Origin of the sequence: Citrobacter amalonaticus (assembly GCF_002918555.1) — a bacterium.
GTDB lineage: Bacteria > Pseudomonadota > Gammaproteobacteria > Enterobacterales > Enterobacteriaceae > Citrobacter_C > Citrobacter_C amalonaticus_A.
In genome coordinates, this window is sequence record NZ_PQMB01000001.1 from 920532 (window position 1) to 1035874 (window position 115343).

Below are 115343 nucleotides of genomic sequence, written 5' to 3' on the forward strand. Positions count from 1 at the left end.
CGTCAAACTGCAACTCCCCGTCCACAATGAGCTGTGGCGCGCGCGCGCGGACGATCTCTGTGGCCTGCTGCACATTGGCAACGTTGGGGTGACGGGCGCTGCCCTGACTTGAGAACGACAGCATCGCCACACGCGGTTCTTCCCCGGTAATCGCCCGCCAGGTATCGGCGCTGGCGAGGGCAATATCCGCCAGCTGTGCCGCGGTCGGCTGTGGCACTACGCTGCAATCGGCAAACCCCAGCGCCGTTCCGGTGTACTGCGGCAGCATCAGGAAGATTGACGACAGTGTTTTACACCCCGGCTGCAAGCCGATAATGCGTAATCCGGCGCGCAGCACGTTCGCCGTTGAGGAGAGGTTGCCAGCAATGCACACATCTGCCTCTCCGGCGCTCACCATCGCGGCGGCGAACATCAGCGGGTCGTTGAGCTTCCCGACAGCATCCGGCGGTGTTTTCTCTGCGGCACGCCTGAGCCAGCGCTGCGCAAACGCCTCGCGCATTTGCAGGTTGCTGTGCGGATCGATGATCTGAATGCCATCCATTGCCACGCGGTGGCTGAGGGCAAACTGGCGCAGGGCAAACGGGCTGGCGACCAGAACAGGCCGCGCCAGACCATGCTGTTGCAGGTAGTGCGCCGCTTTCAGTACGCGTTCGTCCAGCGCATCCGGAAAGACCACTCTGGCGGGGGCGCGTAACGCCAGTTCGCGGGCGCGTTCGATGATCATTGCTCACCTCCCAGTCGCTGCTGAATCTGAGCAACAGAGAGCGGGTGCTTCGCAACGCACAAAATCATCATCACGTAAACCGTACTGGAGAGGCGGTTCAGCGCCTGCAGGATATCCGGACGCTGCACTTCAAAACTGCGGGTGATAAAGACCTGTGCGGCGAGGGTTTCCGTCTCGCGTACTTTGGTTCGCAACAGATTAAGCAGCGCGGCATCGCGACCGTGGCTGGCCTCCGGCACCAGGTGATCGTGGTCAAGGTAGCGCAGCGGCTGATGGGAAAGCCGGTGCAGTTCATTCTCGGTAAGCCCGACGATTGACTGGGCCGCCAGCGGTTCATCCATCGCGTCGGCACGCATAATGTTGCCCAGGCGCGAACGAATGTCCGCAAGCCACGGCTGCCACGATTCCGCCAGCTCGATTTGAAGCCACACGGCCAGGGCGATGGTGCTGTCAAGCGCGGCGCGAAAGCCCAGACGCGGGGAGCTTTTGGCAACCATTTTGTCGGCTGTCAGATGGGTCAGGGTGTCAGGTTTTTTCGTGACCTCCTGATGGCACAACTCACAGCAGGCTTTCGGGTGCGTATCGCTGCTGGTCAAACCGTGCACCGGCTGCGGCTGCTGTTGCTCGTCGTCGACAAACAAGCTTCCCTGTTCATCAAGAAACTTGACGCGCAGGCGACGGCTTTCCAGCAACTCCCGGGCAGATGGCGTCAGGCGAGCATCGGCCGGGAGATGAATCTCTGCCCCCTCGCTGAGCGTGTGATTCGCTCTGAGCCATGCTTCGGTAATGAAATCCTTCATGCATCCGCCTTAGCAGGACTGCCAGTTCGCAGGCCAGGCAACGTATAAGAAGCGCACGGTCGTCGGTGTACCAAACTCGATGCTGGAGCCTTTCGGGATAAACATCACATCCCCGGCTTTAGCGATCAGGGTCTCGCCTTCATGACGCACGTGCAGCTCGCCTTCCAGAATCATGTCGATTTCGTCGTAGTTCAGCGTCCATGGGAAAAAAGCGTTATCCCACTGCATAAATCCGGCGGCCATACTGCTGCCGTCCTGGTCGGTAACCAGATCCGTTAAGCCGACGCAGTGCGGCTGCGCGCCGTCAAAGCGGCCAAACTTCACGCTGCTGCCGTCGATGACCTTCACGCCGCCTTTCCCGGTGACCGATTTAAAACCCGGCTGCATTCTGCCCTGTTCCAGCGACGTTTTTTCCTTCATCACTTTGTCCATCAGCTGCGCCACCAGGCTTTCGGTAAACTGCCCTTCCGGCAGCTGCGCGATGATGGTTTCACGAATGCGCTGACTTTCGGTTTTCCCCTCAGCCACCGCAGCTGCCGCCGGGGTGGCTTCGTCGCATTCAGCGATCGTGACGCCCAAAAGCTCCGCAACCTCACGCGCCTCCGGGGTAATGATGCTGGCGCGCAGAACAACCGATATTTCCTGTTCACCACGTGCGTGAGCCGCACGGATATCGTTAGCTGTGATAAGTTTCTTCACCTGCCCCTTCCTCCTGTTCTGTGTGAACCTGCCAGTTCAGTGTGAGCCTGCTCATCAGGCGTAATTGTTGCAGCCAGCCTGGACACGGACAGCGCGGAAGAACCGGAACGTACACGCAGTACGTGAGGATTCTGAGCACGGTCCTGAGCCAGGATGGTAAAAAAAAGCCTAATGAGCAGGCTCAAGTGCAACCAGATACTCCACCAGTTGCTGCACGCTTTGCGGATCCTGGCTATTAAGCGCGAAAATTGGCTCCTGGAACCCCATCCCGCGAAGTAACTGACGCGCGGCGGCGACGTCGGCATCCGGCATGTCCGTTTTGCTGATCACGGCGATATGTCGTTTACGGGTGCCAATATCCAGAAGTCCGGCAGGTAAGCGACTTTCTTTATCATTTGCCGCATGGACATAAATCAGCGTGTCCACATCCTGTAACGTAGTAATTAAGGCGTGATACCAGCGGGGATGGCTGAAATATTCCCCAGGCGTATCAATGTTGCCGCTTTCATTAAATTCCACGGCCTGCGTTTTTCTGGCGAGGGTATAATTTCCCTGTAACGCATTAAAAAGCGTTGTTTTTCCTGCACCCACGGTACCGACAAATGCAATACGTTCCATTCGCACCTCGCATTAACTTTTTGTCAGCTCACACAGCGTGAAATTTAATAAGCGTCCTAAACCTGCCACCGTCTGTAATAACGCCTCTTCCACCGCGCCGACGGAACCGTAGATCACCAGCGCCCCGCTGAATCGGTCGAGAAAACCGATATGGACATTGGCGGCTTTCAACGCTAAATCGCCTGCGATCATCGCGGTTTCACCCGGCGTCAGCGTCATAATGCCAATGGCACCCGCTTCGGGAACGCCAATCTTTTTCGCCAGTTCTTCACCTGGATGCGCAATGAGATGCGCCAGCGTGACCTGTTTGCCCGGCACAAATTCCTGAATGATGCGTTCTTTATCCATTGCTCACCGCCTGTGTTGAATCTGGGCGTATCGTGGCAATTTTTTGCTGGAGTAAATAACAAAATTCGGCAAGGTGATTTAAAAGGTGAAGAAGATCACCTTTAAGAGGAAATAAAAACATTCGTCATACGTTAAATTACAGGTGTGCTGACGCCCGGCAATCAGAATTATTTAGAGTAAGAGCCTGGCCCACCAGGCATTATTGTCGCAGACAGTTTGAACACGGACAGCGCGGAGAAACCGGAGCGTACACGGAGTACGTGAAGATTTCGCGCACTGCCTGGTTCAAAATGGCAAGTAAAATAGCCCTGATGGGCCAGGATTTGAGAAAGCGCGGGAGAAACCCGCGCCGGAATTAATTAAAGTGAAATTACAGCGGTTGCGTCTGAGCTTCCACAACGGCCAGTGCGACCATATTAACGATACGACGAACTGAAGCGATCTGCGTTAATACGTGAACCGGTTTGGCGACGCCCATTAACACCGGCCCAACCGTCACCCCTTCCGAACTGGAGACGCGGAGTAAGTTGTAACTAATACGCGCGGCTTCCATATTTGGCATCACCAGAATATTGGCAGAGCCTTTCAGCGGACTGTCCGGCATACGATCGTTGCGGATGCTTTCCACCAGCGCGGCATCACCGTGCATTTCCCCGTCAATCATCAGGTCGGGCGCTCGTGTTTTGATGAGTTCCAGCGCTTCACGCATTTTGCTGGATGACGGGCATCGGGAAGAGCCAAAGTTAGAGTGCGACAGCAGCGCCACCCTCGGCTCAATACCAAAGCGACGTACGGTTTCCGCCGCCATCACGGCGATCTCCGCCAGCTCTTCCGGTGTCGGATCGTCATTAACGTAGGTGTCGGCGATAAAGGTGTTGCCGCTTGGCAGCAGCAACGCGTTCATCGCCCCTGCCGTATGAACACCGTCACGGTAGCCAAAGACCTCTTTCACCACGCTGAAATGCTCATGGTAGTCACCGACGGTGCCGCAGATCATCGCATCCGCTTCACCACGCTGCACCATTATCGCGCCTATCACCGTCGTATTCGCGATCACCGCACGCTGCGCCTGCTCCTGAGTAATACCGCGACGTTTCATGATCTGGTAGTACTCGCTCCAGTACTCTTTAAAGCGCGGATCGGATTCATTATTGACGATCTCAAAGTCAACCCCGGCTTTAATCTGCAGCCCCAGTTTCTGGATGCGCATTTCGATAACGCTCGGACGACCAATCAGGATCGGTTTCGCCAGTCCCAGGGTGATCAGCTCCTGCGTCGCGTGGAGCACGCGCGCCTCTTCCCCTTCCGGCAGCACAACACGCTTCGGCGCCTTCCGCGCCTGAGAGAAAATAGGCTTCATGAACAGGTTGGTTTTGTAAACAAACTCGGTCAGCTTATCGATATAAGCGTCGAAGTCGGCAATCGGACGCGTCGCCACGCCGGAATCCATCGCCGCTTTCGCCACCGCAGGCGCGATCTTCACTATCAGGCGCGGATCGAACGGTTTCGGAATGATATATTCCGGGCCAAAACTCAAATCCTGATCGCCATAGGCTGAAGCCACGACTTCGCTCTGCTCCGCATGCGCCAGTTCAGCAATCGCATGCACTGCCGCCAGCTTCATCTCTTCGTTAATCGCCGTCGCGCCAACGTCCAGCGCGCCACGGAAAATGAACGGGAAGCACAGAACGTTATTCACCTGGTTCGGATAGTCGGAACGCCCCGTACAAATGATGGCGTCCGGGCGCACCTCTTTTGCCAGCGGCGGCAGGATCTCGGGTTCCGGGTTAGCCAGCGCGAGGATCATCGGCGCACGCGCCATCTTCTTCACCATCTCCTGCGTCAGCACTTTCGGGCCTGAACAGCCGAGGAAAATGTCTGCGCCATCAATCACGTCGTTCAGCGTACGTTTGCCATCATCCTCTACCGCATAGGCCGCTTTGGTTTCCGCCATGTTCGGCTCACGGTTTTTGTAGATAACGCCTTTGGAGTCACAGACCACAATGTTGTGCTTCTGCATCCCCAGCGCCACCAGCAGGTTCATACAGGCAATGGCTGCGGCTCCGGCGCCGGAAACCACCATCCGCACGTCGGAGATGTTTTTTTCCACCACCCGCAGACCGTTAAGGATCGCCGCAGTGCTGATAATCGCGGTCCCATGCTGATCGTCATGGAATACCGGTATATTCATGCGCTCGCGCAGCTTCTGCTCAATGTAGAAGCACTCTGGCGCTTTGATGTCTTCGAGGTTGATCCCGCCGAAGGTCGGCTCCAGCGCCGCCACCACGTTGATAAACTTATCCGGATCAAGCTCGTCCACTTCAATGTCGAACACGTCAATCCCGGCAAATTTCTTAAACAGAACGCCTTTGCCTTCCATGACCGGCTTACCGGCGAGCGCGCCGATATTCCCCAGGCCAAGCACCGCAGTACCGTTAGAAATGACCGCGACAAGGTTGCCTCGCGCGGTATATTTGTAAGCTGCCAGGGGATCTTTTTCGATTTCAAGACACGGCGCGGCAACGCCTGGCGAGTAGGCCAGCGCCAGATCGCGCTGTGTCGCAAGGGGCTTGGTCGGAGAAACCTGGATTTTACCTGGTACAGGAAATTCGTGGAAATCAAGGGCGCTTTGTTTTAACTGGTCATCCATCTTATTGTTCCTTTCACGTATCGTTCAAAAAAGTAGCGCGGGTAACCATTCGATACCCTGAATCATTCGGGTGCAGGAAAGCTAACGCACATGCAGCCTGAAGTATGGCAGGTATGTTGCGCCGCACATTATCACCTTCCCGGACGACGCAAACTTTGAACATCCCCAAACTCTCACCACTCAAATAATGAATTTGTAATTAACTCATAACAACCATGTTACCTGCTTGTGCCAGCAATACCATGCCCGTCTGCTATGCTTTTTTGTGGTACACCTCATGAATTTCGCAGAAGTGTGAATCAAAGCACTCACCTAACGCTTTACTTTTCAAGGAGTATTTCCTATGAACCAGTTAGACGGCATCAAACAATTCACCACCGTCGTTGCCGACAGCGGTGATATTGAATCCATTCGCCATTACCAGCCCCAGGATGCCACCACCAATCCCTCGCTGTTGCTGAAAGCCGCCGGGCTTGCCCAGTACGGTCATTTGATCGATGACGCGGTGGCCTGGGGCAAAAAGCACGGTAAAACCCAGCGGGAACAGGTGGCTGAAGCCTGTGACAAACTGGCGGTCAATTTTGGTGCGGAAATTCTGAAAAGCATCCCTGGTCGTGTCTCAACCGAAGTGGATGCCCGCCTGTCATTTGATAAAGAAAAGAGTATGCAGAAGGCCCGTCACCTGGTGGAGCTCTACCAACAGCAGGGCGTGGAGAAGTCACGAATACTGATCAAGCTGGCCTCAACCTGGGAAGGGATCCGCGCGGCGGAGTCCCTGGAAAAAGAGGGGATCAACTGTAACCTGACGCTACTGTTCTCATTTGCCCAGGCACGCGCCTGCGCCGAAGCCGGAGTGTTCCTGATCTCCCCCTTCGTTGGCCGCATTTACGACTGGTATCAGGCTCGCCAACCGATGGATCCGTACGTGGTCGATGAAGACCCTGGCGTAAAATCGGTCCGCAATATCTACGACTACTTCAAGCAGCATCGCTATGAAACGATTGTTATGGGCGCCAGCTTTCGCCGCACAGAGCAAATTCTGGCGCTGACCGGCTGCGATCGCCTGACTATTGCCCCCAATCTGCTGCAAGAGTTGCAGGAAAAAGAGGAACCGGTGATCCGCAAACTGGTTCCCGCTTCCCAGGCGCTGCCGCGTCCGACCCCCATGTCAGAGGCTGAATTCCGCTGGGAGCACAACCAGGATCCGATGGCGGTTGAAAAACTGTCCGACGGGATCCGTCTGTTCGCGGTTGACCAACGCAAACTGGAAGACCTGCTTGCCGCCAAATTATAAACGGAGTGATCTATGTCCCGTAAAGACCTTGCCAACGCCATCCGTGCGCTCAGCATGGATGCCGTACAAAAAGCGAACTCCGGTCATCCGGGCGCGCCAATGGGAATGGCAGATATTGCCGAAGTGCTGTGGAACGATTTTCTTAAGCACAACCCGACGGACCCGACCTGGTACGATCGCGACCGCTTTATTCTTTCTAACGGTCATGCCTCAATGCTGCTCTACAGCCTGCTCCATCTGACGGGCTACGACCTGCCGATTGAGGAGTTAAAAAACTTCCGCCAGCTGCATTCCAAAACGCCAGGCCATCCGGAGATAGGCTATACGCCAGGCGTGGAAACCACGACCGGACCGCTGGGTCAGGGGCTGGCGAACGCCGTCGGTCTGGCCATCGCGGAACGTACGCTGGCGGCGCAGTTTAACCAGCCGGATCGCGAGATTGTCGATCACTTCACCTGGGTATTTATGGGCGACGGCTGTCTGATGGAGGGGATTTCGCACGAAGTCTGCTCGCTGGCCGGCACGCTGGGGTTAGGCAAGCTGATCGGCTTTTACGACCACAACGGCATCTCCATTGACGGTGAAACCAAAGGCTGGTTTACCGACGATACCGCCAGACGTTTTGAGGCCTATAACTGGCATGTGGTACACGAAATCGACGGTCACGACCCGGAAGCGGTGAAAAAGGCGATTCTGGAGGCCCGGAGCGTGACGGACAAACCGTCGCTGATTATTTGCCGGACAATCATTGGTTTCGGTTCGCCAAATAAAGCCGGGAAAGAGGAAGCCCACGGCGCGGCGCTGGGCGAAGAGGAAGTGGCGCTGGCGCGGCAGAAGCTGGGCTGGCATCATCCTGCGTTCGACATTCCCAAAGAGATTTACCGCGCCTGGGACGCCAGGGAAAAAGGCGAAAAAGCCCAGCAGAGCTGGAATGAGAAATTCTCGGCATACCAGGAAGCGTATCCGGATCTGGCCGCAGAGTTTACCCGGCGAATGCGCGGTGGGCTGCCGGCAGAATGGGAAAAGGTGACGCAAAAATACATCACCGAACTTCAGGCCAACCCGGCGAAAATCGCCACCCGTAAGGCCTCGCAGAATACCCTTAACGTCTACGGTCCGCTGCTGCCGGAACTGCTGGGCGGCTCTGCGGATCTGGCCCCCAGCAACCTGACCCTCTGGAAAGGCTCCACCTCGCTGAAGGAGGATCTGGCCGGTAACTATATTCACTACGGCGTGCGCGAATTCGGCATGACGGCCATCGCCAACGGTATTGCACATCACGGCGGTTTTGTCCCCTACACCGCCACCTTCCTGATGTTCGTGGAATACGCGCGCAACGCGGCGCGGATGGCGGCGCTGATGAAAGCGCGACAAATCATGGTCTATACCCATGACTCTATCGGCTTAGGGGAAGATGGCCCCACTCACCAGGCCGTGGAGCAACTGGCAAGCCTGCGTCTGACGCCAAACTTCAGCACCTGGCGGCCGTGCGATCAGGTAGAAGCAGCGGTAGGCTGGAAGCTGGCGGTAGAACGCCATAGCGGACCGACGGCACTGATCCTCTCGCGACAGAATCTCGCCCAGGTTGAACGTACGCCTCAGCAGGTCAAAGAGATTTTCCGTGGCGGCTATGTGCTCAAAGACGGCGGCGGCAAGCCGGATATCATCCTGATTGCTACCGGTTCGGAGATGGAAATCACCTTGCTGGCAGCGGAAAAACTGACCGGCGAAGGCCGCAACGTTCGCGTAGTCTCTCTGCCCTCAACGGACATTTTTGATGCGCAGGACGAGGCGTATCGCGAATCGGTGCTACCGTCGAACGTCACCGCCCGCGTGGCGGTCGAGGCGGGCATTGCTGACTACTGGTATAAGTATGTCGGGCTGAAAGGGGCAATTGTCGGGATGACGGGCTACGGTGAGTCCGCTCCGGCGGAGAAATTATTCCCGTACTTCGGCTTTACGGTCGAGAATATCGTCGAAAAAGCGCATAACGTGCTTGGGGAGAGAGGCTAAGCCTGAAATGCCCGCTGGCCTAAGCTTACCGACCTGCGCCATCGGCATAATCCAGGCCGGAAAAGTCGCAGGCGAGGCCATCCGGCAACACATCAACGTGTGATCCATAACGTGGGCCAGGCGTCTGGCCCATGCCAGCTATCACAGCTGGGCTCTTCGGCATAGCGCACCAGACGAAAACGCTGACCGTCAAAACGCCAGCGTGTCTGAATGCCGCAGTCCGCGAGTCCCCGCCCTTTTGCCAGCGTCTCAAGCTCCCGCGACTTTTCGTCAAAAGTGGCGTTCATCAACTCCATATCATTGCTTTCTGCGCCACGGTTAAACGGCAGATGCAGGCGGACAGCGTGCGACGCCAGCGGTTTCTGCCGCGAGACAATCCACGCCAGTGAGATAGTATTGTACGCGCCAGCCTCACAGGCGATCATCATCAGCGCTTTATCGTCCGTCAGCGCGGTTACCCGCACGTCCCGGCGGGAAGGATCAAGTGAACAGCGAATGCCATTCATACGCCAGTTGCCGTAATCAAGAAGATCGTTGCGTTCTTCGAGGGAGAGCGGTACCGGCGTCGGGTTGACCAGCGCTACCTCCTGCAGGGCTGGAGCAGGAGGCACGCTAAGCGGCGGATCGTCACCTTTTTTAATCCATGCGGTTTCGTTTCCCACCCGCTGTTGCCGGGAGTCAATAAACAGCAGCGCCGCTTTTAATCCCGCTAAAGAGATAAGCTGTTTCCCGCCTTCCAGCGCGATCGCCTGCCCTTCCTGAATGGTCTGTAAAAATTCGCTGATGGTCGTGGCGTCGTCGGTCACCAGATGCCAGGGCGTGATACGCCAGTGTTCTCCGGCCAGAGAGAGCGGATTGCCATCCAGCAGCAGGCGCGGCGCGATAGCCGGGGCATTGGCATCAGGGGGATTCAGACCACCAGCATCAATACGTAGCGTGGCGTCGGTATACGCCCCTGCGCTGCGACTCAGGCTCATCACCAGCCCGTTATGTTCACCGGTATTACGCGCTGTACAGAAATTTTGATTATTACAGGTAACCTGCCAGTCAGAAAAAGCCTGTTGCGCCGGTGCCGCCCACAGCAGGCGGGCCGGCAGCAGACCGATCAGGAAAATAATAATAACGCGATAACGCATGGACCGTGCGAACCCCAAAAGTCACCTTCACAACACAGGTCGTATCTTCGTTGCGCGACTCAACAGGCTCAATCGGATTTGTCGGATAGGTAAGACTCGTCATACTCCAGGCCGCAGATGCGTTGGCTTCGTGACCCGAACCATTAATCCATTAAATGCGATGACTGCAAATAATGAAGCAATAACACGGTCTTACCATCCCGTATCTCACCTGATTTAATCATCTCCAGCGCCTGGGAAAACGGAAGCTCCAGGACTTCGATATCCTCATCTTCAACGCCGCCGCCCACGTTCGTCCGCTGGCTGGCGCTGTACTCGGCGATGAAGAAATGAATTAATTCCGTCACCCCGCCCGGCGACATATACAGCTCAAACAGCTTACGCACTTCACCCACTTCATAGCCTGTCTCTTCAATCGCCTCTTTACGGATGCAGACTTCCGGCTCATCGTTATCCAGCAGCCCGGCGCAGGTTTCAATCAGTTGACCGCTTTCATTGCCGTTAACCCACGTCGCGACGCGGAACTGGCGAATCAGCACGACCGTCTTTTTCGCCGCGTTATACAGCAGGATTGTCGCACCGTTACCGCGATCGTAAACCTCGCGTTTATGACGGATCACCTCACCGTTTTTACGCGTCAGATCGTAAGTAATATTGCGCAGGATGAAGTAGTTATCCGAAAGAACTTTATCTTTGATAAGGGTGATTTTTTGCGTCATACCGGCTCCACAGCGTAAGAAGAAAAATAATCTTACGCCGCGAGGCCGGTTTTGTCTGGTAGGGGATTAGTGAGATTTAACCGAATTTACGCCAAGCCAGTCGATAATTCCCTGCGCGGCATGTCGTCCTTCCGCCATTGCCGTCACCACCAGATCGGCGCCGCGTACGGCATCGCCACCGGCAAAAATTTTCGCGTTACTGGTCTGGTAACGGTACGCACTGTCGACGTTGGCCGCGATCCGTCCCCAGTTGTCCACCTTCACGCCGTGCGTTTCCAGCCACGGCATTCCGTGCGGATGGAAACCAAAGGCCATGATCACGGCATCAGCGGGCATGACAAACTCGCTACCGGCGATCGGCACCGGCCGACGACGGCCCTGGGCATCAGGTTCGCCAAGCTGCGTGCGCAGGAATCGAACGCCACAGACGCGTCCTTCATCATTCAGTTCCAGCTCCACGGGCTGCACGTTGAACTCGAAGTTCGCCCCTTCTTCACGGGCGTTTTTCACCTCTTTCTTCGAACCCGGCATGTTGGCTTCGTCACGGCGGTAGGCGCAGGTCACCCGGCTCGCGCCGTGACGCAGGGCAGTACGCACGCAGTCCATCGCTGTGTCGCCACCGCCCAGTACTACCACGTTCAGCCCGGCGGTATCAATAAACGGCTCTTGCGGAAGTTCGTCGAGGCCCATCACCTGTTTGGTGTTGGCAATCAGGAACGGCAGCGCGTCGTATACGCCCGGCGCGTCTTCGTTTGGCAGATCGGCCTTCATCGAACGATAGGTGCCGACCCCGACAAATACGGCATCGTATTCGTCCAACACGGCTTGCAGAGCAACGTCTTTGCCAACTTCACAGTTCAGTTCAAAATGGATCCCCATCGCGCTGAAAATTTCGCGACGACGAACCAGCAGAGATTTATCCAGTTTAAAAGCCGGGATACCGAATGTCAGCAACCCACCGATTTCCGGATGGCGTTCGTAAACCGTCACAGTGATTCCATTACGCACCAGAACATCTGCACAGGCCAGCCCCGCCGGACCCGCCCCGATAATAGCGACGTGTTTATCCACTTTCTGCACATCGCTGAGATCCGGTCGCCAGCCTTTATCCAGCGCCCGATCAGAAATATAGCGTTCGATATTACCGATAGTGACCGCACCATACTCATCGCGTACCGTACAGGCCCCTTCGCAGAGTCGATCCTGCGGGCAGACGCGCCCGGTTATCTCCGGCAGACAGTTCGTCTGGTGAGAAAGCTCCACTGCCGCATCAATATTCCCGGCCTTCACCAGCTCAATCCACTGCGGGATATGGTTATGCAACGGGCAAGTCCATTCGCAGATGCTGTGCTCACCGCACTTCAGACAGCGCGCGGCCTCCTGCTCGGCCTGGGCGGTACGAAACGGCAGATAGATTTCATCAAAGCGGGTTTTACGCGCCTCAATGGCCAGCTTATCCGGCTCTCCGCGCGGCGGCGTTGCCCGCATCTGCTCAACTTTACTCACCGTCCAGGGTTCCTGCGCCGTAACGCTGACATGCCAGGGCTGATTTTCCTGGCGTGCGGTACGCAACCGACGCGCTTTGGCAAGGTTGTTTAACGAGGCTTCGCTAACCAGATGCAGCGCATCAGCCGGACAGTTTTCCACGCAGGCAGGACCGGCTTCACGTCCGTGACACAAATCGCATTTGTGCGCCGTGGCTTTCACCTGATTTTTTGCAACAGGCGTCAGCACAATCTGCATCGTGCCAAACGGACAGGCGATCATACAGGATTTGCAGCCAATGCATTTTTGCTGGTTAACCTGTACGCTGTCGTTGACGCGGCTTATCGCCCCGTTAGGGCAGCTGCGGGCACAGGGCGCATCCTCACAGTGGTGACAGGTCACCGCGCTGCGCTGATGCTGCTGTTTAACGACCGTAATCCGGGGTTGATAATGACGTTGACTCAACACATGCTGCTCATCATTGTGAGCCATTACACAAGCGACCTCACAGGCATGGCATCCCAGACACTGTTGGCTGTTGGCCATAACAAAACGATTCATGGCGACCTTCTTTTTTGGTTGTAAAAACCTTATTCTTCGTATGAGTGTTGTTATTACCCGACAACGAAGTAAGTCGGCAATGTTCATTTGCCCAGGAAGCACAACTATTTCTACAGAACCTGTGGCAGATCAATTTATTTCATCGCAGATGAAATCATGTTTCAGTTAGCTGAACCATTTTATCATTTCACTATGAGCCTATTTCGCGGGGAACACGTGTGTGATCGTTAAACGCCCTGTCTCGGCCAGCCTGGCCCGGGCCTTTTTTTACATTGTGCTGCTGTCAATACTCTCAACCGGCGTGGCGCTTCTGACGCTGGCAAGCAGCCTGCGAGATGCCGAGGCGATTAACGTCGCGGGGTCGTTGCGCATGCAGAGCTACCGGCTGGGTTACGACCTGCAAAGCCAAAGCCCTCAGCTCAGCGCTCACCGCCTGCTTTTTCAGCAGGCGCTGAACTCTCCGGCCTTAAACAATCTGAATGCGTGGTACGTTCCGCAGGCGGTAAAAAGTCGCTATGCCCATCTGCATGCCAACTGGCTGGAGATGAACCAACGGCTGATCAAAGAGGATCTGGCGTGGTATCAGGACAACATCAACGACTATGTCGATAAGATCGACCTGTTCGTGCTGGCGTTGCAACATTACGCGGAACGCAAAGTGATGTTGGTGGTGGGTATCTCGCTGGCAGGCGGTATCGGGATCTTCACGCTGGTCTTCTTCACGCTGCGGCGTATTCGTCATCAGGTGGTGCAGCCGCTCAACCAGCTGGTCATGGCCAGCCAGCGTATTGAGCACGGTCAGTTCGACTCGCCGCCGCTGGAGACACATCTGCCTAATGAGCTGGGCCTTCTGGCGAAAACCTTTAACCAGATGTCGAGCGAGCTGCACAAACTGTATCGCTCTCTTGAAGCGTCGGTTGAGGAAAAAACCCACGATCTGCATCAGGCCAACCGCCGTCTGGAGGTGTTGTACCAGTGTTCCCAGGCGTTGAACACCACACAGATTGACGTCCACAGTTTCCGCCATATTCTGCAAATCGTCCGTGAACATGATGCCGCCCATTATCTGGAGCTTACCGTAGGCGATAACTGGCGCATCAGCGAAGGGACAGAGAGTGATTCCCTGCCGATGCAGATTTTGCCGGTCACTATGCAGGAGACGGTTTATGGCGAACTGCACTGGCAGAATGAAAACGTCACCAGCTCGCAGCTGCTGCTAAACAGCGTATCCTCCATGCTGGGACGCGGTTTGTACTTTAACCAGGCGCAAAAACACTTCCAGCAGCTCTTATTGATGGAAGAGCGCGCCACTATCGCACGCGAACTGCACGATTCACTGGCGCAGGTGCTCTCCTACCTGCGAATTCAGCTCACGTTACTCAAACGCTCAATTCCCGAAGATAATGCCCCGGCGCAGAGCATCATGGCGGATTTCTCCCGGGCGCTGAATGACGCATATCGGCAGCTCCGGGAGTTGCTGACCACATTCCGGCTGACGCTGCAGCAGGCCGATTTGCCGTCCGCACTGCATGAAATGCTCGAAACCCTGCAGGGGCAGACATCCGCCACGCTCACACTGGACTGTCGTTTGCCCACGCTGGCGCTGGACGCGCAAATGCAGGTGCATCTGTTGCAGATTATTCGTGAGGCGGTGCTGAACGCCATGAAACATGCCAACGCCAGCGAGATTGCCGTCAGCTGCGTCACCGCGCCGGATGGCAACCATACGGTCTATATTCGTGATAACGGCATAGGTATTGGCGAGCCTGATGAACCCGCCGGGCACTATGGGCTGAATATTATGCGTGAACGCGCAGAGCGGCTGGGTGGAACCCTGAACTTTTCGCAGCCCTCCGGCGGCGGAACGTTGGTGAGTATCAGCTTCCGTTCGTCAGCTGAGTCACCAGAAAGTCAGTTAACGTAAAGAACGGCAAAGCCCTGATATGCCTGATTTCAGACAGGACGGCGCCGAACGCAATCAAACGTTTTAAACGAGCTGGATAATTTACATTATCTCCTTTTTTTCTCCACGTTTGGTTCGTACCTTGCCGCTACAGTGAAACAAGTCATACCCGATATTATACGCAGAAAAACGAGGTCCCTTTTTAATGGCGAATTTCTTTATCGATCGCCCCATTTTTGCCTGGGTGCTGGCAATCCTGTTGTGCCTGACAGGTACCCTGGCCATTCTCTCTTTACCCGTTGAGCAATATCCCGATCTGGCTCCGCCGAACGTACGTATCACCGCCAACTATCCAGGCGCCTCTGCGCAAACCCTGGAAAATACCGTCACTCAGGTTATCGAACAGAACATGACGGGCCTCGATAACCTGATGTATATGTCTTCGCAAAGCAGCGGTACCGGCCAGGCGTCGGTGATGCTGAGCTTTGTCGCCGGAACCGATCCCGATGAAGCCGTGCAGCAGGTGCAAAACCAGCTACAGTCGGCCATGCGCAAGCTGCCGCAGGCGGTGCAAAATCAGGGGGTGACGGTGCGTAAAACGGGCGACACCAACATTCTGACCATCGCCTTCGTTTCCACCGATGGCTCAATGGATAAGCAAGATATCGCCGACTATGTCGCCAGTAATATTCAGGATCCGCTGAGCCGCGTGAACGGCGTGGGGGATATCGACGCCTACGGGTCACAATATTCAATGCGTATCTGGCTGGACCCGGCCAAACTCAACAGCTTCCAGATGACCGCCAAGGATGTCACCAACGCCATTGGTTCGCAGAACGCGCAGATCGCCGTCGGTCAGCTAGGCGGCACGCCTTCCGTCGATAAACAGGCGCTGAATGCCACCATCAACGCCCAGTCCCTGCTGCAAACGCCGGAGCAGTTTCGCGATATTACTTTGCGCGTTAATCAGGATGGGTCCGAAGTCAGGCTGGGGGATGTCGCCACCGTCGAAATGGGGGCGGAAAAATATGACTATCTCAGCCGCTTTAACGGCAATCCGGCCTCCGGTCTTGGAGTGAAGCTGGCATCGGGTGCTAATGAAATGGCGACCGCCGGGCTGGTACTGAACCGGCTTGACGAACTCTCACAGTATTTCCCGCACGGGCTGGAATACAAAGTCGCGTATGAAACCACCTCCTTCGTGAAAGCTTCCATTGAAGACGTGGTTAAAACCCTGCTGGAAGCGATCGCGCTGGTATTCCTCGTGATGTTCCTGTTCCTGCAAAATTTCCGCGCAACGCTTATCCCAACCATTGCCGTGCCCATCGTGTTGATGGGGACCTTCTCCGTGCTCTACGCTTTTGGCTACAGCGTCAATACCCTGACGATGTTCGCGATGGTGCTGGCGATCGGCCTGCTGGTGGATGACGCCATCGTGGTGGTTGAGAACGTTGAACGCATCATGAGTGAGGAGGGACTCTCGCCACGCGAGGCGACGCGCAAATCAATGGGGCAGATTCAGGGCGCACTGGTCGGGATCGCCATGGTGCTGTCTGCGGTATTTGTGCCAATGGCCTTCTTTGGCGGCACTACCGGGGCCATCTATCGTCAGTTCTCGATAACCATCGTTGCCGCAATGGTGCTTTCGGTACTGGTGGCGATGATCCTCACCCCTGCCCTGTGCGCGACGCTGCTCAAGCCGCTGCATAAAGGCGAACATCACGGCCAGAAAGGTTTCTTCGGCTGGTTTAACCGGATGTTTAACCGCAACGCCGAACGTTACGAAAAAGGGGTCGCCAGAATCCTTCACCGCAGCCTGCGCTGGATCCTGATCTATGTACTGCTGCTCGGCGGGATGGTGTTCCTGTTCCTGCGTCTGCCGACCTCATTCCTGCCACTTGAAGACCGCGGTATGTTCACCACGTCGGTACAGTTACCCAGCGGCTCAACCCAGCAACAAACCCTGAAAGTGGTGGAAGAGGTTGAAAAATATTTCTTCACCCATGAGAAAGAAAACGTCACGTCAGTCTTCGCCACGGTAGGTTCCGGCCCTGGCGGGAACGGGCAAAACGTGGCGCGTATGTTCATCCGCTTAAAGGACTGGGGAGAGCGCGATAGCACTACCGGCACCTCATTCGCCATTATTGAACGCGCAACTAAAGCGTTTAGTAAAATTAAAGAAGCTCGCGTTTTCGCCAGTAGCCCGCCGGCCATTAGCGGACTCGGCAGTTCGGCGGGGTTTGATATGGAACTGCAGGATCACGCTGGCGCAGGCCATGACGCGCTGATGGCGGCGCGTGACAAGCTGATTGAGCTCGCCGGAAAAGACAGCACCCTGACCCGCGTGCGTCACAACGGTCTGGATGACAGTCCGCAGCTACAGATTGATGTCGATCAGCGCAAAGCGCAGGCGCTGGGAGTTTCGATTGATGATATCAACGATACCCTGCAAACCGCCTGGGGTTCGAGCTACGTGAACGACTTTATGGACAGAGGTCGCGTCAAGAAGGTCTACGTTCAGGCCGCGGCAAAATACCGCATGCTGCCGGAAGATATTAATCTGTGGTATGTCCGCAACAACAGCGGCGGCATGGTGCCTTTCTCGGCTTTCGCCACCTCGCGCTGGGAGACCGGTTCGCCGCGTCTGGAGCGTTATAACGGCTATTCGGCGGTGGAGATCGTCGGTGAAGCGGCGTCTGGCGTCAGTACCGGGACCGCAATGGATACCATGGAGAATCTGGTGCGCCAGCTGCCGACCGGGTTCGGTCTGGAATGGACAGCAATGTCTTACCAGGAACGCCTCTCCGGGGCACAGGCGCCTGCCCTGTATGCCATTTCGCTGCTGGTGGTGTTCCTGTGCCTGGCGGCGCTGTACGAGAGCTGGTCGGTTCCGTTCTCAGTGATGCTGGTTGTGCCACTAGGGGTGATTGGCGCGCTGCTCGCCACCTGGATGCGCGGGCTGGAAAACGACGTCTACTTCCAGGTCGGATTGCTGACGGTCATTGGTCTCTCAGCGAAAAACGCCATTCTTATCGTGGAGTTTGCTAACGAGATGAACGAGAAAGGACACGATCTGCTGGATGCCACACTGCACGCCTGTCGCCAGCGTCTGCGTCCTATCCTGATGACCTCACTGGCGTTTATCTTCGGGGTGTTGCCAATGGCGATTAGCAGCGGTGCGGGTTCCGGTGGTCAGCATGCCGTCGGGACAGGCGTAATGGGCGGGATGATATCGGCCACCATTCTGGCTATTTACTTTGTTCCACTGTTCTTTGTGCTGGTGCGTCGCCGCTTCCCGTTGAAGCCGAAGCCGGAATAAGGCACAAAAAAGGCGACTTACTTAAAGTCGCCTTTTTCTGTCCTTTTCAGGATCAGGATTTCTTCCAGAAATTACTTACGAAGCATGACTTCAATAAAGTCTTTCCAGTTCCCCAGTTCACGTTCAATCATAACAACCTCTCTTATTATTATGCGTATTCTACAAAAATAACATCACCTGGTGAAGATAATTTAACCGATTGTTGTGATTACATCCTCCGGGAACATAGCGCTGATGCCGTTACTATGGCGCTATGCACATAAATTTTATGTGACTTACTGCAATATTTTGAAACATTCATACTCTATCTGGTACTTCAAAAATTTGAATAAAAAACAGCCACAAGCATATGGGAAAATGTTTAATCTGCCGCAGGTCGATTTATCAGGAACATTCAGGAATTATTATTCACAATACATTCAACAATGTTATATTTTCTGTTTACCACCCGATGACAAAATGTATTATCAAACACAGCAACGTTTATGACTAATTAGTCAGATTTAAAAGATAAGGATTCAAATGATCACCCTTTACGGCATTAAAAACTGCGACACGATAAAAAAAGCCCGCCGTTGGCTGGAGACACACGGCATCGACTATCGCTTTCACGACTATCGCGTGGATGGACTGGACCGCGAATTAGTTCGCTCTTTTATTAGCGAATTAGGCTGGGAAGCGCTGCTCAATACCCGCGGCACCACCTGGCGCAAACTTGATCAGGCGACCCGCGACTCAGTAGCCAGTGCGGATTCTGCCGCAGCATTGATGATCGAAATGCCGGCTATCATCAAACGCCCATTGCTCTGCGCGCCCGGTAAGCCTATGCTGCTGGGTTTTAATGAATCCAGTTATCAGCAGTTTTTTGATGAGGTGTAGTTTATGTCGTGCCCGGTTATTGAGCTGACACAGCAGCTTATTCGCCGCCCTTCCCTCAGCCCGGACGATGCGGGATGTCAGGCGTTGATGATTGAACGCCTGCGCGCGATTGGTTTTACCGTTGAGCGAATGGATTTTGCGGATACACAGAATTTTTGGGCATGGCGCGGACAGGGTGAGACGCTGGCGTTTGCCGGTCACACTGACGTGGTGCCCGCAGGCGATGCAGATCGCTGGATCAACCCGCCTTTCGAACCGACCATTCGCGACGGCATGTTGTTTGGACGCGGTGCGGCAGATATGAAAGGTTCTCTGGCGGCAATGGTTGTGGCCGCAGAACGCTTTGTGGCGCAGCATCCAAATCATAAAGGTCGCCTGGCGTTTCTGATTACCTCAGACGAAGAGGCCAGTGCGAAAAACGGCACCGTCAGGGTTGTCGACGCGCTGATGGCACGCAATGAGCGCCTGGATTATTGTCTGGTGGGCGAACCGTCAAGTACGGAAGTCGTCGGTGACGTGGTGAAAAACGGTCGTCGCGGCTCGCTGACCTGTAATCTGACCATTCACGGCGTGCAGGGGCATGTCGCTTATCCACACCTGGCCGATAACCCGGTGCATCGCGCAGCCCCCATGCTCAATGAGCTGGTGGCGATCGAATGGGATCAAGGAAATGAATTTTTTCCGGCGACCAGTATGCAGATTGCCAATATTCAGGCGGGTACCGGCAGCAACAATGTGATCCCCGGCGAGCTGTTCGTCCAGTTCAACTTCCGTTTCAGCACCGAGCTGACCGATGAGATGATTAAAGCGCGGGTTCACGCACTGCTGGAAAAACATCAGTTGCGCTATACCGTGGACTGGTGGCTCTCCGGTCAGCCGTTCCTGACCGAGAGAGGGAAGCTGGTTAATGCGGTGGTGAATGCGATTGAGCACTATAATGAAATTAAACCACAGCTTCTCACTACGGGTGGCACGTCCGACGGACGTTTTATCGCCCGGATGGGCGCGCAGGTGGTCGAGCTTGGGCCGGTCAATGCCACCATTCATAAAATTAATGAATGTGTGAACGCCGCCGATCTGCAACTGCTTGCCCGTATGTATCAACGTATCATGGAGCAACTCGTCGCCTGACGATTGTTCCTTAAGAGGAAATGCGCATGGACTGGCTGACGAAATATTGGTGGATCCTGGTGCTGGTGTTTTTGGTGGGTGTACTGCTGAACGTGATTAAAGATCTCAAACGCGTCGACCACAAAAAATTCCTCGCCAATAAGCCGGAGCTTCCCCCACATCGTGACTTTAACGATAAATGGGACGACGACAACGATTGGCCAAAGAAGGATGAACCAAAGAAATAGCCCGCAGGCCGGATAAAACGCGTCGCGTTGCTATCCGGCAATCATGCGATATCAATGCCGGATGGCGGCTTCGCCTTCTCCGGCCTACGGTTCGGTTCCGGCTTACATCATCTCGATAATATCGTCATCATCTGGCGTACTGCCGCTGAGCGCTTCATCAAAGTAGCGCTTCGGTACGGTATATTGCAGATGATTAAGAGCAAACTGCATACTGTGCTCGTCAATGGCGTGCCCTAAGTCTTCCACAATATCCAGCGTCACGTCGCCCCCTGCCCGAATGAGCGCATCCTGGGCGGCAACCGCGTGAGAAAGTTCAATCACCCGGTCTTCACCACCGTGAATCAGATGCACTGTCGTTGCGGTCGAGGCCGTTTCCGGCAGGCTGCCATAGCGTCCGTTAAAAGCAATCACGCGCGACGCCAGACCTGGCTCCGCTTTGACGCTCTCCAGCGCCATAATAGCCCCTTGCGAGAAGCCAATCATCGCCGTTGCCGCTGGCCCCACGCCGCTCTGTTTTTGCCAGTAGCGAACGGTTTCGATGAAAACCGGCATGATGGCATCAATCCGCGCCTGACGATTCTCTTCCGTCACCCCAGCAACGGAAAACCACTGACGCCCGGCGCCCGGACCGGATGGCTCTGCGCCACCGATACTGACAACCAGCGCGTCCGGAAAAACAGGAGCAAACCAGGAACCAATTTCGCCCATTGCAACCGGGTTATCCCCCACGCCATGAAACAGCAGCAACAGCTGTTGAGCAGGCTTACCGGGGCTTTGAACAACAAAATGATCATGTTTCATGGCGATCTCCTTAACGGTTAAGGTGAATTCTACGCCGCTGATTCGCAATGACCATGCCAGAAAATTGAAGGAGTTAGTGAAAAAATTGCCATTGCATAATGCGATCGCGTAACCGTCGCGTGCGTTCCGCATCCAGTGCCAGCAACGCCTGAGCGGCTTCTGCACGCTGAGCGGCCAGCAGCGCCTTTCGCCCGGTTAACTTCAGTGTTGCTGACAGTTGCGCATCGCTCACGTTATCCTGCAGGCGTCCCCGCAGCGCGGGTAAAGCAGACGCACTGCTGGCAAGCAGCCGGTTCAGACAACCTAATGAGGTGAGCAACGGGCGATGCGCGAAAGCAAATCCCGCCAGTGCATACCAGTCATCATCATCAAGCATAGTCGCTTTCAGCGGTTCAACCGGGATCGCCTCTCCATTCCACAGCGCCAGAATGTCCGCATCCCGCCGCAGGCGATAATGTTCATGCTCAGCCAGAGACTTGCCCGCGTCGCTCAGAGGCAACATCGCCATCGCGGTAAAGCAACCGCTGCTGGCTTCCCGATGGTTGCCCATCCGAACCAGGATAAAGCCACAGCGCTGCCAGAAGCGCCACAGCTCCTGCGTATAACCAAAGCTGACGGAGAGATAGTCACATTCGGCCTCTGCACGCGCCTGCGCAATCAGCTGCTGACCCACGCCCTCTCGCTGGCGGGCCGGATGTACCGCAATGCGGCTCACCCGAAGTCCGGTGAGCGTGGCGGCCAGGGGATTCCCGCCATGGGCGGCAAGAGACTGGGCGACGAGATTACCACGCGGTCGACGAAATCCGGCCCAGACCGCCTGACTCAATGGCGTTGAAAGCCCCCCTTCCTCCACCAGCCAGAGCGCGCCAGCGACCATTTTTCCCGCAGAGGCCTGAAAAAAAAGTTGTCCTGGCGCATCCATCATCCGCCGCAAATCGAGAGGTGAAGTCCGGTAATGTGCGCCAGAAAGCAATCTGTAAACTGCCAGAGGCGTTTGCGGATGCGTCTGCCAGGTATCCTGCTCAAAACGCGAAATAGCGATCTCCCCGTGGGGGGCAACAGCAAAGGCGTCATCATCAAACACCAGCGCATCGCTGACCATTTTCTCCAGCGGACAACCTTGTGCCCAGCGAATCGGCTGCTGAAGTTCAAAACGCGCAATCCGGGGAAAGCGGGCGCAGAACTTGAGTAAAAAACCGCGCCCGGTTCCCTCATAGCCCTGAACGGTGGTGGTCAACAAGGTTCGTGGAAAGCGCGCCACCAGACGATGTAAAAGCGGCGCAGGGAGCGCCGCGGCCTCATCGACAATCAGCCAGTCTGCCCTCTCTTTACCTTCCAGTAGCGCATCCGGGGCGAGAAAACGAAAACGCGCCCCGGCAAATTGCGCCAGCACGTCCGTCGCCGCCCTGGCGGGCGCAGTCACAATTGCCGTACCGTTAATACGAGAGATAAGCTGTCCGGCCAGCGCCGATTTGCCGCGACCGCGGGCGGCAGTCACAGTCACCACGCCGGTGGGCACAGGCAACAGCTTTTGCAAAATCACCGCCTGCTCCGGCTGAGGTTCACCGGTCGCGGGCCGCCAGTCAGGGCGCTCAGGGAAGCGGGGCCACACAACCGGCTGATTCTGCTGCCAGTGCAGCGATTCGCCGTCACGCGCAATGACCTGTCTGAAATGGTGAACAAAGTGGGGCGTCGGGATGGGCTGCGCGCAGTCGCTCCAGCGGAGTGAATCCGCGTCAGGATGGCTTTCCCAGCGTTCCCATGGGGGGGTCAGCAATACCAGCCAGCTTCCTGCCCGCAGGGTCCCGCTCAGGGCCGCGAATGCCGCAGCGTCAAACCCCTGGAGCGCATCAAAAACGGCATGACGAAATTCGCGTCCCAGCAGCGTTTGTAGCGCCTGCGGCGTACAGCCAGGTTCAGCGGGCGGCTGCGGCGAAACCCACAGCCAGTCGCCGGGTAACGCGTCCCGTAGCGCCAGGGCTTGCTCGTGGCACCATGAAGACTCACCGCTGAGCACCAGCAGACGGCGGATCCCTTCACGGGTCATTTGCGCGGTTAACGCGCTCAGCGCAGTGTTACCAGCCATCCCTGCCTCAGAATCTAGAAACCTTTACCAAAGGTATTACATTGTGCCGGGTTACCGCTATCAAAACCACGTTTGAACCAGGTATAGCGCTGCTCAGAAGTCCCATGAGTAAAGCTGTCCGGCACCACGCGCCCCTGGCTCTGCTGTTGCAGACGATCGTCGCCAATGGCCTGAGCCGCGTTGAGCGCTTCTTCCAGGTCGCCTGACTCCAGCACCCCTTGCTGCTGCATACTGTGCCCCCAGACACCGGCAAAGCAGTCAGCCTGTAGCTCCATACGGACGGACAGGCGGTTCACTTCAGCCTGAGAGGCATTCTGCTGCATCTGACGGACCTTTGGCTCAATACCCAACAGTTTCTGCACATGGTGGCCGACCTCATGAGCAATCACATAGCCCTGAGCAAAATCACCATCGGCACCCAGCTTGTTTTTCATGTCGTCATAGAAAGAGAGATCGATATAGACGGTACTGTCCGCCGGGCAATAAAACGGCCCCATGATGGACTGACCCGCACCACAACCGGTGCGCGTCGCACCACGGTACATCACCAGTTTAGGCTGTTGATAAGTGTGCCCCATTTTTTCAAACTGCTGTCCCCAGGTATCTTCCGTCGTCGCCAGAATCACCGAGGTAAATTTTGCTGCTTCATCATCATTTGGGCTGATGGAGTGTGATGATTGCTGTTGGGAAACTGGCTGGCCGGTCATTAATCCGGTGAGATCCACGCCATAATACCCCGCCACCAGCACCACAATCAGCAGGATGATGCCGCCTTTACCACTGGGCAAACGAAAACCAGGCCCGCCTATAGAAGGGCCGCCACCGGAGCTATTTCGTCTGTCTTCCACATTGTCACTTTCACGACGCCCTTGCCAGCGCATAATCACCTCAACTTTTTATTCATTATGATGATGATCGTAGGCGGTTCGGAACAGGATTACCATAAGAAACAGTAATCAAAATCGGCGGGATTGATGAGCCGGAGAGCGATCGCCGGCTCAGGGGGAGGATTAGTCTAACTTCACGCCCAGACGACGGGCAACGGTTTCATAGGCTTCGATTAGGCCACCCAGACTCTGACGGAAACGGTCTTTGTCCATTTTATCCAGCGTCTCTTTATCCCACAGACGGCTACCGTCTGGTGAGAACTCATCGCCCAGCACCACTTCACCTTTGTACAGACCAAACTCCAGCTTGAAGTCCACCAGGATCAGCCCGGCATCATCAAACAGCTTTTTCAGCACGTCGTTAGCCTTGTAGGTCAGCTCTTTCATACGCGCCAGATTTTCCTTGCTCACCCAGCCAAAAGTTTCGCAGTAAGAGTCATTGACCATTGGATCGTGCATTGCGTCATTTTTCAGAAACAGGTCGAACAGCGGTGGATTCAGTTCAATACCTTCTTCAATACCCAGGCGCTTAACCAGAGAACCTGCCGCACGGTTACGCACCACGCACTCTACCGGTACCATATCCAGTTTTTTCACCAGACATTCGGTATCTGAAAGCAGTCGCTCCATCTGCGTCGGGATACCCGCTTCAGCCAGTTTAGTCATAATGAAATGGTTGAATTTGTTGTTCACCATACCTTTACGATCAAACTGTTCAATGCGTGCGCCATCCCCTGCTGACGTATCATTGCGGAATTCGAGCACCAACAGGTCCGGGTTTTCCGTGCTGTATACGGTCTTCGCTTTACCACGATACAACTCAGCTTGCTTTTGCATCTTCATTACTCCTGGGTGTGAATTAACGATAAATATTGCGTTTTTCTGCCGACGCACACGTTTGCGTATCATATCAGAAAAAAAGGCTGGAGTTATCCAGCCCTTTATTTTTACTTACTGAACGCCGCCTGGAAGACGGCGACCAGCGCGTCGTTCTGGCTTTGTGTCAGGGTATGCCCCTTCGGATCGATAAACTGCAGACTGCTGCGGTTGTCTAAATCACCGACCTGCAGTTTGTAGTCACCGGATGACAGCCCCGGATCGGTTGCGCCCAGATCCTGCCAGCCGCTATCGGACAGCGGTTTATAGGTCACCGCAATGCTGCCCTGGGAACGGGTGCTGTCGGTCACTTTCATGCCCACTTTTTCCAGCGCTGCCGGGAGGCGTTGCCATACCACGTTAAACGGTCCACGGACGACCAGCATCGGTAAGCCCGTATCATCAGCCGCGCTCTGCACGTCCATCGTGGCGGTTGAGCGGTTCTGCGCCGCGTTCGCCGCATCGGTGGCGCTCTTATCCAGCCCTGCGGAGATAACGTTCATCATCTCTGCGCTGTAACGCTGCATGGATGCCGCATCGGCAACCGGCTTACCGCCCTGCTCAAGATTCACCAGTTTAACCATTACCGCCTGCTGATAGCCCTGCGGTTTCACGGAGATTTGATAACGACCACGATACTGCTCGTCTTCGTCCAGACGGTTCCAGTTAACCCAGTCGGTTGTCAGGCTCTGGCTGGCGTCGTCACGTTTGTCAATCGTATAATTTTTGGACTGAATCACGCTAACGACCTGTGGCCACAGCGTATTACCACGACCGTTTTCCACCAGCAACGTCGCGGTGTCCCCGGCAAACTGGGTACGCGCTCCGGTGACCAGCGCCAGAGGCTGGGCTGGCGGGCGAATATCCAGCGCTTTACCGACAGCACCGCTGCCGTTAGTCACCGGGATGTTGTAGTCGCCCGTCATCACCGGCAAAATCATTCCTGCCGGGGCATGAAGTTCAGCAAGCGGTGCCGCCTCCAGATAGGATTCATCACCGCTCACCTGGCGCTTGTAGCGCGAGTCCGAGCTACAGGCAGCGAGCAGCATAACAAGCGAAACTCCCGCAACCTTAGCCAGGCGCGACTTTTGTACTGAGTAAGCCATCAAATCTCCCTAAACTTTACAGCAAACCGGCATGCTTAAGCGCCGCTTTGACAATTTCACGCCCGTTATCGGTGATCGGCGTCATTGGCAGGCGCAGCGTGTCGGTCGCCACAAGACCCAACTCCATACATGCCCATTTCACCGGGACAGGATTGGGTTCGACAAATAGTTTGTTGTGCAACGGCATCAGACGCTGGTTTATCACGCGCGCCTCGGCAAAGTGCCCTTCTGCTGCCAGTTTGCACATTTCAGCCATATCACGCGCCGCTACGTTAGACGTAACGGAGATCACGCCATGCCCCCCTAACTGCATAAAGTCCATCGCGGTCGCGTCATCGCCGCTGAGCAGGATGAAATCGTCTGAAACCAGCTCTTTGATCTGGTGAACACGACTTAAGTTCCCTGTCGCCTCTTTAATTGCGACAATATTTTTCACTTTCGCCAGACGACCAACCGTTTCCGGCAGCATATCGCAGCCGGTACGGGACGGCACATTATACAGAATTTGCGGCAGGTCAGTATGTTCAGCGATGGCTTTGAAATGCTGGAACAGACCTTCCTGAGTTGGGCGGTTGTAGTAAGGGGTCACCGTCAGGCAGCCAACAATACCACTGTCGTTAAAACGCTGCGTCAGACTGATGGCTTCTGCGGTCGCATTTGCGCCCGTTCCGGCAATCACCGGAATACGACCGTCAGCCAGTTCCAGCGTCATCATCACCACATCGCCATGTTCATCATGACTTAGCGTGGCGGACTCACCGGTGGTGCCAACCGAAACGATCGCCGAGGTGCCGCTGGCGACATGATAATCAATCAGTTTTTTCAGGCTCGACCGACAGACATTACCTTTTTCATCCATCGGCGTAACAAGCGCGACAATACTTCCCGTGAACATTGGCCATCCTCTGTGCAAACATGTGTCTCAATGGTACGTTTGGTACGACAATAAAAGCAAGCGGACAGAGCCGTTCTGGTTGTTGTATACCGGTTTTTTTTATGCTTTCCTTATGATTACCTCACCTCTCAAAGGAAGAACAGGTTTGACACCGTCATCGCAACATTACCTGGTGATTACTGCGCTGGGTTCCGATCGCCCGGGAATCGTGAATACTATCACCCGTCATGTCAGCAGCTGCGGCTGTAATATCGAAGACAGTCGACTGGCCATGTTAGGGGACGAGTTCACGTTTATCATGCTGCTTTCCGGCACCTGGAATGCCATCACCCTGATTGAATCAACCTTGCCGTTGAAAGGCGCAGAGCTGGATTTATTGATTGTGATGAAACGCACCACCGCACGCCCGCATCCCCCGATGCCCGCCACGGTCTGGGTGCAGGTTGATGTCCCCGATTCACCGCATTTGATTGAACGCTTTACGGCTCTGTTTGACAGCCATCAGATGAACATCGCAGAACTGATTTCACGTACGCAACCTGCTGAAAATGAAAAGGTTGCCCAGCTACATATCCAAATCACCGCCCATAGTCCGGCGTCACACGATTCGGCAAATATTGAGCAAGCCTTTAAAGCACTATGTACAGAACTCAATGCACAAGGCAGTATTAACGTCGTCAATTATTCACAACATGATGAACAGGATGGAGTTAAGTAATGAATCCACTGAAAGCCGGTGACATCGCACCGAAATTTAGCTTGCCGGATCAGGACGGGGAACAAGTAAATTTGACCGACTTCCAGGGGCAGCGTGTTCTGGTCTATTTCTACCCGAAAGCCATGACCCCCGGCTGTACCGTTCAGGCCTGCGGCCTACGCGATAACATGGATGAGTTGAAAAAAGCTGGCGTGGACGTGCTGGGCATCAGTACTGACAAGCCGGAAAAACTTTCCCGTTTTGCCGAAAAAGAGTTGCTGAATTTTACATTGCTGTCGGATGAGGATCACCAGGTCTGCGAGCAGTTCGGCATCTGGGGCGAGAAATCCTTCATGGGGAAAACCTATGATGGCATTCACCGCATCAGTTTCCTGATCGATGCCGACGGTAAAGTTGAGCATGTATTCGACGATTTCAAAACCAGCAATCACCACGACGTCGTGCTGAACTGGCTGAAAGAGAACGCCTGATTATTTCCTACTGGCGCTGGTTGCCCGACCCCGGATCGGCGCCTTTACTTTTCCCTTCTCCGCTTCAGATGTGATCGCAATCACAAACGAAATTCTTGCCCCGACACTAATGCCGAAGGTGATTCACCTGAACGTTAATGACCATCACTTTTGTCTCCCCTTCGTTACCAGCCATTCTTAATTAGTTGAATTTATTGAATTTAAATAATGGCATCCTTTGTGCATAGCAAAGCTGAACGTTTTGTTTCTTTCTCAAGGAGCCGACATGAACCGCTTTGTGGTGGCCGATCCTCAGTGGTGTATAGGATGTAATACTTGTCTGGCGGCATGTTCAGACGTGCATAAAGCACAGGGTCTCCAGCAGCACCCCCGACTGGCAATGGTAAAAACGTCTTCGCAAACTGCGCCTGTTCTGTGTCGCCATTGTGAAGAGGCTCCCTGCAAGCAAGTCTGTCCGGTCAACGCCATTACGCGTCTCGATGACGCGATCCAACTCAATGAAACGCTCTGCATCGGCTGCAAACTCTGTGGTCTGGTATGTCCGTTTGGCGCCATTATCCCCTCCGGCAGTCGCCCCGTTAACGCCCCCGCGCAGTTTACTCATCAGGCTCAGGGGGCGCTCAACGCCGTGCCGGAAAGCGCTTCAACGCTCCATCCCTTTTTGCGTTGGGAAGCGGGCGTACAGGCCATCGCCGTAAAATGCGATCTCTGCTATTTCCTGCCGGAAGGCCCGGCCTGTGTACGCGCTTGCGTCACGCAGGCTCTGCATCTGGTCACTGACGAGCGCTTAAAACAACAGACAAAACAGAAGCAGCGTCTTGCCGCAGACTGTCTGAGCGACAGCGGACTGACCTCTCTTTCATTCACTTCGGAACAATGATAATGGATGCTCTGCAATTATTGATGTGGTCTGTGGCGCTGTATCTCGTTGGCGGGGTAGCGTCATTGTTGCTTTCTGGCCGGGATAAGAGCGCGATTAACGTCGCCGGTATCTGCGCCATGCTCGGCGGCATTGCCGGGATCGCCAGTGCGATAGCCCAGTTAAAATCCGCAGTGACGCTCGTCTGGCATACACCGACCCCTTTCCCTTTCGCCGCATTCAGCGTCCGGATGGACAGTTTCTCCGCCTTTATGGTGCTGGTGATATCCCTTCTCGTGACGGTCTGCGCGCTCTATTCATTGGCGTATATGCGTGAATACATCGGCAGGGGCGCTGCGGCGATGGGATTTTTTATGAACCTGTTTATCGCCTCAATGGTTGGGCTTCTGGTGATGGACAACGCGTTCTGGTTCATTGTGTTGTTTGAAATGATGTCGCTGGCGTCCTGGTTCCTGGTGATTGCAGAGCAGGACGAGGAGTCCATTCGTGCCGGGATGCTCTATTTCTTCATTGCACACGCGGGTTCCGTACTCATCATGATCGCCTTTTTCCTCTTCTGGCGAGAAACCGGTAGCCTTGAATTTGCCCTTTTCCGCCAGACCGCGCTGTCGCCAACGCTGGCATCCATCGTTTTCCTGCTCGCATTTTTTGGGTTTGGCGCGAAAGCCGGAATGCTGCCCCTGCATAGCTGGCTTCCTCGTGCCCACCCCGCCGCGCCATCACATGCTTCGGCGTTGATGTCAGGAGTCATGGTGAAAATCGGGATTTTCGGCATGATGAAAGTTGGGATCGACCTGCTGGGACAGAGCGGCATTCCTCTGTGGTGGGGCATTGTGGTGCTGGCGTTCGGCGCCGTCTCCTCGGTGCTGGGCGTGTTGTACGCGCTGGCAGAGCACGATATCAAGCGGTTGCTCGCCTGGCATACGGTTGAGAATATCGGCATCATTCTTCTCGGCCTTGGCGTCGGGATGATCGGGCTGTCGCTGCATCAGCCAGTCCTGGCGGCGATAGGTCTGTTGGGGGCGCTCTTCCATCTGCTCAATCATGCCCTGTTTAAAGGCCTGCTCTTTCTGGGCGCGGGGGCGATTATCTGGCGTCTGCACACCCGCGATATGGAAAAAATGGGGGCGCTGGCTAAACGGATGCCCTGGACCGCTGGCGCGTTTCTGATTGGCTGTATGGCGATTTCAGCCATGCCGCCGCTAAACGGTTTTATCAGCGAGTGGTATACCTACCAGTCGCTCTTCGCCATGACCCGCTTTGATGATATTGCGCTGCGTCTTGCCGGTCCCGTGGCGATTGTGATGCTGGCGATGACCGGGGCGCTGGCGGCAATGTGCTTTGTCAAAGTGTACGGCATCAGTTTCTGCGGCGCACCGCGCAGCGAAGCGGCTGAGCAGGCAAAAGAAGCCCCCTGGCCAATGACCCTCGCTATGCTGGCGCTCGCCGCGCTGTGCGTTTTAACGGGCGTTTTCGCCAGTTGGGTCGCGCCGCAAATCATGCTCGTCGTGCTTTCTTTTACCGCCAGTTCCGCGGTCCCTGCGGCCAGCGGCCTGACGCTAATCCCTGGCGAAATGCACGAGACGCTGCTTACACCTTCGGTCATTTTCCTGCTGCTCATCGCCCTGCCAATTTTGCCCGGCATATTCTGGTTGATAACCCGTCAACGTCGCGGCGCGTTCCGCCGTTCGGGGGACGCCTGGGCCTGCGGCTACGGTTGGGAAAACGCGATGGCCCCTTCGGCGGGCAGCTTTACGCAACCTCTGCGGGTAATGTTCTCCACGCTTTACAGAATGCGTCAACAGCTCGATCCCGGCGCAAGGCTCGCGGGAGGGTTAACGCACGTCACCCGCACGGCACAACGCACGGAACCCGTCTGGGATGAACACATTATTGCTCCCATCGTACGGATGACGCAGAAACTGGCGCGGCGCATACAGCGCCTGCAGAGCGGTGATTTTCGCCTCTACTGCCTGTACGTCGTCGCCACGCTAATCATTTTATTGTTGGCTATTGCCGTCTGAGGACACCGCCATGACATATCAACTCTCCGACGGATATCTGGTGATTTTTGCTTTGCTTCAGGCGCTCATTTTACTGGGGTTAACGCCGCTGTTTACCGGCATTTCCCGCCAGATCCGCGCCAGAATGCACTCTCGTCGCGGGCCGGGGATCTGGCAGGATTACCGGGATATCAACAAATTGCTGAAACGCCAGGAGGTGGCACCTGTCTCATCGGGACTGATGTTCCGCCTGATGCCCTGGGTGCTGTTAAGCAGCATGCTGGTCGTCACCATGACGTTGCCACTGCTGGTTCGCACCTCCCCCCTCGCTGGCGGCGGCGACATCATAACGATCATCTATTTGTTCGCCCTGTATCGCTTCTTCTTTGCCCTTTCCGGTCTGGATACCGGCAGTCCGTTCTCCGGCATTGGCGCCAGCCGCGAACTCACGTTGGGCATTCTGGTCGAGCCGATGCTGATTCTTGCTTTATTCGTTGTGGCGCTGATTGCCGGCTCAACGCATCTTTCCGCCATCAGCAATGCGCTGGCGTCAGGCTGGCTCTCCCCAATGGCGACGCTACTGGCATTAATGGCCTGCGCGTTTGCCTGCTTTATCGAGATGGGAAAAATTCCCTTCGACGTTGCCGAAGCGGAGCAGGAGCTACAGGAAGGGCCGTTGACCGAATATTCCGGGGCCGGACTGGCGCTGGTGAAATGGGGGCTGGGACTTAAGCAGGTGGTGATGGCCTCTCTGTTTATCGCGCTGTTTCTGCCGTTTGGCAGCGCCGAAACCCTCTCTTTCGGCAGTGTGCTGCTCTCTCTTGCGGTCACCCTCGTTAAGCTTTTAGTGATTTTTATCGTCGCGTCCATCGTGGAGAACTCGCTGGCGCGCGGGCGTTTTTTGCTGACGCATCATGTCACCTGGCTCGGCTTCAGCTTCGCCGCATTGTCGTATGTCTTTTGGTTAACCGGTCTGTAAGGAGCATCGTTATATTATGGAAACTCTTGCTCTGACGACACTGCTGCTGCCCTTCTTTGGCGCACTGGTCGTTTCGCTCTCGCCGCAGCGCCAGGCCGCAAAACTGGGCACGCTTTTCGCCCTGCTGGCGACGCTTAGCATGCTGTGGCTTGAAGCCGTTTTTTATCAGGCAGGGAAAGAGGCGGTCACCCTTCCCCTTGCCCGAATTGGCGATGTCGTGCTGTTTGGCCTCACCATCGATCGACTCAGCACGCTGATCCTGTTCGTGGTGGTGTTTCTCGGGCTGCTGGTAGCGCTCTACTCCACAGGATATTTAACGGATAAAAACCGCGAACATCCCCATAACGGCGGCAATCGCTACTACGCTTTTCTGCTGATCTTTATCGGCGCCATGTCCGGGCTGGTGCTCTCATCAACCATTCTCGGCCAGCTGCTGTTCTTCGAAATTACCGGCGGCTGCTCCTGGGCGCTCATTAGTTACTACCAAAGCGATAAAGCGCAACGCTCCGCGCTAAAGGCGCTGCTTATCACCCACATTGCGTCGCTGGGTCTGTATCTGGCGGCCGCCACCCTTTTCCTGCAAACCGGCACCTTCTCGTTAAGCGCATTGAGCGAACTGCAGGGAAACGCCCGTTATCTGGTTTATGGCGGGATTTTATTCGCCGCATGGGGAAAGTCAGCCCAGCTTCCGCTACAGGCGTGGTTACCCGACGCCATGGAAGCACCGACGCCGGTCAGCGCCTATCTTCATGCCGCATCAATGGTGAAAGTCGGGGTTTATATTTTCGCACGGGCCATTCTGGATGGCGGGAATATCCCGCATGTGATTGGCGGCGTCGGCGTTGTGATGGCGCTGATAACCATCGTTTATGGTTTCATGATGTATCTCCCTCAGCAGGATATGAAACGTCTTCTGGCGTGGTCGACCATTACCCAACTGGGCTGGATTTTTCTCGCCCTGTCGTTGGCCACCTTCGGATCGCGCCTCGCCTTTGAAGGCGGCGTTGCCTATATCGTTAACCACGCCTTCGCCAAAAGCCTGTTCTTTCTGGTGGCAGGCGCCCTTAGCTACAGCTGCGGGACGCGTTTATTGCCACGCCTGCGCGGAGTCTTACGCACCCTGCCTCTGGTCGGCATTGGCTTTTGCGTCGCCGCGCTGGCGATTACCGGCGTACCGCCATTCAACGGTTTCTTCAGTAAATATCCTCTGTTCGCCGCAGGGTTCACGCTTTCAAACCAGTACTGGCTTCTGATGCCGGCGATGCTCCTCGTGCTGGTTGAGTCGGTTGCCAGCTTTGGCTGGTTTATTTACTGGTTTGGTCGCGTCGTGCCGGGCGAGCCGAGTGACGAGGTTGCCCACGCGTCGCCGTTGCCTCTTTCAATGCGCGTGGTGTTGGTTGTACTGATCGTGATGTCGCTTGCATCCAGCGTCATCGCCGCTGCCTGGCTTCAGTAAGGAGTTGAAGGATGACGGGAACAATGATTGTCAATAATTTGGCCGGGCTGATGATGCTAACCTCACTCCTCGTGATCGGCATTAAAAGCTACCGCCTCTCTTGTGTTTTCTACGCCATCCAGTCGCTGGTGCTGGTGTCTATTTTTGTGACGCTATCCAGAGTCTTTGCGGCTGAACAATTACTTATGTGGTCCATCGGCGCGTTCGTCACCAAAGTGGTGATGGTGCCGTTAATTATGGCATTCGCCATGCGTAAATTGACGGTGAAGCAGACACCATCCGCGTTATTCGGACCTGCCATTATGGCGCTGCTGGCGGCGTTAATCGTCCTGCTGTGCGCCTTTGTGGTTCAGTCGGTGAAATTGCCGATGGCAGCCGATCTGAAACCGGCACTGGCGGTGGCATTAGGCCATTTCCTTCTTGGATTGCTGTGTATCGTCAGCCAGCGCAATATCCTGCGGCAAATCTTCGGCTACTGCCTGATGGAAAACGGTTCCCATCTGGTGCTGGCGCTTCTCGCGTGGCGTGCGCCGGAGCTGGTAGAGATTGGCATTGCGACCGACGCCATATTTGCCGTCATTGTGATGGTTCTGCTGGCCAGAAAGATAGGACGCACGCACGGCACGCTGGACGTGAACAACCTGACCGCGCTGAAGGGATAACGAAAATGAGTCATTCTGTCATCTTCACCTTACTGTTGTTGATACCGCTGGCCTGTTCGTTACTCTGCTTTGCCTGTCGGGTCACCGCCATTGGCACGTGCCGGATTGTTACCGCCTTACATACCATCGGCATTACGCTGTTGCTGATTCTGGCTTTCTGGACGGTCAGCGAAGCCCTGCGCGAGGGAGAAATCTTTGCCGCCCATCAGTGGCTGCACATTGACAGTCTGAGCGGATTATTTTTGGGCATTCTCGGCGCCATCGGTTTTCTCACGGGCATCTATTCAATTGGCTATATGCGCCATGAAGTGGAGCACGGAGAAATCTCCCCAAAAACGCTGTGTGACTATTACGGTTTTTTCCATCTTTTCTTGTTCACCATGTTATTGGTCGTCACCAGCAATAACCTGATCGTGATGTGGGCGGCGATCGAGGCCACCACCCTGAGTTCGGCATTTCTGGTAGGCATTTACGGGCAGCGCTCGTCTCTGGAAGCGGCGTGGAAATACATTATTATCTGTACCGTTGGCGTCGCCTTTGGTCTGTTCGGCACGGTGCTGGTTTACGCCAATGCCGCCAGCTTTATGCCCGATCCCAACCAGGCTATTTTCTGGACAGAAGTACTCAAAGAGGCGACACAGCTTGATCCAACGCTGATGCTGCTGGCCTTTGTGTTTATCCTGATTGGCTTTGGAACCAAGACCGGGCTTTTCCCGATGCACGCCTGGCTACCGGATGCCCATAGCGAAGCGCCCAGTCCGGTCAGCGCCCTGCTTTCGGCAGTCCTGCTGAATTGCGCCCTGCTGGTCCTGATTCGTTACTACATCATTATCTGCCACACGGTTGGCAGCGATTTCCCCAGCAAATTGCTGCTGATATTTGGTCTGCTTTCGGTGGCGGTCGCGGCGTTTTTTATTCTCGTCCAGCAGGATATGAAACGTCTGCTGGCTTACTCCAGCGTAGAGAACATGGGCCTTGTCGCCGTCGCACTCGGCATTGGCGGGCCGCTGGGCATTCTGGCCGCACTGCTCCACACGCTTAACCATAGCCTGGCGAAAACCCTGCTGTTCTGCGGCTCAGGCAATGTCCTGCTGAAGTACGGCACCCGTAATCTGGATGTTGTCTGCGGTATGCTGAAAATCATGCCGCTCACCGCCACGCTGCTGGCCGGTGGTGCGCTGGCGCTTGGCGGGATGCCGCCGTTCAATATTTTCCTCAGCGAGTTCATGACCGTAACGGCAGGTCTCGCTCGCGACCATCTCGTCATCACTATCTTGTTATTGCTGCTGCTGACGCTGGTGCTGGCCGGTCTGGTACGGATGGTGGCGCGAGTCTTGTTTGCCCATCCCCCGGAAGCGGTCAGCCGTGGCGAGCTGGGGTGGCTGACGACGGCCCCAATGGTCGTTCTGCTGGTGATGATGCTGCTTATGGGCATTCATATTCCGCAGCCCGTGAGCCGGATTCTGGAGAATGCCTCAGCCATCGTCCTGTCAGGAACGCAGGAAAAGCCGGTTCAGCTCAACGGCTGGCACGATTTTATTAACCCCACCCTCGCATCGGTACCGGAGAATAAAAGTGAACTATTCAGACAGCGTTAATCCATCGTCAACCTGCGGCGAAGGGTATCTGACCGCCGTAAAAGCGCAGTTCCCCGGCGCGGTGCTGGATGAAGAGCGGCAGACGCCAACGCAGGTGACCATCACGGTGAAAACCAACCTGCTGCCGGATATTGTGCACTATCTGTATTATCAGCATGATGGCTGGCTACCCGTTCTGTTTGGTAATGACGAACGTAGCCTGAACGGGCATTACGCCGTGTACTATGCGCTCTCCATGGAGGGGGTGGAAAAGTGCTGGTTAGTGGTCAAGGCGCTGGTGGACGCCAATAGCAGAGAGTTTCCCTCCGTCACGCCACGCGTTCCCGCGGCGGTCTGGGGTGAGCGGGAAATTCGCGATATGTACGGTCTCATCCCTGTTGGCCTGCCGGATCGTCGGCGCCTGGTTTTGCCGGATGACTGGCCTGACGATATGCATCCATTGCGTAAAGATGCCATGGATTACCGCCTGCGGCCGGAACCCGTAACCGACACAGAAACCTACCCCTTTATCAACGATGGCGATAAAGACGCGCGGGTTATCCCTATCGGCCCGCTGCATATTACGTCCGATGAACCCGGGCATTTCCGTCTTTTTGTTGACGGCGAACAGATTATCGATGCCGACTATCGCCTGTTCTACGTCCACCGTGGTATGGAAAAGCTGGCGGAAACCCGTATGGGTTACAACGAAGTGACCTTTTTGTCAGACAGGGTTTGCGGCATTTGTGGTTTCGCCCATAGCGTGGCCTACGCCACTTCGGTAGAAAATGCGCTGGGTATTGAGGTGCCGCAGCGAGCGCATACCATTCGCTCCGTTCTGCTGGAAGTTGAGCGTCTGCACAGTCATCTCCTTAACCTCGGTCTCTCCTGCCACTTTGTGGGCTTTGATACGGGCTTTATGCAGTTTTTCCGGGTACGTGAAAAGTCCATGACCATGGCGGAGCTGTTAACCGGCTCGCGCAAAACCTATGGACTAAACCTGATTGGCGGGATCCGCCGGGATATTCTGAAAGAACAGCGTCTGAAAACGCTGCAACTGGTCAGAGAAATGCGTGCAGAGGTCTCGGAACTGGTCGAAATGCTGCTCGCCACGCCAAATATTGAGCAGCGTACCCAGGGCGTCGGCATCCTTGACCGGCAGGTCGCCCGTGATTTCAGCCCTGTCGGGCCGTTAATTCGCGGTAGCGGCTTTTCACGGGATCTGCGATTTGATCATCCCTATGCCGACTACGGCAATATCCCCAAAACATTGTTCACCTTCGCGGGGGGAGATGTTTTTTCCCGGGTTATGGTCAGGGTCAAGGAGACCTTTGACTCACTGGCGATGATTGAATTTGCCCTCGATAACATGCCGAATACCCCCTTGCTTACTGAAGGTTTCAGCTACCGTCCGCACGCCTTCGCGCTTGGGTACGTTGAGGCTCCGCGTGGCGAAGACGTTCACTGGAGCATGCTCGGCGATAATCAGAAATTATTCCGCTGGCGTTGCCGCGCCGCAACCTATGCCAACTGGCCGGTACTGCGCTACATGCTGCGCGGAAACACGGTTTCCGACGCCCCCCTGATTATCGGCAGTCTCGATCCCTGCTATTCGTGTACTGACCGTGTGACGCTGGTCGACGTGCGCAAACGCCAGTCGAAGACTGTGCCATATAAAGAGATCGAACGTTACGGCATGGAACGTAACCGCTCGCCGCTAAAGTAAGGACAGAAAGATGCTGAAATTACTGAAAACGATTATGCGGGCCGGCGAGCCAACGGTGAAATACCCTTTTGCTCCGCTGGAAGTTTGTCCCGGTTTCAGAGGCAAGCCAGAGTTAGATCCGCGCCAATGCATAGCCTGCGCGGCCTGCACCTCTGCCTGCCCGGCCAACGCCCTGACCATGGAGACGGATGACAGTAACAACACCCGAACCTGGCAGCTCTATCTGGGGCGCTGTATTTATTGCGGTCGCTGTGAGGAAGTTTGCCCCACCCGGGCAATACATCTGACGGAAAACTTTGAACTCGCCGTCACCAGCAAAAAGGATCTGTACACCAGGGCGACGTTTCATCTGCAAAAGTGTACTCACTGCCAGCGGCCGTTTGCCCCACAAAAATCCATTGAAATGGCCGTGGAATTACTGACGCAGCAGCAAAATGCGCCGCATCTGGTGGAGACGCTGCGTCAGCAGGCAAACATCTGCCCGGAGTGCAGACAGTACGCTGCGCTGTCCCACGGCGACAGGAAAAATATTTCCTTTGCGATTAAGGAAACATCATGACGACATTGTTCGATACGCATCGCCACCACGCCACCCGGCCCGTACAGCTGGATGAGCAGGCGCAAAAAATGAAACAGCTTCTTTTACAGGATATTCGCCGTTCGGCTTATGTCTACCGGGTGGATTGCGGCGGCTGCAACGGCTGTGAAATTGAAATTTTTGCCGCAATTACCCCCCTGTTTGATGCCGAACGTTTTGGAATCAAAGTCGTCGCCTCGCCGCGCCATGCAGATATCCTGTTGTTTACCGGCGCGGTGACTCGCGCCATGAGAACGCCTGCGCTCAGGGCGTATCACAGTGCACCGGACCATAAAATCTGTCTCTCATATGGTGCCTGTGGCGTCGGAGGGGGGATCTTTCACGATCTGTATTGTGTATGGGGCGGAAGCGACACCATCGTGCCGATTGACGTCTGGATCCCCGGCTGTCCGCCAACGCCGGCGGCCACAATTCATGGTTTCGCGGTCGCGCTGGGGTTACTGCAACAGAAGATCCACGCCGTCGACTATCTGGATGCCGCTGCGGATTCCCCGCAACTCATATGGCCTCAAATTCCACCGACTCAACGCATCGCGGTTGAGCGGGAGGCTCGCCGTCTTGCCGGATATCGTCAGGGACGAGAAATATGCGATCGATTACTGACCGCGCTGACTCGCGATCCTTCAGGAAAGCAGGTCGGGCAATGGTTGCAGGACGCAGACGATCCCCGGCTGAATGACATTGTGCAGCAACTCTTAGTCATCATCAGGGGGGGTTATGACGGAACACAGCGGTGAAATCGTTTTCTGGACGCTGCGGCAGAAATTTATCGACAGCAGCGTTTCGATGCCTGAGAAAAGTCGTCAGGTGATGTATTACTCGCTGGCGATTGGCCATCATGTCGGGGTGATTGATTGCCTCAACGTAGCCCTGCGTTGCTCCCTGAAAGAGTACTGCGAGTGGCTCTCTCTGCTCACTGATGAACAGGCGCGGCGCAAAATGGCGGGGGTGTTAACGTTTGGCGAAATTGTGATTGATGCGACGCATACTTCTATGCTGACTCACGCCTTTGCTTCGCTGGCCGACGACGGCGCGGCTCCGTGGAAAGCGCTCAGCATCCAGTTTATTCATTTGCTGGATGATATTGTTCGTGAACCTGCAATTTACCTGATGGCAAAGAAAATCACGTGAGAGGGATAACATTACAAACAGAAAGGGTAAGGTATAGTGCCACGATGCCAGAAAAATCACCCTAAAGCGCCGTCGCCACGTGGAACGACCCTTCATTGAAAAGGACCGTTGATGACTATGTTTGACGAGGCAATTCCTGCCCCGCCGGAAGAAATATCGCTGGATGATCTCAACGATGCGCTGTTGCAATTTTTGAGTCAGCAGAATGACAAAGCCTCGCTCCTTCACGCTTTCATTCCGCTTCCCCCGCCCTTTAGCGCAGTTGAGCTTATTGAACTCCATTTTATTGACCGGGGGATTTGGTATCGCTGTTTCGAAGACGGTAGCCACGTGACGGCAACAGAAGCCTGGCAAGGTGAGTACGCCGGTTGTTCACAACACGTCGTGCAACCGGATGACCGGCTGATGGTCGAGCTTCGTTTTATTCGTCTCACTGGCCGCCCATTTACCCCGCAGGAGACGGTGCTGTTCAACTGGCTGACGCGTATTATCACTCCGGCTCTCGCCGCCCTGGTTGACAAGGTAAAGCAGGTAACCACCCTGCGCGCGGTGGCGAAAGAGTGCGACCACCATCGGGTGTTAGTGGATATCACCAATTCCGTGCTTTCTCATCTGGATCTGGAGGAGCTTATCGCCGATGTCGCCAATGAGATTCATCATTTCTTTGGGGTGACGTATGTCAGTATGGTGTTAAAAGACAGCCGACAGGCCGGTAAGTATACTCTCTGGAGCACCGACTTTTCCGCGGCACAACCCGAGCATCGCCAGTGCCTTTTGCCAGGAGAAAGCGAGGTACTCGCTCAGACGCTACGTGATAATCGGTATTGCCTCTATTGCCGGGCCGACGATCCGGCGCAGTGGCAGCATGATCCCCTGCTGCACATACTGAACGACCGCCAGCTTGACTCCGCCATTCTGTTACCGCTGACCTTTGGCAGCCATACGCCAGGGATACTTTTGCTGGCCCACGCCTCTGAAGGGGTATTCAGCAAAGAAAGCTGTAAATTACTGCAACATATCGCCGACAGAATTGCGATTGCCGTCGATAACGCCGACGCCTGGCGCAGCATGACGGACCTGAAAGAAAGTTTGAAACAGGAAAACCGCCAGCTGAGTGAGCAGCTTTTTTCCAGCCTTGGTCCGGGCGATATCATTTACAAAAGCCAGGCGATGGATGATCTGCTGCAACAGGTTGAAATTGTCGCGCCAAGCGACAGCACGGTGCTCATTTGCGGAGAAACGGGCACCGGGAAAGAGGTGATCGCCAGGGCCATCCACCAGCTAAGTCTGCGACACGATAAGCCGCTGGTGAAAATCAACTGTGCGGCTATTCCGGCCAGTCTGCTGGAAAGCGAGCTGTTCGGCCACGATAAAGGGGCTTTTACCGGCGCGATCAACACCCATCGCGGGCGCTTTGAGCTCGCTGACGGCGGCACGCTGTTTCTCGATGAGATTGGCGATCTCCCACTGGAATTACAGCCGAAACTTTTACGGGTGCTGCAGGAGAGAGAAATTGAGCGTTTAGGGGGAAACAAGACCATTCCGGTTAACGTCAGGGTGGTCGCCGCCACCAATCGTGATTTATGGCAGATGGTGGAAGACCGCGAATTCCGCAGCGATCTTTTTTACCGGCTCAACGTTTTTCCGCTGGAATTACCTTCCCTGCGTGAACGCCCGGAAGATATCCCTTTGCTGGCAAAATACTTCACGCAAAAAATGGCTAAGCGCATGAATCGCACCATTGACGCCATCCCCGAAGAAACGCTGCGTCAGCTGATGTCGTGGGACTGGCCTGGCAACGTCCGCGAGCTGGAAAACGTGATTGAACGCGCCGTGCTATTAACGCGCGGTACCCGCCTGAACTTACATCTTACTTCGCGGCAGACCCGCCTGCTGCCCGCACTGGGCGACGACATCCCGACGAAAGGTTCAATGGCGCAGATGTTAAATCCTCCGACGCCGGAAAACGATGAAGAAGAACGCCAGCGCATTATTCAGGTATTAAAGGAAACCAATGGCATTGTCGCCGGACCGCGCGGTGCAGCAACCCGACTGGGAATGAAACGCACCACCCTGCTTTCGCGGATGCAACGCCTGGGGATCGCCGCCCGCGAAGTATTATAAAATCCGGCAGGTGACGACAATCACAATTTTCACCTGTGTCTAAAAAGCATCCTGGTACGCGCTGTGCATATATTCAGGCGACACGGCATCTCTTAATGCGACCCAGGAGCCTCCTATGAAGAATGATATTTCTTTTGATTTACGTATGCCTGCTGAAATGGCCAAAATAGCGGAACAGGCCGGGGTTTATAAAGTTAAGAAGAAAAAAGAACTTACATTCTTTCTGGCTGTGACGGCAGGAGTTTTTATTTCAATTGCTTTTGTGTTTTATATCACCGTCACCACCGGCGCGATGCCTGCCAACTCGCTAACCAAACTGGCAGGCGGCCTCTGCTTTACTCTCGGCCTGGTTCTGGTGGTGGTTTGCGGTGCCGATCTCTTTACTTCGACAGTAATGACGGTCATGGCAAAAGCCAGCGGTTTAATAAGCTGGCGGCAGTTAATCATTAACTGGATTATCGTTTATTTCGGCAATCTTGTCGGTGCGCTCTTTTTCGTTTTTCTGATCTGGTTCTCCGGGCAAATCATGAGCAGCAACAGCTTATGGGGACTTAACGTCCTGCAAACCGCCGATCATAAAATGCACCATACTTTTATTGAAGCCGTCTGTCTGGGCACGCTCTGCAATTTAATGGTCTGCCTTGCCGTCTGGATGAGTTATTCAGGTCATTCGCTAACCGACAAAATCGTCGCGATGTTGTTACCCATCGGCATGTTTGTCGCCAGCGGTTTTGAGCACAGTATTGCAAATATGTTTCTCATTCCGCTGGGCATTATGATTCGTAACTTTGCGCCAGATGAATTCTGGCAGATGACACAGACGACTGCGGATAATTTTTCGGCGCTGACGGTGAGCAATTTTATTACCGATAACCTGATCCCGGTGACCATCGGCAATATCATCGGCGGCGGCGTACTGGTCAGTATTACCTACTGGATAATCTATTTGCGCGAACAGGATAGCTAAAAACACGCGGCACAATGCAGGGCGGGTTATTCAGCCCAGACATCGCACAACAGTCAGGCTGAATAACCCGCCATTCACTTAAGGATCGACCACCTGACCGTCCGGCCAGGCATGAACAACGGCTTTAATTAATGTCGCCAGCGGAATGGCGAAGAATACGCCCCAGAAGCCCCACAGACCGCCAAAGATAACCACGGAGAGAATAATCACCAGCGGATGCAGGTTAACGGCTTCGGAGAAAAGCACCGGGACCAGCAGGTTGCCGTCCAGCCCCTGAATAATCAGATAAACAGCAAAACAGCTCCAGAATTCGGGGCCCAGGCCAAACTGGAACAGCGCGACGCCAACAAACGGAATGGTCACCACAAACGCCCCGATATACGGAATCAGAACGGAAAACCCCACCAGCACCGCCAGCAGCAGCGAATAGTTCAGGCCAAACATCAGGAAGCCCAGCCAGGTCGCCACGCCCACCACCACCATCTCCAGCACTTTGCCACGGATATAGTTGGTTATCTGCTGGTTCATCTCTTTCCAGACCTGCCCCGCCAGCCCGCGGTTACGCGGCAGTACGCGGCGCACGGCATTGAGCATCTGCTCTTTATCTTTAACCAGGAAGAAGACCATCAGCGGCACCAGAACCAGATAGACCGCCAGCGTCAGCAGGCCAACCAGTGAGGCCAGCGAGTATTTTACGACCGAGTCGCCCATCGTGAGCATATGGGTGCGCATATTTTCGGCCATCGCATCAATAATACCGGCATCCATCAACGCCGGATAACGCCGCGGCAACGTCTCCGCAAAATCGGAGAGTTTATTGAGCATTCCGGGCATATCGCGAATCAGGTTGATCCCCTGCTGCCAGGCCACCGGCATCACGACAAACGCCATCAGCAATAAAATCCCGACGAAGACAACAAGCACGATGGACGTCGCCCAGCGGCGGGAACAGCCTATCGATTCCAGACGGGCGGTCGGCCATTCGAGAAGATAAGCCAGCACGATAGCCACCAGCAGCGGGGCCAGCAGTCCGCTAAAGAAAAAAAGGATACCAAAACCGGCAACCAGAATAACCAGCAAGGCGATCGCCTCCGGGTCGCTAAAGCGGCGGCGATACCATTGCATCAACATTTCGAGCATAAGAACCCTTAACTGAACCTTAAGACGGGATTGCTGGTAATAATTGTATCGAAATGTCACAAAAAAGACTTCGCTTTTTATGGCCCATTCGGGAAACTGAAAAGCGAATTGCCCGGGGTATTCATCACCAGATTTCGCAGGTAAACTGCCAACGCTTGCGTAATGGAACGATACTTCGCAGCATGGGTCAAATGACTATTCTTATAGAAAACAGGACAGAGGTTATGTTCAGGCAGTTAAAGAAAAACCTGGTTGCTACCCTCATTGCTGCGCTAACCATCGGTCAGGTGACACCCGCGTTCGCCGATTCCGCCGATACGTTGCCGGACATGGGAACCTCAGCGGCAAGCACGCTCTCCATCGGACAGGAAATGCAGATGGGCGATTACTACGTTCGCCAGCTGCGCGGCAGCGCGCCATTAATCAACGATCCACTGCTGGTTCAGTACATTAACGCGCTGGGAATGCGCCTGGTCTCCCATGCCGATTCCGTGAAAACCCCATTCCATTTCTTTTTAATTAACAACGACGAAATTAACGCCTTTGCCTTCTTTGGCGGTAACGTGGTTCTGCACTCAGCGCTGTTTCGCTACTCCGACAACGAAAGCCAGCTCGCGTCAGTCATGGCGCACGAAATCTCGCACGTCACCCAGCGCCACCTTGCGCGGGCAATGGAAGATCAGAAGCGCAGCGCCCCGCTGACCTGGGTCGGAGCCCTGGGTTCTATCCTGCTGGCGATGGCCAGCCCGCAGGCCGGGATGGCGGCTCTTACCGGTACGCTGGCGGGAACCCGTCAGGGGATGATTAGCTTTACCCAGCAAAACGAGCAGGAAGCGGACCGCATCGGTATTCAGGTATTGCAACGCGCCGGATTTGATCCGCAGGCCATGCCGACGTTTCTGGAAAAACTGCTCGACCAGGCCCGTTATTCCACGCGCCCGCCTGAAATTCTGCTGACTCACCCCTTACCGGAAAGCCGTCTGTCAGATGCGCGCAACCGCGCCAACCAGATGCGGCCGGCGGTGGTGCAATCGTCGGAAGATTTCTATCTGGCGAAAGCGCGTACGCTGGGGATGTACAACTCCGGGCGTAACCAGCTGACCAGCGATCTGCTCGATGAGTGGGCCAAAGGTAACGTCCGCCAGCAGCGTGCCGCGCAATATGGCAAAGCGTTGCAGGCGATGGAAGCGAATAAATACGACGAGGCGCGCAAAACGCTACAGCCGCTGCTGACGGCGGAACCGAATAACGCCTGGTATCTCGACCTCGCGACCGATATCGATCTGGGAGAGAAAAAAACCAGCGACGCCATTAACCGCCTGAAAAATGCCCGCGACCTGCGAGTCAACACGGTGTTGCAGCTGAATCTGGCAAACGCCTGGTTACAGGGCGGCCAGCCACAGGAGGCGGCGACCATTCTCAATCGCTATACCTTTAATAACAAAGATGACAGCAATGGCTGGGAACTGCTGGCGCAGTCGGAAGCGGCGCTGAATAACCGCGACCAGGAGCTGGCCGCGCGGGCTGAAAGTTATGCGCTGGCAGGACGCCTCGATCAGGCGATCTCATTGCTGAGCAGCGCCAGCGCGCAGGTTAAACTGGGAAGCCAGCAGCAGGCCCGCTACGACGCGCGTATCGATCAGCTGCGTCAGCTGCAGGAACGCTTTAAGCCCTACACGAAAATGTAACCAGGATTCACTATGTCAAAAGCCATAAAAATCTACCATAACCCCCGCTGCTCAAAGAGTCGCGAAACGCTGAGCCTGCTGCAATCGACTGGCGCAGAGCCTGAAGTGGTGCTTTATCTGGAAACCCCGGCTGACGCAGCGACCCTGTGTCAGATCCTGCACATGTTGGGGATGTCCAGCGCCCGCGAACTGATGCGGCAGAAAGAGGATCTCTACGCGTCGCTCAATCTGGCTGACAGTAATCTGAGTGAAGAGGCATTGATTCAGGCGATGGTGGAGAATCCTAAACTGATGGAACGCCCGATTGTGGTGGCAAACGGCCAGGCGCGAATCGGTCGTCCACCGGAGCAGGTACTGGAAATTATCGGCTAACCTTAAACCTGCCGCAGCCCTTGCTGGCTGCGGTAACTACAGCCTGAGGATCTCTTTTACGAAAGGGATCGTCAGCTTACGTTGTGCAGTGATTGAGGCGTGATCGAGCTGATCGAGCGTCATAAACAACGTCCGCATTTCACGATCCAGGCGCTTGAGCAGGAAACGCCCCACGTCTTCCGGTAATTCAAATCCACGCAGTCGGGCACGAAGCTGCAAAGCCTGGAGTTTGTCTTCGTCCGAGAGCGGTTGAAGTTTGTATATCTGCCCCCAGTCCAGACGAGAAGCGAGGTCGGGCAGCCCCAGATTCAGCTGACGCGGCGGACGATCGCCGGTGATCAGCAGCCGTGTTTTCCCCGATTCGAGGATACGGTTATAGAGATCGAAGATCGCCATTTCCCACAGAGAATCTCCGGCAACGCATTCAATGTTGTCGATGCACACCAGTGATAACTGCTCCATACCGTCGAGCACTTCCGGTACAAACCAGGTACGCTTATCCAGCGGTACATAACCCACCGCATCACCGCGCTGCGACAGTTCCGCACAGGCGGCATGCAGCAGATGGCTACGGCCCGCACCTTCGCGTGACCAGAGATAAATATACCCGCTATGTTCCTGACGCAGCACGTTTTGTAGCGCGGCCAGTAAAGAGGAGTTATCCCCCGGCCAGAAACTTGCAAAGGTTTCATCGTCAGGAAGATAAAGTGGCAAAGAGAGCTGTGCCGGTGTGTTCAGAGAGACCTCAGTTCAGGATTTCAAAAAATCGCGATGAGTTTACCACAGAATTCTGTTGCGTTAGAACCGGGCAGCGCACTGCCCGGGTTCATGTTATTGCTGTGGCGTATCCGTATCGCTGGCATCCAGCACAACTTCTTCCGGACGCAGGACGCTTATCAATTTGAAGATCAGACTCAGGCCGATCCCGACGATAGTCGCCAGCGCCATGCCTTTCAGTTCCGCCGCGCCAATGTGTACTTTCGCACCGCTGACGCCAATGATCAGAATGACCGAGGTCAGAATCAGGTTCTGCGCTTTGTTGTAATCGACTTTTGATTCGATCAGCACGCGGATACCGGAAGCCCCAATCACCCCATACAGCAGCAGCGAGACGCCGCCCATGACCGGCAGTGGAATGATCTGGATGGCGGCCGCCAGTTTGCCCACGCAGGAGAGCAGAATGGCGAAAATCGCCGCGCCGCCGATAACCCAGGTGCTGTAGACACGGGTAATGGCCATGACACCGATATTTTCACCGTAGGTGGTGTTTGGCGTTGAGCCAAAGAAACCGGAAATCACCGTCGACAGACCGTTGGCAAACATAGAGCGGTGCAGGCCCGGATCGCGTACCAGATCTTTTTTGACGATGTTCGCCGTGACCACCAGGTGGCCTACGTGTTCAGCAATCACCACCAGCGCCGCGGGCAGAATAGTGAGAATAGCAAACCACTCGAAGCGCGGGGTGTAGAAGGTCGGCAGCGCGAACCAGTGCGCCTGGGCTATCGGTGTGGTATCGACCACCCCCATGGCGAACGACAGCGCATAACCCGCCAGAACGCCAATCAGGATTGGGATAATTGCCAGAAAACCGCGAAACAGCACAGAGCCAAACACCGTCACCGCCAGCGTCACCAGCGAGATAATAATGGTTTTCGAATCCGGTGCCTGCCCTTCTGCTGGCAGTAATCCGGCCATCCCCGCAGCCACGCCCGCCAGCTCAAGACCGATGACGGCAACGATTGCGCCCATTGCCGCAGGTGGGAACATGACGTCCAGCCAGCCGGTTCCCGCTTTCTTCACAATAAACGACACCAGGCAGAACAGGAAGCCGCACATGATAAAACCGCCCAGCGCCACTTCGTACCCCAGCGGCAACAGCAGCAGCACCGGGGAGATAAAGGCGAAGCTGGAACCCAGATACGCCGGGATCTTACCTTTACAGATGAAGAGATACAGTAACGTACCGATACCGTTAAATAACAGAACGGTAGCCGGGTTAATATGAAAAAGAACAGGCACCAGCACGGTAGCGCCAAACATGGCGAACAGGTGCTGCAAACTAAGCGGGATTGTCTGTAAAAGCGGCGGTCTTTCACTCACCCCGATAGCACGGCGCGTCATAGTGTTTTCCTCTGAATGTGATTTGTTATTAGCAGTTGAGTTATTTTATTCAAAAAAAAGCCGACTCTTAAAGTCGGCTATTTATTAGTTATTCAATTACTTAGTACCAAAAATCTTATCACCGGCATCCCCAAGCCCCGGAATAATGTATCCGTGCTCGTTTAACCCCTGGTCGATTGATGCGGTGTACAGCTCGACATCCGGATGCGCTTTTTCCAGCGCGGCGATGCCTTCCGGCGCGGCCACCAGCACCAGGACTTTAATGCTGCTGCAGCCTGCTTTTTTCAGCAGATCGATGGTCGCGATGACGGAACCGCCGGTTGCCAGCATCGGGTCAACGATCAGCGCCATGCGCTCGTCAATATTGGAAACCAGCTTCTGGAAGTACGGTACCGGCTCCAGCGTCTCTTCGTTGCGGTACATCCCTACTACGCTGATACGCGCGCTCGGGACATTCTCCAGTACGCCATCCATCATCCCCAGACCCGCACGCAGGATAGGTACGACGGTGATTTTTTTGCCTTTGATTTGGTCGACTTCAACCGGACCGTTCCAGCCTTCAATGGTCACCTTTTCGGTTTCCAGGCCTGCGGTCGCTTCATAGGTCAGCAGGCTGCCTACTTCCGAGGCGAGTTCACGAAAGCGTTTGGTGCTGATATCGTTTTCACGCATCAGTCCCAGCTTGTGTTTGACGAGTGGGTGTTTGACTTCCACGATCTTCATACTCTTCTCCTTTCCTCAGACGAGTGGCAACCACAAAAAAATCGCCGGATTATACCGCTTTTCCTCTCTGGCGCAACACAACGCATGCATGATATGGATCAAGCAAAGTCATTTACGTTTGAGAAATGAGGATAAAAAAGCCCCGCACATTGGGCGGGGCTAAATAATAACCATCTGAATTTTAGAGCATTTCGGCGTTGTTTTTGATCACCTGCTGATACCAGGAAAAAGATTTCTTCGGATGGCGCGCCAGCGTCCCACTTCCGTCATTATTTTTATCGACGTAGATAAAGCCATAGCGCTTTTTCATTTCGCCGGTACCGGCGGAGACCAGATCGATACAGCCCCACGGGGTGTAGCCCATCAGATCCACGCCATCTTCTACCACCGCCTTTTTCATCTCGCTGATGTGCGCAGCCATATAGTCGATGCGATAGGAATCATCAACCGAGCCGTCAGCCTGTTGCACATCGATAGCGCCAAAGCCATTCTCCACAATAAACAGCGGCAGTTGATAGTGATCCCAGAACCAGTTCAGCGAATAGCGCAGGCCCACCGGATCAATCTGCCAGCCCCAGTCCGATTTCTGCACATACGGGTTGGAAACCAGACTCTTCGTCTCGTCATAATCCAGCTGCGGATTATCGTCGGTCGCTTTGGTGGCAAAAGACATGTAATAGCTGAAGCCAATGTAATCAACACAGCCCTGTAACAGCGCCGCACGGTCTTCGTCGGTGATGTCCAGTTCAAAGCCGCGTCGTTCGAAGTAGTTGAGAAGATGCTGCGGATATTTGCCGCGCACGTGGACATCGGTAAACCAGTAGCGCCGATGCATGGCGCTCATCGCCATCATCATATCGTTTGGCGCACAGGTCAGCGGGTAAATTGGGCACATGGCAATCATGCAGCCAATCTGCAACGTCGGGTTGATCTCACGCGCGGCTTTCACCGCCAGCGCGCTGGCCACCAGCTCATAATGCGCGGCCTGGTACATCACCGGCTCGCGGTCTTCACCCGGCAGATATTTCAATCCTGAGTTGGTAAACGGCGCAAAGTCTTCGTGGAAGTTGGCCTGGTTGTTGATCTCATTAAAGGTCATCCAGTACTTCACTTTGTGCTGATAGCGGGTAAAGACCACTCTGGCAAAACGCACAAAGAAGTCGATCAGCTTACGGTTGCGCCAGCCGCCATACCCGGTCACCAGAGAGTAAGGCATCTCGAAATGCGACAGCGTAATGACAGGCTCAATCCCATACTTCAGGCATTCATCGAACAGATCGTCATAAAACCGGAGCCCCGCTTCGTTTGGCTGCGTTTCATCCCCTTGTGGAAAAATGCGCGTCCAGGCGATGGAGGTACGAAAACACTTAAAGCCCATTTCTGCAAAGAGCTTAATATCCTCTTTGTAGCGATGGTAGAAATCAATGGCCTCATGGTTAGGATAATTTTTACCGGCAATCACGCCATCGGTGATCTCTCTGGGGACGCCGTGTGCCCCCGCCGTCATCACATCCGCGACGCTGATACCTTTACCGCCCTCCTGCCACCCGCCTTCGAGCTGATGCGCCGCAACCGCACCGCCCCACATAAAATTCGCTTTAAATCCAGACATAGTTTTTCCTTAGTGTTCAGACACAACGAAAAAAAGAAACCGGTTTCAGTATCATACTGAGCATTAACCAGAGCACTTTCAAGCGAAGTAATGTACCCGGTTTCATTTTCGTGGCGCAGGTCAAATTAAGAGGTTAACAAGCGCAAAGCGTTGAATAATTCGCCAGTTAAAAAGCAACACAAAGCAGGCTCGCAAACGTTTGCTTTCCCTGTTAGAATTGCGCCGAATTTAATTGTGACCGCAATCCACCCGTGGGGACTCAAGCAGTGACCGATAAAACCTCTCTTAGCTACAAAGATGCCGGTGTTGATATTGACGCGGGTAATGCTCTGGTTGATCGAATCAAAGGCGTAGTGAAGAAAACGCGCCGCCCGGAAGTCATGGGCGGTCTGGGCGGTTTCGGTGCGCTGTGCGCTTTGCCGCAAAAATATCGTGAACCGGTGCTGGTTTCCGGCACTGATGGCGTAGGCACTAAACTGCGTCTGGCAATGGATCTGAAACGCCACGACACCATCGGTATCGACCTGGTCGCAATGTGCGTCAACGACCTGGTCGTTCAGGGCGCTGAGCCGCTGTTCTTCCTGGACTACTATGCGACCGGGAAACTGGATGTGGATACCGCAGCCAGCGTGATTAGCGGTATTGCGGAAGGTTGTCTGCAATCGGGCTGTGCGCTGGTGGGGGGAGAAACCGCTGAAATGCCGGGGATGTATCACGGCGAGGATTATGACGTGGCTGGTTTCTGCGTCGGCGTGGTAGAAAAATCGGAAATCATCGACGGTTCCAAAGTGGCCGATGGCGATGTCCTGATTGCGCTGGGCTCCAGCGGCCCGCACTCTAACGGCTATTCTCTGGTGCGCAAAATTATTGAAGTCAGCGGTTGCGATCCTGAAGCAACAGAGCTGGAAGGTAAATCACTGGCTGACCATCTTCTGGCGCCAACCCGCATCTATGTGAAATCCATTCTGGAACTGATCGAGAAAGTTGATGTGCACGCTATTGCGCATCTGACCGGCGGTGGCTTCTGGGAAAATATTCCTCGCGTTCTGCCAGACAACACCCAGGCGGTGATTGACGAGTCCTCCTGGCAGTGGCCTGCCGTCTTTAACTGGCTGCAAACCGCCGGTAACGTCAGCCAGCATGAAATGTATCGTACCTTCAACTGCGGTGTGGGAATGCTCATCGCCCTGCCCGCTCAGGAAGTGGACAAAGCCCTCGCCCTGCTGAATGAGAAAGGTGAAAACGCGTGGAAAATCGGTATCATCAAAGCTTCTGATTCCGAACAGCGTGTGGTTATTGAATAATGAATATTGTGGTGCTTATTTCCGGCAACGGAAGCAATTTGCAGGCGATTATTGACGCCTGCAAAGAGAACAAAATTAAAGGCACCCTACGGGCAGTATTTAGCAACAAGGCCGACGCGTTCGGCCTTGAACGTGCTCGGGAGGCAGGCATTCCAGCCCATGTGCTGACTGCCGATCGGTTTGCCAGTCGTGAAGCGTTCGATCATGAGCTTATCCGTGAGATCGACGCGTATGTGCCTGATGTCGTGGTTCTGGCGGGATTTATGCGTATTCTGAGTCCGGCGTTCGTCGCCCATTACAACGGGCGACTGTTGAATATCCACCCTTCCCTGCTGCCCAAATATCCTGGCCTGCATACCCACCGTCAGGCGCTGGAAAACGGTGATGAGGAGCACGGCACATCGGTTCACTTTGTGACGGATGAACTTGACGGCGGCCCGGTGATTTTACAGGCGAAGGTGCCGGTGTTCGAAGGTGATGAAGAAGATGAGATCACCGCTCGCGTTCAGGCCCAGGAGCACGCCATCTATCCGTTAGTCGTCAGCTGGTTCGCCGATGGACGCCTGAAGATGCGTGACAACGCAGCCTGGCTGGACGGTCACCGTCTGCCGCCGCAAGGCTATGCCTCCGACGAGTAATCTCTCTGCGTTCCCCGAAGTCACTGATTTCCGGGGAGCAATTCCTTCCGCTATCTCGTTCGTCACCTCAATTCCCACCACAAAAAGCGTCGTTGCTCGCGGACAGAAGACGGTTTATTGTCATAGTTTTCTGGCACAGTTGGACATTAGAGCGTAATGCTCGCCATAATAATCAGGCAGTGTCCCGTGAATAAAACGGAGTATAAGTATTAATGGGTCAGGAAAAGCTATATATCGAGAAAGAGCTGAGCTGGTTAGCGTTCAACGAACGTGTGCTTCAGGAAGCTGCGGATAAATCAAACCCGCTGATTGAGCGGATGCGCTTTTTAGGCATCTATTCCAATAATCTTGATGAGTTCTACAAAGTTCGCTTTGCGGAGTTGAAACGACGCATCATTATTAGCGAAGAACAGGGTTCGAATTCTCATTCTCGCCATCTGTTAGGTAAGATCCAGTCCCGCGTATTAAAAGCCGATCAGGAATTCGACGGCCTGTACAACGAACTCCTGCTTGAAATGGCGCGTAATCAGATCTTCCTGATTAACGAACGCCAGCTGTCGGTTAATCAACAGAACTGGCTGCGTCACTACTTCAAACAATATCTGCGCCAGCACATTACGCCAATTTTAATCAACCGTGAAACGGATCTGGTTCAGTTCCTTAAGGATGACTATACCTATCTGGCCGTGGAGATTATTCGCGGCGATTCCACCCGCTATGCGCTGCTGGAAATTCCGTCCGATAAGGTGCCGCGTTTTGTGAATCTGCCGCCAGAAGCGCCGCGTCGCCGTAAGCCAATGATTCTTCTGGACAACATCCTGCGCTACTGCCTCGACGATATCTTCAAGGGCTTCTTTGATTACGACACGCTGAACGCCTACTCGATGAAGATGACCCGTGATGCGGAGTACGATCTGGTGCACGAGATGGAGTCAAGCCTGATGGAGCTGATGTCCTCCAGCCTGAAGCAGCGCCTCACCGCCGAACCGGTTCGCTTTGTCTATCAGCGTGATATGCCCAATGCGCTGGTGGAAGTTCTGCGTGAAAAACTGACCATCTCACGCTATGACTCTATTGTGCCCGGTGGGCGTTATCACAATTTTAAAGACTTTATTAACTTCCCCAACGTTGGCAAAGCCAACCTGGTGAACAAGCCACTGCCGCGACTGCGCCATATCTGGTTTGATAAAGAGAAGTTTCGCAACGGTTTTGACGCCATTCGCGAGCGCGATGTGCTGCTCTACTATCCGTATCATACCTTTGAGCATGTTCTGGAACTGCTGCGTCAGGCGTCATTCGACCCGAGCGTGCTGGCAATCAAGATTAACATCTACCGCGTGGCGAAAGATTCACGCATCATTGACGCCATGATCCATGCCGCCCACAACGGCAAGAAAGTGACCGTTGTGGTGGAGCTGCAGGCGCGCTTTGACGAAGAGGCGAACATTCACTGGGCCAGACGTCTGACGGAAGCGGGCGTACACGTGATCTTCTCTGCGCCGGGGCTGAAAATTCACGCCAAACTGTTCCTGATTTCGCGTAAAGAAGGCGACGATGTGGTGCGTTATGCCCATATTGGCACCGGGAACTTCAACGAAAAAACCGCGCGCCTGTACACCGACTACTCGTTACTGACCGCCGATGCGCGGATCACCAACGAAGTGCGTCGGGTGTTTAACTTTATCGAGAATCCCTATCGTCCGGTAACGTTCGACTATCTGCTGGTTTCACCGCAAAACTCCCGTCGTCTGCTGTATGAAATGATTGACCGGGAAATTGCCAATGCGCAACAGGGATCACCGTCAGGCATCACGCTGAAGCTGAATAATCTGGTCGATAAAGGGCTGGTTGATCGACTGTATGCGGCGTCAGGCTCCGGCGTGCCCGTAAATCTGCTGATTCGCGGCATGTGCTCGCTGATCCCAAATCTGGAAGGCATCAGCGACAATATTCGTGTGATCAGTATTGTTGACCGCTATCTGGAACATGACCGGGTCTATATTTTTGAAAACGGCGGCGATAAGCAGGTCTATCTCTCCTCCGCTGACTGGATGACACGCAACATTGATTACCGCATCGAGGTAGCCACGCCGCTGCTTGACCCACGTCTCAGGCAGAGGGTGCTGGATATTGTTGATATCCTGTTCAGCGACACGGTAAAAGCCCGTTATATCGATAAAGAACTGAGTAATCGCTATGTACCACGCGGCAACCGCCGTAAAGTGCAGTCACAGCTGGCGATTTACGATTACATCAAATCACTTGAGCAATCTGACTAGTATGCCAATACACGATAAGTCACCACGACCGCAGGAGTTCGCAGCGGTCGACCTGGGTTCAAACAGTTTTCATATGGTCATTGCCCGCGTGGTGGATGGCGCGATGCAAATTATCGGTCGCCTGAAGCAACGCGTACACCTGGCTGACGGGCTCGGCGAAGATAACATGCTAAGTGAAGAGGCAATGGATCGCGGATTAAGCTGTCTGTCGCTGTTTGCCGAACGCCTGCAGGGGTTTTCCCCCTCCAGCGTCTGTATTGTAGGGACGCATAGCCTGCGTCAGGCGCTGAATGCCACGGACTTTCTTAAACGGGCAGAAAAGGTTATCCCCTACCCGATTGAAATTATTTCCGGTAACGAAGAAGCACGTCTGATTTTTATGGGCGTGGAGCATACGCAGCCCGAAAAAGGCCGCAAGCTGGTTATCGATATCGGCGGCGGTTCGACTGAACTGGTCATCGGCGAAAACTTTGAGCCAAAGTTGGTTGAAAGCCGCCGCATGGGCTGCGTCAGTTTTGCACAGATCTACTTCCCCGGCGGGGCGATCAGCAAAGAGAACTTCCAGCGCGCTCGCATGGCAGCAGCACAAAAGCTGGAGACCCTGACCTGGCAATTCCGTATTCAGGGATGGAACGTCGCCCTGGGTGCCTCCGGCACCATCAAAGCCGCCCATGAGGTCCTGCTGGAGATGGGCGAGAAAGATGGCTTTATCACCCCTGAACGTCTGGATATGCTGGTCGCTGAGCTGCTCCAGCACCGCAGTTTTGATGCACTAAGCCTGCCCGGTCTTTCTGATGAACGCAAAGCCGTTTTCGTACCCGGCCTGGCGATTCTGTGCGGCGTCTTCGACGCGCTGGGTATTCGTGAGCTTCGTCTTTCCGATGGCGCCCTGCGCGAAGGCGTGCTGTACGAAATGGAAGGGCGTTTCCGTCACCAGGATGTACGTAGCCGTACCGCCAGCAGTCTGGCGAATCAGTACAACATCGACAGCGAGCAGGCAAGGCGCGTGCTGGAAACCACCATGCAGATGTACGAACAGTGGCAGACGCAACAGCCTAAACTGGCGCATCCGCAGTTGGAAGCGCTGTTGAAATGGGCGGCGATGCTGCATGAGGTCGGTCTGAATATTAACCACAGCGGTCTGCACCGCCACTCGGCATATATCCTGCAAAACAGCGATTTGCCGGGATTTAACCAGGAGCAGCAGACCATGATGGCGACGCTCGTTCGCTTCCACCGTAAGGCGGTTAAGCTGGACGAGCTGCCGCGTTTTACGCTGTTTAAGAAAAAGCAGTTCCTGCCGCTCATCCAGCTGTTACGTCTTGGCGTACTGCTGAACAATCAGCGACAGGCAACAACCACACCGCCGACGCTGGCGCTTATCACCGACGAAAACCACTGGACGTTGCGTTTCCCTCACGACTGGTTCAGCCAGAACGCGCTGGTTCTGCTCGATCTGGAGAAAGAACAGCAATACTGGGAAGCCGTTACCGGTTGGCGTCTCAGGATTGAAGAAGAAAGTTCACCTGTCGTTGCCGCTTAAGCGTCACAACCCGTCTGTTCAGGTGCCGGATACCGGCACCTTCTCTTCCAGAGCGTCATCTAACGACTTCGGCTCGCCAATCAGATGTCCTTGCAGATAATCGATCCCAAGCGATATGACCGCGTTGCGGATCTCTTCGCTATCAACACACTCCGCAACCACCTGCATTTTCTTCATTCGTGCCAGATGGCAAATTGAAGCCACAATTTGATAATCCAGGCTGTTGGAGATGATATTGCGGATAAAGCCACCGTCTATCTTCAGGATATTGGCATTCATATCTTTCAACCGCGCATAACCGGTACCAAATTCATCAATGGCTATCTGGCAGCCCAGCTGTTGCAGTTGCTGAAGCGTTGCCTGGGCCTGTTCTGCATTGGTCTGCACATTGCTTTCGGTGACTTCAAAAATTAGCTGCCACGCCTCGACCTGATATTTTGTCAGCAATTTACTGACGACAATCGGGAAATTGGCGCGGCAAACTGAGGTTGATGACAGATTAATCGCAAAACGTCGGGCAGGCATTTTCTCCCGATTCCGCACCATAAATTGCAGGGTATGTTCGATCACCCACAGATCAATACTCGATGACAGGCCAAATTCATGTGCGACGACCAAAAAGCTCTCCGGATTGATCGTCCCGCCATCATCCTCTTTAAGCCGCACCAGGATCTCGTGATAAATGTCCCCGCGCACCCCGGCAATAGGCTGCGCCAGCAGGCAAAAATCATCATTTTCCAACGCCTGTTGCAGTCGATTCATCATCGCCACTTTATCTTTTAAGTCATGCTGTCGATTCTTCGCCCCGCGTCGCTGCATGTTCTCTGGTACATTCGTGGCGATAGAGAGTTCCGCAACCATGCTTAACTCACCTAACAACAGATAGATATGGCTAACCGGGGAACGCACATAACAGTAGCTTACGCCAACCTGCGGCTGCATTGGCATCCCGTCCCAGATGAAACGAAATTGCTTAATATGCTGATCCAACGCCTCGATACGTTCCTGATGTCCTTCAGTATTCAGGCGTAAAACCAAATCGTTGCCGGACAACTGAAAAACGTGCTCATCCTGCTCCAGGAGAGGCCTAATCCACTGTGAAAGTTTCTGCTTATACTGAATACGCAACATGATGCCGTAGTTTTTCACCAGCAGTTCCATGCCGGGTACACGTAAAAAGCAGAGCACCGACCAGGGCGCCTTTTTAAGTTCACGATTTAACGCCCGTAAATTGGGAAGATGAACCACGGGATCAAGATAGGCGAGCCGACGGGCGCGGCTGTTGGCCATTCTCTGACGCGTTGCCAGCACGGACATGTAATTCACAATAAATGAAAAGACCAAATAGCTCGAAGAGGTAATCGCCAGCTGCGTGTCGTATCCTGAGTAATAAGGTATATAGCTATGGAAGTAGCTGATGCCTGTTATCAACACGAAGGCCCATATTAATGAGATCAGCTTATAACCATAGCGCATCGATCCCCACAGCATGACGGGTAACAGCAACGACAAGGTATAGTTCGTACTGAATATTGAACTATCCTCATTGAGCGGCATACAGAGCAGCACCATTAATGTCGTTAATACCGCGACCCAGATGGCGAACTCTTTCTTAGTAACTTTGCTATCAACCTGCTGTTTTAACTGAGAATAATAAGCAAAAAGGTATAATGGATTACGAATAATACGAATAATAAAATAGCACAACGGAATCCCTACAAGATTTCCTGTGAGCAGCGCCTGATAGTTAATTAACGTACTAACATTTAACGGAATAACACCCAACAAACTGGTTCGGCTGGCATACACACCTACGAAGGCGGCAAACTGGAAAAGCACTAAAAACAGCGTCGCCGGACAAAGTATTTGCCAAAATATTCGCTGCCCCATCAATCCGACATTGCCATGACTAATATTGCCACGCCTCGGTGTAAAAACGCGATACCCTCCCCAACTAAGCACTATCGTGATAATAAAGTGCGTAATAATTGAGAGCGTTTCAGGTAAGCCAACCTGCGGATATTTTCGGATAAAAATCGCCAGTGCGATGCCTGGCAAGGCTGCCCAACCGAAAAATAATGTCAGGCTAATCATTAGTGCTAACGGCAGGTAAAATAGAATAACATCACCTGAACCAATATGAGTATAGGTATTGGCGTTATACAATACAGGCAATAGCAGAGGCGGCAGGATGAGCGGTAGCGCCCACCATTTATCTCTGATTTTGATATAGGTTTTATTTAGTCTCATAGATGCTCAGCAGAAACCCTGATTCCTGAAGGGTTTTATCAGACAGGCATCCCACCTGACTTTTAACTAACGATGGCGAGTAAGCCATACCCAGAGCCTTGATTTTAGTTATCACCTGAAAGTTACAATTGATATATATCAACTAATTCCATCCTCATTAATCAATTATTACCTTTATTTCCCTGTGTTATCATTATTTTATTATTAATGTAAATACTATAATTATCTTTCATAACATATAGGAATAAATCAGCTGACGCAATTTTACATAATGAAGAATTGACCATCACCTTTCGGTATGCCTTAATGTACGCATCGCCCACGCGCTGGGTTTTTTCTAAGGATCCTTTTGTGAGTCAGGTTACCAGTATGCGAAAACGACATCGATTTAACAGTCGCATGACACGTATCGTACTGCTTATCAGTTTCCTCTTCTTCTTTGGTCGTTTCATATACTCTTCTGTGGGTGCCTGGTATCATCATCAGGACAAAAAAGAAGCACAGCGCTCCACTCTCTCTGTTGAAGCCCCTGCTCAACGTTAAATCGACATCAACAGACGGTTTTCATAAGACAGACCCGGCATCCCCACGCCTGTACGCTCGTTTCCTGAACGTATTATCACCCAGGAAACCATAAGACAGGCGCCCATAACACAACAGCAATGTGCTATCTGGTGAAACACATTCCTCCTTCACTGCTAATATTGATATCTTTTGTTAAATTCAACACTTCTTTTTTAGAAAAAAGCGGTACCATTATTTTCCCCTTCAGCTACTCTTGTGTATATTTTTCCTTCGGCATTCAATCATTTTCAGGATCTAAGCATGGATTTCAACCCAGTAGATAACAGCAATGGTGAGGAATTACCCGCATTTGCATTTTCTCAAAAGACGAAGTATTTATCCGCACAGCAAACGCTTTTCGATGCTCTGCTGCCGGCAGGAGAGCCATTTTCACAGCCTGCGCATTGGGTTCATCAATTTAGCCCTGATCAAGAAAATGCCAATATCATATTGTTAGATAAAGGAATTATTTCAATATGTCACTCCGGTAGCAATCTTTATATGTCTACTGCTTTTTCACCCTCGGTACTGGGGCTCATTGATGGATATGGCTTTTATTATAATATTCCCGGGCGCCCTCAGCATTATCTTTATGCCGAAACGGACTGTAGTGGATATTTCGTCCCCCTGAACAAATTTGTTGAAACGGCAAATACCCAGGAACTCTGGCATGATGTCGCCAGAACGCTGGCTCATCGACTCCTTGTGATGAGCGCCCGTGAACAGGAATTAGTGGGTGTAGATTCTTACCTCAAAGTCCGCGCCCTGATAATAGAGCTATGGACTTATCCAAAAGAGTATCGGATGCAAATCAATATTGTTAACTTTATTCAAAGGCGTACGGCCCTTTCACGCAGTCGCATTATGAAATTTTTGTCAGATCTGCGCATTGGTGGTTATATTTCTATTAATCGAGGTAAGCTGGAGTCTGTCCTCCAAAAATTACCGTCAGCATACTGATATTTTTACTGGCAATATTATAAACACACTATTTTATGCATAAAGCATGAGTATTTTTAGCAAAACATATTTAAATCAACGAGAAGACACAAACCTTATAACCCCACACAAGTCCCGGTCAATCAAAATTATGAAAGGTCGCCAACGGAGGATTCACGGGATAATGGTGATAAAATTATCTCGTAACGTACTCTGCACGAAAGAACGCCAGGTAATGCCAACCCGCCACCGGGCACATTCTCCCATCACCGGGAGCTGCGACACAAACGTGATTATACATTCCCGCATTCAGCAGGCGTAACTGTGCACAATTTAGAAACCGATCGGGTTATCAGGCCATTATCAGACGATTGAACAACAGCTGCTGGACGTTCTGTCGTTGTGCCAGGATCGCATGGGCAGTCACTAAGTCTCGCATCCCGGCGGGAACTGGCTAACTGTACTCTCAAACTGTGTCAGTATATTGCGATAACCAGGCACGGCTCGACATCAGCACGACGCAGGAAACGCGCTATTTTGTCGATGAAGTGGTTTAGCGGAGAAAATAAAAACCCCCTGTAAAAACAGAGGGTTGATTTAGAAAATGAATAGAAATGATTCGCTATGAGTTAGCCGTAAATCATTCCCACTCGATGGTCGCCGGCGGTTTACCGCTGATGTCATACACTACGCGTGAAATACCGTTAACTTCGTTGATGATGCGGTTGGAAACACGTCCCAGGAAATCGTACGGCAGGTGCGCCCAGTGTGCGGTCATAAAGTCGATGGTTTCAACCGCACGCAGGGAAACCACCCAGTCGTATTTACGGCCATCACCCATCACGCCAACCGAACGAACCGGCAGGAAAACAGTAAATGCCTGGCTCACTTTGTTGTACAGATCGGCTTTGTGCAACTCTTCGATGAAGATAGCGTCAGCACGGCGCAGCAGATCGCAGTACTCTTTCTTCACCTCGCCCAGTACACGAACGCCAAGACCGGGACCCGGGAACGGGTGACGGTACAGCATGTCATACGGCAGACCCAGCTCCAGGCCAATTTTACGCACTTCGTCTTTGAACAGCTCTTTCAGCGGCTCAACCAGACCCATCTTCATCTCTTTCGGCAGGCCGCCCACGTTGTGGTGAGATTTGATGACGTGCGCTTTACCGGTCGCGGAGGCTGCGGATTCAATCACGTCAGGATAGATAGTCCCCTGCGCCAGCCACTTCACATCTTCCAGTTTTAATGCTTCTTCATCAAAGACTTCAACGAATACGCGACCAATGATCTTACGCTTGGCTTCCGGATCGTTTTCGCCTTTCAGCGCGGTCAGGAAACGCTCTTCAGCCGGAACGTGAACAATGTTCAGACCAAAATGATCGCCAAACATATCCATAACCTGCTCTGCTTCATTCAGGCGCAACAGACCGTTATCCACAAATACGCAGGTCAGATTTTTACCGATGGCGCGATGCAGCAGCATTGCGGTTACAGAAGAATCCACGCCACCGGAAAGACCGAGGATCACTTTATCGTCGCCGACCTGCTCGCGGATACGGGCAACCGCGTCGTCGATGATTTTTGCCGGCGTCCACAGCGCTTCACACTGGCAGATCTCAAGAACAAAACGCTCCAGCATACGCATACCCTGGCGGGTGTGGGTCACTTCCGGGTGGAACTGTACGCCGTAGAAACGCTTTTCTTCGTTCGCCATGATGGCAAAGGGGCAAGTTTCGGTGCTGGCAACGGTCACAAAGTCTGACGGGATAGCCGTCACTTTATCACCGTGGCTCATCCACACGTCCAGCAGCGGCTTGCCGTCTGCGGTCAGTGAATCTTCAATTCCGCGGATCAGGGCACTGTCGATTTTAATTTCTACCTGCGCGTAGCCGAACTCACGTTCGCTGGAGCCTTCAACGTGACCACCGAGCTGCATTGCCATCGTCTGCATGCCATAGCACACGCCGAAGACCGGAACGCCGGCTTCAAAGACGTACTGTGGCGCACGCGGGCTGTTTTCTTCGGTTGTGCTTTCCGGACCGCCAGAAAGAATGATACCGCTTGGATTGAATTCGCGAATTTGTGCTTCCGTAACATCCCACGCCCACAGTTCGCAATAAACGCCGAGTTCACGCACGCGACGCGCAACCAGCTGAGTATACTGAGAACCGAAATCCAGGATAAGAATGCGATGCTTATGAATGTTTTCCGTCATTGACGCTAATTCCGAGGCAAGTGAAACAGATTAAATAAATCGCCCGACACAAGGTCGGGCGAAGAAAATCAGGAGCCCAGACGGTAGTTCGGGGACTCTTTGGTGATGGTCACATCGTGAACGTGACTTTCCTGAATACCCGCACCGCTGATACGTACAAATTCTGCCTTTGTCCGCAGCGCGTCGATAGTACCACAGCCGGTAAGTCCCATACAGGAACGCAGGCCTCCCATCTGCTGGTGAATAATCTCTTTCAGGCGGCCTTTATAGGCAACGCGACCTTCGATACCTTCCGGCACCAGTTTGTCAGCGGCGTTATCACTCTGGAAGTAGCGGTCGGAGGAACCTTTGGACATCGCGCCCAGAGAACCCATACCGCGGTAAGATTTGTAAGAACGCCCCTGATACAGTTCAATTTCGCCAGGAGATTCTTCAGTACCGGCCAGCATAGAACCGACCATAACCGCGCTTGCGCCAGCCGCGATTGCTTTGGCAATATCACCAGAGAAACGAATACCGCCATCAGCAATAACCGGAATACCGGTGCCTTCCAGTGCTTCAACCGCGTCGGATACGGCGGTGATCTGCGGAACGCCCACGCCAGTAACGATACGCGTCGTACAAATAGATCCAGGACCGATACCGACTTTCACCGCACTCACGCCAGCCTCTGCCAGAGCGCGGGCACCTGCGCCAGTCGCCACGTTACCGCCGATGATCTGCAGATCCGGGTATTTTGCACGGGTTTCACGGATGCGCTGCAACACACCTTCAGAGTGACCATGCGAGGAGTCGATCAGCAACACGTCAACGCCAGCCGCCACCAGCGCGTCAATACGTTCTTCATTCCCTGCGCCTGCGCCCACTGCGGCACCTACACGCAAACGTCCCTGCTCATCTTTACAGGAGTTCGGTTTACGCTCTGCTTTCTGGAAGTCTTTAACGGTGATCATGCCGAGCAGGTGGAAGAGATCGTCAACAACCAGCGCCTTTTCAACACGTTTTTCGTGCATTTTCGCCAGGACGACTTCACGGGCTTCACCTTCACGCACGGTAACCAGACGCTCTTTCGGCGTCATATAGACACTGACCGGTTGGCTCAGATCGGTAACGAAACGTACGTCACGACCGGTGATGATCCCCACCAGCTCGTTATCGTCAGTCACTACCGGGTAACCCGCAAAACCGTTACGCTCGGTCAGCTCTTTCACTTCACGCAGCGTGGTGGTCGGCAGCACCGTCTGCGGATCGGTTACCACGCCAGATTCATGTTTCTTCACGCGGCGGACTTCTTCAGCCTGACGCTCAATAGACATGTTTTTGTGGATAAAACCGATGCCGCCCTCCTGCGCCAGCGCGATTGCGAGGCGTGCTTCAGTCACAGTGTCCATTGCTGCGGAGAGCATAGGAATGTTCAGACGAATGTTTTTCGTCAGCTGCGTGCTGAGGTCGGCGGTATTCGGCAGAACGGTAGAGTGAGCGGGAACGAGGAGGACGTCGTCAAACGTCAAAGCTTCTTTAGCAATACGTAGCATGGGCAATATCTCTAACCTGGGGGTGGATAAATATTGCCGTGGCATTATACAGAGCGAAACCGATTGCTTCCACACTTTTTTGCAAAAAATGCTTGCGATCCCCTGTGGGCGGGTTACTATCGATTGAATAACCTGCTGATTTAGAATTTGATCCCGCTCACATGTTATCCACTCAAACCGCCTCAATCTTTACCGTAAGCCGCCTGAATCAGACGGTTCGTCTGCTGTTAGAACAAGAGATGGGTCAGGTCTGGATCAACGGTGAAATTTCTAATTTCTCGCAGCCCTCATCCGGGCACTGGTACTTTACTTTAAAAGACGATACTGCCCAGGTTCGCTGCGCGATGTTCCGCAACAGTAACCGCCGGGTGACCTTTCGTCCGAAACACGGCCAGCAGGTGTTGGTCCGCGCCAACATTACGCTGTACGAACCGCGCGGCGACTACCAGATTATCATCGAGAGTATGCAGCCAGCGGGTGAAGGTTTACTGCAGCAGAAATACGAACAGCTAAAAGCTAAACTCCAGGCCGAAGGACTTTTTGACCAGCAACATAAGCAACCACTCCCTTCACCTGCCCACTGCGTTGGGGTAATCACCTCAAAAACCGGTGCTGCGCTGCACGATATTCTCCACGTTCTGAAGCGCCGCGATCCGTCTCTGCCGGTGGTTATCTACCCAACCGCCGTTCAGGGTGATGATGCGCCTGCCCAAATTATTCGCGCGATTACGCTTGCGAACGCACGCAACGAGTGCGATGTGTTAATCGTCGGGCGCGGCGGCGGGTCGCTGGAAGATTTATGGAGTTTTAACGACGAACGGGTGGCGCGAGCAATTTTTACCAGCCGCATTCCGGTGGTGAGCGCGGTCGGCCATGAAACCGACGTCACCATTGCTGATTTTATCAGCGACCTCCGCGCCCCAACGCCGTCTGCAGCAGCAGAAATCGTCAGCCGTAATCAGCAGGAGCTACTGCGCCAGATCCAGTCCGTCCAGCAGCGTCTCGGCATGGCGATGGACTATTACCTTGCCAGTCGTAGCCGCCGTTTTACGCAAATGTTCCATCGCCTGCAGCAGCAGCATCCACAATTACGCCTGGCGCGTCAGCAAACGGCCCTGGAACGGCTGCATCAGCGGATGAATCTGGCGATAGACAATCAGCTTAAGCGAACCCACCAGAGACAGCTCCGTCTGGCTCAGCGCCTGAATCAGCAAAATCCGCAACCTCATATTCACCGTATGCAGAGTCGTATTCAACAACTGGAATACCGGCTGGCGGAGAATATGCGCGCACGACTTAGCGAGCAACGTGAACGTTTCGGCAACGCCGTCACCCATCTGGAAGCGGTCAGTCCGCTGGCAACGCTGGCGCGCGGCTACAGTGTGTCTACCGCGAAGGATGGCCAGGTCATGAAGAAAGTAAAACAGGTCAAAGCGGGTGAGTTTATGACGACCCGACTGGAAGACGGCTGGGTGGAAAGTCAGATAACCGACGTTAAGCCAGTAAAAGCGCCACGGAAACGCAAGCCCGCAAGCCAGTAACCGCATTATTCGTTAATAAGGGCAAACTCAACGCGTTTTTTTGAAATAAGACCGTGACCATTCTGGCAAAAATAATCTACCGCGCCGCACGCTTTTAAAACCTGCAGGGGATGATGGCAATCAGGGCATCGTGCTTCAAGAGCGAAGTCTTTATTACACGTCGCACAATGCGCGATTTCGCCATTGCGTTCCAGCGAGTTTTGACAGACGGGACAGATGAGTTCCATCCAACCTCCTCACATTCCGGTTGATGATCCCCTCCCCGAATGGGGAGGGGGAAAGTCTGGTTACTTACTTTTTTTAATGTGTTTGATCAGTCGTTTACGCTTACGCATCTGAGTTGGGGTCAGCGTATTGCGTTTGTTCGCATACGGGTTTTCACCCTCTTTGAACTGAATACGAATCGGCGTTCCCATCACTTCCAGCGATTTGCGGAAGTAGTTCATCAGATAACGCTTGTAAGAATCCGGCAGGTCTTTTACCTGGTTACCGTGAATCACCACAATCGGCGGGTTGTAGCCACCAGCATGAGCATACTTCAGCTTCACACGACGTCCACGCACCAGCGGCGGCTGGTGATCTTCAGCAGCCATCGTCATGATACGGGTCAGCATCGCGGTGCTGACGCGGCGGGTGGAACTGTCATACGCTTCGCGTACCGATTCAAACAGGTTACCCACACCGCTACCGTGCAGCGCGGAAATGAAGTGCACACGTGCAAAGTCGATGAAACCCAGACGGAAGTCCAGCGTCTCTTTAACCTGCTCTTTCACTTCCTGCGTCAGACCGTCCCATTTGTTGACCACAATGACAAGTGAGCGCCCACTATTGAGAATAAAGCCCAGCAGCGACAAATCCTGATCGGAAATCCCCTCACGAGCGTCAATTACCAGCAGTACAACGTTGGCATCTTCAATTGCCTGCAACGTTTTGATCACTGAGAATTTTTCTACCGCATCGGTAATTTTTCCACGCTTGCGCACGCCCGCAGTGTCTATCAACACATACTCACGCTCATCGCGTTGCATCGGGATGTAGATGCTATCGCGCGTGGTTCCCGGCATGTCATAGACCACCACACGCTCTTCGCCGAGGATACGGTTAGTGAGTGTGGACTTACCTACGTTCGGACGACCGACAATCGCCAGCTTGATCGGCAGATCCTGCGGATTGAAATCATCTTCCGGCTCTTCTTCACCGTTCTCTTTTGCTTCGAACTGCGCCCAGTACTCCGCATCTTCATCAACTTCTTCCTGCGGCGAGGTATCGTCCATCCACGGCAGCAGCACGTGTTCCAGCAGGCTCAACACGCCACGACCATGAGAAGCGGCAATCGGGTGGATCTCCCCCAGACCGAGCGCATAGAAATCCACAATCGCCTGATCCGGATCGAGTCCATCGGTTTTGTTGGCAACAAGGAAAGTCGGTTTTTCACGGGAACGGAGATGCCTGGCGATAGCTTCATCGGCTGGCATCAGGCCAGCACGCGCATCCACCATAAACAGCACCACATCCGCTTCTTCAATCGCCAGCAGCGACTGTTCAGCCATTCGGGTTTCCACACCGTCTTCGGTGCCATCGATACCGCCAGTATCAATGCAGATAAACTCGCGGCCTTCAATCTCCGCACGACCGTACTTACGGTCACGAGTCAGACCCGGGAAATCCGCAACCAGCGCATCCCGGGTACGGGTTAGACGGTTAAATAACGTGGATTTTCCGACGTTAGGGCGCCCGACAAGCGCGACCACAGGTACCATGTTTAAAGCCTCATTTTAAAAATCATCAGACAACAGGCGTCTTTTTTACGCCGTTGTTAAAAACAGTAAAACGGCCCCTGCACCAGGAGCCGTTTTTTAAAGCGAACGACCGGAACGATTAACGTGTAATGGAGTACACGGTACCGTCTTTCGCCTGGATCAGCAGTTTGCCGTCGGCAGAGACCGGTTCAGTCAGGAAGCCGGAACTGTCAACTTTCTGCTGGGCCACAAAGCGACCATCTTCAACGTTAATCCAGTGCAGGTAGCCTTCGCTATCACCAACCACCAGATTACCATTGTACAACGCCGGAGAGGTCAGCAGGCGGTGCAGCAGATCGCTTTGCGTCCACAGCGTTACGCCGCCATCGGTCGTCAGCGCCAGCACGCGATCATTCTGATCAACCAGGTAGATACGATTACCATCAACAATGAAATCATTCACCGAGCCCAGCTCGCGTTTCCACATAATCTGACCGCTGCGCAGATCCAGCGCCGTCAGGTTACCATTATAAGCCAGCGCATAAACGACGCCATTGACGATAACCGGCGTCGTGTCAACATCGCTCAGGCGATCAATTTCAGTAGATCCGGTCGCCTGAGAGATACGCTGTTGCCAAATCATCTGGCCTTGCTGCATCAGCACGGCGCTGACGCGACCGTTATCGCCGCCCACAATCGCTGCACCGAATGCGGTCGCCGGAGCAGACTCGCCGCGCAGTGACAGAGAAGGCATATCCAGGTTAACGGTCCACTTAATCGCACCATCGGCCTCGTTAAGCGCCTGCAGCTGACCGTTGCTGGTATGAATCAGTACCAGACCATCGCTGATGACTGGACGAGAAAGCGCTTCACCCGCCACTTTCGTCTGCCACGCCACGGTGCCGTCGGAGGTGTTCAGCGCATACACCTGCGCTTTTTCACTGCCGATATAGATGTGACCACCAGAAACAGCCACGCCGCCGGAAAGCAGCGCAGGTGCGCGGGAGAACCAGCCATCTTTCTCACCCAGATTAACGGACCAGACCTCTTTGCCATCATCTGTGTTCAGCGCTTTCACCAGGCCTGCGCGGTCTGCGGCATAGACGACGTTATCCGCAAGAGCAGGATGAAGATTGGAGTAGAACTCGCCAATCCCGTTCCCTACAGACGTGCTCCATGCTGTAGACGGGGTAAACTGGTTTTCAACCACCGGTAATGGGGACATTTTTACAACGTCTTCTTCGCCACTAAACAGTGAGCAGCCGCTCAACAGGGTAACAGAAAGCAGTCCTGGCAGAAGTAATTTACGCAATTGCATCGGGTCCCTCTCAGATGGACAAATTATTGATTTTCATCTGCATCATTTCGCTCAGCGCTGGGGAGGCGTTGCTCTGCACGCCAGCTTCCCATGCGCTACGCGCGCCTTGTTTATCGCCTTTACTCAGCAACGCTTCGCCACGCAGGTCAGCCACAATGGCCGCCCACCCCTCACCTTTAACGGTATCGAGGGTTTTCAGCGCGGTGTCCACCTGCTTAAGCTGCACCTGAACGCGGGCAAGACGCAGATTGATCACGGCTTTGAGATTCTCGTCGCTCGCGGCTGCCAGTCCTTGTTGTAGCTGGGTTGCGGCTTTCTCAAGTTCATTTTGGTCAACAAACTGCTGCGCAAGCTCCATAGAAGCGAGCGCGCCGTAAGTATTTTTATTCTCTGCGGCAAATTTCTCCGCCGCAGTCAGGCTTTCCGGTTTCCCTGCGCTAATCGCAGAGACCGCATTTTGGTATGCCAGAGAAGCAGAACGTGCGGATTCAGTCTGATGACTGGTCCAGTAGCGCCAGCCAATCAGAGCGCCAACCCCTAAAATCACCCCAACAGCCAGTGCTTTGCCGTTTTCAGCAAAGAAACGTTTAATTGCATCAACCTGGTCGTTTTCGTTCTCGTAAATTTCCACGCTGTCCTTCTCCTTAGCCCAATAACGTGCGCAAATGCGTCGCAACGCGGTCCTGCGCGACTGCCGTTTGCTCACCGGAGCGCAAATCCTTCACTACAACGGTACCGTCAGCCACTTCGGACTCACCGAGAACCAGTGCAACGCGGGCGCCCCACTTATCGGCGCGGGCAAACTGTTTCTTAAAGTTGCCGCCGCCGTGGTTTGTCATCAACTTCACGCCAGGGATTTCATCACGCAGACGTTCCGCCAGTGTCATTGCCGCAGACTGCGTATCCGCACCTGAAGCGACCAGGTATATATCGACAACAGGATCGGCATTAAATTCCGGATTCACGGCCTGAACTAACAAAACAAGTCGTTCAAGGCCCATTGCAAAACCTACCGCCGGCGTCGCACGACCGCCTAATTGCTCCACCAGACCATCATAACGACCGCCCGCACACACGGTACCCTGTGAGCCCAGGCTGTTGGTCACCCACTCAAAGACGGTACGGTTGTAGTAGTCAAGACCACGCACCAGGCGCTGGTTGACGGTATAGGCAATCCCCGCCGCCTCCAGTAATTTGCACAACCCGGCAAAGTGCTCGCGAGAGTCGTCGTCCAGATAGTCGCCCAGAGCAGGCGCATCATTGAGCAGCGCCTGCACGTCCGGATTTTTGGAATCCAGTACGCGCAGCGGATTGGTGTACATGCGGCGTTTGCAGTCTTCGTCCAGCTTCTCTTTATGCTGTTCAAGGAATGCCACCAGCGCATCGCGGTAGCTGGCTCGTGCATCAAGTGAACCAATGGAGTTCAGTTCAAGACTGACGTGTTCAGCGATACCTAAAGCACGCCACCAGCGCGCAGTGAGCATAATCAGTTCCGCATCAATATCCGGCCCCTGAAGACCAAATACTTCGACACCCAGCTGATGGAACTGACGATAACGTCCCTTTTGCGGACGTTCGTGACGGAACATCGGCCCGATGTACCACAGACGCTGTTCCTGATTGTACAGGAGACCATGCTCGATGCCGGCGCGTACACAGCCCGCCGTCCCTTCAGGACGCAGGGTCAGGCTGTCGCCATTACGGTCCTCAAAGGTATACATCTCTTTTTCAACCACGTCAGTGACTTCACCGATCGCGCGTTTGAATAACGGGGTCTGCTCTACAATCGGCAAGCGGATTTCACTGTAACCGTAGCTGCCGAGCACGTTTTTGAGTGTGCCTTCAATGCGCTGCCAGATGGCGGTTTCGCCAGGCAGGTAATCGTTCATGCCGCGAATGGCTTGAATGTTTTTTGCCACGTTTATTCTCTTTCTGAATATAAAAATGAACCCTCAGCGCTTCCCTAAACGATACGGGAGCCATGCGGGTTCAATCATACACGGGAAGCACGCCGCTTCCCAACACGTTATTATTTTTCAACCTGCTGTACGTCAATACGACGGGCTTCATCCAGGATACTCGCTTTCGCGCGAATACGGGCCTCAAGCTGCGTAATCATATCCTCATTGTCGAGGCGATCTTTACGCACGCCGTCTTCATACAGGCCGCTTTTCTTATTGCCGCCCGTCACGCCCAGCGTGGAAACCAGCGCTTCGCCCGGTCCATTTACCACGCAGCCGATGATCGAAACGTCCATTGGCGTGATGATATCTTCCAGACGCTGCTCCAGCGCGTTCACCGTACCGATGACGTCAAATTCCTGGCGAGAACAGGTCGGACAGGCGATAAAGTTTATCCCGCGTGCGCGAATACGCAGCGATTTCAGAATATCGAAGCCCACTTTAATCTCTTCCACCGGATCGGCCGCCAGAGAGACACGCAGCGTATCGCCGATCCCTTCGGATAACAGCAGCCCCAGGCCGATCGCCGATTTCACCGCACCGCTGCGGGCGCCACCGGCTTCGGTGATCCCCAGATGCAGAGGCTGATCGATCTGTTTGGCCAGCAGGCGATAAGACTCCACCGCGAGGAAGACATCAGAGGCTTTAACGCTGACCTTGAACTGATCGAAGTTCAGACGATCGAGATGATCCACGTGGCGCATGGCGGATTCCAGCAGCGCCTGCGGCGTCGGCTCGCCGTATTTTTCCTGTAGATCTTTTTCCAGCGATCCGGCATTAACACCGATACGGATGGGGATATTTTTATCGCGAGCGCAGTCCACCACCATGCGGATGCGTTCTTCATTGCCGATGTTGCCCGGGTTAATGCGCAGACAATCGACGCCGTACTCCGCCACTTTCAGCGCAATACGGTAGTCAAAGTGGATATCGGCAACCAGCGGGACAGAAACCTGCTGTTTGATGAGCTTAAATGCCTCTGCGGCATCCATCGTCGGCACAGAGACACGGACGATGTCTGCGCCAACGCGTTCCAGCGCTTTGATCTGATTGACCGTCGCTTCCACATCCGTGGTTCGCGTATTGGTCATTGACTGTACAGCGATGGGAGCCCCATCGCCAATCGGCACATTCCCAACGTAAATGCGTGTCGATTTTCTACGTTGAACTGGAGCCTGGTTATGCATGAAAAATCTCCCGCGTTACCCGTCTGTTACTGCGCCGGTGATTGTTCGGCATTAACGGTAAGACGTGCAACCTGGTTAGTTCTGATAAAACGGCTCAGATCGACTGGTTTTCCTTGATACTGGATCTGTACCGCAGCCGGAGCGCCAATTTTAAGCTTATACGGCGCCTGACCGGTTAGATTTAAAGTGCCATCTTTACGCTGCATACCGCTGAATAGCTTTTTCCCTGTGGCGTCAGTGACTTCCAGCCAGCAATCAGCCGTAAAGTTCATCACCAGCGCATTTGGATCAGCCGCAGGGGTCGCAACACTGGCCCGATCGTCAGGCAACGGTGCGGCAACGCCTGGTGCTGCTGGCGTCGTCGGGGTGGTGGTTGCAGTATCAACGTTCGCCTGGGAAGGTGAAACAACAGCATTCTGCTGTGGATCTACGGCAGGTGCAGTCGTTAAGGGCGTTGTGGTTTGCGCAGTATCCGCAGGCGCTGATGTAGTACTCTGGCCTGCCGGTTCACTGGTATCCAGCGGTACGCTTTGTGAATTATCGCCGTTAGCATTCAGTTCCGCAGAAGATTGATCGGCCATTGTGGTGATCTCTTCCTGCTGTGCCTTATGGTTTTGCCACCACCATGCACCAGTCAGGCCAACGACCACAAACAGCACCAGCCAGGTTAAGGTCATTAACCAGCCGTCGGGTTTCTTACGGCGTTTGCCTAAAGAAAAACTCTGCATCGGCGCCACGTTGGCAGGGCGTATCGGAGCCTGTTTTTCCAGCCCGGGCAGCAGTTCTTCTTCTGGAATATGCACCAGGCGCGCATAAGAGCGGATGTAGCCGCGCAGGAATGTTGAAGCAAGGTCCGCAGGCGCCTTATCTTCTTCAATATCACGTACTGTGGAAACCTTCAGGCAAAGTCGCTCAGCGACAGCCTGCTGGCTGAGTCCAAGTTGTTCACGGGCATTACGCAGACGAACGCCGGTGGTTTGTGCTTCATTTTGGTCGTGAGTGGCTTCAGTATTCATTCGCTACAGCTGCTGCTACGTAAATTGGGTTCAGGCGCCGGTGAGCCATAATGCCCACCCACACCGCGAAACATCTGGTCAGTTAACCTTAGTTGCCCAGTATAAGCCTGTCAGGTTTCTCATGACAAAACAGCTTAAACCCCAAGGCTATAAACTATTGTTGCACCGCTACATACTGCCCTAAAGTCGGCGAAAACGCACCGTTATTATTGACCAGACAAGTGCAACTTAAGACCTCATTCAAATAACCTTGCGCCACGGTACAATAAATAACGGTGGCGCGGTCAACATCAAACCGTTTTGATGTCGATAGACTCACCCTGCATACGCTTGCGCAAAGTGCGTTTGGTACGGTCAATAACATCCCCAGCAAGCTGACCACAGGCGGCGTCAATGTCATCACCACGGGTTTTACGCACAATGGTGGTGAAGCCATAATTCATCAGCACTTTAGAAAAGCGATCGATGCGACTGTTAGAGCTACGCCCGTACGGTGCGCCAGGGAACGGGTTCCACGGAATCAGATTTATCTTACACGGCGTGTCTTTCAACAACTCCGCAAGCTGATGCGCATGTTCAGTACCGTCATTCACGTGATCGAGCATGACATACTCAATGGTCACCCGGCCCTGGTTGGCATTGGATTTCTCCAGATAGCGACGAACCGCCCCGAGGAACGTTTCGATATTGTACTTCTTGTTGATGGGTACAATTTCGTCACGAATTTCGTCATTCGGCGCATGCAGAGAGATTGCCAACGCAACGTCGATCATGTCGCCAAGTTTGTCCAGCGCCGGGACAACGCCGGATGTTGACAGCGTCACGCGACGTTTAGAAAGACCAAAACCGAAGTCGTCAAGCATGATCTCCATCGCCGGAACGACGTTGGTCAGGTTAAGCAATGGCTCACCCATCCCCATCATGACCACGTTGGTGATCGGACGCTGACCGGTTACTTTCGCAGCGCCAACAATCTTCGCCGCACGCCACACCTGGCCGATAATTTCAGAGACACGCAGATTACGGTTAAAGCCCTGCTGCGCCGTAGAGCAGAATTTACACTCCAGCGCGCAGCCTACCTGTGAAGAGACGCACAGCGTGGCGCGATCGTCTTCCGGGATGTACACCGTTTCAACGCGCTGATCGCCAACGGCAATCGCCCATTTAATCGTGCCATCTGAGGAGCGCTGCTCTTCAACCACTTCCGGCGCACGGATTTCCGCCACCTCTTTCAGCTTGCCACGCAACACCTTGTTGATATCGGTCATATCATCAAAGTTATCGCTGCAATAATGGTACATCCACTTCATCACCTGGTCGGCGCGGAAGGGTTTTTCGCCTAATTCTTTAAAAAACTCGCGCATCTGCTGACGATTCAGATCCAGCAGATTAATTTTTCCATCTTTGCCAGGAATTACCGGGGTGATGCTTTCAGGCGTGACAATTTGTTCAGACATAATCTATTCCGGCCTCGTTATTACACGTTATGGCCCCTGGAGGGTTGAAAAAGAAGCGCCCCGGTGAGCGGTGCTCGTCCAGGGGCGCTGCATTGTACAAATTCTGGCGCAAGGATGCCACGTCTGCACGAGACATTAGCAAAAATAATATTTGAATCGATAATTAATCTCCAAAGGATTTCGCGTTGCAAAAAGGCGGCAAGTTCGTGACAAATTCGTCGGGAACGAATCTGAACAGTCGAAGGCTGACCTTCGGCGAGAGACATGAATGAGCCAGGTAACTCGCAGCCAACGTATTTGCAGCGTGAAAGACGAAGGAGATTAACGGGTGCGCGGGCACACCTCGCCTTCACCGAAGAAATAAGCGATTTCACGTTTGGCAGACTCCAGAGAATCTGAACCGTGAGTACCGTTTTCAGTGAAGCTGTCAGCATAGTCTGCACGCAGGGTGCCGGCCAGGGCGTTAGCTGGGTTGGTTGCCCCCAGCAGGTCGCGATGGCGCTGAACCGCATTTTCGCTTTCCAGAACGGAAACCACGATCGGACCAGAGGTCATGAACTCTACCAGGCCATCAAAGAACGGCTTACCGTCGTGCTCAGCGTAAAAACCGCGCGCCTGCTCAACGGTCAGGTGCAGCATTTTAGTACCAACAATTTTGAACCCTGCTGCTTCAAAGCGCGCAAAGATACTCCCAATAACGTTTTTTGCCACCGCATTTGGTTTGATGATGGAAAAAGTACGTTCAATAGCCATGATTACCTCTGAAAGATGTTCTGTTGTTGTTTTCCCCTTCATACTTCAAGCCGCAGGTGTTTTGGTCTTCCTGCAATTTGAATGATTCAGGGGATATGTCTGGACGACCTGGCGCGGATTATAAAGAGCATCCGCGCTGTTGACTATTGATGAAGGTAACATTTTTTTAAAATAAGATGAGCATTGGCAACAAATTATCTCAGTATGGTCTACTGCAGAGTCAATCTCACCGTAGCCACCTGCCCGACATCGTCCATAACCAGCAGCTGATAGTCCCCTTTTTCTGTAAGGCGTAACGTGATACTCCGCCCACGCTCATCCAGCGGTTCGCCGTTGAGAAACCACCAGCGCGCTCCCGCGCCACCACTGCTCAGAATGGATAAACTCGCCTGCGAAGCGCCGGGTAAACGTTTCACAATCGCTCCATCACGCACGCCTGTCAGCTGTAGCGGTAAGGGAGATTCCTGCCTCAGCGGCGGACAGGAGGCGGACGCTGCGGGCAAACGCGCGGCGCGACGTTCAGAAGCGGGCAGCCAGGGTTCCAGCGGCAGCGGCCAGACAATCAGCGTCTGTTCAAGAGCCTGCGGACAATCCGCGGCCACGCGTTTTCCAGACGTATCCAGCCAGACGGGAAAACGGATCCCGCTGACCCCCTCCTGCTCCGGTAACAGTAATGTTGGCGGCTGGCTGCCATCCAGCAACCAGGTCGTCAGACGGCGACGGCAGTTGCTGTCTCCGGCGGGCAACGACTGTCCGCCCGGCCAACAGATAACACCACGGCTCACCGACTCAGGACGTGGATCTTCAGGCTGCTGCGTTGCCCGCGCCTGGAGCAGATTATTGACCTGGTTCAGGAGCGGTATTGCGCTGGCAAAACCAAATTGCCCGACAACGGGCGTTCCATCGGGCCTTCCGGTCCAGATACCAATCACATAGCGGGCATTAATCCCCATCGCCCACGCATCGCGATAACCGTAGCTGGTCCCTGTTTTCCACGCCAACGGCACAATGCGCGGCAGGGTATTATCCGGCAGAGGTTGCGCCTCGTCGGCCATAATTCGCCGGATGATCCACGCCGCACCGGTCGACATCAGCGGGCGTTCAAGCAGAGGGTCACCCGGCTGCAAACGCAATTTGCCTGCTTTACCATGACGGGCAAACGCACTGTACGCCGCCGTCATATCAGCAAGCCGCGCTCCCGCCCCTCCCAGAATCAACGACAGGTTCGGCGCCGCCCCGGCAGGCAGATACAAGGGCAATCCAACGTGACGTAATTTTGCGGCAAAACGTTTAGGGCCATACGCCTCAAGCACCTGTACCGCAGGCAAATTCAGCGAGCGAACCAGCGCCTCACTCATGCTGACTGGCCCATGAAAACCACTGTCGAAATTGCCCGGACGATAATCCCCGGTACGACGCGGCACATCCTGTAATAGCGAAGCGGGATGAATCAATCCCTCGTCCAGCGCCAACCCGTAGGCGAACGGTTTGAGCACCGATCCCGGCGATCGCACCGCCTCGACCATATCTACGTGGCCGAAACGCGTATCGTCATTCATATCGACCGATCCCACCCAGCCGCGCACGCTCATATCGGTATGATCGACAACGATCATTGCCAGCGAACTGCGTGCCGGGAGCCGCGCTTTCCAGTTTTGCGCCAGCTCCTCCAGCTGTCGTTGCAGGCCCACATCCAGCGTCGTCACAATCTTGTTACTTTTACTTTTGCCAAGCATCATCCGTGAGAACAGCGGCGCAAGTTGCGGCATCTGGCGGGGGGCCAGCCAGACAGGTTCTTCGCGGGACTCCTCTACCTGCTTATGGGGCCAGACTCCCTGTGTCGCCATCCGTTCCAGTACTTTGTCACGGGCGGCCTGCGCTCGCTCCGGCCAGCGATCGGGGCGCAGGCGGCTCGGTGCCTGCGGCAGTACCGCCAGCAAAGCCGCTTCAGAATAACTGAGCTGCGCCGGTGGTTTTCCCAGATAAGCCCAGCTTGCCGCGCCCACCCCCTGCAACGTTCCGCCGAACGGCGCACGATTAAGGTAAAGCGTCAGAATATCGCGTTTGGAGAGATGCCATTCGAGCTGGAGCGCGCGCCAGAGTTGACGGAACTTGCCGCCAAACGTACGCGGATGCGGATCCAGAAGTCTTGCGACCTGCATGGTCAGCGTGCTGCCGCCAGAAATTACGCGTCCGGAAGAGACGTCCTGCCAGGCAGCGCGTAAAACAGAAAGTGGATTGATCCCCGGATGTTGCCAGAACCAGCGATCTTCGTAGTTGATCAGCGCGTCGAGATAGCGGGGCGAGACATCTTCAATCGTCACCGGATAGCGCCAGATGCCCTCCGTGTCAGCAAAGCGCCACAGCGGCGTCCCGTCGCGGGCCACCACCACGCGAGCCGGATTCACTTCCCTGAGCGGGAGCGGCCAGATTTTATCTGCCGCCCAGGCGGCAGCAATAATAAGGAGCGGTGCGGCTGCCAGCCAGAGCCAGCAGCCACGCTTACGGCGTAAACGGATCATTTACGGTTTAACAATCAACAGATCCTCAGTTGAACCGGTTGCTCGCCATTGCGGAACATACATCGACTCCACCTGCGGCATCGGCAGCTGATATGTACCCGGCGTAACCGCTCGCGCCAGGTAGACAAGAGTAACCGGCTGACCGTCATTCACGGCTACCGCCGCCACGAAGCGATCGTCACGGAACTCCATATGCTGAATATCAGCCTGCTGCATCTGACTCAACAGATTCTGCACTTCGCTGCCGCTGTCCTGCAAACTGGCGCTACCGTTCGCCAGGTTCTGGTTTTCCAGCTCCAGCCCCGCAGGCAGCAGGTCCACCACCAGCGCATCCGGCACATTTTGACTGGCTTTCACCTCCAGCCAGACCAGCACCAGCTCGCCACTGCGCAGTGAGTCCAGCGATTTGCTGCGCCCATCGGTTCCCAGGATCTGGCGCTCAATTTTCAGCACATTGCTCGCAGGTGCAGGGACTGAGTGCGGATAACCACTCACATCCAGGCGCAGCCACAGCGGCTGACCGCCATTATTGGTGACCTGCAGCGCAGCCAGTTCGTCGGCATCCAGGTTACGGGTTTGCGCTTTATCCCCCGACAGCGGCTGCGCTGAGAGCGAGGTTTGCACCTGCCAGTTACCCGGCAGATCCTCCAGGGAACGGGCGGCGAGGAACAGCGCGTTGCTCTCCTGGGTTGACAGCCAGCGCTGGCCAAAAGCCTGCTCAGAGAGCGTATTTAACAGGGCGTTTTGCGCGTCTGGCTGCTGCTTGTTCTCTTCCAGCAACGATAACATCAGCGCGTTATCGCGAAGCGCGCTACCGTAATCCGCCATCCATTGACGTTCATCATTACGCGGCGTCTTGAGCGCCAGCGCTATGGCCTGCTCACTGCGATTCGCATCGCCCATATTTTTCAGCGCAATCCCCAGTTGCAGCAGCGGTAAGCCTGAAGTGGCCTGCCCGCGACGCTCCCAGATTTCACGCAGTACGCCAAGCGGCGCTTTCTGCTGACGCGCCAGCACCAGAGCGGCATACGCCTGAACGGCAAACTTGCTCGCCTGTGTATCATCGCTGTAGCGAATCGACATCATGCCCGGATCCTGCAGATAGCGCAGCAGACGTTCGTTACCCTGGTTAATCGCCTCTGTCGGGACGCTATAGCCTTGCTCGCCAGCGCGAACGAGGAAGTCCATCACATAAGCAGTAAGCCAGTACTCTTCCGGACCATTTTTATCCCACAGCGCAAAACCACCGTTATCACGCTGCATTTGCAACAGCCGTGAAATGCCCGTATCCACCGCGGCGCGACGTTTGTCATCCGTATCACCCGCAATACCCAGCGCTTTTAGCTGCGCGGCATTCGTATAAAGTGACGGGAACAGGCCGCTGGTGGTTTGTTCCAGGCATCCATATGGGTACGCCTTCAGCTCTCTGATATAACGCGCGAGGTTCAACGGCGGCTTGCCGCTGAACAGCAGCTGCCCCTGCACCGTCACCGGCGAGAAGTTTGTCAGCTCATCAGCGGGCATGTTCCACGTTTCGCCCGGCTGGAGCATCACGCCGTTATTGACCGTCTGCGCCGGGAACGCCGGACGTACGCCTATCTTCCACTGCTTATGCTGTGCACCGATGGTTTCTCCCGGCAGTTCCAGCCCCGTCAGCGTGGCCTGAAGTTCACCATCGCCAAAGCCCTCTTTCGCCCGAACGGGGATGAACAGCGTGGTACGCACGCCCGGCGCGAGATTTACCGGAGCAGGCTGTTCGCTAATCAGTTCCAGTAATCCACTGGCCGCCAGCGCAACATTGATGGTCTGCGGACGATCGGTCAGGTTGGTCACGTCCAGCACCAGACGCGAGGTATCACCGCCGGCCATAAAGCGCGGCATATTCAGTTCAGCAATCACCGGGGCAGCCACGACCACTTTGCTCTCGCTGTTACCGAAATCATCCGCTGTCCACGCCTGCGCCATTACCCGCAGTTCACCGTTGAAATCGCCAATCGGCAGGGTTACCGTCCCTTCGCCTTGTTCGTTCAGCGTGACCGGCTGTGCCTGCTGCGCCACGATATTGACGTGATTCACCGGTGGTTTACCGCCACGCTTCAGCTCGTCCCCATCGCCACCAAAGCGCAGCGCGGCCAGACGTCCCTGGCCTTCAATGACCTGACCGTAGATATCATAAATATCCGCGCCATAGCGTTTTTGCCCGAAGAACGCCTGCCACGGGTCTGGTGTAACGTAATCGGTGATATTCAGTACGCCGCTGTCTACCGCCGACACCAGCACGTTAACCTGTTTTGGCAGCTCGCCGTTTTTACTGGTGGCCTTAATCCTGACGGTCAGCGGTTGGTTCGGACGCATTTTGGCTGGCGTTTCCAGCGCCAGATCCAGACGACGATCTTCATCCCCCAGCGGCAGATGCAGCAGGCCGACGGCCCGCTTTGGCGTAGCCGAACGGGCTTTGTCGCCAGGACGCACCACCAGTGCGCTCAGATACAGGTCATGACGGTTCCAGTTTTTGTCGACCGGAACAGAAAGATCCAGACCGTTGGCCGGGACATCAATTTCCTGCCACCACAGCGGACCTTCGCTGGACTCCACCATCGCATAGCCTTTACCGGCCGCCGGTGCTGCGATATGCAGTTTTATGGTATCGCCAGGGCGGTAGGCCGGTTTGTCCAGCTTCAGCGTAACGCGATCCGGACGTGCCGCCCCGCTGCCGTCGCTGTTATCCTGCCAGCTGTAACCCGCCCAGAAGCGGACGCTGCTGACGGCATCGTTCGGCGCTTTCACCTCCAGACGATAAGCGCCCCACTCTACCGGGAAGGTCACTTTACCGGTTTCATCCGCTTTCAGATCCAGCGTCTGCTCACCTTCCACCAGATCCTTTTGATCGAAACGGGACGCCCAGCCTTCGCTCTCCGACCAGTTCCAGTAGTAGTCACGGCGCTCACGAATCAAACGCACCTGCAGACCGGAAACAGCGTGTTTAGCGCCCTGCGCATCCGCATATACAATGTCGAAAGAGGCGTTGCTGCCTTCATCGACGCCAGGCTGATTAACCGTCGTGTCCGTGCGATAGTCATACACCGTCTTCGAAGCAAACTGTGGACGAATACCCGGCAGAGTCTCCGCAGGCCAGATGGCCTGTTCCGCACGACGGGTTACCGGACGACCGCCAGACTCCAGCAGGCTGGCCTGTAAAACCACCTGTAACGGCGAGTGGGTATCACGCCACTGGCTTTCAGTGCTGACCTCGCCGCGTCCCCGATCGTTCAGCGTCAGCTGCACTTCATCCAGACTACGTGAGAGATTCTCTTCGGCAATGTTACCAAACTGGAAACCCGGCAATGCGGATACTGCTTCACGCAGAGGGCGCAGGAACAGCTGGCCCTGCAGCGCATTGCCATTGGCGGGCGCGCCATAGAGGTAGTAGCCGACTATCGAAAATTTCACCTCATCAGAGGGGGCAAGCGGCGTCTTCTGCCCGCTGAGATTGAGCGCCATCCGCTCAGGCATAAAATCTTCGACATGGAAGTCCCACATCCGCGATGGGTTGTCGCCGGTGTTGGCACGAATATGCCACATCCCCGTTGGCGCCCCGCTGTCCAGCGGATAGGTGAAACGATACAGGCCGTTCTCTGGCTGGCTGACCACCGTACGTAATACCTGACCGTCCGGCTTCACGACCTCCAGCTTGACGGGCTGATCGGGCAGCGTTTTGCCGTCGCTGTCGCGCAACACTCCGTTGAGGATCACCGTTTCCCCGGGGCGATAGAGATCGCGCGGACCAAACATAAAGAACTGCTTGCTGTAACCGGGTTCGCCCGCGATATCAAATTCGGCTAAGTCCAGCGCCGGTAATTTCAGATCCAGCAGCGTGGTCTGTCCGTCTTTACGCGCCAGCAATAGCGCCGCGTTTTTATCATTTTCCAGCTGCACGTGCCCCTGAGCGTCACTGGTAGCCTGCGCCAGCGTCTGCCCTTTTTCATTCAGCAGGACAACATCAATGCCCTGCTGCGCAGCGCCGTTTTCCAGGCTCTGGGTAAAGACATCAAGGCGATTCTGGTAACGGTGGGCCGAGACGCCAATATCGCTCAATGTAAACAGCGTGGCAGCATTGCTGTATTCGTACTGCCCGGCTTTGGTCATAACCGCCACATATACCCCTGCCTGCTGCAACGGCTTGATCTCGCCAATCGGCAACAGAAGCTTCTCGCGGGTATTACGTGCAGGATTCAGATCGAAACGCCCGGTGTACACCAGATCGGCCATTTTCAGCAGCGTTTCCGACTCCCAGTTTGAGAGTGAATTGCGGTATTCCCACTGACTGACAAATGCTGCCAGCGACTCAGGCTTCACGCGGAAGAAGTTAACATCTACGTTATTAACGTTCAGCGCCATTACCGGCAGGCCTTCCACCACTTTTCCCGGCAGCAGCGAGCCGCGACTGGCGAAGCCTACGCCTGGCTGCACGTCGCGGGTGGTAATGGTTTTTTCATAATTGATGCCAAACGTCGCGCTATTCAGCGCTTTCAAATCACGCTCTACGGTAACCACCAGGTCGCGATTGGGCTCCAGATGGCGTAAACGCAGCTCTTTCAGACTGGGGGAAAGCTCCCAGGCCCCATCGACTTTGCCGCTTTTCTTATCCACCAGATGAACGGTATGGGCAAAATCCTGTTCAGGATCCAACGGGACAGAGAAGGTCAGCACCAGGGTTGCCGCACCGTCCAGTTGTACCTCAGAGGCATCCAGCAAGGTAAGCGCTTTGCCCGTGCTTTGCTGCGCCAGCGTCCGGAGTTGTGCAGGATCTTTGTTGGCAGGCGCGGTCTGCGGCGCTTGCGTATCGTCTTGCGCGACCGTCGGTGTGTTATCGTTATTGTCGCACCCTGTCAGCGCCAGCATAAGTATGCAGGCGGCTACGCGTATGTGTTTCATTTTTCATCCCTGCCACAGTGGCTCGTTAGCAACGTAGAGTTACCATTATGCGTGAGTTTTTACGTTGTGTAAGTCTGTATCCTGTTTGCGTCGTCTCAATTTTCATGAGAAATGTGGTTTCGCCTGACAAATCAGCCTCTTTTACTTGTTCCTTTTCAGTAAACATCCGACAATTTGTCACTAATCTGGCAAAAAATGGAGACCCCCATGTCTACCTCCTGGTTTGTCGCCGCCGACTGGCTGGCAGAGCATATCGACGATCCGCAGATTCAAATTATTGACGCCCGTATGGCTCCCCCGGGACAGGAAGAGCGTGACGTCGCGCAAGAGTATCGCAGCGGGCATATTCCTGGCGCCGTGTTTTTCGATATTGAGGCGCTCTCCGATCACACCTCGCCGCTGCCGCATATGATGCCGCGCCCGGAGGCGTTTGCCGTCGCCATGCGCGAACTGGGCGTAGACCAGGATAAACACCTGATCGTGTACGACGAGGGAAACCTGTTCTCCGCGCCGCGCGCATGGTGGATGTTACGTACCTTTGGCGTAGAGAACGTCTCGATTCTGGGTGGCGGACTGGCGGGCTGGCAGCGCGACGAGCTGTTGCTCCAGGAAGGTGATGTGACATTGCCGGAAGGCGAATTTGACGTAGCATTTACGCCGGAAGCCGTGGTGCGGGTGACCGATGTGCTGCTGGCCAGCCATGAAAAAACCGCACAGATTGTCGACGCCCGCCCGGCGGCACGTTTCAATGCAGAAGTTGACGAGCCGCGTCCAGGTCTGAGACGTGGTCATGTGCCGGGTGCGCTGAACGTACCGTGGACGGAACTGGTGCGTGACGGGGAGCTGAAAACCACAGACGAACTGGATGCCATCTTCTTCAGCCACGGGGTGAGTTTTGACCGGCCAGTTATTGCCAGCTGCGGCTCCGGCGTCACGGCGGCGGTGGTTGTGCTGGCGCTTGCCACGCTGGACGTTCCCAACGTTGCGCTGTATGACGGCGCATGGAGCGAATGGGGCGCGCGTGGTGATTTGCCGGTCGAACCGGCTTAAGTTGCCATGCCGGATGGCGCTGACGCTAATCCGGCACTACAGTGCGGATTGATCCGGATGACGTAACGCCATCCGGCTACCGGGATCAGATAATGCGGTTGGCTTTAAAATCGCGCAGGAAGCCACCCCAGCGACGTTCATAGAACGGCGCGATGTGCTCGGTGATAAAGTGACTAATGCCCTTCTCCCCTTTCTTCACCTGACAGATATCAATCGGCTCATCGCCAGGCAACGTGTCCGTCGCCACGCTGCCCGCCGCATGAATGATCTCCTCAATATCGCCATCCGCCTCAATACCAATCAGCAGATTAGGTTGCGCATCCGCACTCTCTTTAATGGCGCAAATAAAAGCGCGCTTTACCGGTTTGATGGTTTTAAACAACGTGGTGAGTGAATCAATCATCTGCGCGGGCGGCTGCGCCACTTCAGAGAGGATGAGCGACTCGCCGCCCTCCAGCACTTCCTGCGTGCTGAGCGGGCTACCCTCTTCCCCCACCAGCAGGCTGATTTCACGCGGCATAAATTCTTTGCCCGTCGGCAGTCTGGCATTGAGGAACAGCGTCTCGCCGAGCGTCATTTCAAACAGCGTACGTACCGGCATGACGACAAACGCCTGCTCATCTTCCACCGCCTGCTGCAACGCCTCAGGCGAGGTAAAAAATGGGATCACGGTGGTGCCGTCTTCTTTTTCCCAGTGCTGAAGATCTAACGCGCTGTCTTCAACGATCGCTTCGCCTTCGGCGGCAGTGCCGGGCACCCAGACGGTAGATTCCAGTAAGGTACGGAAAAACGCCGGACGATGCGCAGGTTCGGTCGCCGCCAGCTCCAGCAGGGTCTCTAATTCGTTTTTGGTTTCGGACATAAGAACCACAAATTTAATGAACAGGTGTACAACTTCCAGGGCGGGTAAGCGAAACACCCGCGCCGTTAATTTGCCGGATGGCGCTATCGCTTATCCGGCTTACATTTTTATGCGGTCAGCAGATTCGCAATGGTACGCACACCCAAACCGGTCGCCCCGGCAGACCATTGCTCAACCGGAGCTTTACGGTAGGTCGCCGAGCAGTCGATGTGCAGCCAGCCTTCGTGATAGTTTTCCACAAAGTGCGACAGGAATCCCGCCGCCGTGCTCGCCCCGGCCGGATACGCCGCACTGCCCGTATTGTTCAGCTCCGCAAAGTTAGACGGCAGCTGACTGCGATGGAATTCCGCCAGCGGCAGGCGCCAGAACGGTTCGTTTTCCGCCGCAGCGCTCGCCAGCAGACGCCCGGCAAGCCGATCATCAAAACTGAACAGCGCGTGATAGTCATTACCCAGTGCCGTTTTCGCCGCGCCGGTCAGGGTTGCGGCATCAACGATCAGCTCCGGTTTTTGCGCGCTGGCATCAATCAGGCCATCTGCCAGCACCAGACGCCCTTCCGCATCGGTATTCATGATCTCCACGTTCTTACCGTTACGATAATGAATGATATCGCCCAGTTTGAACGCATTGCCGCTGATCAGGTTATCCGCGCAGCACAGATAAAGTTTGACGCGCGTATTCAGGCCACGGGTAATCGCAAACGCCAGCGCGCCGGTCACCGTTGCCGCGCCCCCCATGTCGGACTTCATGGAGTCCATAAACGCGCTCTGCTTGATGCTGTAGCCGCCAGAATCAAAGGTGATCCCTTTACCCACCAGGCATGCGTAGACCGGCGCTTCTTTATCGCCCGTCGGGTTGTAATCCAGCGCCAGCAGCACCGGCGGACGTTCCGAACCACGGCCCACGGTATGCAAACCCATGTAGTTTTGCTCGCGCAGATCTTCGCCTTTAGTAATGCGATACGAGACATGATCGCAGGCCACGCTGCACAGCAGATCCACCGCACGCTGGGCCAGCTGTTCTGGCCCCAGCTCTTCTGCCGGTGCGTTAATGGTATCGCGTACCCAGTCAATAATGGTCAGGCGGTTATTCAGCTCCTTCTGTGCCGCGTCATCCAGCTCCGGCCAGTCGATCTTACGAGTCCCTTTCGGGGCTTTATAGCCTTGCCAGAACGCCCAGCAGCGGTCTGCATCCCAGCCTTCGCCCGCCAGCTGTACATGTTTGATAGTCAGCCCGTCGATTTTCCGCGCCGCGCGCTGGATCAAACCGAGGTCGTCTTTACCGGTCAGGTGCAGAGTAATGCCGTCGTTATTGATGCTGTATGTCGCTTTCTCTCCCCAGCGGGCATCGGCAGGTTGCGTGGAAAGGGTAACTTTCATAGCTTCGGTCATTTTATTTATCCTTATTAGCAAACGGGCCACCCTTTGGCAGCCCGTTAGATTTTTTTCGCTAAATGATTTGCGTTGCTGGAAGGCGGCAAGTAAGCAAATCCCCTGGAGCATAGATGACTATGCGACTGGAGTGAGCGAACGCGGCCAACGCATCTGCAACGTGGATCATAACGCGAAAATTATTCGGCTTCGTCTAACCAGACTAGCAGAATCGCCTCCAGAATTTTTTCACTGGATGCGTCAGGATTGTCGTCAAAATCGTCCAGCTCGCAGATCCACTGATGCATGTCAGTGAAACGAACGGTCTTCGGATCGAGGTCCGGGAACGCGTCGTACAACGCTTCACCGATTTCGCGACTATCGGTCCACTTCAGTCCCATACTACCCTCTGTTAATGCTCACGCGCATGATTGATTGTGTAACGTGGGATTTCGACCACTAAATCTTCTTCAGTGACCCGCGCCTGACAGCTCAGGCGGCTCTCCGGCTCCAGTCCCCAGGCTTTATCCAGCATGTCGTCTTCTTCTTCCGTGCTTTCCGGCAGGGAATCGAATCCTTCGCGGACGACGCAGTGACAGGTGGTGCAGGCACAGGATTTTTCACAGGCGTGCTCAATTTCAATGCCGTTGCGCAGCGCAACGTCGAGAATGGTTTCACCGGTCTGTGCTTCCAGAACTGCGCCATCCGGACAGAGATCCTGATGAGGCAGAATAACAATCTTTGGCATATTAAACCTCGTCCACGGAATGGCCTTTCAGCGCGCTACGGACCGACTGGTCCATGCGACGAGCGGCGAATTCCTGGGTTTGTTTGTCTACGTTTTTAATGGCTTGTTCTATGGCATCAACATCATTGCCCTGCGCCACGTCGCTCAGTTGCGCAGCGGCCTGGTCAATGCGCTGACGCTCTGCGGCGCTTAGCAGCGCGGCATCAGCAGTAAGCGCACCGGTTAAGCTTTCCAGCACGCGCGCTGCTTCGACTTTCTGCTCTGCCAACATGCGGGCTTTTACATCCTGTTCGGCAAAGCTCATCGAATCCTGAATCATAGAGGCGATTTCGCTGTCGGTCAGACCGTAGGACGGTTTAACCTGAATAGACGATTCGACACCGGTCGATTTTTCCATCGCCGTGACGCTCAGCAGGCCATCCGCATCCACCTGGAAAGTGACGCGAATATGCGCCCCCCCCGCCGGTAACGCCGGAATGCCCCGCAGCGCGAAGCGCGCCAGTGAACGGCAATCCTGTACCAGTTCGCGCTCGCCCTGCATCACGTGGATGGACATCGCGGTCTGACCGTCTTTAAAGGTGGTGAAGTCCTGCGCGCGCGCCACCGGAATGGTCGTGTTGCGCGGGATAACCTTCTCCACCAGACCGCCCATGGTTTCAAGCCCCAGCGACAGCGGGATCACGTCCAGCAGCAGCATTTCGCTGTCCGGCTTGTTACCGACCAGAATATCGGCCTGAATCGCCGCGCCGATGGCAACCACTTTATCCGGGTCAATCGAGGTCAACGGCGGACGCCCAAAAAACTCACCTACGCGTTCGCGCACCAGCGGCACGCGCGTGGAGCCGCCAACCATCACCACTTCCAGCACGTCCTGTGCCTCAACGCCCGCATCTTTCAAGGCGCGACGACAGGCCAGCAGCGTGCGCTTAACCAGGGCGGCAATCAGGTCATTAAACAGCTCGCGGGTCAGCTCGCCTTTCCAGCCAGCGACGTCAACGGTGACGGAACTGGCATCACTCAGCGCGATTTTCGCGGCGATAGCGGCATCCAGCAGCTCACGCTGTACGCGGTTATCACTACGATCGGCAATTCCCGCCTGCTCACGGATGTAGTCCGCCAGCAGATGATCGAAATCATCACCGCCGAGCGCTGAATCGCCGCCCGTCGCCAGCACTTCGAACACGCCGCGACTCAGACGCAGAATCGAGATATCAAAGGTTCCGCCACCAAGATCGTAAACCGCGATGACGCCCTCTTTACCGGAATCCAGGCCATAAGCAATCGCCGCGGCGGTGGGTTCGTTCAGCAAACGCAATACGTGCAGGCCCGCCAGACGCGCGGCGTCTTTGGTACCCTGACGTTGTGCGTCATCAAAATAGGCAGGAACGGTAATCACCACGCCGTCCAGTTCGCCAGAGAGCGATTCGCTTGCCCGCGCCGCCAGCGCTTTCAGAATATCGGCGGAAACGCGCACCGGGTTGAGTAAACCCGCCACCGTTTCAATCATCGGCAGACCATTTTCACTCGCCTGGAAACGGTACGGCAGATGAGGATAACGCGTCTGGATATCCGCCAGCGAACGCCCCATCATTCGTTTAACCGAGCTGATGGTGTTCGCGGTATCGAGTGCGGCATTGGTACGCGCCGCGTAGCCGACGGTGTGGCCCTGCTGCTGATAGTGAACCACTGACGGCAACAGGTGACGACCATCATGATCGGCCAGCGTTTCAGCCTGGCCGCTGCGTACGGTTGCAACCAGAGAGTTGGTGGTGCCTAAGTCTATGCCCGCTGCCAGACGACGCTGATGCGGCGCAGCACTCAGACCAGGCTCACTAATTTGTAATAAGGCCATAATTGCTTCCGAATATTAAAAATCGAGCAGCTTTTCTTCGAGTTGTTCTGCTGAGCTGCGCAGTTTATCGAGAAAACGCAGCTTACGCACGGTATCCGCCGCCACGTCCCACGTCTCGTTATCCAGCTGTTCCACCATCAGCTGATGGCGGGAATCAAACATCTTTTTCACGCGCTGGAGAAAACCTTCCAGCCGCGCTTCATCCTTCGCCTGTTCAATCTCGTCAAGCTCTTCACGCAGTTCCAGCTGTTCCATCAGAAAAGCGGTATCGCGCACCGTGTGCTGCTCGCTGGCAAGTGAGAAACCGTGGAGCGAAAGCAAGTATTCCGCCCGCATCAAAGGGTGACGCAGCGTTTGCCAGGCCTGGTTGATTGTAGCGGATTGCTGTACGGCGGCGAGCTGCTCCGCCTGCGTACCGCTGGCGAATTTATCAGGATGAAACTGACGTTGTAGATCCTGAAAACGTAGGCTCAGCGCCTGCGTATCGAGCTGATAACGGGCCGGTAAGCCAAAGAGGGTGAAGTAGTCCATAACATTCTCAGGGGTAGCCTGGTAGAACAAACCCCACGCGTAGCAAAACCACGGTGGGGTTATACCGTCATACTTCAGGGTGCAGATGTGTAAGCTGCATTCATTCACTCCAGCCACTTACTCAGGTAAGCCCCTGGGAATTCATTCGCTTGCTACCTTCCTGCAACCCGAAGTCTTCAGGTATAACAAAAGGTACGCGCTACACGTGGAAGCTTTCGCCGCATCCACACTCGTCTTTCACGTTCGGGTTGGTGAATTTAAACCCTTCGTTCAGACCTTCTTTCACGAAGTCGAGCTGCGTACCGTCCAGAAATTGCAGGCTCTTGCCGTCGACCACAACTTTAACGCCTTTGTCTTCAAACACGGTGTCTTCCGCAGCCGGTTCATCAACAAATTCCAGTACATAAGCCATACCCGAGCAGCCCGAGGTTCTTACGCCCAGACGCAGGCCAAACCCTTTACCACGGTTTGCCAGAAAGGTATTTACTCGCGCTGCTGCACTGTCGCTAAGTGTAATCGACATAACAAAACCTCAACTATCTCGTTATTTTGCTTCACGTTTGCTTTTGTAATCCGCAATCGCGGCTTTTATCGCGTCTTCTGCCAGAATAGAGCAGTGAATTTTCACCGGCGGCAGTTCAAGCTCGTCTGCAATATCGGTATTTTTAATCGCCTGCGCTTCATCCAGGGATTTCCCTTTTACCCATTCGGTAACCAGAGAGCTGGAGGCGATGGCGGAACCGCAGCCGTAAGTCTTGAAACGCGCGTCTTCAATGATACCTTCATTGTTGACTTTAATCTGCAACTTCATCACGTCGCCACAGGCCGGTGCACCCACCATCCCGCTGCCCACGTTCTCATCGCTGTTGTCAAAGGAACCCACGTTGCGGGGATTCTCGTAATGATCGATTACTTTTTCGCTGTAAGCCATAATGAATTCTCCTTATGTGTACCCTAAATAATTCGAGTTGCAGGAAGGCGGCAAGGGAGCAAATCCCCAGGAGCGTACATAAGTACGTGACTGGGGTGAGCGAGTGCGACCAACGCATCTGCAACTTGAAGTATGACGGGTATACCGATTAATGATGTGACCATTCGATGCTGTTCAGGTCCACGCCCTGCTTGTACATTTCCCACAGCGGAGAAAGGTCGCGCAGACGGCCGATGGAGTTACGAACCAGTTCGATGGTGTAATCAATCTCTTCTTCGGTAGTAAAACGACCTAAAGAGAAACGAATAGAGCTATGCGCCAGCTCATCGGTCATCCCCAGCGCGCGCAGCACGTAGGATGGCTCAAGGCTTGCGGAGGTACAGGCTGAACCAGAGGAGACCGCCAGGTCTTTCAGCGCCATAATCAGGGATTCGCCTTCAACGTAGTTAAAGCTGACGTTGAGAATATTCGGTGCGCCCTGCTCGAGGTCCCCGTTGAGGTACACCTCTTCCATATCTTTCACGCCGTTCCACAGACGGTTACGCAGACCGCGCAGACGCGCCATCTCAGTTTCCATCTCTTCTTTGGCGATACGGTAAGCTTCGCCCATACCGACAATCTGGTGAACCGGCAGAGTACCAGAACGCATGCCGCGTTCGTGACCGCCGCCGTGCATCTGCGCTTCAATACGGATACGCGGTTTACGACGCACATACAGCGCGCCAATACCTTTCGGACCGTAGATTTTGTGCCCGGAGAAGGACATCAGGTCCACTTTCAGCTGGCTCAGATCGACAGGCAGTTTACCCACGCTCTGAGTGGCGTCAACGTGATAGATGATGCCGCGCGCACGGCACATTTCGCCGATGGTCGCGATATCCTGCACCACGCCAATTTCGTTGTTCACGTGCATGATGGAAACGAGGATAGTGTCATCACGCATCGCCGCTTCGAGCTCTTTGAGATCGATAATCCCGTTACGCTGCGGCGCCAGGTAGGTTACTTCAAACCCTTCACGCTCCAGCTGACGGCAGGTATCCAGCACGGCTTTGTGTTCGGTTTTGCTGGTGATGATGTGCTTGCCTTTTTTCTGATAAAAGTTGGCTGCACCTTTAATCGCCAGGTTGTCAGATTCCGTCGCACCGGAGGTAAAGACGATTTCACGCGGATCGGCACCGACCAGATCGGCAATCTGATTACGGGCGATATCGACCGCCTCTTCAGCCTGCCAGCCGAAACGGTGTGAACGGGAGGCCGGGTTACCAAAGGTACCGTCCAGGGTGAGAAACTGCATCATTTTCTCGGCAACACGCGGGTCCACCGGCGTGGTTGCGGAGTAATCGAGATAAATCGGTAATTTCATTGCTCTATAAACTCCGTACATCGCTTCAATGCAAGGAATCAGGCAACCGGCTGGATGTACGGCCGTGTTAACGGGACGCGAGCACCCCGGCCTGATTCTAAAAACCTTATAATTTTTACCCTAACTGTTTTGCGGTGCAGCAGCGCCCCGAAACAGGACGGCTAAATTAAGCGCGTAACTTAACGTCGATCGCCTCTTGCGTACGGGTGCTACGTGGCGTGTCATGGGTGTGCTGACGATCGGACACATCCAGAACTTCCTGGTTATTCACCAGTTCACCTAATGTAATATTGTTGAGGAAACCAGTCAGACGGTCACTCAGATCGCGCCACAGCGCATGGGTCAGGCACTTATCGCCGCCCTGACAACCGCCTTTGCCCTGGCAACGGGTCGCATCAACCGACTCGTCAACAGCGCTAATCACTTCGCCAACGGCGATGCTGCCTGCGTCTTTGCCCAGCAGATAACCGCCGCCGGGTCCACGTACGCTGGAAACCAAACCGTTTTTACGTAAACGGGAGAACAGCTGTTCCAGATAAGAGAGGGAAATTCCCTGACGTTCAGAAATATCAGCCAACGGTACCGGGCCCGCTTCGGAGTTGAGCGCAACGTCCAGCATTGCGGTCACGGCATAACGCCCTTTAGATGTCAGTCTCATGTCTTACTTAACCTCAAACTCGCCCCTGCCCGGGGTTTTTTATTGTAAAATGGGGATATTGCATAGCAGGGCCAAGTCTGACATTCCCGACTAAATCAGTCAACTATTTACTTGACTAATTTAGTCAGGTATTTAACTTTCAGTGCGCTCATCACGACTGCCGGATGGCGCGACCGTTTATCCTGTCAGTGAACCAGATCGCTTGCAGGCCCGGTAAGCGATAGCGCCACCGGGCAAACAGACATTACTGCTCTTTATTCTTCTGCTCGATTGACGCCAGAATACCGCGCAGGATGTTCAGTTCCTGGCTTTCCGGACGGGCACGGGTAAACAGACGACGCAGTTTATTCATCACCTGACCTGGGTGGCTTTCACGAATAAAGCCCGTTGCCAGCAGGGTTTGCTCCAGATGACCGTAAAAACGTTCCAGATCGTCCACCAGTGGATACGGCGTCTCTTCATGTTCTGCCGTGCCGCGATCTTCCTGCGTCGCCAGCCAGGCCATCCGGACTTCATAGGCGATGACCTGCACCGCCATCGCCAGATTCAGCGAGCTGTACTCCGGATTAGCGGCAATCGCGACGTGATAATGGCACTTCTGTAGCTCATCGTTCGTCAGGCCCACGCGCTCACGGCCAAAGACTAATGCAACCGGCGCGTTTGTCGCTTCTGCCACACTTTTCAAGCCACACTCACGCGGATCCAGCATCGGCCACGGCAGCGTACGCGAACGTGCGCTGGTTCCCACCACCAGACTGCATCCGGCCAGCGCTTCGTCAAGCGTATCGACGATCTGTGCATTACCGATCACGTCGCTGGCGCCTGCCGCCAGCGCGATGGCCTGGGAGTCGGGCTTGACCAGCGGATTCACCAGCCACAGATTGGTTAAACCCATCGTTTTCATAGCGCGGGCAACAGAGCCCATATTGCCGGTGTGCGACGTTTCGACCAGCACGATTCGAATATTTTGCAGCATTGTCTTTCTTCAGCTAAAGATTATTCGGACATATTATCATAAAACGAAGACATATTCCGATCTCACTGCTATACTCTGCGCCGTTTCTGTTTCCCCCGTTCTTTAACATCCAGTGAGAGTGACCGATGCAACATCCAATGTTGACCATCGCCGTGCGCGCAGCGCGCAAGGCGGGTAATGTAATTGCCAAACACTACGAAATGCCGGACAGCGTAGAAACCAGCCAGAAAGGCAGCAATGATTTTGTGACCAACGTCGATAAAGCCGCAGAGGCAATGATTATCGAAACCATTCGCAAATCTTACCCGCAGCACACCATCATCACCGAAGAGAGCGGTGAGCATAAAGGCGAAGATCAGGATGTTCAATGGGTTATCGATCCACTGGATGGCACTACCAACTTCATAAAACACCTCCCGCACTTCGCGGTTTCTATCGCAGTACGCATTAAAGGCCGTACTGAAGTCGCGGTGGTCTACGATCCCATGCGTAACGAACTGTTCACCGCGACCCGCGGTCAGGGCGCACAGCTGAACGGTTACCGTCTGCGTGGCAGCACTGCCCGCGACCTGGACGGCACCATTATCGCCACCGGTTTCCCGTTCAAAGCGAAACAGCACGCAACCTCTTACATGAATATTCTCGGCAAAATGTTTACCGAGTGCGCCGACTTCCGCCGCACCGGTTCCGCTGCGCTGGATCTGGTTTACGTTGCCGCAGGCCGCGTGGATGGGTATTTCGAAATTGGCCTCAAGCCATGGGATTTCGCCGCAGGTGAGCTGATTGCCCGCGAAGCAGGCGCGCTGGTGTGCGACTTTGTTGGTGGTCATAACTTCATGACAACCGGCAACATCGTGGCAGGTAACCCACGCGTAGTGAAGGCCATGCTGGCGAACATGCGTGAAGAACTGAGCGATGCGCTGAAGCGCTAATTCGTTTTTGCCCGGCGGCGCTACGCTGACCGGGCCTGAGGGGATTGTCGGCCGGATAAGCGCAGCGCCATCCGGCGATGGTTAAAACGGTCGCAATCCCCTGCCGACGGGTACTGCACTGACCCACATCACCACCGCCGCTGCGATCAATATCGCGCCCCCGGCTAACGCCAGCGTTGTCCCACCAACCTGTCGCCATAATACCGGCGCCCGATCTCCGCTGAGTCTGCTCGCCAGCGTGCGGAAACTGTGCACCAGCAGAGCAAGCGAGCTAATGGTCAAAGATGTCCCTGCGGCCATCGCAAGGGCTGATGCCATCCCCCAGCTAAATACGCCCACCACCTTGCTGAACAGCAGCACCATGATTGCCCCGGAGCAGGGACGCATTCCCATTGACAGGATAATCATCAGCCGCGCGCGCCAGTCGTCGCCACTCTGTAACTGCTCCGGATTCGGCAGATGCTGATGCCCACAGCCGCAGTTTGCATGATGTATATGCTGCGGCGTAAAGGCGGTGAACTTCGGCCTGCGCAGCAATACACGTAATTTTTTCACCGCCCGCCAGCACAGTAAAACGCCCAGCACACCGACTAACGCATAGCTCCCCTTTTCCAGCCAGAAGCTGCTCAGATGGAGCTGTCTTGCCGGAAGCTGCAATATTGTCAGTACCACCACAACCAGCACAATTGCCACCAGCCCCTGCAGTAATGATGACGCCAGCGTCAGCCCGATACTCGATTTCAGTTTTGATGGATGGGTTGCCAGCCAGGTGGTAATCACCACTTTCCCGTGGCCGGGTCCCAGCGCATGGAGCACGCCATAAATAAAGCTGAACAGCAGCAGCGTCCCCCCTGCCTGGGCCGGATTCGCCGCCACGGCCTTGAGCAGCGCGCTCATCTGCTGATTCACTTCCCGCTGCCAGAGGATGCTCTGAACCATCACCTGTGGCCAGGCGTGCCATAGCCAGATGCCTCCCGCCACTGCCAGCAACAAAAATAAGGCCAGCGGCCACAACGACAGCCAGCGACGAGGACGCGATGTGTTTTGTGCAATCACTGACATGTCAGCGTCACCTTCTGCGCGAACTGTTTCCCCAAATCCATATCCTCCGGCGGCGCGTCTTCTTTATCCAGCGACTGTGCAAAGCTTAGCGTATCTTCACTCGGCGTTGGCGTATGTACAGTTATCGTACAGCGCTTGTTCAGGGCCGGGGCCAACGTCGCGTCCCGATCGTCGTTGTAACTCATATCCACATAGTACGAAGGATCGAAAGTTGAGAAGGTATAGGTTTGTCCGTGCAGCGGCTGCGGCTCGACTAACGGCAGAACAAACGTCAGCACTGCCTGATGCTCATCGCGCTCCATACCGTACTCCGTTGGACGATTTTTAAACTTAACCCTTTGCCCGTTGTGCCATATCTCAGTGAAATAGTGCTGCCCGAGCACATTTGCCATCACTTCCGCCGCCAGTTTTTTCCAGATTTCCGATCCCGGTTTGGCATTACCCGCATCATAAAGCAGATCGGCGGAGGTGAGTTCGTCCATCGTCCAGCGCATTTTCAGCGCCACAAACTGGTCGTTTTCGCTCACTACCTGGGTTTGGAGACGGATAAAGCTGTGAGGATGCGCACTGACACCGAAAGACAGCACAGCGAGAAAGAACGTTATAGCGATGCGATTAACGCGTTGCATGAACTCTCCACGGTTAAAATCCAGACCGCCATCCGCGGCGGTCTTTACGAGACTGCCGTGAGAATATCATTGAACGTGAAATCCCGGGCAGCGATTTCCAGCCTCGATTCAGTTCTCAATTTTGGAAATTTCTTCTCTGGCAGAAGCCACCCACGCCCGATGTTAAACCGTTTCAGACGCCTTAATTGATAATCAATTGTTAATTGATAGTTATTAAATGATGATTATTTAACAAGAAAATGGAATGACTCTTGACGCTCGCCCTCAAATAAAACAATTTTTTAACTAAATATTAATCATAAAATAACAACAATGGCTATTAGTCACATTTTCACAACTTGATATTCATTCCCTCTTCCCTTCGTTGTTAATCTCGCGTCGTGACATACCCTGGTCCCTGGAAAAGGTACAACTATGAAATTCAAACTCGCATTACTCAGTGCAACCCTGGTTTCTGCATGCATGTTGTCCGGTACATCCTTTGCGGCAGAGAAGTATGAAATTGCAGTAGTGGCGAAAGTCACCGGTATTCCCTGGTTTAACCGGATGGAAACCGGCGTCAACGAAGCAGCGAAAAAGCTGGATGTGAATGCTTATCAGACCGGCCCTTCCACACCGGACCCTGCTCAGCAGGTAAAGGTGATTGAAGATCTGATCGCCAAGAATGTGAACGCCATTATCGTGGTTCCTAACGATGCCAAAGTCCTTGAGCCAGTGCTGAAAAAAGCACGCGATAAAGGGATCGTTGTCCTGACGCATGAGTCTCCGGATCAGCAAATTGGTCAGTGGGATGTTGAAACCATCGACAGTGAAAAATATGCACAGGCCAACGTCGATGAGCTGGCAAAAGAGATGGGCGGGAAAGGTGGCTATGCCATTTACGTCGGCTCGCTGACCGTACCGTTGCATAACGCCTGGGCGGATTACGCCATTAAATACCAGAAAGAAAAATACCCTGAGATGTTCGAAGTGACCTCACGTTTGCCGGTCGCTGAAAGTATTGATAAATCCTACTCCACCACCCTGGATTTGATGAAAACCTATCCGCAAATGAAAGGGATCGTTGGCTTCGGCTCCCTCGGCCCAATCGGGGCAGGCCAGGCGGTACAGAAAAAACGCGCCAAAGATAAAATTGCCGTGGTCGGTATTGCGATGCCTGCCCAGGCCGCCCCTTATCTGATGCGCGGCGACATCAAAAAAGCGCTGTTGTGGGATCCGAAAGATGCCGGTTATGCGCTGGTGACGGTGGCTGACCAACTGTTACAAGGCAAAGAGGTCACCCCGGAGCTGACGATTGACGGTTTAGGGAAAGCCGACGTCGACATGGACAAGAAAGTGATCCGCTTTAACAAGATCCTCGAAGTCACGAAAGACAACGCGCAGTCGCTCGGTTTTTAAGGCATTACGCCAACCCAGGTAACCCTGACGCCGGCCGTCTGGTCGGCGCACTCTACAAAATTAACACTCAGCGTCCAGCCGGACGCTCGCAGGGGTATTGTCCATGACAGACACCACCGCATTTATCACTCTTGAGAATATCAGCAAGCAATTCCCGGGCGTGCTGGCGCTGGATAATGTGAATCTGACGCTGAAAAAAGGGGAAGTTCACTGTCTGGCAGGTCAAAACGGCTGCGGCAAAAGCACCATTATTAAAGTGATCTCCGGTGTATATCACCCTGAAAAAGGGGCGCAAATTCAGCTCGACGGTAAGCTGTTTCACCATCTGACGCCGCAGCTTTCCTCGCACTACGGCATTCAGGTTATCTACCAGGATTTGTCACTGTTCCCGAATTTCAGCGTGGCAGAGAACATTGCCGTTAACCGCTACCTGCCCGGCGGCGATATCTGGGTACGCCGCGGCGCGATGAAACAGCAGGCGCTGGCCGCCATGAAACGTATTGGGGTGACCATCGACCCGGATAAAAAAGTGGAAAAGCTCTCCATTGCCGACCGTCAGCTGGTTGCCATTTGCCGGGCGATTGCCGCCGATGCCCGTCTGGTTATCATGGATGAACCAACCGCATCCCTGACCCGCCAGGAGGTTAACGGCCTGCTGCGGGTGGTCAACGAACTGAAAGCCGCCGGGATTTGCGTGGTATTTGTCAGCCATCGCCTTGATGAAGTCATGGAAGTGGCCGACCGCATCAGCGTGATGCGCGACGGCAAGCTGGTCGGCACTTTCCCTGCCAGCGAACTCGACAGCCATGAGCTGGCCTTCCTGATGACCGGTCAACGGTTCCACTACAGTCCGTTGCCAGAAAAACCCCCGGTTGAACAGGAACCCATGCTGGAGCTGCGCAACCTAAGCCGCAAGGGGAAATATCACAATATCAACCTGTCGCTGCGCAGCGGCGAGATCGTCTCTATCGTGGGTCTGCTGGGCGCCGGGCGAACTGAGCTTTGCCTCAGCTTGTTTGGGATGACGCATCCGGAAAGCGGCGAAATCCGCATTAACGGGCAGCGTGTCAGACTACGTAATAACCACGATGCCATTAAACACGGGATCGGCTACGTCTCTGAAGATCGTCTGACGCAGGGGCTGATCATGGATCAGTCGATTTACGACAACACCATCGTCACGGTGTTCGACAAACTGCATACCCGCAGCGGCCTGCTCGATCACCGCAAGGCGCAAAAGCTGGTTGCCGATCTGATCCGCGAACTGAACATTAAAGTTTCCGATCCGCAGTTGCCGGTTAAAACGCTTTCCGGCGGTAATGCCCAGCGTATCGCCATTGCCAAATGGGTGGCGACCAGTCCACGGATCCTGATTCTGGACTCCCCGACGGTGGGTGTGGACATCGCCAACAAAGAGGGAATTTACCAGATCGCCCGCGACCTGGCGGAACAGGGAATGGCGGTGCTGATGATCTGCGATGAAATCCCGGAAGCCTATTACAACAGCCACCGCGTGCTGGTGATGCGTCGCGGCGAACTGGTGGCAGAGTTTAACCCTCATCGCTGTCGCGAAGAGGAGATTGCTGAGGTGGTCGAGGTAATCAATGAATAACGTGCATCTTTCCCGCTTAATCGGACAACATGAATTCTGGCTGGGGCTGTTGGTGGTGGCGCTGGCGGTTGGGCTGAGCATCAGTACCGATGAGTTTCTCTCGCTCGGTAACCTGACGGATGTCGCGACAAGCTACGCCATTCTGGGCATTCTCGCCTGCGGGCTGTTCGTGGTCTTAATTTCCGGCGGCATCGACATTTCGTTTCCTGCGATGACCGCCATCGCCCAGTATGCCATGGCGAGCTGGGTCATTGCCCACGGCGGCAACTTTGCGCTGGCGCTGATTATCGCTATGGCGGTGGGTCTGGCGCTGGGGCTCATCAATGGTTTTCTGGTCTACTGGCTGCGCGTTCCGGCAATCATCATTACCATCGCCACGCTGAACGTCTATTATGGCCTGCTGGTTTACGCCACCAAAGGCACCTGGCTGTATGGTTTCCCCGACTGGTTTATGAACGGCATTAACTGGTTCTCGTTCACCGCAGCGGATGGTTACGATTACGGCATTACGCTGCCCCTGCTTTGTCTGGCGGCGGCGATCGTGTTTACCGCAGTGCTGATGAACTCCACCCGCCTTGGCCGCCAGATTTACGCCATGGGCGGCAACCGTGATGCGGCCTCGCGCCTGGGGCTGAATTTGCTGAAGCTCCACTTCTACGTCTACGGCTATATGGGCATTCTTGCTGGTGTTGCCGCCGTGGTGCAGGCGCAGATCACGCAGTCCGTTGCGCCAAATTCCCTGCTTGGGTTTGAACTGACGGTGCTGGCGGCGGTCGTGCTGGGAGGTACCAGCATGACCGGCGGTCGCGGCACGTTAACCGGCACGCTGCTCGGGGTGATCCTGCTGGCCTTTTTACAAAACGGCCTGACGCTGCTCAGCGTCTCCTCTTACTGGCACACCGTTTTCAGCGGCACCATTATCCTGGTCAGCATTAGCGCCACGGCCTGGAATGAAAAACGCAAACTGGCAAGGGAGCTTTGAGATGAAAACATTCGCCAGATTTTTCCCCGGCGACGCCATCATTCGCCTGCAGTGCATCATTATTATTGTGGTCGCGCTGGCTTTTTCCGTCCTGCTCGGCGGTCGTTTTTTCAGCGTGGCTAACTTCCAGTCCATCGGTTCACAATTACCTGTTCTTGGCATGCTGGCGCTGGGAATGGGCATCACCATGTTGACCGGCGGCATTAACCTGTCGATTATCGCCGGCGCCAATGCCTGTTCACTGGTGATGGCCGCGGTGATTGTCACTCATCCGGATAATCCGCTGTTCCTGGTGCTTGCCCTGCTGGCGGGACTCGCCGTCGCCGTGGCGATTGGCACGCTCAACGGCGCGCTTATCGCCTGGGTTGGCGTCTCTCCTATCCTCGCCACTCTGGGGACGATGACGCTCATTTCCGGTCTCAATATTCTGCTCTCCAACGGAACGGTGATTTCCGGTTTTCCGGCGGCTATTCAGTTCCTCGGCAACGCCACTCTTGCCGGTATCCCGGTGGCGCTGTTGCTCTTTTTATTGGTTGCGCTACTGCTGTGGGTACTCCTGGAGCACACCACGCTGGGACGCAGCCTGTATCTGGTTGGCTCTAACGAGCAGGCGACTCGCTACAGCGGCGTCAGTACCGTGCGGGTGCAAATTTCCGTCTACGTCATTTCCGCGCTGCTGGGCTGGGCGGCTGCCATTTTGATGATGGCGAAATTCAACTCCGCAAAAGCCGGATACGGTGAATCATATCTGCTGGTGACCATCCTCGCTTCCGTGCTGGGCGGCATCAACCCGGACGGCGGCTTCGGACGCATCATCGGTCTGGTGCTGGCGCTGATTGTGCTACAGATGCTGGAGAGCGGCTTTAACTTGCTGGGGATCAGCAGCTATCTGACGATGGCGCTATGGGGCGCGGTGCTGATCCTCTTTATTGCATTACAGAATCGTAAAGCCTGATTTCAGGAGAAAAAATGATGGCGAGTTATTTCATTGGTGTGGATGTAGGAACCGGAAGCGCCCGTGCTGGCGTGTTTGACCTCAACGGCAGAATGGTCGGCCAGGCCAGTCGTGCCATTGAAATTTACCGTCCGCAGGCCGATTTTGTTGAACAGTCTTCAGATAACATCTGGCAGGCGGTATGCAACGCCGTGCGCGATGCCATCAACCAGTCGGATATCAATCCCATTCAGGTCAAAGGACTGGGATTTGACGCCACCTGCTCGCTGGTGGTGCTGGATAAAGAGGGTAAGCCGCTGACCATCAGCCCTTCCGGGCGCAGCGAGCAAAACATTATCGTGTGGATGGACCACCGCGCCATCACCCAGGCAGAGCGTATTAATGCCCTGCACCATCGGGTGCTGGACTATGTCGGCGGGATTATCTCCCCGGAAATGCAGACGCCAAAACTGCTGTGGCTGAAGCAGCATATGCCCAACACCTGGGCTAACGCCGGATACTATTTTGATCTGCCGGATTTTCTGACCTGGCGGGCGACCAACGACGATACCCGCTCGCTTTGTTCCACCGTCTGCAAATGGACCTATATGGGCCATGAGGATAAGTGGGATGCCAGCTATTTCCGCCAGATTGGGCTGGAAGATTTGCTGGAGCACGATGCGGCAAAAATCGGCCGCTATGTCAAAACCATGGGAGAACCGCTGGGTCACGGCCTGACCCAGCGCGCCGCCAGCGAACTGGGCCTGATACCGGGCACGGCGGTGAGCGTATCGATTATCGATGCCCACGCCGGCACGCTTGGCACGCTTGGCGCCTGTGGTGTTTCCGGCGAGGTCGCGGATTTTGACCGCCGTATCGCGTTAATTGGCGGTACCTCCACCGGCCATATGGCGATTTCCAAAGAGCCGCGTTTTATCGGCGGCGTCTGGGGACCGTACTATTCCGCCGTCCTGCCGGAATACTGGCTTAATGAAGGCGGTCAGTCGGCAACCGGCGCGTTAATCGACCATATTATTCAGTCGCACCCATGTTATGAAACCCTGCTGGCGCAGGCCAAAACCCAGGGACAGACGATTTATGAAGTGCTGAACGCGCTGCTGCGGAAAATGGCCGGTGAACCGGAAGATATCGCGTTCCTGACACGCGACATGCATATTCTCCCCTACTTCCACGGCAACCGTTCGCCGCGCGCCAATCCAACCTTAACCGGGGCAATGACCGGTCTGAAACTTTCTCGTACGCCAGAAGATATGGCGTTGCAGTATCTGGCGACCATCCAGGCAATTGCGTTAGGGACGCGGCATATCATTGAAACCATGAATCAAAGCGGCTACACCATCGATACCATTATGGCCAGCGGCGGCGGCACCAAAAATCCGATCTTCGTTCAGGAGCACGCCAACGCCACCGGCTGCGCCATGCTGTTACCGGAAGAGAGTGAAGCGATGCTGCTGGGCGGCGCGATGATGGGCACCCTTGCCGCTGGCGTGTTTGAAACCTTCCCGGAAGCAATGTCGGCGATGAGCCGGATTGGCAAAACGGTCACCCCGCAGACCAACCGCATCAAGCAGTACTACGATCGTAAATATCAGGTGTTCCACGAGATGTATCAGGATCATATGAAGTACCGCCAACTGATGCAGGGGGAAGCATGAATCCCTCATGGCAGCAGGCCACCCGCGTCTGGCAGTTATACAGTGAGGCGCTGGCGGGTCTTGAGCATCATCTGAATGAGGCGCAGTGGCAGGCGCTGATGGCGGAACTGCGCGGCTGTCGGGGCAAAATCGTGGTCACCGGCGTGGGTACCTCCGGCGTGGCGGCGCGAAAAGTGGCGCATATGCTGGCCTGCGTCGAGCGTCCGGCGATCTACCTCAACGCCACTGACGCCGCGCATGGCGACCTGGGTTTTTTACGCGACGACGATTTGGTGATCATGCTTTCGCGCGGCGGCAACTCTGATGAACTCACCCGGCTGCTGCCGGGGCTGGGAGCGAAAAAGGTGCCGGTCCTCAGCGTCACGGAAAACCCGGACTCCGCCATTGCCAGAGCCTCTCGCCTGGTTATCTCTACGGGCGTGCAGCGGGAAGCAGACCCGCTGAATATGTTGGCCACGACGTCAATCATTCTGGTGCTGGCGATTTTTGATGCCGCCTGCGCCTGTCTGATGAACGAGAGTGGTTATTCGAAAGAGACGCTTCTGGCGGTCCATCCTGGCGGCGATGTGGGATTAAGCCTCAGTCAGGAACATAAGGTCTGAAATACCCCGGTACCGTTCACATTGACGGTGCCGGGCCTGCAAGTAAAAGATAAAACAGTGAAAAAAAGCGTTAAAGCGCTGCGTTTCACTCTCTTCATCTCATCCTCACGATAAAAATTCTGTGACGCTCGCCAATATTCCTGGCGGAAAGCTTTTCATTCACCATTTCTATGAGCAAACTTTAGCTATTCTTATCAAACATACATACGGGAGAGCTGACGGATGATGACAACCCTTGCTCCGCCATCTGTACTTTCCGGTCCCCAGCGCCGTTGCCAGGTACTGCTGACGCTTTTCCAACCGGGGCAGGCTGCCACCACGGAAACATTCAGCACGCTAAATGGCGTCGATGAAAACAGGTCCCGTGACGATATTCTCGAAACGGGTCTGGAGATCCAACGTTATCATCGACTGACCATCACCACGAGTCAGGACGGCGGCTACCGGATTGAAGGAACAGCAATCAATCAACGCCTTTGCCTTTTACACTGGTTAAGACGCAGCCTGCGGCTTTGCCCGGCGTTTGTCAGCCAGCACTTTACTCCAGCGTTAAAAAGCGAGCTGAAACGGCAGGGGGTCCCGCGCACGCTGTATGATGACACCAACCTGCACGCGCTGATTAACCTTTGCGCACGCCGGTTACAAAAGCCGTTTGAATGCCGTGATGTGCAATTTTTGCGCCTGTATCTGCAATATTGTCTGCTGCAACATCATGCGGGAATCGCGCCTGAGTTTAATCCACTGCAGCAGCGGTGGGTTCAGTCCTGCGCAGAATACCCGGTTGCTCAGGAAATTGGTCGCCACTGGCAGCGACGAGTCATGCAAACGGCCCCGCTTAATGAGTCGCTGTTCATGTCCCTGCTGTTCTCCATGATCCGCATTCCCGATCCGCTTCGCGATAATCACCCGCAGAATCAGCAACTGCGTATAGCCATCGCCCGTCTGGTGCTCCGCTTTCGTGAGATGGGGAACGTCCGTTTCACCGATGAGCAGGGGCTGAACGACCATCTCTATGTTCATCTTGCTCAGGCGCTGAACCGTAGCCTGTTCGCTATTGGTATTGATAACACACTGCCGGAAGAGTTCTCCCGCTTGTATCCACGCCTGATGAGCACCACGCGCAGAGCCATGCGCGGGTTTGAAGAAGAGTATGAGATTGAATTTTCAGAAGAAGAAGCCGGACTGGTGGCCGTGATTTTTGGCGCATGGCTGATGCAGGAGAAAGATCTGCATGAAAAGCAGGTCGTCCTGCTGACGGGAAGCAAGCCTGAGCTGGAGACGCAGATTGAGCAGCAGCTGCGAGAGCTTACCCTGCTGCCGCTCAATATTAAGCATCTTCCGCTACACAGTTTTCAAAAAGAAGGGGCCCCGCGTAATGTGGCACTGATCGTCACCCCTTACAGCACGCTGCTGCCGCTTTTTTCACCGCCGTTGATTCACGCCGAGCAGACGCTGACGCCGCATCAACAGCAGCAGATCCGCAAAATGCTGGAATCAGGCTGATGCGGCCACTTTAGGCCGCAGAACCATTGCCGGGAGTGCCACCAGCGCCATCACCCAGAATACGCCGTGCCCCAGATGCTGATATAAGAAACCCGCAAACACGGTCATCACGGCGATACTGCCGCCCATCGCCACGGCTGAATAGACCGCCTGCAGACGAATCACTTCACTTCCCTGGCGTGCGGCAATGTAACGCATCGCCGCCAGATGGCAGACGGTAAAGGTGCCGCAATGCAGGATCTGCACCACAATCAGCCACGGCAGCGCGGTGGTCCAGCCCATCAATCCCCAGCGAATCACCCCGCACACGGCGGAGAGCAGCAGCAGATCGCGCGCGCTGAAGCGGCGGAACAGCCTGTTGCTCAGAGCAAAGATGATCACCTCTGCGACGACCCCCAGCGACCATAAATAGCCCACCGCCGAGGCCGAATAGCCCGCCCCCTGCCAGTAAATCGCGCTGAAGCCGTAGTAAGCGGCATGGGCTCCCTGCAACAGGCAGACGCAGGCGAGAAAACGCCAGCTTTGGGCAACCAGCGCGCGCCAGGCGGGCCATCCGGCACTCTCATGCTGGCGGCTTGCCCCCTGCGGTAAAATGGCCGGACGCAGTAGCATACCTGACAGCATCGACGCCACGCCCAAGCTCAACATCACCAGAATAACCCGGTAATCAAACAGGCTGATCAGCTTCCCGGTCAGCGCCGAACCGATGACAAAGGCAACCGATCCCCACAGCCGCACCCGGCCATAATCCATGGTGAACTGTTTTTGCCAGGTGTTCGCCAGCGCATCGGTTAGCGGTACCAGAGGAGAGAAAAAGAGGTTGAAGCCGATCATGACCACCATCAGCCATGCCACGTGCGTCCCCGCCCAGAAAGCAAGCGCAAACATCAATGCCAGCAGGGCCAGAATGCGTAATGCAGAAATCAGCCGGGAGGGATCGCTCACCCGTGGGGCGATTAACAGGCTGCCGAGAAAGCGGGCCACCAGCCCGGCGCCAAGCAGTAGTCCGATGGTCTCTGGCGTGAGTCCAAGACCTTTAAGCCAGACACTCCAGAAGGGGAGAAAAATTCCGTAACTAAAAAAGTAGGTGAAATAACTAAGCGCCAGCCAGCGCGTGGAGTGTAAGACCATGATTCCTCCCGATTAGAGGGAGTAGTCTGGCAATAAACGCTCAAAGCTGCAAGTTGACGTTATTCCTGCCCGTTTCCGGGCAGGGGCTTAACAAGAATGAATATTCAGGGTCATCTTTTGCCGCATGCTTTCGCCGTATGCCAACAGGGTTAACTGACCAAAATCCGGGCGATGGTGATCGTCAGGCGCATGGCTCATGGGTTCAAAACAGAAGAAATCAAAGGCATATCCCTTATCAAATGCCGGATCGGAAACAAAAACAAAATAGCAGGGTGCCGACGGTTCGGTGGTCATGGAAAGCGTATACCCCCGTTCTGGCTGTTGAATTGTCGCGGTGCCATCCCAACCGGAGAAACCATTATTCACCCAATGTTCGGGCAGCGGAGCAGGCTGATTAAAATCCAGCGCCTGCGGCAAGCTCTCCTGATGTGCGCCGGTTAGCCAGTGCTCTTTCTCAAGCCAGTAGCCGGTGGCATGAGCCTGTATCCGGGTTCCCGGCGACAGCGGGAAATAGGGATGCCAGCCCAGGCCAAACGGTAGCGAATCCCCCTCATTGGTGACGATCAGTTCAACCTCAACCCCGCTGGCGTTCAGGGTAAAAACCTGCTGCGCCGTATAAAGATAGACTCCCTGCCGATGGATATACTCCAGCCTAAGCTGCGTCGGAGAGTGTGCCACGCCGCGCCAGCGATTCAGCCAGCCATCGCCGTGAAGGTAATGGCGGTCCCACTCAACGTTAGGTTGCAGCTGATGCTCTCCCGCCGGTGAGCGAAACCGATTCCCGCTCACCCGGTTACCGAATGGCACAAGGGGAAAACAAGACGATTCCACCGCAATTCCGCTTTTCAGGCCCGGGCGCAGCACGGGGATCAGTTCCCCCTGATGTTGCCACCACAGTCCCTCAATCGTCCCGCCCTGCTCCGCAACCTGAAGCCGCAGATCGCTATTTTCCAGCGTATAAAGCGTCATCTGGCCCCCTTAATCCGGAAAGTTAATAACCACTTTGCCGCACTTCCCGCTCGCCATCAGCGCATAGGCTTCCCCCGCCTGTTCAAGAGAAAAACGATGCGTAATCGCACTGTGCGGCCAGAGCTTCCAGTCGGTCAGATCGCGGGCGCATTTTTCCATATGGAACAGGCTGGTTACCCAGGAGCCAATAATACGCCGCTGGTGATGCATCAGGTCGGCACTCACTTCAAATTCAACTTTCCCGGTTTCACCGATATAGACAACCCGCCCCCAGTCCGCTGTCGACTGCAATGCCAGCAGACGACCCGCTGCATTACCGGAACAATCCAGCGCCACATCCGCGCCGCCGTGCGTCAGTTCGGCAATCAGCGCCGGTAGATTCTCCGTCGTGGCCAGGAATCCGTTGTCCATCACGCCCAGCTGTTTTGCCGTCGCCAGGCGCTCCGGCAGCATATCGACGCCAATAACGCGCTTCGCCCCACGCCCCTTCGCCAGCATCATGGCCATCATGCCGACAGGTCCGAGGCCGACAACCAGAACGTTGTCACTGCCGGACACTTCGCCACGCAGAATACCTTCGTAGGCTGTCCCAACGCCGCAGCTAATAAACGCCCCGTCTTCATAGCTCAGGGCATCCGGGAGATGAATCAGGTCTTTCTCTTCCGCTAATAAATATTCAGCATGACCCCCGTCGCGCTGCCAGCCGTAGGCGGCTTTGCCCTCCCCGGTACAGGAGATCGGAAAACCCCGTCGGCAGTTGGAACAGAATCCGCAGCCGGAAATATGGTAAACCAACACCCGGTCACCCGCTTTGAAATGTCGGCAGCCAGCTCCGGTTTCAATAATTTGTCCACAAGGTTCATGACCGTTAACAAACCCCTGATACAATGGCTTATCCGGCGCAGCAGCAGTCCCCCGGTGCTGATGATAAATATAATGAACATCGCTCCCGCAAATTCCTGATGATTTCATTTTAATGAGAACCTGATTGATCCCTGGCGTTGGCACAGGAACCTCTCTGAGTTCAACGGTGGAATTTCCCGGTAAAAAAGCAGCCAGCATTGTTTTCATCATTCCCTCTACACAAATTAATAAATATTAATGTTTAAGTTTACTGTTGCGTTGGGTCAGCAATATATTCGCCAGCACTGCCACCACAATAATTAATCCGCGAACAACCTGCTGGAAGAAAGAGTTAATTCCCAGCAGCACCAGTCCATTACCAATAAGGGTAATCACCAGTACGCCTAATAAAGTGCCAAACAGTGAACCGCGACCGCCGGACAGCGCGGTGCCTCCGACCACAACCGCCGCAATGACGTCAAACTCCAGGCCATTTGCCGCCCCCGCATTACCTGAGCCAAGCCTGGCGGCCAACAGAATCCCGGTAATGGCAGCCAGCAAACCGGAGAGCGTAAAAATCAAAATACGCACCCGCTTAACGTTAATCCCGCAAAGCTGCGCGGCGGTCGCATTCCCGCCAGTGGCAAAAACGGAGCGACCAAACGCAGTCTTGCGGCTGATAAAGACAAAGATGACGAACAGAATCAGCATAATGAGTGCCGACACCGGGATGCCAAAAAGCTGCCCACCGAGCCATTCCAGCACCTCATTTTCATCAATCGGTACCGGCAGCGCGTTGGTCATAAACAGTCCCATACCGCGTAAGGCGCTCCACAAACCTAATGTGGCCACGAAGCTTGGAACGCTAAATACGCCACGCAATACGCCAGCAAGCGTGCCCAGCGCGGCACCCAGAATTAACACCATCAGGCAGGCAAGGCTAAGCGGCACCTGAAACTGTAACAGGAAGGCCAGACAGACGGAGATAAACGCCACCATCGGCCCAACGCTCACGTCTATCTCACCGGAAATAATAATGAGCGTCATTGCCCATGCGGCAATCCCAATCGTCGCGGCATCCCGGAGGACGTTCATTTGGTTATTTAACGAAATAAATCCTGGCGCGTTAAATGAAAAAACCAGATATAAAATAGCAATAACCACCAGCAAACCAATTTCATTAATATGATTGCTAATAAACTGCTTTGGTGCGGTACTTTTGCCTTGCGGCAGCGTTAATGATGAGGCAGACATCTGTTAGTTCCTCAATAAACGTAATGGCTAATGCGTGGATAGAATGGCCGACATTAATTCATCGACATTAACAGGGGCTAAAAGCTCGCGGGTAAACTCGCCGTTTTGCAGCAGCAAAATACGATCGCAAACTAAAGGCAGTTCTTCTATTTCGCTGGAAATGAAGATGACGCTTTTTCCTTCTGCGGCCAGCTCGCGCACGATACGATATATCTGCTGTTTGGCTTCGATATCGACGCCGCGCGTCGGCTCATCAAGGAGCAAAATTTCGCTTTCGGCATACACCCAGCGTCCAATGACCACCTTTTGCTGATTGCCGCCCGATAACGTCCCGATTGCGGTCTGCGTATTTGCCGCTTTTACCGTCATCCTGCTCATCACCGCCGCCGTCAGCGCCTGGATCCGCTGCCAGTTCAATACGCCACGCTGACTCACCTTGTGTCGGTTGGTCATTACCGTGTTTTCATCCACGCCCAGTAGCGGAATGATCCCCGCTTCTTTACGGTTTTCCGGGGTATAGCCCACGCCGCTTTTGAGCATTGCGGCATAATCAGGCTGCGAAACATTCACGCCGTTCAGCGTGATTTCTCCGCGGGAAAACGACTCTAATCCAATGATTGCCTTGAGTAATTCGCTACGGCCAGATCCCAGCAGCCCTGCAATCCCCAGTACTTCGCCCCGGTGCAGCGTAAAGCTAATATTATGCAGCTTTGGCGGGTGGCATAATTGCGCAACCTGCAGAACCGGAGTCGTTAGCGAGATGCCGGGTTTAACCCGCGGGAGGTCGATATGTTCCCTGCCCAGCATCAGCGATACGATTTCCTGAGTGGTCGTGCTCTCCAGCGTAACATCCCCGGCGACCTGACCATCACGCATGATCGTTGCGCAAGAGGCGATACGGCGGATCTCCTCCATGCGATGACTGACATAAATCACGGCGACGCCCAGCGCTGACATCCGTTTTACCGCGTTGATCACCAGCTCAACTTCCGCATTAGCCAGCGAGCTGGTCGGTTCATCGAGAATAACCACCTGCGGCTGGCCTTTCATCACGCGGGCTATCTCCACCAGCTGCTTTTGTGCCGGACTCAACGTCCCGACTAAAGCATCGGGTGGAACATCAACACCGAGAGCCGCCAGTGCCTCTGTCGCCTGGCGAGCCATCATAGTCTGATTAATCATGCCATTACGACGCGGCCATTGACCAAGACAGAGATTTTCAGCAACCGTCAATCCCTCAACCAGACTCAGCTCCTGGTATACGGCTCTGACACCCAACTCCGCTGCGCGCCGCGTCAGCGTGGCATCGCTGCCCTCAAGGCGGGTTCCACCCAACCAAATTTCGCCGCTATCAGGACTCTCACTGCCGGTCAGCATACGAATGAGCGTGGACTTTCCCGCGCCATTTTTCCCCAACAGCGCCCGAACCTCACCTTTTGAGAGCGTAAAATCCACGTTATCCAGCGCCACGACGCCGGGATAACGCTTATTTCCTGCGACTATTTTCGCGACCGGTGTCGTCGTTTTTTCACTTGCTGTCATCACATCTCTACCTCAGTTAACGGACAGGAGTCATCAGGGCAGACCGTCGACATGCGTAGTCAGCCACTGCTTACCATCTTCAGATTTAACGTAGGTATCGATGTCCACAGGGATGATTTTGTTTGCCTGTGGGGTTTTATTAATCACATTCATGGTTTGTGCGAAAACGGCATTGCCCATTTTCTTACCCGAAATGTCGACAACGGCTTTCAGCACCTGATAGCTTTGCAGTTCCTGAGCGATTTCCGTTGTCATATCCGAGCCGAACACGGCAATTTTGCCCGCTTTCCCCTGATTGCGGACCGCTTTAACCGCTCCCAGCGTCGCCCCGCCAGACTCCCCCATAATGGCGTCCAGACTGGATGAGGAGATAATCAGCTTTTCGCCTACAGAGATGGCTTTATCGAGAACAGTTCCTTCCTGATTCGCGACAATCTGCATCCCCGGAACGCGTGCTTTTAGCGCCTCTTCAAAGCCTTTTCGCCGCTGCACGCAGACCTCGAACGCTTCACAGTTGATTATCGCAATTTTTGGGGCGCTGATTTTTTGTGCAATAAAATAATCAGCCGCGGCCTCCCCCAGCTTTTTACCAAATTCAACCGGATCGCCAACCAGGTAGGCAGAGACATACTTGTCCACGCCTTTCTCATTGATACAGGTGTTGTAGCAAATCACCGGAATACCGGCTTCACTGGCCCGGCGAACCGCGCGGCTGCTGCCGTTTTCTGAAACGGCAGAGAGAATAATGGCGTCCACGTTGCGCGCAACCAGCGTATCGATAAACGAACTCTCTTTGGAAATATCGCCCTGAGCATTGGTTTCAATGAGCTGAATTTTCGCCTGATTCTCCAGTGCCGCATCCTGAACGCCCTGACGTACGCCAGCGTAATACCCCTGAGTATCAAGGTAGATTGCACCGACGGTAATCTCTTTCTCTGCGCTAAAGCCGGGGAATGAAATACTCAACAACGTTAACAGTAAACATGAAAAAAATGAGACTACCTTATTTTTAGACATACGTGCCTCCTGTAGGGTCAGGCATTTATTGTTGTTTAGCTTCGGCGGAACATAAGCGTGCCGCCGGGCGATTTCACATATTCTAAACATCCCGAAGAAAGCGGCGGGTCAGGCCGCTCAAAGATTACAGTAAACGTTCTTTAGTTAATGAGGTGCAGCACGAAGGGCATTGTCTGTCGAAACAGCGCCGCCTTCGCCCAGGCGGGATTGAGCGCTTCCAGCTCAGATAGCGCCTGCTCGTATCTTGATCCACCGCCCAGTCCTGCCGTCGCCAGAGAGCGCACAAGCAAACATTTCTCCTGATGCTGCTTTTGAATATCGGCATATAGCGAGAGGAGATCGGGTTGGGATACCGCGAAGAAATCGGCCTCCACCTGCTCAGCCTCCATGTGTTGCGACCATTGCAGCATATCGTTGAAAAGCTGGTGGCTGGCCGCGAGTTCACCCGTCATCCGCAAGGCAATACCTTGCCAGAAGAGGTAATCCACCGGCTGATCGTTGTAGTAGCTATGAATGTTGATAGTCCGATCGCCCCGCGCAGCTTTCTGGAAACACTCGACAGCACGCTCTTCCATACCCTGCTGCCGGGCGCAAATCCCCAGCCAGAACCAGATATCGTTATCGGTCTGACCCGGCAACCGTCCTTCGCTAAGGTTATCCGGATAGTGCAGCGCGGCTGTCAGCAACGCTTCAGCCTGCTGCGGACGCTGTTGCTGAATATGCTGCCAGGCTCGCAAAAGGTGATTGATAATAAACTGACTGGTTATTTTTCCTTCGCCACCTTCCCAGGGATGAAACTTACGCGAAGAAAGGATCCCGGCCGCGCGATCCGTTTTCCCGGCGAGATGCCAAAGATGCAGCAGCTCCGCCGTTAAATCGTCACGTTTCAGTGCCGTAGCGAGATTTGCCTCCAGCCGGGCAAGGCGTTTGCCTGGCTCTGCGGCAGTGAGCTTATCCAGCAGATCGCGCTCAAACAAAAGACGAGCGTCTTGCGGTTGTTGCTCACACGCTTTATCCAGATACGCCGTCGCCAGACTGGCATCAGACAGTTTATTCCACGCATGAATCGCCAGCCCTCGCCAGGCATCAGCAAAATCAGGAGCCATCTCCACACAACGCTGCCACAGGTGAGTCGCTTTCTCATCGTTACGCCGACTGTAGTGGAAGCAGGCGAGCAGGTGCTGAGCAAAATAGCACTCTGTGACATTTTCCAGCGCCGCCACTTCCGGCAGCAGATTGGGAAAACGCACAAAGTCAGGAAACACCTCGCGCGCACGGTTTATCAGCGCAAGGCGCTCATTCCCCTCGCTCAAACTGGCTTGCAAATAGAGCGGTAGCGTTTTCTGGCAGTTAAGCGCGGTCAGGACGGCTTTCGCCCGCTCAGTCATTCCCCAGTCCAGCAACAATCCGGCGGTCTGCAAGGCGTTAATATCCCGCGACTGGCAGACGCCCACCCAGCGGGCCATGTCCGATTCGGCTGCAGAGATCGTCGCTTTCACCCACCAGAAAGTGGGATTCAGCGGATAGTCGCGCAGCAGGTTTTCGGTCTGTTGCAGCGCCTCGTCGCGACGACCGGTGAGGTGCAGTAATAATGTTTCGAGAGACAGCACATCCTGGTTGGTCTGACACGCCAGCAGACTCTGCCGACAAAAATTCAGGGCATCATCGTAACGCTCATTTCGCGTAGCCAGCCTGGCAAGCCCATAATATCCGCCCGCTTTGCTGTTACCACTCCACACTGCCCGCCAGAAATCCTCCTGCGCATCGTGCCATTGCTGTAACCGTTCTCTGGCGCTGGCGCGGATCAGGCTTGCCTGCCCGCACTGCGGGTTTTTGTTCAGGCGATGCGCACGCGCCAGCGCCTGAGTGGCATAATCGCTCGCTCGTACGTAGTCGGCGCGATTATATTCCAGCATCGCCAGCGCCAGATTGCAGCGGTAATCCAGTGGATCCAGCTCAAGGCCGCGAAGGTAATAGTCGAAAGGTGAACGGCTGGCGTGGTGATATTGCTCCAGATGCTGGCCGATAAACCACGCCTCATCCACGCTGCCGATCTCATCCGCACTTAGCGGGGCTTTCGCCACTTCCGGCAGCGGTATCTCCTGCGGCTGATGTTCCTGATAACGCAATACGCTCCTGCCGTGGCGATCGGACAGCGTTATCGTCAGACGAGCGGGGTTAATCCCGGTTAACGTCCCCTGAATAACGGCGCATGGCATCAGCTCAATCACTTCATCCAGCAGCGGCTGCGGGTTCCCCTCTTCGCAAAGGGTAAGACGGTGGGCGGAAAGAGGAGAAATGGCATACACACCCCAGGCAATCCCCTCGTCATCACGCTGTAGTTTAATCACCGCATCACGCGAGGCGTTCTGTACCATGCCCAGCGAGTGGTAAGGCAGGAAGTATTGCTCAAAACGCTTTTCTTCAAACGGGTCCAGCCAGGTAAAATCCGGCTGGTTATCGGCAAAAATACCGGTCATCAGTTCGATATAAGGCCCATTCTCATCGGTCAGATTTTTATCCCATGCCTGACCAAATTCGCTATACCCCCAGCTCCACTGTTTTTTCCCCGGCGCGATATGATGATCCGCAACATGCAGCAGCCCGCCATTTTCGTCATGGCACCAGGCGCCGACAAAATCGTATTCTGACTTTTCCGCCATGTAGGAGGTCGGTACCGGAACATTTTTATAGCGAGAGATATCAACACCCGCCGAATAGTCCACCTTGTAATACGTTCCGGTGGCGATCGGGAAGGCTGAAACCGCACGTTTGCCGTGATCAAACACCGCGGTGACATCCGGTGGAAAGACGCTTTGATGCCCGTCGCCGCCTTTCACTGCCGGATTCGCCCACCATAAGAAATGACGTGGCGTGGCATTGCTGTTGTAGACGCGACTGCCAATCTCCAGCGCTGCACGTTCCGGGCGCAGAGTAAATCCGGTCATCACCTGTAGCCCATGCATCGGCTCCGTCTCGCCAACCCACACTGTTTTTGAGCCATCGTCATTTTCGCTAATCGTAAAATCCACCGGCATATACGTAGTGGGCCGATGGTGCTGCGGCCAGTTGAACTCGATGCCCCCGGAGATCCACGGACCAAGCAGCCCCACCAGCGCGGGTTTGATAACGTCATTGTGATAAACGAAATCACGCTGCCTCACCTTATCCCATGCGCGATGCACGCGGCCCCCGAGCTGGGGCAGGATCATGATTTTGATATAATCATTTTCCAGCCATACCGCCTGCCAGGCCTTTAACGTTTTATCCTCGCTCAGCGTATCCGTCACACCGTAGGGATATACGGCCCCGGAAGACCCCTGATAAACCCGATTCTCCAGAAACATGGGATGTACATCCTGCGCCCCCGTTTCATAGGTCGGAATATGTACCGTCTCCTGCCAAACGTTTACTGAACTCATAACGCCCTCAAAGTTAACAAGACATACTGGAGTGAAATAATGAGAGCAGTGTAATGGACAGAATTACGGGTTTTACGCACAATAATCACGCAATTTAGTTAACAAGGTTTAGTGTATGAAAGCCTGCATTAACAATCAGCAAATTCGCCATTACAACAAGGGTGTGCTGCTGGAGTACCTGTATCGCAAGAAACGAGCCAGCAAATCGACCCTCGCCCGACTGGCACAAATCTCGATTCCTGCCGTCAGCAATATTCTTCAGGAGCTGGAGGAAGAGGGACGCGTCGTAAATGTACCGGACGACCGTCTGTCACGCGGCCATAGCAGCGGCGCCTGGCTTATCGCCCCGGAGGGTGACTGGACCTTATGCATGAACATCACGCCAACCAGTATCGAGTGCCAGCTTGGCAACGCCTGTCTGAGTCCAAAAGGCGACGTTGAATACCATGCGATTGACGCCCCCCATCCCCAGGCATTACTCGCGGCCATTGAGAAATGCTGGCATCAGTACCGTAAAAATTGGCCTAATCGAAAAATCAATCTGGCGTTGGCGGTTCATGGACAGGTTGATGCGGGAACGGGCGTATCGCAGACGATGCCGCAGGCGCCCTGGAAACAGCCCGTGGAGTTGAAATACCTGCTGGAAGAAAAACTCAACGTGCGCGTCATGGTCGATAACGATTGTGTGATGCTGGCGCTGGCGGAAAAATGGCAAAATGACGGTCAGTATCGGGACTTTTGCGTCATCAATGTCGATTATGGTATTGGCTCCTCATTTGTTATCAACGACCAGGTATGGCGTGGCAGTCTCTACGGCAGCGGACAAATCGGGCACACGATTATCAACCCTGATGGCGTAGCCTGCGATTGTGGTCGATACGGTTGTCTGGAAACCGTGGCGTCCCTCAGCGCGCTAAAAAAACAGGCGAGAATGTGGCTAAAAACGCGCCCCGATCTCGCTGATAATCCTGAAGCGCTAACCATTGATGCCTTAATTGAAAAATGGCAACAGGGGGATTTACGCCTTCATGCCTGGGTTGAAGACTCGGCCAACGCTATCGGGCTTAGTCTCTACAACTTCCTGAATACCTTAAATATAAATAATATTTTGTTATACGGTCGCAGCTGTGGCTTTGGGGAAGAGTGGCTGAATATCATCATCAGGCAGACGGGATTTAACCCCTTTGATCATCGTGACGCGACTCGCACCAGAGCAACGCAAATCGGCTTTGGCAAGCTGAGCCGCGCACAACAGCTGATGGGAATTGGTTATCTGTATGTGGAGGAGCAACTACAGACGCTTCGTTAATCGCTGAGGTACGTGGCAGAGCGCAATTTTGTGTATTACGTTTAAATCACACGTCTCTCATAACGAGCTGATTATGAACACACTACGCTATTTTGATTTTGGATCTTCCCGTTCTCTGTTGCTGTTGATTGCCCGAATTGCACTGGTTTTGTTGTTTATTATTTTTGGCTTTCCTAAACTCACCGGTTTTGACGGTACCGTGCAGTACATGACCTCATTGGGTACGCCAGCGCCGACGCTCGCCGCCATTATCGCCGTGGTCATGGAAGTTCCCGCCGCGATTCTGATTGTGTTGGGCTTTTTTACCCGGCCACTGGCAGTGATATTCGTTGTCTATACGCTGGGTACGGCGGTCATCGGGCATCACTACTGGAATATGAGT

96 protein-coding genes and 1 pseudogene (2 of these 97 cut by a window edge) are annotated in these 115343 nt (G+C 54.6%); 41 read left to right on the forward strand and 56 right to left on the reverse strand.

What is annotated here, in order from left to right:
- The 6 genes from pta to maeB form a co-directional block, all read right to left on the reverse strand.
- Positions 1-724, reverse strand: the 5' portion of a protein-coding gene (pta, locus tag C3432_RS04620; protein ID WP_103775474.1) for a phosphate acetyltransferase. The gene continues 293 nt to the left of window position 1, outside the view; only the first 724 of its 1017 coding nucleotides appear in the window; it begins with the start codon at positions 722-724; its stop codon lies beyond the left edge, outside the window.
- Positions 721-1524, reverse strand: a complete 804-nt coding sequence (gene eutT, locus C3432_RS04625; protein WP_103775475.1) for an ethanolamine utilization cob(I)yrinic acid a,c-diamide adenosyltransferase EutT — start codon at positions 1522-1524, stop codon at positions 721-723. The genes pta and eutT overlap by 4 nt, the downstream gene beginning before the upstream one ends.
- A 9-nt stretch (positions 1525-1533) precedes the next feature.
- Complete coding sequence (gene eutQ, locus C3432_RS04630; RefSeq protein WP_103775476.1) at positions 1534-2223, reverse strand: ethanolamine utilization acetate kinase EutQ; 690 nt, start codon at positions 2221-2223, stop codon at positions 1534-1536.
- 168 nt (positions 2224-2391) lie between these two features.
- Positions 2392-2841 (reverse strand): ethanolamine utilization acetate kinase EutP, encoded by a 450-nt coding sequence (eutP, locus tag C3432_RS04635; RefSeq protein ID WP_103775477.1) that lies wholly within the window; start codon positions 2839-2841, stop codon positions 2392-2394.
- Between the two features lie 12 nt (positions 2842-2853).
- Positions 2854-3189, reverse strand: coding sequence for an ethanolamine utilization microcompartment protein EutS (gene eutS / locus C3432_RS04640; protein WP_103775478.1), 336 nt, complete (start codon positions 3187-3189; stop codon positions 2854-2856).
- 370 nt (positions 3190-3559) lie between these two features.
- Positions 3560-5839, reverse strand: a complete 2280-nt coding sequence (maeB, locus tag C3432_RS04650; protein WP_103775479.1) for an NADP-dependent oxaloacetate-decarboxylating malate dehydrogenase — start codon at positions 5837-5839, stop codon at positions 3560-3562.
- 343 nt (positions 5840-6182) lie between these two features.
- Here maeB and tal point away from each other — a divergent pair, with 343 nt between their 5' ends.
- Together tal and tkt are read left to right on the forward strand one after the other, a co-directional pair.
- Positions 6183-7133 carry a transaldolase gene (tal, locus tag C3432_RS04660; RefSeq protein WP_103775480.1) on the forward strand — a complete coding sequence of 317 codons (951 nt, stop codon included), beginning with the start codon at positions 6183-6185 and terminating at the stop codon, positions 7131-7133.
- 12 nt (positions 7134-7145) lie between these two features.
- Positions 7146-9146 carry a transketolase gene (tkt, locus tag C3432_RS04665; RefSeq protein WP_103775481.1) on the forward strand — a complete coding sequence of 667 codons (2001 nt, stop codon included), beginning with the start codon at positions 7146-7148 and terminating at the stop codon, positions 9144-9146.
- A gap of 92 nt (positions 9147-9238) precedes the next feature.
- Here tkt and C3432_RS04670 read toward each other — a convergent pair whose 3' ends face one another.
- The 3 genes from C3432_RS04670 to aegA form a co-directional block, all read right to left on the reverse strand.
- The gene (locus C3432_RS04670; protein WP_103775482.1) at positions 9239-10282 is read right to left on the reverse strand and encodes a DUF1176 domain-containing protein; all 1044 of its coding nucleotides are present in this window, start codon (positions 10280-10282) and stop codon (positions 9239-9241) included.
- A 143-nt stretch (positions 10283-10425) separates the two neighbouring features.
- On the reverse strand, positions 10426-11001 hold the full coding sequence (gene nudK / locus C3432_RS04675) for a GDP-mannose pyrophosphatase NudK (RefSeq protein WP_103775483.1): 576 nt from the start codon (positions 10999-11001) through the stop codon (positions 10426-10428).
- A gap of 66 nt (positions 11002-11067) precedes the next feature.
- Entirely contained in the window at positions 11068-13047 is a 1980-nt protein-coding gene (gene aegA, locus C3432_RS04680) for a formate-dependent uric acid utilization protein AegA (RefSeq protein ID WP_103775484.1), read from the reverse strand.
- A gap of 220 nt (positions 13048-13267) precedes the next feature.
- Here aegA and narQ point away from each other — a divergent pair, with 220 nt between their 5' ends.
- Entirely contained in the window at positions 13268-14971 is a 1704-nt protein-coding gene (narQ, locus tag C3432_RS04685; RefSeq protein WP_103775485.1) for a nitrate/nitrite two-component system sensor histidine kinase NarQ, read from the forward strand.
- Positions 14972-15155: 184 nt separating this feature from the next.
- Positions 15156-18269, forward strand: coding sequence for a multidrug efflux RND transporter permease AcrD (gene acrD, locus C3432_RS04690; protein WP_103775486.1), 3114 nt, complete (start codon positions 15156-15158; stop codon positions 18267-18269).
- Positions 18270-18340: 71 nt separating this feature from the next.
- Here acrD and ypfM read toward each other — a convergent pair whose 3' ends face one another.
- The gene (ypfM, locus tag C3432_RS04695; protein WP_001386977.1) at positions 18341-18400 is read right to left on the reverse strand and encodes a protein YpfM; all 60 of its coding nucleotides are present in this window, start codon (positions 18398-18400) and stop codon (positions 18341-18343) included.
- A gap of 391 nt (positions 18401-18791) precedes the next feature.
- Here ypfM and C3432_RS04700 point away from each other — a divergent pair, with 391 nt between their 5' ends.
- From C3432_RS04700 to C3432_RS04710, 3 genes are read left to right on the forward strand one after another with little or no spacing between them, the layout of a single operon-like run.
- Complete coding sequence (locus C3432_RS04700; RefSeq protein WP_103775487.1) at positions 18792-19148, forward strand: ArsC family reductase; 357 nt, start codon at positions 18792-18794, stop codon at positions 19146-19148.
- A gap of 3 nt (positions 19149-19151) precedes the next feature.
- On the forward strand, positions 19152-20279 hold the full coding sequence (gene dapE / locus C3432_RS04705) for a succinyl-diaminopimelate desuccinylase (RefSeq protein ID WP_103775488.1): 1128 nt from the start codon (positions 19152-19154) through the stop codon (positions 20277-20279).
- A gap of 26 nt (positions 20280-20305) precedes the next feature.
- A complete protein-coding gene (locus tag C3432_RS04710) occupies positions 20306-20506 on the forward strand; it encodes a YpfN family protein (protein ID WP_103775489.1) in 201 nt (66 codons plus the stop codon).
- 102 nt (positions 20507-20608) lie between these two features.
- On the opposite strand, the gene ypfH is transcribed toward C3432_RS04710, so the two are convergent.
- The 6 genes from ypfH to dapA all read right to left on the reverse strand — a co-directional run bounded on the left by ypfH (position 20609) and on the right by dapA (position 27157).
- Positions 20609-21307, reverse strand: coding sequence for an esterase (ypfH, locus tag C3432_RS04715; protein ID WP_103775490.1), 699 nt, complete (start codon positions 21305-21307; stop codon positions 20609-20611).
- Positions 21308-21380: 73 nt separating this feature from the next.
- Positions 21381-23393, reverse strand: coding sequence for a tRNA(Met) cytidine acetyltransferase TmcA (locus C3432_RS04720; RefSeq protein ID WP_103775491.1), 2013 nt, complete (start codon positions 23391-23393; stop codon positions 21381-21383).
- Positions 23394-23407: 14 nt separating this feature from the next.
- Positions 23408-24274, reverse strand: coding sequence for a KPN_02809 family neutral zinc metallopeptidase (gene ypfJ, locus C3432_RS04725; protein WP_103775492.1), 867 nt, complete (start codon positions 24272-24274; stop codon positions 23408-23410).
- A gap of 129 nt (positions 24275-24403) precedes the next feature.
- A complete protein-coding gene (purC, locus tag C3432_RS04730; protein ID WP_103775493.1) occupies positions 24404-25117 on the reverse strand; it encodes a phosphoribosylaminoimidazolesuccinocarboxamide synthase in 714 nt (237 codons plus the stop codon).
- Positions 25118-25227: 110 nt separating this feature from the next.
- Entirely contained in the window at positions 25228-26262 is a 1035-nt protein-coding gene (gene bamC / locus C3432_RS04735) for an outer membrane protein assembly factor BamC (RefSeq protein ID WP_103775494.1), read from the reverse strand.
- A 16-nt stretch (positions 26263-26278) separates the two neighbouring features.
- On the reverse strand, positions 26279-27157 hold the full coding sequence (gene dapA, locus C3432_RS04740) for a 4-hydroxy-tetrahydrodipicolinate synthase (RefSeq protein ID WP_103775495.1): 879 nt from the start codon (positions 27155-27157) through the stop codon (positions 26279-26281).
- 145 nt (positions 27158-27302) lie between these two features.
- Between dapA and C3432_RS04745 the strand changes: the two genes are divergently transcribed.
- The 14 genes from C3432_RS04745 to focA all read left to right on the forward strand — a co-directional run bounded on the left by C3432_RS04745 (position 27303) and on the right by focA (position 42448).
- Entirely contained in the window at positions 27303-27875 is a 573-nt protein-coding gene (locus C3432_RS04745) for a glycine cleavage system transcriptional repressor (protein WP_219816713.1), read from the forward strand.
- Positions 27875-28345 carry a thioredoxin-dependent thiol peroxidase gene (bcp, locus tag C3432_RS04750; RefSeq protein WP_103775497.1) on the forward strand — a complete coding sequence of 157 codons (471 nt, stop codon included), beginning with the start codon at positions 27875-27877 and terminating at the stop codon, positions 28343-28345. The genes C3432_RS04745 and bcp overlap by 1 nt, the downstream gene beginning before the upstream one ends.
- A 265-nt stretch (positions 28346-28610) precedes the next feature.
- Positions 28611-29225, forward strand: a complete 615-nt coding sequence (locus C3432_RS04755; RefSeq protein WP_103775498.1) for a 4Fe-4S dicluster domain-containing protein — start codon at positions 28611-28613, stop codon at positions 29223-29225.
- Between the two features lie 2 nt (positions 29226-29227).
- Positions 29228-31249 carry a hydrogenase 4 subunit B gene (gene hyfB, locus C3432_RS04760; protein ID WP_103775499.1) on the forward strand — a complete coding sequence of 674 codons (2022 nt, stop codon included), beginning with the start codon at positions 29228-29230 and terminating at the stop codon, positions 31247-31249.
- 10 nt (positions 31250-31259) lie between these two features.
- Positions 31260-32207 carry a respiratory chain complex I subunit 1 family protein gene (locus C3432_RS04765; RefSeq protein ID WP_103775500.1) on the forward strand — a complete coding sequence of 316 codons (948 nt, stop codon included), beginning with the start codon at positions 31260-31262 and terminating at the stop codon, positions 32205-32207.
- 16 nt (positions 32208-32223) lie between these two features.
- The gene (locus tag C3432_RS04770) at positions 32224-33663 is read left to right on the forward strand and encodes a hydrogenase 4 subunit D (RefSeq protein ID WP_103775501.1); all 1440 of its coding nucleotides are present in this window, start codon (positions 32224-32226) and stop codon (positions 33661-33663) included.
- Positions 33664-33674: 11 nt separating this feature from the next.
- Entirely contained in the window at positions 33675-34325 is a 651-nt protein-coding gene (hyfE, locus tag C3432_RS04775; RefSeq protein ID WP_103775502.1) for a hydrogenase 4 membrane subunit, read from the forward strand.
- A gap of 5 nt (positions 34326-34330) precedes the next feature.
- Entirely contained in the window at positions 34331-35923 is a 1593-nt protein-coding gene (hyfF, locus tag C3432_RS04780) for a hydrogenase 4 subunit F (protein ID WP_103775503.1), read from the forward strand.
- A complete protein-coding gene (locus C3432_RS04785; protein ID WP_103775504.1) occupies positions 35901-37628 on the forward strand; it encodes a hydrogenase large subunit in 1728 nt (575 codons plus the stop codon). Before hyfF ends, C3432_RS04785 begins: the two co-directional genes overlap by 23 nt.
- A 10-nt stretch (positions 37629-37638) precedes the next feature.
- Positions 37639-38187 (forward strand): hydrogenase 4 subunit H, encoded by a 549-nt coding sequence (gene hyfH, locus C3432_RS04790; RefSeq protein ID WP_103775505.1) that lies wholly within the window; start codon positions 37639-37641, stop codon positions 38185-38187.
- On the forward strand, positions 38184-38963 hold the full coding sequence (locus tag C3432_RS04795) for an NADH-quinone oxidoreductase subunit B family protein (protein ID WP_103775506.1): 780 nt from the start codon (positions 38184-38186) through the stop codon (positions 38961-38963). The genes hyfH and C3432_RS04795 overlap by 4 nt, the downstream gene beginning before the upstream one ends.
- Positions 38944-39357 carry a formate hydrogenlyase maturation HycH family protein gene (locus tag C3432_RS04800; protein WP_103775507.1) on the forward strand — a complete coding sequence of 138 codons (414 nt, stop codon included), beginning with the start codon at positions 38944-38946 and terminating at the stop codon, positions 39355-39357. Before C3432_RS04795 ends, C3432_RS04800 begins: the two co-directional genes overlap by 20 nt.
- Before the next feature lie 111 nt (positions 39358-39468).
- Positions 39469-41481 (forward strand): sigma-54-dependent Fis family transcriptional regulator, encoded by a 2013-nt coding sequence (locus C3432_RS04805; protein WP_103775508.1) that lies wholly within the window; start codon positions 39469-39471, stop codon positions 41479-41481.
- Between the two features lie 115 nt (positions 41482-41596).
- Positions 41597-42448 (forward strand): formate transporter FocA, encoded by an 852-nt coding sequence (gene focA / locus C3432_RS04810; RefSeq protein WP_103775509.1) that lies wholly within the window; start codon positions 41597-41599, stop codon positions 42446-42448.
- 78 nt (positions 42449-42526) lie between these two features.
- Here the strand turns inward: focA and C3432_RS04815 are convergent, their stop codons facing one another.
- Positions 42527-43588: an AI-2E family transporter gene (locus C3432_RS04815; protein WP_103775510.1), complete on the reverse strand. Its 1062-nt coding sequence runs from the start codon at positions 43586-43588 to the stop codon at positions 42527-42529.
- A 224-nt stretch (positions 43589-43812) separates the two neighbouring features.
- Between C3432_RS04815 and bepA the strand changes: the two genes are divergently transcribed.
- Positions 43813-45276: a beta-barrel assembly-enhancing protease gene (gene bepA, locus C3432_RS04820; RefSeq protein WP_103775511.1), complete on the forward strand. Its 1464-nt coding sequence runs from the start codon at positions 43813-43815 to the stop codon at positions 45274-45276.
- Between the two features lie 12 nt (positions 45277-45288).
- Positions 45289-45648, forward strand: a complete 360-nt coding sequence (gene arsC / locus C3432_RS04825; protein WP_103775512.1) for an arsenate reductase (glutaredoxin) — start codon at positions 45289-45291, stop codon at positions 45646-45648.
- Positions 45649-45684: 36 nt separating this feature from the next.
- Here the strand turns inward: arsC and C3432_RS04830 are convergent, their stop codons facing one another.
- From C3432_RS04830 to C3432_RS04845, 4 genes are all read right to left on the reverse strand, one after another.
- Positions 45685-46386 carry a DnaA inactivator Hda gene (locus C3432_RS04830; protein WP_103775513.1) on the reverse strand — a complete coding sequence of 234 codons (702 nt, stop codon included), beginning with the start codon at positions 46384-46386 and terminating at the stop codon, positions 45685-45687.
- A gap of 93 nt (positions 46387-46479) precedes the next feature.
- Positions 46480-47769, reverse strand: a complete 1290-nt coding sequence (gene uraA / locus C3432_RS04835; RefSeq protein ID WP_103775514.1) for a uracil permease — start codon at positions 47767-47769, stop codon at positions 46480-46482.
- 96 nt (positions 47770-47865) lie between these two features.
- Entirely contained in the window at positions 47866-48492 is a 627-nt protein-coding gene (gene upp, locus C3432_RS04840) for a uracil phosphoribosyltransferase (protein WP_103775515.1), read from the reverse strand.
- 181 nt (positions 48493-48673) lie between these two features.
- Complete coding sequence (locus tag C3432_RS04845) at positions 48674-50104, reverse strand: 6-phospho-beta-glucosidase (protein WP_103775516.1); 1431 nt, start codon at positions 50102-50104, stop codon at positions 48674-48676.
- A gap of 266 nt (positions 50105-50370) precedes the next feature.
- Between C3432_RS04845 and purM the strand changes: the two genes are divergently transcribed.
- From purM to ppx, 4 genes are all read left to right on the forward strand, one after another.
- Positions 50371-51408 (forward strand): phosphoribosylformylglycinamidine cyclo-ligase, encoded by a 1038-nt coding sequence (purM, locus tag C3432_RS04850; RefSeq protein WP_103775517.1) that lies wholly within the window; start codon positions 50371-50373, stop codon positions 51406-51408.
- A complete protein-coding gene (gene purN / locus C3432_RS04855; RefSeq protein ID WP_103775518.1) occupies positions 51408-52046 on the forward strand; it encodes a phosphoribosylglycinamide formyltransferase in 639 nt (212 codons plus the stop codon). Before purM ends, purN begins: the two co-directional genes overlap by 1 nt.
- 212 nt (positions 52047-52258) lie before the next feature.
- Positions 52259-54325, forward strand: a complete 2067-nt coding sequence (gene ppk1 / locus C3432_RS04860; protein WP_103775519.1) for a polyphosphate kinase 1 — start codon at positions 52259-52261, stop codon at positions 54323-54325.
- 1 nt (position 54326) lies between these two features.
- Positions 54327-55868, forward strand: coding sequence for an exopolyphosphatase (gene ppx, locus C3432_RS04865; protein WP_103775520.1), 1542 nt, complete (start codon positions 54327-54329; stop codon positions 55866-55868).
- Positions 55869-55886: 18 nt separating this feature from the next.
- Here the strand turns inward: ppx and C3432_RS04870 are convergent, their stop codons facing one another.
- The gene (locus C3432_RS04870) at positions 55887-58118 is read right to left on the reverse strand and encodes a bifunctional diguanylate cyclase/phosphodiesterase (RefSeq protein ID WP_103775521.1); all 2232 of its coding nucleotides are present in this window, start codon (positions 58116-58118) and stop codon (positions 55887-55889) included.
- Between the two features lie 351 nt (positions 58119-58469).
- On the opposite strand from C3432_RS04870, the gene C3432_RS04875 reads away from it, so the two are divergent.
- Both C3432_RS04875 and C3432_RS04880 read left to right on the forward strand, forming a co-directional pair.
- Positions 58470-58661, forward strand: coding sequence for a YfgG family protein (locus tag C3432_RS04875; RefSeq protein ID WP_103775522.1), 192 nt, complete (start codon positions 58470-58472; stop codon positions 58659-58661).
- Positions 58662-58943: 282 nt separating this feature from the next.
- The gene (locus C3432_RS04880; protein ID WP_103775523.1) at positions 58944-59642 is read left to right on the forward strand and encodes a winged helix-turn-helix transcriptional regulator; all 699 of its coding nucleotides are present in this window, start codon (positions 58944-58946) and stop codon (positions 59640-59642) included.
- A gap of 331 nt (positions 59643-59973) precedes the next feature.
- Here the strand turns inward: C3432_RS04880 and C3432_RS27925 are convergent.
- From C3432_RS27925 to guaB, 3 genes and pseudogenes are all read right to left on the reverse strand, one after another.
- Positions 59974-60166: pseudogene (locus C3432_RS27925) on the reverse strand (hypothetical protein).
- 95 nt (positions 60167-60261) lie between these two features.
- Positions 60262-61839 carry a glutamine-hydrolyzing GMP synthase gene (gene guaA, locus C3432_RS04890; RefSeq protein WP_103775524.1) on the reverse strand — a complete coding sequence of 526 codons (1578 nt, stop codon included), beginning with the start codon at positions 61837-61839 and terminating at the stop codon, positions 60262-60264.
- Between the two features lie 68 nt (positions 61840-61907).
- The gene (gene guaB / locus C3432_RS04895) at positions 61908-63374 is read right to left on the reverse strand and encodes an IMP dehydrogenase (protein ID WP_103775525.1); all 1467 of its coding nucleotides are present in this window, start codon (positions 63372-63374) and stop codon (positions 61908-61910) included.
- Between the two features lie 161 nt (positions 63375-63535).
- Between guaB and xseA the strand changes: the two genes are divergently transcribed.
- The gene (gene xseA / locus C3432_RS04900; RefSeq protein ID WP_103775526.1) at positions 63536-64915 is read left to right on the forward strand and encodes an exodeoxyribonuclease VII large subunit; all 1380 of its coding nucleotides are present in this window, start codon (positions 63536-63538) and stop codon (positions 64913-64915) included.
- 5 nt (positions 64916-64920) lie between these two features.
- Here xseA and C3432_RS04905 read toward each other — a convergent pair whose 3' ends face one another.
- The 11 genes from C3432_RS04905 to C3432_RS04965 all read right to left on the reverse strand — a co-directional run bounded on the left by C3432_RS04905 (position 64921) and on the right by C3432_RS04965 (position 81803).
- Positions 64921-65142 carry a zinc ribbon domain-containing protein gene (locus C3432_RS04905; protein WP_103775527.1) on the reverse strand — a complete coding sequence of 74 codons (222 nt, stop codon included), beginning with the start codon at positions 65140-65142 and terminating at the stop codon, positions 64921-64923.
- A gap of 60 nt (positions 65143-65202) precedes the next feature.
- Positions 65203-66675, reverse strand: a complete 1473-nt coding sequence (gene der / locus C3432_RS04910; protein ID WP_103775528.1) for a ribosome biogenesis GTPase Der — start codon at positions 66673-66675, stop codon at positions 65203-65205.
- Positions 66676-66793: 118 nt separating this feature from the next.
- Entirely contained in the window at positions 66794-67972 is a 1179-nt protein-coding gene (gene bamB, locus C3432_RS04915) for an outer membrane protein assembly factor BamB (protein WP_103775529.1), read from the reverse strand.
- A gap of 10 nt (positions 67973-67982) precedes the next feature.
- Positions 67983-68603 carry a YfgM family protein gene (locus C3432_RS04920; protein ID WP_103775530.1) on the reverse strand — a complete coding sequence of 207 codons (621 nt, stop codon included), beginning with the start codon at positions 68601-68603 and terminating at the stop codon, positions 67983-67985.
- A gap of 13 nt (positions 68604-68616) precedes the next feature.
- Positions 68617-69891, reverse strand: coding sequence for a histidine--tRNA ligase (gene hisS, locus C3432_RS04925; protein WP_103775531.1), 1275 nt, complete (start codon positions 69889-69891; stop codon positions 68617-68619).
- Positions 69892-70001: 110 nt separating this feature from the next.
- A complete protein-coding gene (gene ispG, locus C3432_RS04930; protein ID WP_103775532.1) occupies positions 70002-71120 on the reverse strand; it encodes a flavodoxin-dependent (E)-4-hydroxy-3-methylbut-2-enyl-diphosphate synthase in 1119 nt (372 codons plus the stop codon).
- A gap of 26 nt (positions 71121-71146) precedes the next feature.
- Positions 71147-72136 (reverse strand): cytoskeleton protein RodZ, encoded by a 990-nt coding sequence (gene rodZ, locus C3432_RS04935; RefSeq protein ID WP_103775533.1) that lies wholly within the window; start codon positions 72134-72136, stop codon positions 71147-71149.
- Between the two features lie 290 nt (positions 72137-72426).
- Positions 72427-73593, reverse strand: a complete 1167-nt coding sequence (locus C3432_RS04945; RefSeq protein ID WP_103775535.1) for a bifunctional tRNA (adenosine(37)-C2)-methyltransferase TrmG/ribosomal RNA large subunit methyltransferase RlmN — start codon at positions 73591-73593, stop codon at positions 72427-72429.
- Between the two features lie 321 nt (positions 73594-73914).
- A complete protein-coding gene (gene ndk, locus C3432_RS04955) occupies positions 73915-74346 on the reverse strand; it encodes a nucleoside-diphosphate kinase (protein ID WP_103775537.1) in 432 nt (143 codons plus the stop codon).
- Between the two features lie 209 nt (positions 74347-74555).
- Positions 74556-76868: a peptidoglycan glycosyltransferase PbpC gene (gene pbpC, locus C3432_RS04960; RefSeq protein WP_103775538.1), complete on the reverse strand. Its 2313-nt coding sequence runs from the start codon at positions 76866-76868 to the stop codon at positions 74556-74558.
- Positions 76869-81803, reverse strand: coding sequence for an alpha-2-macroglobulin family protein (locus C3432_RS04965; protein ID WP_103775539.1), 4935 nt, complete (start codon positions 81801-81803; stop codon positions 76869-76871). It abuts the gene before it with no gap.
- A 207-nt stretch (positions 81804-82010) separates the two neighbouring features.
- On the opposite strand from C3432_RS04965, the gene sseA reads away from it, so the two are divergent.
- On the forward strand, positions 82011-82853 hold the full coding sequence (sseA, locus tag C3432_RS04970; RefSeq protein WP_103775540.1) for a 3-mercaptopyruvate sulfurtransferase: 843 nt from the start codon (positions 82011-82013) through the stop codon (positions 82851-82853).
- Between the two features lie 85 nt (positions 82854-82938).
- Here the strand turns inward: sseA and sseB are convergent, their stop codons facing one another.
- The 11 genes from sseB to trmJ all read right to left on the reverse strand — a co-directional run bounded on the left by sseB (position 82939) and on the right by trmJ (position 92144).
- On the reverse strand, positions 82939-83715 hold the full coding sequence (gene sseB / locus C3432_RS04975; RefSeq protein WP_103775638.1) for an enhanced serine sensitivity protein SseB: 777 nt from the start codon (positions 83713-83715) through the stop codon (positions 82939-82941).
- Between the two features lie 107 nt (positions 83716-83822).
- Positions 83823-85106, reverse strand: coding sequence for an aminopeptidase PepB (pepB, locus tag C3432_RS04980; RefSeq protein ID WP_103775541.1), 1284 nt, complete (start codon positions 85104-85106; stop codon positions 83823-83825).
- Positions 85107-85285: 179 nt separating this feature from the next.
- The gene (gene iscX / locus C3432_RS04985; protein ID WP_103775542.1) at positions 85286-85486 is read right to left on the reverse strand and encodes a Fe-S cluster assembly protein IscX; all 201 of its coding nucleotides are present in this window, start codon (positions 85484-85486) and stop codon (positions 85286-85288) included.
- 11 nt (positions 85487-85497) lie between these two features.
- Positions 85498-85833, reverse strand: coding sequence for an ISC system 2Fe-2S type ferredoxin (gene fdx / locus C3432_RS04990; RefSeq protein ID WP_103775543.1), 336 nt, complete (start codon positions 85831-85833; stop codon positions 85498-85500).
- Position 85834: 1 nt separating this feature from the next.
- Positions 85835-87685, reverse strand: coding sequence for a Fe-S protein assembly chaperone HscA (hscA, locus tag C3432_RS04995; protein ID WP_103775544.1), 1851 nt, complete (start codon positions 87683-87685; stop codon positions 85835-85837).
- A 15-nt stretch (positions 87686-87700) separates the two neighbouring features.
- The gene (gene hscB, locus C3432_RS05000; protein WP_103775545.1) at positions 87701-88216 is read right to left on the reverse strand and encodes a co-chaperone HscB; all 516 of its coding nucleotides are present in this window, start codon (positions 88214-88216) and stop codon (positions 87701-87703) included.
- Between the two features lie 199 nt (positions 88217-88415).
- Positions 88416-88739, reverse strand: a complete 324-nt coding sequence (gene iscA / locus C3432_RS05005; protein WP_003037681.1) for an iron-sulfur cluster assembly protein IscA — start codon at positions 88737-88739, stop codon at positions 88416-88418.
- A gap of 21 nt (positions 88740-88760) precedes the next feature.
- Positions 88761-89147, reverse strand: coding sequence for a Fe-S cluster assembly scaffold IscU (gene iscU, locus C3432_RS05010; RefSeq protein ID WP_002913991.1), 387 nt, complete (start codon positions 89145-89147; stop codon positions 88761-88763).
- A 148-nt stretch (positions 89148-89295) separates the two neighbouring features.
- Positions 89296-90510, reverse strand: coding sequence for a cysteine desulfurase (iscS, locus tag C3432_RS05015; RefSeq protein WP_103775546.1), 1215 nt, complete (start codon positions 90508-90510; stop codon positions 89296-89298).
- 166 nt (positions 90511-90676) lie between these two features.
- On the reverse strand, positions 90677-91168 hold the full coding sequence (gene iscR, locus C3432_RS05020) for a Fe-S cluster assembly transcriptional regulator IscR (protein ID WP_103775547.1): 492 nt from the start codon (positions 91166-91168) through the stop codon (positions 90677-90679).
- Positions 91169-91412: 244 nt separating this feature from the next.
- A complete protein-coding gene (gene trmJ / locus C3432_RS05025; protein ID WP_103775548.1) occupies positions 91413-92144 on the reverse strand; it encodes a tRNA (cytosine(32)/uridine(32)-2'-O)-methyltransferase TrmJ in 732 nt (243 codons plus the stop codon).
- A gap of 125 nt (positions 92145-92269) precedes the next feature.
- Between trmJ and suhB the strand changes: the two genes are divergently transcribed.
- Positions 92270-93076, forward strand: coding sequence for an inositol-1-monophosphatase (suhB, locus tag C3432_RS05030; RefSeq protein ID WP_103775549.1), 807 nt, complete (start codon positions 92270-92272; stop codon positions 93074-93076).
- A gap of 81 nt (positions 93077-93157) precedes the next feature.
- Here suhB and C3432_RS05035 read toward each other — a convergent pair whose 3' ends face one another.
- Both C3432_RS05035 and C3432_RS05040 read right to left on the reverse strand, forming a co-directional pair.
- Positions 93158-94138: a nickel/cobalt transporter gene (locus C3432_RS05035; RefSeq protein ID WP_103775550.1), complete on the reverse strand. Its 981-nt coding sequence runs from the start codon at positions 94136-94138 to the stop codon at positions 93158-93160.
- Positions 94129-94767 (reverse strand): DUF1007 family protein, encoded by a 639-nt coding sequence (locus tag C3432_RS05040; RefSeq protein WP_103775551.1) that lies wholly within the window; start codon positions 94765-94767, stop codon positions 94129-94131. The genes C3432_RS05035 and C3432_RS05040 overlap by 10 nt, the downstream gene beginning before the upstream one ends.
- A gap of 414 nt (positions 94768-95181) precedes the next feature.
- On the opposite strand from C3432_RS05040, the gene C3432_RS05045 reads away from it, so the two are divergent.
- From C3432_RS05045 to csiE, 7 genes are all read left to right on the forward strand, one after another.
- Positions 95182-96165, forward strand: coding sequence for an autoinducer 2 ABC transporter substrate-binding protein (locus tag C3432_RS05045; RefSeq protein WP_103775552.1), 984 nt, complete (start codon positions 95182-95184; stop codon positions 96163-96165).
- A gap of 103 nt (positions 96166-96268) precedes the next feature.
- Positions 96269-97777 carry a sugar ABC transporter ATP-binding protein gene (locus tag C3432_RS05050; protein ID WP_103775553.1) on the forward strand — a complete coding sequence of 503 codons (1509 nt, stop codon included), beginning with the start codon at positions 96269-96271 and terminating at the stop codon, positions 97775-97777.
- Positions 97770-98759, forward strand: coding sequence for an ABC transporter permease (locus C3432_RS05055; RefSeq protein WP_103775554.1), 990 nt, complete (start codon positions 97770-97772; stop codon positions 98757-98759). The genes C3432_RS05050 and C3432_RS05055 overlap by 8 nt, the downstream gene beginning before the upstream one ends.
- Before the next feature lies 1 nt (position 98760).
- Entirely contained in the window at positions 98761-99714 is a 954-nt protein-coding gene (locus tag C3432_RS05060; protein ID WP_103775555.1) for an ABC transporter permease, read from the forward strand.
- A 17-nt stretch (positions 99715-99731) separates the two neighbouring features.
- Positions 99732-101369 (forward strand): FGGY-family carbohydrate kinase, encoded by a 1638-nt coding sequence (locus C3432_RS05065; protein WP_103775639.1) that lies wholly within the window; start codon positions 99732-99734, stop codon positions 101367-101369.
- Positions 101366-101971 (forward strand): KpsF/GutQ family sugar-phosphate isomerase, encoded by a 606-nt coding sequence (locus C3432_RS05070; RefSeq protein WP_103775556.1) that lies wholly within the window; start codon positions 101366-101368, stop codon positions 101969-101971. Before C3432_RS05065 ends, C3432_RS05070 begins: the two co-directional genes overlap by 4 nt.
- Before the next feature lie 222 nt (positions 101972-102193).
- Positions 102194-103474 (forward strand): stationary phase inducible protein CsiE, encoded by a 1281-nt coding sequence (gene csiE / locus C3432_RS05080; RefSeq protein WP_103775557.1) that lies wholly within the window; start codon positions 102194-102196, stop codon positions 103472-103474.
- Here the strand turns inward: csiE and C3432_RS05085 are convergent.
- From C3432_RS05085 to C3432_RS05115, 7 genes are all read right to left on the reverse strand, one after another.
- Positions 103466-104605, reverse strand: coding sequence for a 3-phenylpropionate MFS transporter (locus C3432_RS05085; RefSeq protein WP_103775558.1), 1140 nt, complete (start codon positions 104603-104605; stop codon positions 103466-103468). The genes csiE and C3432_RS05085 overlap by 9 nt on opposite strands.
- An 87-nt stretch (positions 104606-104692) precedes the next feature.
- Positions 104693-105574, reverse strand: coding sequence for an aldose 1-epimerase (locus tag C3432_RS05090; RefSeq protein WP_103775559.1), 882 nt, complete (start codon positions 105572-105574; stop codon positions 104693-104695).
- A gap of 9 nt (positions 105575-105583) precedes the next feature.
- Positions 105584-106645 (reverse strand): zinc-dependent alcohol dehydrogenase family protein, encoded by a 1062-nt coding sequence (locus C3432_RS05095; protein WP_103775560.1) that lies wholly within the window; start codon positions 106643-106645, stop codon positions 105584-105586.
- A 27-nt stretch (positions 106646-106672) separates the two neighbouring features.
- Positions 106673-107671, reverse strand: coding sequence for an ABC transporter permease (locus tag C3432_RS05100; RefSeq protein WP_103775561.1), 999 nt, complete (start codon positions 107669-107671; stop codon positions 106673-106675).
- A 27-nt stretch (positions 107672-107698) separates the two neighbouring features.
- Entirely contained in the window at positions 107699-109213 is a 1515-nt protein-coding gene (locus C3432_RS05105; RefSeq protein ID WP_374755460.1) for a sugar ABC transporter ATP-binding protein, read from the reverse strand.
- A gap of 33 nt (positions 109214-109246) precedes the next feature.
- The gene (locus tag C3432_RS05110; protein WP_103775563.1) at positions 109247-110230 is read right to left on the reverse strand and encodes a substrate-binding domain-containing protein; all 984 of its coding nucleotides are present in this window, start codon (positions 110228-110230) and stop codon (positions 109247-109249) included.
- A gap of 140 nt (positions 110231-110370) precedes the next feature.
- On the reverse strand, positions 110371-113652 hold the full coding sequence (locus C3432_RS05115; RefSeq protein ID WP_103775564.1) for a DUF5107 domain-containing protein: 3282 nt from the start codon (positions 113650-113652) through the stop codon (positions 110371-110373).
- Positions 113653-113767: 115 nt separating this feature from the next.
- On the opposite strand from C3432_RS05115, the gene C3432_RS05120 reads away from it, so the two are divergent.
- Positions 113768-114961, forward strand: coding sequence for an ROK family transcriptional regulator (locus C3432_RS05120; RefSeq protein WP_103775565.1), 1194 nt, complete (start codon positions 113768-113770; stop codon positions 114959-114961).
- Positions 114962-115034: 73 nt separating this feature from the next.
- Positions 115035-115343, forward strand: the 5' portion of a protein-coding gene (locus tag C3432_RS05125) for a DoxX family protein (protein ID WP_103775566.1). 114 nt of this gene lie beyond the right edge of the window; the window shows 309 of its 423 coding nt (coding positions 1-309); the start codon lies at positions 115035-115037; its stop codon lies off the right edge, out of view.

What these genes read in the sequence shown, in the direction of transcription:
- nudK (WP_103775483.1), bottom strand. Translation starts at nt 11,001, where the DNA reads ATGACGCAAAAAATCACCCTTATCAAAGATAAAGTTCTTTCGGATAAC.
- aegA (WP_103775484.1), bottom strand. Translation starts at nt 13,047, where the DNA reads ATGAATCGTTTTGTTATGGCCAACAGCCAACAGTGTCTGGGATGCCAT.
- hyfE (WP_103775502.1), top strand. Translation starts at nt 33,675, where the DNA reads ATGACGGGAACAATGATTGTCAATAATTTGGCCGGGCTGATGATGCTA.
- ppk1 (WP_103775519.1), top strand. Translation starts at nt 52,259, where the DNA reads ATGGGTCAGGAAAAGCTATATATCGAGAAAGAGCTGAGCTGGTTAGCG.
- hscA (WP_103775544.1), bottom strand. Translation starts at nt 87,685, where the DNA reads ATGGCCTTATTACAAATTAGTGAGCCTGGTCTGAGTGCTGCGCCGCAT.
- C3432_RS05100 (WP_103775561.1), bottom strand. Translation starts at nt 107,671, where the DNA reads ATGTCTGCCTCATCATTAACGCTGCCGCAAGGCAAAAGTACCGCACCA.
- iscX (WP_103775542.1), bottom strand. Translation starts at nt 85,486, where the DNA reads ATGGGACTGAAGTGGACCGATAGTCGCGAAATCGGTGAAGCGTTGTAC.
- pepB (WP_103775541.1), bottom strand. Translation starts at nt 85,106, where the DNA reads ATGACCGAAGCTATGAAAGTTACCCTTTCCACGCAACCTGCCGATGCC.
- C3432_RS04845 (WP_103775516.1), bottom strand. Translation starts at nt 50,104, where the DNA reads ATGTCTGGATTTAAAGCGAATTTTATGTGGGGCGGTGCGGTTGCGGCG.
- bcp (WP_103775497.1), top strand. Translation starts at nt 27,875, where the DNA reads ATGAATCCACTGAAAGCCGGTGACATCGCACCGAAATTTAGCTTGCCG.
- bepA (WP_103775511.1), top strand. Translation starts at nt 43,813, where the DNA reads ATGTTCAGGCAGTTAAAGAAAAACCTGGTTGCTACCCTCATTGCTGCG.
- csiE (WP_103775557.1), top strand. Translation starts at nt 102,194, where the DNA reads ATGATGACAACCCTTGCTCCGCCATCTGTACTTTCCGGTCCCCAGCGC.
- C3432_RS04765 (WP_103775500.1), top strand. Translation starts at nt 31,260, where the DNA reads ATGACATATCAACTCTCCGACGGATATCTGGTGATTTTTGCTTTGCTT.
- maeB (WP_103775479.1), bottom strand. Translation starts at nt 5,839, where the DNA reads ATGGATGACCAGTTAAAACAAAGCGCCCTTGATTTCCACGAATTTCCT.
- ndk (WP_103775537.1), bottom strand. Translation starts at nt 74,346, where the DNA reads ATGGCTATTGAACGTACTTTTTCCATCATCAAACCAAATGCGGTGGCA.
- C3432_RS05070 (WP_103775556.1), top strand. Translation starts at nt 101,366, where the DNA reads ATGAATCCCTCATGGCAGCAGGCCACCCGCGTCTGGCAGTTATACAGT.
- ppx (WP_103775520.1), top strand. Translation starts at nt 54,327, where the DNA reads ATGCCAATACACGATAAGTCACCACGACCGCAGGAGTTCGCAGCGGTC.
- guaB (WP_103775525.1), bottom strand. Translation starts at nt 63,374, where the DNA reads ATGCTACGTATTGCTAAAGAAGCTTTGACGTTTGACGACGTCCTCCTC.
- tal (WP_103775480.1), top strand. Translation starts at nt 6,183, where the DNA reads ATGAACCAGTTAGACGGCATCAAACAATTCACCACCGTCGTTGCCGAC.
- C3432_RS04815 (WP_103775510.1), bottom strand. Translation starts at nt 43,588, where the DNA reads ATGCTCGAAATGTTGATGCAATGGTATCGCCGCCGCTTTAGCGACCCG.
- C3432_RS04710 (WP_103775489.1), top strand. Translation starts at nt 20,306, where the DNA reads ATGGACTGGCTGACGAAATATTGGTGGATCCTGGTGCTGGTGTTTTTG.
- ispG (WP_103775532.1), bottom strand. Translation starts at nt 71,120, where the DNA reads ATGCATAACCAGGCTCCAGTTCAACGTAGAAAATCGACACGCATTTAC.
- C3432_RS05120 (WP_103775565.1), top strand. Translation starts at nt 113,768, where the DNA reads ATGAAAGCCTGCATTAACAATCAGCAAATTCGCCATTACAACAAGGGT.
- C3432_RS05090 (WP_103775559.1), bottom strand. Translation starts at nt 105,574, where the DNA reads ATGACGCTTTATACGCTGGAAAATAGCGATCTGCGGCTTCAGGTTGCG.
- C3432_RS04700 (WP_103775487.1), top strand. Translation starts at nt 18,792, where the DNA reads ATGATCACCCTTTACGGCATTAAAAACTGCGACACGATAAAAAAAGCC.
- C3432_RS05045 (WP_103775552.1), top strand. Translation starts at nt 95,182, where the DNA reads ATGAAATTCAAACTCGCATTACTCAGTGCAACCCTGGTTTCTGCATGC.
- iscA (WP_003037681.1), bottom strand. Translation starts at nt 88,739, where the DNA reads ATGTCGATTACACTTAGCGACAGTGCAGCAGCGCGAGTAAATACCTTT.
- C3432_RS04880 (WP_103775523.1), top strand. Translation starts at nt 58,944, where the DNA reads ATGGATTTCAACCCAGTAGATAACAGCAATGGTGAGGAATTACCCGCA.
- acrD (WP_103775486.1), top strand. Translation starts at nt 15,156, where the DNA reads ATGGCGAATTTCTTTATCGATCGCCCCATTTTTGCCTGGGTGCTGGCA.
- C3432_RS05040 (WP_103775551.1), bottom strand. Translation starts at nt 94,767, where the DNA reads ATGCAACGCGTTAATCGCATCGCTATAACGTTCTTTCTCGCTGTGCTG.
- C3432_RS05115 (WP_103775564.1), bottom strand. Translation starts at nt 113,652, where the DNA reads ATGAGTTCAGTAAACGTTTGGCAGGAGACGGTACATATTCCGACCTAT.
- dapE (WP_103775488.1), top strand. Translation starts at nt 19,152, where the DNA reads ATGTCGTGCCCGGTTATTGAGCTGACACAGCAGCTTATTCGCCGCCCT.
- C3432_RS05065 (WP_103775639.1), top strand. Translation starts at nt 99,732, where the DNA reads ATGGCGAGTTATTTCATTGGTGTGGATGTAGGAACCGGAAGCGCCCGT.
- C3432_RS04795 (WP_103775506.1), top strand. Translation starts at nt 38,184, where the DNA reads ATGACGACATTGTTCGATACGCATCGCCACCACGCCACCCGGCCCGTA.
- C3432_RS05035 (WP_103775550.1), bottom strand. Translation starts at nt 94,138, where the DNA reads ATGTCAGTGATTGCACAAAACACATCGCGTCCTCGTCGCTGGCTGTCG.
- trmJ (WP_103775548.1), bottom strand. Translation starts at nt 92,144, where the DNA reads ATGCTGCAAAATATTCGAATCGTGCTGGTCGAAACGTCGCACACCGGC.
- suhB (WP_103775549.1), top strand. Translation starts at nt 92,270, where the DNA reads ATGCAACATCCAATGTTGACCATCGCCGTGCGCGCAGCGCGCAAGGCG.
- focA (WP_103775509.1), top strand. Translation starts at nt 41,597, where the DNA reads ATGAAGAATGATATTTCTTTTGATTTACGTATGCCTGCTGAAATGGCC.
- C3432_RS05050 (WP_103775553.1), top strand. Translation starts at nt 96,269, where the DNA reads ATGACAGACACCACCGCATTTATCACTCTTGAGAATATCAGCAAGCAA.
- hyfH (WP_103775505.1), top strand. Translation starts at nt 37,639, where the DNA reads ATGCTGAAATTACTGAAAACGATTATGCGGGCCGGCGAGCCAACGGTG.
- sseA (WP_103775540.1), top strand. Translation starts at nt 82,011, where the DNA reads ATGTCTACCTCCTGGTTTGTCGCCGCCGACTGGCTGGCAGAGCATATC.
- C3432_RS05055 (WP_103775554.1), top strand. Translation starts at nt 97,770, where the DNA reads ATGAATAACGTGCATCTTTCCCGCTTAATCGGACAACATGAATTCTGG.
- fdx (WP_103775543.1), bottom strand. Translation starts at nt 85,833, where the DNA reads ATGCCAAAGATTGTTATTCTGCCTCATCAGGATCTCTGTCCGGATGGC.
- C3432_RS05110 (WP_103775563.1), bottom strand. Translation starts at nt 110,230, where the DNA reads ATGTCTAAAAATAAGGTAGTCTCATTTTTTTCATGTTTACTGTTAACG.
- C3432_RS04905 (WP_103775527.1), bottom strand. Translation starts at nt 65,142, where the DNA reads ATGGAACTCATCTGTCCCGTCTGTCAAAACTCGCTGGAACGCAATGGC.
- ypfJ (WP_103775492.1), bottom strand. Translation starts at nt 24,274, where the DNA reads ATGCGCTGGCAAGGGCGTCGTGAAAGTGACAATGTGGAAGACAGACGA.
- C3432_RS04770 (WP_103775501.1), top strand. Translation starts at nt 32,224, where the DNA reads ATGGAAACTCTTGCTCTGACGACACTGCTGCTGCCCTTCTTTGGCGCA.
- iscR (WP_103775547.1), bottom strand. Translation starts at nt 91,168, where the DNA reads ATGAGACTGACATCTAAAGGGCGTTATGCCGTGACCGCAATGCTGGAC.
- C3432_RS04805 (WP_103775508.1), top strand. Translation starts at nt 39,469, where the DNA reads ATGACTATGTTTGACGAGGCAATTCCTGCCCCGCCGGAAGAAATATCG.
- C3432_RS04755 (WP_103775498.1), top strand. Translation starts at nt 28,611, where the DNA reads ATGAACCGCTTTGTGGTGGCCGATCCTCAGTGGTGTATAGGATGTAAT.
- C3432_RS04870 (WP_103775521.1), bottom strand. Translation starts at nt 58,118, where the DNA reads ATGAGACTAAATAAAACCTATATCAAAATCAGAGATAAATGGTGGGCG.
- eutS (WP_103775478.1), bottom strand. Translation starts at nt 3,189, where the DNA reads ATGGATAAAGAACGCATCATTCAGGAATTTGTGCCGGGCAAACAGGTC.
- C3432_RS04965 (WP_103775539.1), bottom strand. Translation starts at nt 81,803, where the DNA reads ATGAAACACATACGCGTAGCCGCCTGCATACTTATGCTGGCGCTGACA.
- sseB (WP_103775638.1), bottom strand. Translation starts at nt 83,715, where the DNA reads ATGTCCGAAACCAAAAACGAATTAGAGACCCTGCTGGAGCTGGCGGCG.
- C3432_RS04800 (WP_103775507.1), top strand. Translation starts at nt 38,944, where the DNA reads ATGACGGAACACAGCGGTGAAATCGTTTTCTGGACGCTGCGGCAGAAA.
- uraA (WP_103775514.1), bottom strand. Translation starts at nt 47,769, where the DNA reads ATGACGCGCCGTGCTATCGGGGTGAGTGAAAGACCGCCGCTTTTACAG.
- C3432_RS05095 (WP_103775560.1), bottom strand. Translation starts at nt 106,645, where the DNA reads ATGAAAACAATGCTGGCTGCTTTTTTACCGGGAAATTCCACCGTTGAA.
- der (WP_103775528.1), bottom strand. Translation starts at nt 66,675, where the DNA reads ATGGTACCTGTGGTCGCGCTTGTCGGGCGCCCTAACGTCGGAAAATCC.
- iscS (WP_103775546.1), bottom strand. Translation starts at nt 90,510, where the DNA reads ATGAAATTACCGATTTATCTCGATTACTCCGCAACCACGCCGGTGGAC.
- dapA (WP_103775495.1), bottom strand. Translation starts at nt 27,157, where the DNA reads ATGTTCACGGGAAGTATTGTCGCGCTTGTTACGCCGATGGATGAAAAA.
- tkt (WP_103775481.1), top strand. Translation starts at nt 7,146, where the DNA reads ATGTCCCGTAAAGACCTTGCCAACGCCATCCGTGCGCTCAGCATGGAT.
- bamB (WP_103775529.1), bottom strand. Translation starts at nt 67,972, where the DNA reads ATGCAATTGCGTAAATTACTTCTGCCAGGACTGCTTTCTGTTACCCTG.
- rodZ (WP_103775533.1), bottom strand. Translation starts at nt 72,136, where the DNA reads ATGAATACTGAAGCCACTCACGACCAAAATGAAGCACAAACCACCGGC.
- C3432_RS05105 (WP_374755460.1), bottom strand. Translation starts at nt 109,213, where the DNA reads ATGACAGCAAGTGAAAAAACGACGACACCGGTCGCGAAAATAGTCGCA.
- upp (WP_103775515.1), bottom strand. Translation starts at nt 48,492, where the DNA reads ATGAAGATCGTGGAAGTCAAACACCCACTCGTCAAACACAAGCTGGGA.
- hyfF (WP_103775503.1), top strand. Translation starts at nt 34,331, where the DNA reads ATGAGTCATTCTGTCATCTTCACCTTACTGTTGTTGATACCGCTGGCC.
- bamC (WP_103775494.1), bottom strand. Translation starts at nt 26,262, where the DNA reads ATGGCTTACTCAGTACAAAAGTCGCGCCTGGCTAAGGTTGCGGGAGTT.
- C3432_RS04945 (WP_103775535.1), bottom strand. Translation starts at nt 73,593, where the DNA reads ATGTCTGAACAAATTGTCACGCCTGAAAGCATCACCCCGGTAATTCCT.
- C3432_RS04720 (WP_103775491.1), bottom strand. Translation starts at nt 23,393, where the DNA reads ATGGCTGGTAACACTGCGCTGAGCGCGTTAACCGCGCAAATGACCCGT.
- hyfB (WP_103775499.1), top strand. Translation starts at nt 29,228, where the DNA reads ATGGATGCTCTGCAATTATTGATGTGGTCTGTGGCGCTGTATCTCGTT.
- eutT (WP_103775475.1), bottom strand. Translation starts at nt 1,524, where the DNA reads ATGAAGGATTTCATTACCGAAGCATGGCTCAGAGCGAATCACACGCTC.
- C3432_RS04670 (WP_103775482.1), bottom strand. Translation starts at nt 10,282, where the DNA reads ATGCGTTATCGCGTTATTATTATTTTCCTGATCGGTCTGCTGCCGGCC.
- hscB (WP_103775545.1), bottom strand. Translation starts at nt 88,216, where the DNA reads ATGGACTACTTCACCCTCTTTGGCTTACCGGCCCGTTATCAGCTCGAT.
- pbpC (WP_103775538.1), bottom strand. Translation starts at nt 76,868, where the DNA reads ATGATCCGTTTACGCCGTAAGCGTGGCTGCTGGCTCTGGCTGGCAGCC.
- purC (WP_103775493.1), bottom strand. Translation starts at nt 25,117, where the DNA reads ATGCAAAAGCAAGCTGAGTTGTATCGTGGTAAAGCGAAGACCGTATAC.
- xseA (WP_103775526.1), top strand. Translation starts at nt 63,536, where the DNA reads ATGTTATCCACTCAAACCGCCTCAATCTTTACCGTAAGCCGCCTGAAT.
- C3432_RS05085 (WP_103775558.1), bottom strand. Translation starts at nt 104,605, where the DNA reads ATGGTCTTACACTCCACGCGCTGGCTGGCGCTTAGTTATTTCACCTAC.
- guaA (WP_103775524.1), bottom strand. Translation starts at nt 61,839, where the DNA reads ATGACGGAAAACATTCATAAGCATCGCATTCTTATCCTGGATTTCGGT.
- ypfH (WP_103775490.1), bottom strand. Translation starts at nt 21,307, where the DNA reads ATGAAACATGATCATTTTGTTGTTCAAAGCCCCGGTAAGCCTGCTCAA.
- arsC (WP_103775512.1), top strand. Translation starts at nt 45,289, where the DNA reads ATGTCAAAAGCCATAAAAATCTACCATAACCCCCGCTGCTCAAAGAGT.
- iscU (WP_002913991.1), bottom strand. Translation starts at nt 89,147, where the DNA reads ATGGCTTACAGCGAAAAAGTAATCGATCATTACGAGAATCCCCGCAAC.
- C3432_RS05060 (WP_103775555.1), top strand. Translation starts at nt 98,761, where the DNA reads ATGAAAACATTCGCCAGATTTTTCCCCGGCGACGCCATCATTCGCCTG.
- eutP (WP_103775477.1), bottom strand. Translation starts at nt 2,841, where the DNA reads ATGGAACGTATTGCATTTGTCGGTACCGTGGGTGCAGGAAAAACAACG.
- purN (WP_103775518.1), top strand. Translation starts at nt 51,408, where the DNA reads ATGAATATTGTGGTGCTTATTTCCGGCAACGGAAGCAATTTGCAGGCG.